Here is a 115,343-nt window from a genome sequence, read left to right as displayed (position 1 = left end):
CTTTTGTGCCTGACTTGGGGAATCAACCATCACATAATCCGCACCAAGATCTTTAGCTAATTGATAATCCTCGGCTGAGTTTATGCCAATCAGCAAGATTTTTGTCTCTTCGCTTCTTTTGAAACAGTCCATTGCGGACTGATTCCAAACCAATTGGGTACGAGTCGTCCCTTTACCCAGGGTTAACTTCTCCACGACTTTTACATCACGCCTTAATTCAAAGGCATAATATTTATTTCGGCTATTGGGGAATGAATTGCTCCTCTTTTTGGCAATTATGCATTTATCGGCCATAACAGCATTAGCCAGAATCTTACGGGTTTTATTGCGCGGTTCGAATTTATTAAAATATTCAGGGAGTGCATCGAGATATTTCTGTTCAGTAGAATAGAAAAAGATTCGATCAGCGGATTTGGTGCTATTTTCTAAATTTATTATGGCGTCAGCCATTATTTTTGGTTCAGCATCAGGGGATTTAATATCAATAATAAATTTTATATTAGGGTATGATAAAAGTATCGAATACAATGAGGAAATCTTTTATCCCCACCCACGGTGAATATAGTGGTCATCCTGCTTAAAGCGATAAGCCGCATCTAACAATTGTAATTCATCGAACGTATATTTAGACACGGGGCCATCAGCGTCAGTTAACTCGCTTAAATCTTTGGGTCGATATAATACCGGTACACCGTCTTTACTGAGTTGAACAGTAATCCAGACCATATCAACATTATTTGATAAGGATTCACCAATAGCATGTCGGGTATTTTCAGGAAAATCAGCGGTGCCAGCCCGATGAGCGACTATAAGAGGTGAAGCGAGTGAAGTTTGTATATAAAATAGAAATAAGAAATGAATAAAAGGAAGCTTCATATATTTATACCCTTGTGGTTTATATTTCAAAACAGAAATACTTCTCACGTTGTAGCATGGGATGCTAAAGGGCTACATAATCAATTAATGACAAACGTTATGTATAGTTGCTGGTATGCAAAGAAAATTATTCTCAACGGTCTGAAATGGAAAAAGCCCATGATTTCATGGGCTTTTCACTTTAATATGGCGGTGAGGGAGGGGTTCGAACCCTCGATACGCTTACACGTATACACACTTTCCAGGCGTGCTCCTTCAGCCACTCAGACACCTCACCGTGTTACTACTGGTACAATCAGCCGCGTTCAATGGGCCGACCGGCGTAATGTAGGCAAAAGTGTGCCCAGCGTCAACCCTCTTATGCGCGCTTTGTCGCTGTTTAGCTAAAGTTACAGCAATTTGCTGATTTCATCGTCATTTTTTGCGAGTAGCGCTTGCATCTACGCGCCAATCGCGAAAGTCTATTCAATACTTTCGCAAGGAGCTGGCAAATAATGAATATTATTTTTTATCACCCATTCTTTGAGGCAAAACAGTGGTTGTCAGGGCTACAGTCACGCTTACCCAACGCCAATATCAGGCAATGGCGGCGTGGTGATACGCAACCGGCAGATTATGCGCTGGTGTGGCAGCCACCTCAGGAGATGCTCGCCAGTCGTGTTGAACTGAAAGGGGTGTTTGCGTTGGGCGCAGGGGTAGACGCTATTTTGGATCAAGAACGGCGTAATCCTGGAACTTTACCTGCGGGCGTGCCATTGGTGCGGCTGGAAGATACCGGGATGTCTTTGCAGATGCAGGAATATGTCGTGGCAACCGTATTACGCTATTTCCGCCGTATGGATGAGTATCAGTTGCAACAACAACAGAAGTTGTGGCAACCCCTCGAACCGCATCAACATGATAAATTCACCATAGGAATTCTCGGCGCGGGTGTATTAGGGAAAAGTGTTGCTCACAAGCTGGTCGAGTTTGGTTTTACTGTCCGTTGTTGGAGCCGTACGCCAAAACAAATTGATGGAGTGACTAGTTTCGCCGGTCAAGAAAAGTTACCCGCTTTCATTCAAGGGACACAATTGCTGATTAATCTCTTGCCCAATACCCCAAAGACAGCCGGTATCCTTAATCAGTCACTCTTTTCACAACTGAATGCCAATGCCTATATCATCAATATTGCACGGGGAGCGCACTTATTGGAGCGGGATCTATTGGCTGCAATGAATGCTGGGCAAGTCGCGGCGGTGACATTAGATGTATTCGCTGAAGAACCGCTGCCTTCAATGCATCCATTCTGGAGTCATCCCCGGGTTACCATTACGCCACATATTGCTGCGGTTACCTTGCCAGATGCGGCAATGGATCAGGTGGTTGCCAATATTCAGGCAATGGAAGCGGGAAGGGAACCTGTTGGGTTAGTTGATGTTGTGAGAGGGTACTGATTTAAGAGCTGCCACGGTTTGATGGGGCTAACGCGATTGCCGGCGAGGTTTTAGCGCTGCTGATGAGAAGAATTCCTGCTATCATTAGCGCACTATGCTTTGCCTGCAAAAAAGCCATCTCGCCATAAAAAGACCTGTGGAGTAGTCATGTATCCTGTTGATTTACATATGCATACCATCGCGAGCACCCATGCTTATAGTACCCTGCACGATTATATCGCCGAAGCTAAGCTAAAAAATATCAAACTATTTGCCATTACTGATCATGGCCCGGATATGGCTGATGCCCCGCATTATTGGCACTTTATGAACATGCGAGTATGGCCGCGGTTGGTTGATGGCGTGGGGATTTTACGTGGCATCGAAGCGAATATTAAAAATCTGGCAGGGGATATTGATTGTACTGGCCCGATGTTGGATGCCATAGACTTGCTAATTGCCGGTTTCCACGAGCCAGTGTTCCCACCTCAAGATAAGGCCGCCAATACCCAAGCGATGATTGCCACTATGGCGCAGGGGAATGTACATATCATCAGTCACCCAGGTAATCCTAAGTATCCAGTTGATATTAAAGCTATTGCTGAAGCCGCAGCAAAATATAATGTGGCATTGGAGTTGAATAACTCATCATTTACGCATTCCCGTAAAGGGAGCGAAGCGAATTGCCGCGCGATTGCTGAAGCAGTAAGGGATGCTGGCGGCTGGCTTGCCTTGGGTTCGGATTCACATATTGCTTATTCATTGGGGATTTTTGAACATTGCGAGCGCATTATTACTGAAGTGAATTTCCCGCAAGAGAGAATTTTGAATGTCAGCCCACGACGTTTGCTGAATTACCTTGAGCAGCGTGGCCGAGCACCGATACCAGAGTTAGCCGGGTTGTAATTTTTATCCGACGTTGTCACATTTTTTGATTTAAAAACCAATAAGAAACAGGATGATGTAAATGAATGATTTTTCTCTGGTGTGTCGCGTTCTTGGGTCGCTTTTTTATCGCCAACCACAAGATCCATTGCTAGAACCGCTTTTTACGCTGATAGGTCAAGGTAAATTAGAACAGCATTGGCCACTAGAACAAAGTGAGTTGCTGACGCGTCTGCAACAGGAGTATCAGCCTGAAGCTTTGGCTGCGGATTATAATAATCTGTTTGTTGGCGATGAACGCAGTGTTTCGCCTTATGGTTCCGATTATGAAGATGCTCGCCCGGAAGCCGAGGTCAGAGCTTTTCTTCAACAACGCGGAATGCCGTTAGGCGAAGCGCCAACAGACCATTTTGGTGGTTTATTACTGGCGGCCTCGTGGCTGGAAGATCAAGCGGCAGAAGATGAAGTGGCGGCGCAAATCGAACTGTTTGATGCCTATTTACTGCCTTGGTGTGGACGTTTTCTTGGCAAAGTAGAAGCTCATGCCACCAGTGGTTTTTATCGCACGTTGGCACAGTTAAGCCGCGAAGCATTGCAGGCTATGTGGGATGAGTTATCAGAAAACAGTGATACGGAGGAGTAAGCACCCCGTACCACTGTGTTTAAATGTGCGGTGCCAATTAGTCCGTTAGTGGGATGACTAATTGGCCCGGTTTAACTTCTAAACCTTTCGCCAATTTTTTCGCCATCGCTTCAGCTTTACTCTTTTCACCGTCAAGCACATAAGCAGGTTGCTGATCAAAATAAGATTTCAGTGACTGATTTAAATAAGGTGTCAGTGCTTTCATCACTGAATCCATTTTCTCAGGTTTCACCGTGTAGTCAGTCAATTCCATATCTTTTAGGAAGATGGCGCCTTTTTCACGATCAAATGTTGGCTGCGCTTTTAAGGTTAATGTCATGTCGGCAGTTTGCGGGCCAAGGATCGACGTAATATCGACTTTGGCGTTACCGGTTAATGTGACTTTGCCGGGTTCAGCACGACCAATTTGGCTCTGCAATTGTGTTAACGTGATATGAGCATCAACCAGCCCTGGGATGCCAATCTGTTTTTCATAGTTATTATGTTTTTGCAGATAATCATTAACTTCTTGTTCGCTCAAAGTGTACTGAGTCAGTTGGTTACAGCCCACCAATGTTGTTGTCACGATCAGCGCAGCAGCGCCCCACATCATTTTATTCATTAAAACCTCATAGCAATAAGCACTCATCAAACAGATAAACTCACCCGATAATAACCGCTCAGCTTGTCATTTTGTATTATTAACCGTGTTTGTTCAGCTACGGTTGGGTCGTGGGGCGAATTGTGCGGCAAGAAATACATTCTGCCAATCGGATAACCCTGAATCAATTAAGTTCGGGGGATGCCAAAGAAGTTGGCTCCTCTGGTATATAAAAGACTAGCTGCCGCTCAACATGGCTGACTCAATCCTGCGTTGATTAAATTGCCAGTACAGCCCAACGAGTGTAATTAAACCAATAATTCCCAGCAGGAACCAGGGTAACTCGGGCATGTCCAGCGTTCTGCCGGTATCGTACATCCAACCCCCGCCGGTGTAACCTAGCGCGCCACCGAGTGCCAGTCCAAGACGGCTAAAGCCCATATAGCTGCCGCGTGCGCGTGAATCTGCCAGTGAAGCACTCAGAGTCTCACGGGCGGGTTCGGCAATAATAGAACCCATATAGAAGAAGCAAATAAACATAAACAATGTTTGTAGATGGGTAATCAGGCCTATCGGGAATAGGCTCAATGTCATTATCAATAAACCGAACATTAAACGCTGTTCAAGGCGAAAACGCTTTTCGCTCCAGCGAGCAATCGGGTAGAGCAACGTCAGTGAGAGTGCGGCTTCAATCGCATACATCCATTTAACGGCGGCAGGGGAGCCGGCAATTTCATTGACCACAATCGGCAGCATCAGCATGACCTGCACCGACAACATATAATACCCGGTCAGGGTCAGGACATAGGTGACAAAACGACGATCACGTAGCACGCGCATTAGGCCTTCTTTCATCGGCGCGCGTACGGTGGAGATTCGATAAGCCGGCAGCAGCCAGACGTTCCAACCTGCGGCCAATATAAAGATAACCGCGCCGGTCCAACAGACAAAATGAAAGTCGTATTGCAGTAGCCAACTCCCGATCAATGCGCCGATGACTGCACCAGCACTGTCTTGCATCATCAAGAGAGAATAGAAACGGCCACGTTCATGGGGGCGAGTTAACTTGATAACCAGTGCGGTACGTGGCGGATCGAAGAGGGTCCCTCCCAAACCAGACAGAGCACAAGCCAGCCACAGTATCCAGGGTTCGTCTGCCATCGCCATTAAGGCAAATCCTGCCGCACGCATGAGCATGCCGGTAACTATCATAGGTTTTGCGCCAAAACGGTCAGCTATAGCGCCGCCGAAGATGCCTAGCCCTTGTTGCACCAGTTGCCTTAATCCCAGAGCCAGACCCACGAGTACCGCAGCCCAACCTAACTGATCGACAAATCGGATAGAGATGAGTGGGAAAACAACGAAGAAACCCAACACGACTAATAAGTTATCAAGCAATAAAAAGTATTTACCCAAGCTCCGAGCTTGCGATACCAAGGCCATGCTTCACCGTCAGAAATTGAAAAGGAGGGAATAGAAAATACGCATATAGTTTGAAGTATTATACAAACTATATCCTTTGTGAGAGCAATTATAATGATAACAACTAATAATATGACTGCATACTGCTATGCATGGGTTTCTAAGAGAGACAGGATAGTGGTTACGGGATGAGTCGACAGGCTAGTAGTTTTATAGATTACTTTAAAAATCAGCATGATAAATAAAAAACAGTTTTACTTCTAAACGTTAATCATAGGATTTGGCTGTGCGCAGAAAGTTGCTCAGCATTTAAAGGTAAGAAATGCGCAGATAGTTCCATGTTGAAATTATTTGTTACTGGTGTTATCAGCAGACACATGGTCAATGCTTGTGAAGAACAGTTCGGGGGCAGTAGTCAAATGGGTTAACAATTATTGATAACAAATATGAAATCCACCAGTGGGGACACAACGACGTTAGGCCAACTTTGCTTTCTTGCATCTTTTATTAGTATATAAAAAATTAGAATCTAGAGTTTATCTCAAGCAACTTTGATAACGGTGAAACCGACAGTCATTACTCATGCTACGGCATAAACTGCGCAAGCGAAAATCCTAATTTTAAGTTGTGTGATTGTAACATCATACGAAAATAAGATACCATATAAAATTGTTTGGTTTGGATCGCTGGTTATTATGGACGATAAAAGTATTGAGATGTTGTTATCAAAGAAAAAATTTATCTCAAAAAGAGATATTGAATTTATACGTAAACAAGCTATGGGAAATAATATTTCATTTAAGATTGCTATAGCACAACTCAAAAGAATTTCTTTAGGAACTATTTTTTTGCATTTCCTGCTGATTGGAATTGGTATCAATATCTTTATCACCAGTGATTCTTCAGATTTTGAATCTTATGTTATTGCTGCAGTTATTGGTGTTGCTATAATGAACTTCGTCGCTCCCGTTATATTAGGAGCGAAGTTATTATTTGTATCACTGAAGGAGTAATTTGATTAGCGTTATTTGCTATCGTTAATTGCTTTAACAGATAAAGCATTACCGGTGCCTTCAATTGCTAATGAACCATATCCCATAGTCTTTATGTTTCTCACATAATCAGTTGGGATATGTCTAAACAGTCTCCATGCATCAGGTTTCAGAACCATTCTTGCCATTCCATAGCCCGACAATCCAATACTCATAAAGTTATAGGCTAAGAAACCAACTTGTTTATTAAAACCTAAAAATTCAGCTGTCGCTATATAACCGTTTAGCATAAAACCTGTTGAAGAGTCAGTCCCATTCTTAATGTTTGATATAACTTCTTGTAAGCTGTTAATTCCGTGCAGAAAAATGGTTGCACCAGCTACGACTCCAAGTATATTCCCTGTTGCTAAAGATGCAGATGTTAGAGTGAAACCACCTAATACTGTAAGTCCACTAACTACTATATTAACTCCTTGTATAACATAGCCCCAAGTGTCACGATCCTTTTTAAGCTCTATAGCGACAACAGTTTTAGCTCGTTTGGTTTTCAGCATAAGATCTTGTTCAAGAAGATGGCTACACTCTTTATTCAAGTTATCGATGGCTATCTTGCAATCAGATTCCGTTCTGGCTGATTTTATTATTTTCATCTGTTCACTAATAAAATCTTTTATTTCGTTTTCAAACCTTGCTCTTACTAGAGCATCACGAAGAACAAAACGTGAAACATCTCTGGCTACTCTTAATAACTTGTCACTATTAGTTATCGCAATGGATTGATAATACTCGATAAATCTACTTTTATGATTAAGATGAATGTCCATGATGTCCCTTGATTATTTGCTGATGATCCTTATTTTCCTTCAGCAAAATTTTAATACAAATAGGCGATTTAGGGAAAATAATTGCTTGTATTTTGCGCATAGGATTTCATGCATTATACTCATCAAGCTGAGTCCATCCCTTATAGTTGTAAATATTTCTTGACTGAGATAGGGCAAGACGAGTACTAAGTATTAATATATATATTCTGCTATCTTGATGTGATAATCATTACGATAATTATCAATCCAGAAAATATAGTTATCAAATTTAATTGATAACTGGTTAATAGGTGATAATACTTGACTTACTCTCACCTTCATCGGTAAGTTTTTAGTTCTCATATTTTAGCATATCAACTAGTTTTATAATTCCACTGTTATATTCCAACAAATTATTACTCATATATCTCAACTTGTTAGATAATTATTTTAGTATGTCTAAATGCCTTATCATGAGTTTTACTATTTATTCACAAGTGAATTTTTTAAGCAGAATATAAAGTTAATAAAAAACAGATATACCAACTAAGCTACTAACTTAACTATCGCTAGTAGTGGATGCTACGTTTTCGAAACTCCAGAAGATCACTATTTCTTCCTAAAACACAGTAGAAACTATTCCCAGAGATGTATAGGGATTGTTAGGTGAGTCCATTTACATCGATCAGTGATACTCATATAATACGTTATACGATGATTCGATGGTATTTTCAGGTATGGATAACAATGATGATGTGGCGATAGTGGCGGCAGCAATTGTTGCTACAGGAGTTATTATATCAGTGTTGATAAACTCAAATATTAATCACATCAATAGATCAAAATCAAAAAACGAGTGGAAACGTGAAAAACCACTAACTTTTGTCGCGCGGTTTATTGATCTTTTTAATGGAGATACTAAATATGCGATAAATTATAGAGATTATCATCTTGATATTATAAAGGAGCCGGTTTTATACGGATTTAGAAGTGGAGAAAGTGGCATATTAGTATATGGCAACTACATGCTTGTTGAGTCCAATGATGTAATACTCGAACATTATAGTGAAATGAAAAAAAGCGACTTTAGATCTTGAATCTGAATGGCATGATATTTCGGAAGATAAACTTGGAAATACTCCACACAGAAATCATGATGGAAAATCAATATTGCTTATTAAGAACATCAGACGAATACTAATGAGTATGAAATGAAAATTAAAAATATTGCCAGACAGGTTTTTATATATGCTACATCGCCATTTGTAACTTTTAGTGCAGGTGCAGTAGTCGTAATGCTTTTGGATATTTATATTACAAAAGGTATGGATAGTTCTTTCGTATCGGCATGTATGGATGTAGTAATGGCGGGGGCCGCTGTAGGAGCGGTTCTTATCGCTCGTAACTACTTGGCTCAATTCACAGCGCAGGAAGGTTATAAAATAGCGATTGAGTTGGTTAATGATGTTTTCCCTAAACATGAAAGGTTAAGAACTGTAGTTCCACGGTGTAATACTGCATTAACTATTGTTAATAAAGTTATTGACCATAAAAGTTCATCTGAAAAAGAAGTCAGTATTTTAAAGAGTATTTTAAGCGAGTGTAATCGTATGTCAGAAGATGCAAATTCAGTTTATAGAGAGATAAATAAACTTCTATTCAAAACTAAAACCTATGGATTGTATCCATCAAATGAGAGAGATTATTACTTTTATAATTTCATAAACACTGTTGGATTGGTTAGTTCAGAGTTGAAAGAGTTGGCTAATGAGTTAGGTGTGGTTTATGAGAATATTGAGGTATGTAGAAAATCTAAAAATCAGGCTGTGGTTATTACAACGCATGATGCGAGTTTTGATAATAATGCCCTTGCATTAGATCGAATCAAGAATAATTTGCTCAGTCTTAGAGTAGATGAAGTCAATGCAACGTTCAAACAGATGTCTAGTAGTCATGATAATTTTATTGGGAAAGATAATACAATTACTGAGTTATTTAAAGTGAAAGGGTTATTGTTCTGATGCTATTTTTAGTGGTTTAATCTTATTAAGACGTTGAGTATAGATATTTTAACAAAGACGGTGAAGTAGTAAATATATCGGTAATGAAAATATAAAAAACTTTAACTGAGATAGTATTTTCAATTAAAGCCTTTTAAATTTGTTGTTCGCTGATATGATAAAATTGATTGAGTTGAATATGCAGATGTTGTAAGCATAGTACGATAAGTTAGTGAAACATCCTGATGCTTTAGCCGAACACAGAGTGGGCATATTAGCATTTACTGTGCTTACAGTTTGTACGGAGTTGTTAAAAATCCCGAGGATTTGGATTGATAATATTTCTTATCGTCAATACGTTACCTCTGCGACAGTTTCATAATAAAATACCTCTTTTTCTCTTTAATCGCGCATTTTTCTGTACTGATGCGTCAAAAGAGCGCAGCCATCGTTTTACGTAGCAGCCAGACAACAGGTATATTGAATAAAAAAGATTGTCGCTACTTGAGTACAGCGCATAGCCAAAGGGGAGCAGATGTTCGGCTATCATTCAGTAACACCTAAAATCCGCTTAACAACAGACCGAATGTCACTACGGCTGGTGAATGAGCGTGATGCGTATCGCATGGCGGAGTATTACGCTGAAAATCAGGCATTTCTTAAACCCTGGGAGCCTGTGCGTGATCAAAGTCATTGCATGCCTTCTGGCTGGCAGGCGCGGTTGGGAATGATAATGGAGCTGCAAAAACAAGGTAGCGCATATTATTTTATTTTGTTAGATCCCGAAGAAAAAGAAGTCCGTGGTGTGGCGAATTTTAGCAATGTGTTGCGCGGTTCGTTCCATGCCTGCTTTCTTGGCTATTCCTTAGGTGAGCGCTGGCAGGGGCAGGGGCTGATGTTTGAAGCCTTGCAACCCCTTATTCGCTACATGCAACGGCATGAACGGATGCATCGTATTATGGCTAACTATATGCCGCATAATCATCGCAGCGGTAATTTGCTCGAACGCCTTGGATTTGAACGTGAAGGTTACGCGAAAGATTACTTATTGATTGATGGCCAATGGCGCGATCATGTGCTGACGGCTTTGACTAACAAAGAATGGACGCCAACTCGCTGAGGTCAGGATGAAACACAGTTTAAATGCCCAAGAAGCCAGAGTTATTGGCTGTTTGCTGGAAAAACAAGTGACAACGCCGGAGCAATATCCGATGTCACTCAATGGTGTGACGATCGCCTGTAATCAGAAAACCAACCGTGAACCGGTCATGGAATTATCTGAATCAGAGGTGCAACAAACACTGGATTTCTTGTTGAAAAAACACCTTATCCGAACCCATAGTGGCAATCGGGTGATGAAATATGAGCACCGTTTTTGCAATTCAGAATTTGGCAATTTGAAGTTTTCTCCCGCTGAACTGGCCGTGATGACCACTCTGTTTTTGCGCGGCGCACAGACACCGGGTGAGCTGCGTAATCGTACCAGCCGGATGCATGAGTTTTCTGATGTGGCTGAAACTGAAGACGTACTCAATCAGTTGTCATTACGCGAAGATGGGCCTTTCGTGGTGCGCTTAGCGCGCGAGGCAGGCAAAAGAGAAAGCCGCTTTATGCATCTGCTCAGTGGCGATATTGCACCAGTGTCTTCAGCAGTGCAAAGTGCGCCAGAGGGAACTCATGATCTTGAAGCCAGAGTCGCTCAGCTCGAACAGCAAGTCATTGCGCTGACTCGTCGCCTTGACGAAGTGTTGATGCAACTAGATGATTAATAAGGATACTATGAAGCAATCCGGTGTTGATAAAAAACTACGCGTCGGTATTGTCGGCCTCGGTGGCATTGCGCAAAAGGCTTATTTGCCTATTTTAACCCAAGCGCAGGACTGGCAATTGGTGGGAGCGTTTTCTCCTAACCAGATAAAAGCACAACCAGTGTGTGATAGCTATCGCATGCGTTACTTCTCACGGTTGGATACTTTGGCCGCTGAGTGTGATGCCGTCTTCGTCCACAGCAGTACCGCGAGCCATTTTCAGGTGGTGGGCGAGTTATTGCAGGCCGGGATTCATGTTTATGTCGATAAACCATTAGCCGAAACCATCGCGCAGTCCGAGCAATTGATTGCATTAGCGGCGAAGCAAAGATTGGCGCTAATGGTGGGGTTTAATCGACGTTTCGCACCTTTATATCAGCAGCTTAAGCAGCAAATGAGTCACCCTGCATCGCTGCGCATGGAGAAACATCGGCAGAATAGTATCGGTCCAAATGATGTCCGTTTTACCTTGCTTGATGATTATCTGCATGTGGTGGATACGGCGTTGTGGCTGGGTGGGGCAGCCGCCAAATTAATCAGTGGGACGATACAAACAAATACACAACAGCAGATGCTGTATGCCGAGCACCATTTCCAGTCAGGTGATTGTTCTATCTCGACCAGCATGCATCGCCACGGCGGAACTCAACGCGAAAGTGTGCAAGCGATTAGCCCAGGTACCTGCTATCAGATTATGGATATGCGCCAATGGCAGCAGGAGTCAGACGGACAAGTGATAAACCTACCTGCACCTGGTTGGCAAACCACACTAGAACAACGAGGTTTTAGCGGTGCTGTTCATCACTTTATTGCCGCGGTCAGTAACCAGACAACACCGCAAGTATCGGGTGAAGAGGCTATCCTCGCGCAACGAATGATAGAGATTCTGTTACAACAGCAGGTGGCGGAATAACCTGTCAGTCCTGATATAATGCCAAGCTCATCTCAATCGTGATGATCCTAGTGGTAGAAGCAACGCCTGCTCAACGCAGGCGTTGATATTTACAGCGTATTTTGCAAATACAGATCGGAAAATAGATCAGAAAAACCTATGAATCTACTGAAATCACTGGCAGCTGTCAGTTCAATGACCATGTTTTCCCGCGTGTTGGGCTTTGCTCGCGATGCGATTGTTGCGCGGGTTTTTGGTGCTGGTATGGCAACGGATGCCTTTTTTGTCGCATTCAAATTACCCAATCTATTACGCCGTATCTTCGCTGAAGGGGCTTTTTCACAGGCTTTTGTACCGATTCTGGCCGAATATAAAAGCCAGCAGGGTGAGGAAGCAACCCGAACATTTGTCGCCTATGTTTCCGGCTTATTAACACTTATTCTGGCAGTGGTTACAGTATTAGGGATGCTGGCTGCACCCTGGGTCATTTTTATTACTGCGCCCGGCTTTACCGATACACCAGACAAATTTGCATTAACTTCTGCGTTACTGCGGGTGACATTCCCTTATATCTTGTTGATTTCTTTAGTATCGCTGGTGGGGGCGATCCTAAATACCTGGAACCGTTTTTCAATTCCGGCATTCGCCCCGACTTTCCTTAATATCAGCATGATAGGCTTTGCACTCTTTGCTGCACCTTATTTCAATCCGCCAGTTATGGCGCTGGCTTGGGCTGTGGTGGTAGGTGGTGTACTGCAATTAGGCTATCAACTTCCTCATCTGAAAAAGATAGGGATGTTGGTATTGCCTCGGTTGTCGCTGAAAGATGCTGGTGTATGGCGAGTGATGCGCCAAATGGGGCCTGCTATTCTTGGCGTTTCAGTGAGCCAAATCTCCCTGATTATCAATACAATTTTCGCATCATTTCTGGTCTCCGGCTCGGTGTCATGGATGTATTACGCTGACCGTTTGATGGAGTTCCCCTCGGGTGTGCTGGGTGTGGCTCTGGGCACTATCTTGTTGCCATCACTGGCAAAGAGCTTCTCCAGCGGCAACCATGATGAATATTCTAAGTTGATGGATTGGGGGTTGCGTCTGTGTTTTCTGCTGGCATTACCCAGTGCGGTGGCTTTAGGGATTTTAGCCAAACCATTAGTGGTTTCATTATTCCAATACGGGAAATTCAGTGCGTTTGACGCGCTGATGACACAGCGTGCGTTGGTGGCCTATTCTGTCGGATTGATGGGGTTGATTGTTGTAAAAGTGTTGGCACCGGGTTTTTACTCACGTCAGAACATAAAAACACCGGTCAAAATAGCTATTATTACGCTGATAATCACCCAAGTTATGAACCTGATTTTCATCGGGCCACTTAAGCATGCCGGTTTATCACTGTCGATAGGTTTAGGTGCTTGTCTGAATGCCAGCTTGTTATATTGGCAATTACGCAAGCAGAAGATTTTTCATCCGCAACCAGGCTGGGCAGTGTTCCTGACTAAATTGGTGATTGGAGTGGTGGTGATGTCCGTAGTGTTGCTGGGTCTGCTATGGGTGATGCCTGCTTGGGATGTCGGGGGGATGGCTTATCGCTTGCTACGGCTAACTGCTGTTGTGATTGCGGGGGTGATTGCCTATTTTGCAGTACTTGCTTTGCTTGGATTTAAATTGCGCGATTTTGCCCGTAGAACGAACTGAGTTAATCAATCAAACCATACTCATCATTTAAATAGAGAGCTAAACAGAGAGTCCCGATTAATATAAAGGTTAATGAGATGGTCACCACACCCTGTGAGCGGAAAGCTGACAGGGTGTTTTATTTTGGGAGGATTATCATACAAACATTACGCTCATCGGTATCGACCTTAGCAATAATTAATTCCACACCCATTGCCAGGACAAACACGGACATCCACTTTTACGCAAAAAATCCACCTACACTCAATTTCTTCTCCCCCTCTCTTACCGCTTGCCAGCCCTACATGGCTCGATGGGATTCTGCGTCAGTACATGGATAATCATAGATTTTATGGTTACATGATGCAGTTTCATTTCATTTTTTAATGTCATTATTAATTTTATTAAATGAATGAATAAAAAAATTAGTAATTATATTACTAATCATTAAAAATAATTTAATCAGATGACCATACACTTTCCTGAATACATGAGTTATGTATTTTGAATCGGTACTTGTTTGTACATTAATTTAAATTAATTCGCTTACATGGACTATTCACAATATGTGATTTTAAATGTCTTTCTGTTTATTAAATATTTAACATGTAAGTTCAAAGGTGTTTTGTAAATGCATATTATACGATTATTGATTTTAATGTTTTTTTTAGTTGTAATATTTCCAGTGCAGATGTTCCTGATACGATAGAAAAAGAAAAAAAAACAGACTGCTTGCCAGTTAATGGGGTGTTTGTACATGGGGTTACACTGGTTTCTATAAAATATATAGAGCTATTAAATAATATAAACAATGGCTGCGTTAAATATTATGATATTAATTCCCTGGCTAAAGACCTTACAAATCAATATATAAACAAGGGGTATATTACAGCCCGAGTCAGATTTATGCCAATAAATTCGCGCGGCGAGCTTGGTCTGAGTGTAACTGAAGGGATAGTTGAAAAAATTGTAGGAGGGGATAGGCGAACACATCATAAGATGCTCTTTTCTGATATGGTCGGTAAACCACTCAACGTATCGCAACTTGATCAAGCCATCGATCAGGCGAACAGATTGCAATCCAATAGAGTAACGCTAGATATACGGCCTGGCCACGAAAATGGCAACACGATAGTGATTATTAATAATAATAATGCTGTGCCTTGGCATCTATCAACTTCAGTAGACAATTATGGCTATAAAGGCTCAGACAAATGGCGAAATAGAACCTCACTCAAGGTGGATAGCCCGCTCGGTTTCTCTGATTTAGTCATATTAGATTTCGTTCGGACGTTAGAAAATGCTAAAAAATCTTACAAGAATGAGGCGACATTTTTTTATTCAGTACCTTATGGTGCTCTTACATTAAACACACTTATTAATTATAGAAACTATCGCCGTAATGAAAGGCTTAAATTTAATGTCATTAATTTTAATGGTAGCTCAAAAGAATATCATTTTAATGCTGATTACGTTTTTTATCGAAATCAAAACAGCATCAATAGTATAAGTACGAAAGTAGAACATAAAATTATAGACAGCTATATTGCTAAAACAAAAGTGGGGGTTAACAGTCATAGGCTCAGTGCTCTGGGTATAAGCTTAAATCAACTCCGCTTATTCCCAAATGGGACGGTGAACTTTAATATAGCTGTAAAAAGAGGAATGCCATGGTTTAATGCTGGTCAGATTGATAAGGATAACAAACGCTTTACTGATGGTAAATTCACTACAAGCAAACTATCAGCTAATGTTAATCATCGCGTAAAGCTATTTGAATCAGTGTACCAATTAGAACATCTTTTTGTTGGTCAATATAGTAAGGATAAAACAGTCTCTCCTGAGAGTATAGATCTCACCGCACGCCATGCAATTAGGGGGTTTAGTCGAGGATCTCAATCTGCAGGTAATGGTTGGTATATAAGGAATACATTATCCCATCATTTTTTTCTGGGACAGGCCGTTATTACTCCACATATCGGTTTCGATGCAGGGCGGGCATTACAGCACAAAAGTAAGAGAGGGTGGCAAAGTAATAGCGGCGTAAGTGTCGGTACGACATTAAGATATAAAAAAGCATTACTTAATCTGGAGGTCAGTCGCGGTTGGTGGTTTTCAGACAGTAATAAAAATGAACCCATACAATTATTAACTCAAGTCTCTTACACTTTTTAATTCATATCATAATCACTATTTTATTAATAAGGATATTTTAATAAAAAAGAAAAAATTCAAACTCTCTCCGACAGGGAAATTAACAGTTATATTATCGTTAATTCTAGCACAGTCTTCTATTTGTTATGCCAACGGTATAGTCGCAGGCGGTGATGCTGGACATCGACCTGATCTTTCCATCACTGAAAATAACATACCCATTATTAACATCGTGCCGCCATCGTCTGACGGTGTATCGCATAATCAGTATAATGAGTTTAATGTTGATCGGAATGGGGTAATATTTAATAACTCAGCTATGACTCACTCATTTGATAGAGAAAAAGATAGTTCACTGATGATTGAAGGTAATAGGCATCTAGTGGCTGCAGGAGGTGAATTTGTTCCGTATGAAAATCCAGCTCGTGTTATTTTAAATGAAGTAATAGGGACGAACAATTCAGTATTAGCCGGACATCAATACGTTATTGGTCATTCTGCAGATTATATTTTGGCTAATCCGAATGGTATTATCTGCGATGGTTGCAGTTTTGATCCTAATTTCAGTCAGGTTACTCTGGTCGTGGGTAAACCAGTGGTCAATGATGGTAGATTACAGGAATTTGATAGCTCAAGTAATACACGAGCAATGACAATAAAGAACACTCGTGCAGTGGAGATGGCAAAAGTATTAACCTTAATTACACCAAAGATTAATGCTGATGGTCATATTGTGGCGACTAAGGAAGTTAATGTTATTATCGGTAATAATAAAGTTTCAAAGAATAATAAAGTAACCCACATTGACGAGAGTAACGAACTAAGTATTCAGACCGATGGCTATTTTTTGGGCAGTATTGCGGCCAATCGTATTCGATTGCACGACACTCGAAAAGGGCGAGACCTGATGTTAAAAGGTAATATTACCGCATCAGAGGCGTTGAATATCAGTGCAGCAGAAGGAACTGTATGGTTAAAAAATGACACTATAGATGCCAAGAGAATTAATATAAATTCCAAAAATATTATCGCGCAGAAAGATATTTCAGCTTTAATAGGTGAAAACAAAAAAAGTAAGTATATTAATATGAGCGGAGATAGTATTAATATTACTGCTCGTGAGAAAAATCAATTAACTGGCATTAGAATCATAGGTCATGATGTATCACTCAAGGGTTCTATACTAACAATTGATGGCTTAGCCCATGAGGATAATAAGATTATAAATTCTGACAATCAAGGTGATGGCATTGGTGATGAAATAACCATTCAGACTGCAAGTGAAAAATATTTTAGCGAGAGTTTAATAAGGGGGTATGGCGGCATTAGCATGGAGTCGACTCATGGTGATTTAATTTTAAAAGGTGTTCATATTGAAGATAATCATGGGAGTATTAAGTTAAATGCACAACGTGATGTGCTTATCAGCGGACTTATATCCTCCAGAACCGATACTAAATTAGTTGAACTGAAAGATATCGGACCAGATTTGAAAAATGGGAATACAAAACGATCTAAGGAGTTTGAAACGCTGACTAAAACAATAATAAAATCAAATAAAAATATTGAATTAACTGCTGAAGGGGATACTCGCCTGGTAGGCGTAGAGATTAAAGCGGCAGGCGAACTCAAGTTAAAAACTAAAGGTAGCATTGCGATAACCCCACAGGAAACCAAAAAATCGAATAAGAGTTATACGGGTTTTACACAATGGGGCGCGTTAGGTGGCAGTGAGAAAGATTCAGACAGTAAATATAATTATGAAAACCAGCAGTCTGATTTGATTAGCTCTAATATTTATATTATTGCAGATGGAAATATTTCAATTATTTCCAGTAAAACCAATGCGAACAACAATATATCTATTAAGTCCAAAGATAATGTTTTTTTAAATGGATTGCTTGATAAAGAAACTATATCTTTTACTAAAGAAACAGGTGGGGCATTTAATGTTATTACAAACTCTAATAGAAGAATTGATAATAATGAAAACTTCATTGATACCGAGATAACATCAAATGGTGATGTTGATATAGACTCAAATAATATTTTTATTGATGGGGCATTAATTAATGCTAAAAATAAGTTAAAAATAAAAAGTAAAGGTAATGTTATTGCCACGGCGGCTCGCCAACAACAAAGAAGTGATGAAGAGAAGAGCGATCTTAGCTGGCAATGGTATGCCAAAAGTCAGGGAGATAAACAATATAGGGCCGGTTTTGAGATCATCCATGCTCAAGATAAAGAGAGTAATAGAAAATTAAATCAAAATCTTGCGACATTAACTGGCGCAGATATTAATATTTCAGCTGTAGAAGATATTAGATTTTTCGGAACAGAGATCAAAACAAACCAAGGAGATCTGACCTTGTCAGCCGATAAGGGAGTACAATTTTTATCGGCAGTGAACTCGAATATGACCAGTAAAGAGAGAAGTATTTACGCCGGTGGAGCCCATTATGATGCTGGTATTGATAACTTTGGTAGTGGTGCAGAGGTAAAATATAATAATAATAAGAGTTATGAGATGACGAATATCAGTATTGGTTCAAAAACAGATATTAATGGTAATATGAAAATTACTGCTAAAGAGGATGTCACTCATCAAGGGGCTAATCATCGGGTGAGTGGAGAGTACCATGAGAACGCAAAAAATATATACCATATGGCAAGCAATGATAAAACCATTCGGGATAATACTGAAAAAGAGATAAAATTAGGAGTAGGTTTTAATATTGATTATAGTAAATATACTCGGCAAATAGAGAAAGTCATAAAGGATCCAAAGAATACACTTCAGCATTTAGGCGGGAAAGGGAGTTTGAAAGGCATTTCTGATCCTAATTTGGGCTTGGATTTTTATGGTAGTGGGAGTAATACAGCGACATCAACCCTTAGCTCTTTAGCGTTAGTCACGGAAATAGAAGCTGGCGATATTATTTTAACAGCAAAAAAAGATATTATGGATATTGGTACACAATATAAAGCCAAGGGTAAGGATGAAAAAAGTGGGTTCTTCAATTTGGCTGCTGCTAACCATTACAATAACACGGCAATAAACTCTAGCCAGGAAAAGGAGAATAAAGAACAAGGCGGTGGTGCTGTCCGAGTGTCAACAACGACAGGTAAGGATGTGAAAGTAACCCTTTCAGCGGAGGGTGAAACTTCGGAAGGAAATAAATATGTCAGTATAATGCTGCCATCATCTATTAAAGCTGGCAACAATGTACTGATTAAAACAATGGGTGATGCATATTATCAAGCCACTGACATATTCTCTGAACGGGGGAATGTCCAGATTAAATCTGATGGAGATATCTATTTCGAACAAGTCATTGATAATGTGCGTAACGACTACAAGCGTACTCATGGAAAAGGTAAATTAGCACTGGGTGGTACAGCAACATCTAAAGAATTTAGTGTGGGGTTGGGGGGCGGATACCAAAAGCGTAATGAACATACATCAAATGCCAAAGTGAGCCAAATTAGAGCACAGGATAATGTCATATTACAAGCAGATAACATTATTCTTAAGGGGACTAAAATTGGCGATGCAGATGCTAAAGTGGGTAATGTTGGAGTGACTGCACGTCAAAAACTTATCTTAGATGCATCACTATCAGATAGCGCCAATAATAATCTCAAGGCGGGTGGAAATGTCAGAGCAGGGGTGAAAATAGGTTCATCTGATACAGATACTTCTAAAATGGGTTTTGTCGGTGGTGATGGTCAGGCAGATAAAATAAATGAATCTACCCTTATCCGTAAAGGAACAAATATTCATAGTAATGGTTTGGTATTACTACAGGCCGGTAGTAATGATAATCAAGCAATTTATACTCAAGGGCTCCAGATTAATTCGCAGCAAGTGGAAATAAGCGCTAATAATGGCGGAGTATTTATGGAGTCATCCTTAAATGTACTACCCAAAGATAATTGGGACTTTGATATTAATGCCGATTTAGTGCTAACCAATAAGTTTGGCAAAGATAGCAATGGCAAGGTTGATAAAAATAGCAGCAGTAAAAGTCACTATACCGGTGCTGGAATAAAAGCAGGTGTTAATACTCAAGATATCTTCGAATATACTAATACCTCCATTTCTACGGATTCTTTCTCACTACAGAGCCATAAAAATACACATATGCTTGGGGTCGATGTTAATACAAATAAGGCTACTGTTGATGTTGGTGGTGATCTTCATATAGAGAGTCAGAAAGATAGACAAAATATTGTTAATGTAGCTGTTGATTTCGCCCTGAGTCATACAAATGATAAAAGCAGCAGTGTGGTGAGCAAAATATCGAAAATTGGCACTAAGCGTTTTGAGAGTAAGATAAAGGAGGTATTAACCAGTGGGATTGACAAAGCTGGTACGGCATACAATAAAAAATTTCCAGGCAAAGATACTATGGCCGGGGTTGTTTTCAATAAAGATAAACAGACAGTAGAATTACCGGCGTTATCAAATAAGACGACTTCACGAAATTTTGCGGATAAGACGGCACGCTTTCTTGGCAACAATTTTAAAACAGGATTGACCGACCCTGCTGGATTAGCGGGCCATGCTAAGCTCGATATAAATATAGTTAAAAATGATGCTATCGATAAGACGTCAGGCATTTTTGCGCAAACAGTCGCTTCTATCATAGTATTGGGTAAAACGGTGCTGAAAGCGGCTCAAATAACCAATGCCAGCGGCATGGTCACCCTAAATATTAATGAGTTGCATCTGGAAAATATGAAAAATAACACTCATCGGAGTCGTGGAGGCTTTAATATTGCTCCCACTGTGATGGGAATAGCTAGCGCGGGTGTGTCTGATACGACGGCAGGAAAAATACCCTTTATATACTCACCTTATATTACTAATGGAACTAGCAATGTTCCCGGAGGAACCTTCCATGACAGGGACGGTGAATTCTTTTTGCCAGAAGTGACTCCTGTTAACTAGCGCTCAGTACGTTAGCCTATAGTTGAGCAGTATAACAAAGGCACCTTTGGGTGCCTTTGACGTTATTGACGTAATAACAAATTACATCCGTTCGACAGTCTGAATACCCAATGTATCAAGCCCTTGTTTTAGGGTTTTTGCTGTTAGCATTGCGAGTTTCAGGCGGCTCTGACGGCTCTCTTCGCTATCAGCATTCAGGATTTGGCAATGCTCGTAGAAGCTGGAGAACAAACCGGCTAAGTCATACAGATAAGAACACATCACATGTGGTGTCCCTTCGCGGGCCACGGTAGTGATGACTTCTTCAAACTGCAACAAACGGGTAGCCAGCGCAGCTTCGCGGTCTTCTGTAATCACTAACGGCAAGGTCAGGCTGCTTTCGTCAATACCAGCGCGCTTAAACACTGAAACCACACGGGTATAGGCATATTGCATGTAAGGCGCAGTATTACCATCCAGCGCCAGCATGTTATCCCAGTCGAAGATATAGTCAGTGGTGCGGCTTTTTGATAGGTCTGCATACTTCACTGCACCAATACCGACGGCTTCAACCACTTGCTTGAGTTCGTCCGCAGGCATATCCGGGTTTTTCTCGGCAATCAGTTTACCCGCACGCTCGATAGCTTCATCCAGCAAATCGGAAAGTTTGACTGTACCTCCGGAGCGAGTTTTGAATGGTTTGCCATCTTTGCCCAGCATCATGCCAAACATATGATGCTCTAGTGGAACAGACTCTGGCACATAACCGGCTTTACGGACGATAGTCCAGGCCTGCATTAGATGCTGGTGCTGACGGCTGTCGATGTAATACAACACGCGGTCTGCACCTAGTGTTTCGTAACGGTATTTAGCACAGGCTATATCGGTGGTTGTGTAGAGATAGCCGCCATCTTTTTTCTGGATAATGACGCCCATAGGTTCGCCATCTTTATTTTTGTATTCATCAAGATAGACAACGGTTGCACCTTCGCTTTCCACTGCCAACCCCTTGGCTTTTAGGTCAGCTACAATTTCAGGCAACATGGTGTTATACAGACTTTCACCCATCACATCGTCTTTGGTCAGGGTGACATTCAGGCGGTCGTAAGCAATCTGGTTTTGCGCCATGGTGATATCAACCAATTTACGCCACATCTGACGGCAATATTCGTCACCGCTTTGTAATTTCACTACATAAGCGCGGGAACGCTTGGCGAATTCTTCATCTTCGTCATAGGTTTTCTTGGCTTGCTGATAGAAAAGCTCCAAATCCGATAAGCCCATATCGCTGGCATTCTCGTTTTGCATTTTTTCCAGATAAGCAATCAGCATACCGAACTGGGTGCCCCAGTCGCCGACGTGGTTGGCACGAATAACATTGTGGCCCAGGAACTCTAACGTCCGTACCGCAGCATCACCGATGATGGTCGAGCGCAAGTGACCAACATGCATCTGTTTAGCCACATTCGGCGCAGAGTAGTCGACCACAATAGTTTGTGGTTCGACTGGCTTAACGCCTAGTTTAGGAGCCTTCAGCGCCTCTTCTACTTTGCTAGCAACCCATTGACGATCAAGGAAGATATTGATAAAGCCGGGGCCTGCAATTTCGACTTTGCTGGCAATACCGTTAAGATCGAGCAGTTCAATGACTTTTTCTGCCAGTTGTCGGGGCTGCATGCCAATTTTTTTGGCGACGGCCATCACACCGTTAGCTTGATAATCGCCAAATTGAGCTTTGGCAGATTGGCGAACCTGAGGTTCGCTGCCTGCTGGAGCACCTGCTGCAATCAGCGCCTGGCTGACTTTATCTGAGAGAAGAGCCTGAATATTCACCGGGTTACCTTAATTACGCACAAAAAATACATTAATGACGCACACGAGCATCTCTGTGCCAGTTAATTCAAACGGGGCCAAAACCCTATCACGCAAGCAGCGGGAAGGTTTGGCAGAGCGTGAGTCACAAGATGGCAGGATTTATACCATATTTGCTCCCCGACGTCAGCATCAGGCCAGTGGTTACTGTCATAGATGAAATAGCGAATTATTGAATGTATAGAATTAATATGGCTGATTAGAACTAATAACTGTAGATTATGGCCGCTTCAATGCCGGAAATAACAGTTAACAGGAGAATAAAATGAGCAGCCTGAAAGATATCGTCGAATTATCGGACTTATTAACAGACTTGCCCTCTTTTGAACAAAAGCTGGTTGTTTTCGCGGCTAAATTAAATCTGGATTTGACGCAATTCAGTGCTGACCATATTTCATTGCGGTGTCATCAAACAGAAACAGCACAACGCTGGCACAGTGGTTTACAACAATGTGGCAATTTGATGTCCGAAACACAAATTAATGGCCGTTCTATTTGTCTATTCGATTTAACACCACCACTGGCTGTTGGACCATGGCAAATAGATTGTGTTGAATTACCTTATCCGGGGAAAAAATATTATCCACATGAAGGATGGGAGCATGTTGAACTGGTGCTAGCCGGGGACCCACAAACCTTGATGCAGCGGGCTAGCGCCTTATTACCGACTACCCTGCCTGAGGGGGTTACGACTAAGTTTAGTTCTCCGCAAGGCGAGCATGAGCGCTTAGCTAATCCAACATTTGCGGTGAGTGATGGTGAGATAACCATTAAGTTTCACCCTTATACTTTGCGACAAATTGTGGATAGCGAGCGCAATGGCTAACGTGTATGGGTTATTTATTTCGATACCGACTATCACTTATGGTTATCACTGTGACTGGCGTCGACTCATTGATTCAAAATGAGTGCCATAGTGAATGCTTCAGTGTCCTTGATTAACGCTTTTTTAGTATGAGAGATTATTTAGCCTGTTATTTAGTCGATTAACTATTAAGCCGATATTTATATGCTGAGAAGTCATAGGGTATTACTGCCGCAGTGGCATCCGTCAAACGGGGGAGAGAATGACTAAATTGGAAATTTGTTGCTATAGCGTGGATTGCGCGCAAATAGCAGAAAAGGCAGGAGCCGACCGGATTGAATTATGCTGCGGTCAGTCCGAAGGGGGATTAACGCCGAGTATCGGTGCATTAATGCAGGCCAGAGAGACGGTTACCATTCCCGTTCACCCAATCGTCCGTCCGCGCGGGGGCGATTTTTGCTACAGCGACAATGATTTCGCCATCATTAAAAATGATATTGCCAGAATCCGTGATATGGGGTTTGCCGGGGTGGTCGTGGGTGTACTGGATATTGATGGTCACATTGATATGCGCCGGATGCGAGAAATAATGTCTGTTAGTGGCTCATTGGCGGTCACTTTCCATCGGGCATTTGATATGTGTCAGAACCCGATGATTGCGTTACAACAATTAGCGGATCTGAATGTGGCGCGAATTTTAACCTCAGGTCAGCAACAGAATGCTGAATTGGGGCTGGCATTATTGAAAGATTTGGTGGCTGCCACTCAGGGTCAAGGACCGATTATCATGGCCGGGGCGGGCGTTCGTCTCACTAATATGCAGAAATTTATTGATGCCGGCATTCGTGAGCTTCACAGCTCTGCTGGCCGAACTGTGCCGTCAACGATGAAATACCGCAAAGCGGGTGTGACAATGTGCGCAGACAGCGATGTCGACGAGTTTGCTCATTATTGTGTAGACGGTGAAGTGGTTGAAGCGATGAAAAGTTTGTTGGTGATGGGCACGCCGTTACCACAATCTGCTTAGATTTTGGGCAGTTGCAGTGATGTAGTTGTCAACACCCCGGCCAATCAGACCGGGGTTTTTTCATGGTTTACGGGCGATGAGTACCGCTCGGAGTGGGGCTGGATAACCTTCAACAGTTTTGGTGGGATCGTTCGGATCGAGGAATTCAGCTAAGGATTCACTGGTCATCCAATCGGTGCGGCGTTGCTCATCGGTAGTGGTCACGGCCATATCGGCAATTCTGACATCGACAAATCCGCATTTTTCTAGCCAGGCTTTTAGGGCCGGAGCCGAGGGAATAAAATACACATTCCGCATCTGAGCATAACGATCACCGGGCACTAATACCTGCTGGCTATCACCTTCAACCACTAAGGTCTCAAGCACCAGTTCTCCCTCATTAACTAACTGATTTTTAAGTTGATAGAGGTGATCCAATGGTGAACGGCGATGATACAGCACGCCCATTGAAAATACGGTATCAAAGGCCGCCAACTCCGGAAGTTGTTCAATACCTAATGGCAACACATGGGCTCGCTGGTCACCCCCGAGCAATTTACGAATAGCTTCAAACTGGCATAAAAATAGCTGCATTGGATCGATTCCTACAGCCAGATGAGCACCCTCACCAATCATTCGCCATAAGTGATACCCGCTGCCACACCCGACATCCAGAATAGTGCGGCCTGCGAGTGGACTGATGTGCGGCAAAACTCGCTGCCATTTCCAGTCGGAACGCCATTCAGTGTCAATATCTAACCCGTACAAAGAGAAGGGACCTTTGCGCCAGGGCATCAGGGCGCGCAACATATTTTCCATCCCTTCACGTTGCCCTGCTGAAATCGGCGGCGTCATCTCTGCCCGAACACCCTCGCGTAAATCCAGCGAAGTTGGCGTGAGCTGCGGCAAGTGCTCAACAGCGTTAAACCAGGTTTTAAACTTACCGTGTAATGATTCGCGCTGCCAGGCACTGAGCTGGGCGGGCAGGGTGTCTAGCCATGGGCTTAGTGGGCCTTTGGCAATCAGCCGGTAAAAATCGCCAAATTCAATCATTGAGCCTCTCCCGCTTTTAGGGCAATTAACGAACCAAAATTAAAACATTGGAACCACACTTCCGCGTGTTCGAAACCGGCCTGATGCAGACGCTTTTTATGGGCTTCAACCGAATCCGTCAGCATGACATTCTCCAGCATGCTGCGTTTCTGACTAATTTCCAGCTCGCTATAGCCATTCGCGCGCTTAAAATCAAGATGCATATTGAACAGTAATTCGCCAATATCACTATCTTCAAAGTTAAACTTCTCGGACAGCACCAAGGCACCACCTGGGCGCAGCCCTTGGTATACCTGATTGAGCAGCCGTTGGCGATCCGCAGGCTCAAGGAATTGCAGCGTGAAGTTAAGCACCACCATTGAGGCATTCTCAAGCTGAATATCTAGAATATCGCACTCCACCACGTCTACAGGCGTTTCTGCCCGGAAGGCATCGATATGACGGCGGCAGCGTTCAACCATTGCAGGTGAGTTATCTACGGCAATGATTTTACAGCCTTCGACTTTGATATTACGCCGCATTGACAGTGTTGCCGCACCGAGCGAACAGCCCAGATCGTAAATGTGACTATTGGGTTGCACAAAACGCTCCGCCAGCATGCCTATCATCGAGATGATGTTGGAATAGCCGGGCACCGATCGGCTTATCATATCAGGGAAGACTTCAGCGACCTTTTCGTCGAACGTCCAGTCACCTAACTTGGCAATAGGGGCAGCAAACAGGCTATCACGCTGTGCTGCTGGCCCAGACTGCTGCTGCGTATCATGTAGAGATTGCGTTTCGCGTTTTGGCATGGCTGTCATTGAATCAGTGAGAAATGAACAAGAAATTAAAGGCGCATATTATAACAGAAAACAGAACAAATGAGCGCGATAAAGCGCGTGTGAATAGTCGATAGGTGAGGGCAGGCATGAAGGCGGCAATTAGCCGCCCGAACTAACTGTATTCCGTTTGGGAACCGAGCAACAATCCGAACAGGCCTATCAGGTCAGGCTAAAAATCTGATCCCAAGGCAGGTAGTAAATATTAGCAATAATCATCAAAACCAACGAAACATAGGTGGCACTCATCCCAGAGCGGCGCCAGCGAATTTCGCGATGACGTAGACCATAATAATGTAGCAGGCGGCCAACTATCAGCATCAATCCACAGATATGGAGCATCCATGTTTCAGCACCGTTCATTTCCATCATAATGAGTAAAATGACTGCAATAGGAATATATTCTACAGCGTTGCCATGTACACGGATGGCGGTTTGTAATTCATAAAAACCACCGTCGCCATAAGCGACTCGGTACTGATTTCTCAATTTAACTACATCAAATGAAAGCTTGATCAATAACAGTGCGCCCAACACCACATAAAGCGAGCTAACCATTTTTAACTCCATTGCCCAACATAGACTGGCCAGATAATGATAACCGCCTACCGTGTTACTGTCGCTAGAAAAATGGTAGGAATCACATTTCTTGATACTCGGTTTAGTGTTTGGAATGATGAAGTTGTGATACAGGGATAAGTACGACCTGAAGGCTGTGATGTGTTTGGTCAAAACCTGCCCCAAGTGGGGTTAAAATAGCGTATTTTGTTCCGGCCAATCTGGGGCTGGGGGTAAGGTAGCAATCACTGCGGCTAATTGCTGCCAAATCTTTTGTGCTTGTTGGGGGGAGTCGCTGTTATCTGGTGTGTGAATGAAAACATAGGGCTGATACTGTTGTTCCCATAGCGGCAGTTTTTGCAGCCAAGGCGAAAATAATGCCAGGTTATCCTCCAATTGGTCGCCACCAATAAAGCGTACCAACGGTTGATCGCCAGTGACGATCGCATGCACAGGAAGGCGCGGCTTCTTACTTTGCGCGTCACGAACCGCTTCGGTGAGAGGCCTTGCCGCATGTATAGGGCGGCTATCAAGCATCACTCGATTGACTGCGCGTTGGTGTAAGCCTTGGTTGAGCGCGCGTTCGGCATTACCTTTGGCAAAAAAATCTGGGTGACGCACTTCAACGCCATAATGGAAACCTGCCGGCAATTTATCGATAAATTGCCATAAACGATTGAGTTCGTTTGGCCCGAAAGCGGCGGGTAACTGTAACCATAATTGTCCAATCCGATCATGCAGCGGGGACAAACATTGGTAAAAAGCCTGCAAATCTTTATCACAGTCACGCAGAGCCGCTTGATGGCTGATTGTCGCTGGGAATTTAAAACAAAAGCGGAAGCTATCGGGCGTCATATCGCGCCAGCGTTGAACTATTTCCAGCCGTGGCAGTGCATAAAAAGTGGTATTCCCCTCAACACAGTTAAAGTAGCGACTGTAATCAGCCAAGTCCTTGATACCTAATCGGCTCCAGGTCGGGTGTTGCCATTGCGGCAGTCCTATATACATCTTTTACCCTTCTTACTTGGCGCTACAGCGTGGTTAGCTGCATTCACGCACCCGAATCACTGACCGGTGTCAGCTCATCGGGATTTATTCATTTGCTGCCTAGCTGTAACACCAATTAATTTGGGTAAATCCTTCTTACAGGACGTTACAGCGTGGTTAGCGGGTATGAGTTTATAACGTTACGCACTAAGGGCTGCAAGGATCTCTGTGCTGTTGCGTACGCGGGATATGCGCGGGAAGATTTTTTCAACCGCGAATTGCTGCATTTCGGTGCTGGCGGTGCTGCAACCATCCTCTGCTATGACTAACTCATAACCATGTTCCCATGCGGCGCGGGCGGTAGATTCGACACCAATATTAGTAGCGATCCCCGCCAGTACAATGGTTTTGATCCCGCGGCGACGCAGTTGTAAATCTAAATCGGTACCATAAAACGCACCCCATTGGTGTTTTATCACTTTGATATCGTTATCTGTAACTGCAAGCTCTGGTGGGAAAGTCCACCATGATTCAGGTAAACCACCTGCCGGATTTGGACTGGGTTGATCGACCGGTTGTTTCAGCGCTTCAGCAAATGAATCAGACCAACCTACGCGCACGAAAACCACCGGGGCACCGAGCTTACGAAAGCGTTCTGCCAGGCCAGCATTGGTCGCGACGACCTGCTCTGCACTGTAAGGGCCTTTGGCAAAGGGTAAAATGCCCTGTTGTAAATCAATCAGTACCAATGCGGTGGTTTTTGCATCAAGTTTCATGGTGTTATGCCTCGGTATCATTGGAGAAATTCTGGACGATAGACTTAATCTGTTGACCAGTTTATGCCAACATATGTTATCGGGCGGTCCTTGTGAGGAGATAATTTTGTTAAATGATGTGTTAAAACAGGACTGAAATAGGTTTTGTCGTGCCTGAGCTGTGCGTTCGCTCTTATCTACGCCACGAATTTCCTTTATAATGACCCCCTTTTTTCAACACTCTTTAATCCAAAATACCTATACATATATGCCTATATACGAATATGCGTGTAGCGCTTGCAACCATCGATTAGAGAAATTGCAAAAATTTTCCGACGCGCCACTGACTCAATGTCCTGCGTGTCATCAGCCCGCGTTAGCGAAACTTATCTCTGCGGCCGGCTTTCAATTGAAAGGCACCGGTTGGTACGCGACAGATTTCAAGCCGGGCAGTAACAGCAAACCAGATAATAAAAGTAAACCAGACAGTAGTAGCTGAGGCTCAAATTAGGGCTCATCAGAAAATAGCCGCACGGGCAGTGTATAACGCGTGCGGCACCGGCTGAGTAAAAGGATATTGTATGCGTACTGAGTATTGCGGGCAGTTGAATCTGTCCCATGTTGGCCAAGAAGTGACACTTTGTGGTTGGGTTAACCGTCGTCGTGATCTCGGTGGCCTGATTTTTATTGATATGCGCGACCGCGAAGGCATTGTTCAGGTATTCTTCGATCCCGATCATAAAGCCGCTTACGAGCAAGCTTCTGAACTGCGCAATGAGTTCTGTATCCAGATTACCGGTACTGTGCGCGCACGTCCTGACAGCCAAATCAATAAAGATATGTCGACCGGTGAAGTGGAAATCTTTGCCAATACACTGAATATCATTAACCGTTCTGAGCCTTTGCCACTGGACTCAAATCAGACTAACAGCGAAGAGCAGCGCCTGAAGTATCGCTATCTGGATTTACGTCGCCCTGAGATGGCCGATCGCCTGAAAACGCGCGCTAAAATTACCAGCTTTGTGCGCCGCTTTATGGACAGCCACGGTTTCCTGGATATTGAAACCCCGATGCTGACCAAGGCGACGCCGGAAGGTGCGCGGGACTATCTGGTGCCAAGCCGTGTACATAAAGGCAAGTTCTATGCACTGCCACAGTCACCGCAGTTATTCAAACAATTGCTGATGATGTCTGGTTTTGACCGCTACTATCAGATTGTAAAATGCTTCCGTGATGAAGATTTACGTGCTGACCGCCAGCCAGAATTTACTCAGATCGATGTTGAAACCTCTTTCTTGACCGCCGACCAAGTGCGTGAAGTGATGGAGAAACTGGTACGCGAATTATGGCAGGAAACCAAAGGCGTCGATCTCGGTGATTTCCCGGTGATGACTTTTGCCGAAGCTATGCGTCGCTACGGTTCTGATAAGCCGGACCTGCGCAACCCAATGGAATTAGTGGATGTCGCTGATTTAGTTAAAGATGTCGAGTTTAAAGTCTTCTCCGGCCCAGCTAATGACGCCAAAGGCCGTGTCGCGGCATTGCGCGTACCGGGTGGCGCACAGGTCACGCGCAAGCAAATTGACGAATACGGTCAGTTTGTCGGCATTTATGGTGCGAAAGGCTTGGCATGGTTGAAAGTTAATGACCGTGCTGCTGGCGTTGAGGGGGTACAAAGTCCAATCGCGAAGTTCCTCAGTGCTGATGTGCTGGAAGCTATCTTGGCCCGTACTCAGGCTGAAAGTGGCGATATCCTGTTCTTTGGTGCTGACAGCTTTAAAGTGGTGACGGATGCGATGGGCGCATTGCGTTTAAAAGTCGGCCGCGACCTGACATTGACCAAACTGAATTCATGGGCACCGCTGTGGGTCGTTGACTTCCCAATGTTCGAAGACGATAGCGAAGGCGGTTTGTCTGCCATGCATCATCCGTTCACTGCGCCTAAAGATATGAGCCCAGAGCAACTGGCTGCGGCACCGACCACCGCTATCGCCAATGCTTACGATATGGTCATTAACGGCTACGAAGTGGGTGGCGGTTCAGTACGTATTCACCGCACTGAAATGCAGCAACAAGTGTTTGGTATTCTGGGCATCAATGAAGAAGAACAGCGCGAGAAATTTGGCTTCCTGCTGGATGCATTAAAATTCGGCACTCCACCACATGCGGGTCTGGCTTTTGGTTTGGATCGTCTGGTTATGCTGTTGACCGGCACTGATAACATTCGTGATGTTATTGCCTTCCCGAAAACCACGGCTGCGGCTTGTCTGATGACGGATGCACCAAGTTTTGCCAATCCTGCTTCACTGCAAGAGCTGTCTATCAGCGTGGTAGCGAAGAAAGGGGCCACTGATAGCTCGGCAGAAGAGAATCAGTAATGAATTATACATACCCAATAGATTTCAAGATGCAGGAAGGCGGCAAGCGAGATTATTCCGATGAACTTACATCGGTAAGTGATTCGGATGATTGAGTGCAGCCAACACACCTGTAGTTTGAAAGATGACGGGTATAAGCGGCCTGAGTCTATTTTGGCGGTGATCTACGCCAGAAACAGTGGCCGGGTGTTGATGTTACAACGGCGTGATGATCCTGATTTTTGGCAGTCGGTCACCGGCAGTCTGGAAGGGGATGAAACGCCGTTGGAAACCGCACAGCGCGAAGTAAAGGAAGAAGTCGGCATTGATATACTGGGTGAAAATCTGGAGCTGTTCGACTGCCAGCGCTGTGTGGAATTTGAACTCTTTGTGCATTTGCGCCGTCGTTATGCACCAGGTGTTACGCGCAATAAAGAACATTGGTTCTGTCTGGCGTTACCCGAAGAGCGGGATGTTGTGATTACCGAACATCTTGCTTACCAGTGGCTAGATGCTGCGGATGCCGCAGCGTTAACCAAGTCCTGGAGTAATCAGCAAGCGATTGAAGAGTACGTTCTTTATTCAGTCTAGTTAGACTATTTTGGAGATTCTTATTTATGGCAGGTCATAGTAAATGGGCCAACACAAAACACCGTAAAGCGGCACAGGATGCCAAGCGCGGTAAGATTTTTACTAAAATTATTCGTGAGTTGGTGACCGCTGCACGCCTGGGGGGGGGGATCCTGGTGCGAACCCACGGTTACGTGCGGCTATTGATAAAGCGCTGTCAAATAATATGACACGCGACACCCTGAACCGCGCAATTGCCCGTGGTGTTGGTGGTGATGAAGATAACAATATGGAAACCATCATTTACGAAGGCTATGGCCCAGGCGGCACTGCCGTAATGGTTGAATGCTTAAGTGATAACCGTAACCGTACCGTATCTGAAGTTCGCCATGCATTCACCAAAACCGGTGGTAATTTGGGGACTGATGGTTCGGTTTCTTATCTATTTACCAAAAAAGGTGTAATTTCCTATGCACCGGGTTTGGAAGAAGATGCGGTGATGGATGCAGCATTGGAAGCGGGTGCTGATGATATCGTAGTCTACGATGATGGCGCTATTGATGTGTTTACTGCCTGGGAATCTCTCGGCGCGGTGAAAGATGCACTGGATGCTACCGGTCTGGTTGCCGAAGGCGCTGAAGTTTCTCTTATTCCATCAACCAAAGCTGAACTTGATGCAGAAACTGCACCAAAACTGCTGCGTCTGATTGATATGCTGGAAGACTCAGATGATGTGCAAGAGGTTTACCATAACGGTGAAATCTCTGATGAAGTGGCAGCAACACTGTAAGTCAGTGTATTTTTATTCTGCTATTTAGCTCTATTTTAATACCCTAAATAATTCGAGTTGCAGGAAGGCGTCCAACACACATGCAGCTTAAAATATGACGGGTATAACACTGGCCACATTTTGTGGCCAGTGCCATTAGAAGCACTGAATAAGGTGAATAAACTGGTATGGCGATCGTATTAGGCATCGACCCCGGTTCTCGTGTCACCGGTTATGGCGTAATTCGCCAACAAGGTCGTCAGCTCACCTATCTGGGCAGTGGCTGCATCCGCACTGTCGTTGATGATATGCCTACTCGCCTGAAGTTGATTTATGCAGGTGTCACTGAAATTATCACTCAGTTCCAACCCGATTTTTTTGCAATCGAACAAGTATTTATGGCGAAAAATCCGGACTCTGCCTTAAAGCTAGGGCAGGCGCGAGGAGCGGCGATTGTTGCGGCAGTAAACCTGAATTTACCGGTTTCTGAATATGCAGCTCGTCAGGTTAAACAGACGGTGGTAGGTACGGGGGCGGCGGAAAAAAGCCAGGTTCAGCACATGGTTCGCTCACTGTTGAAACTTCCTGCGAACCCACAAGCTGATGCCGCAGATGCGTTAGCGATTGCCATAACCCATTGCCATCTGAGTCAAAATACCCTGCGCTTAGGGAATGACCAAATGGTGCTGGCGCGCGGCAGGCTCCGCTGACGAATCGGTTCCCGACCGATTTGTATCTTGCTTGCGGCCTTCCTACATCTTGAAATCTTTGGGGTATACTGTAGGCTGGATATCCATCCAGCCTTTTTTGTGCTATAAAAAGCCATTATGTTTATACCCGAATGTGGGTAAACGAGGAGAGAGTCAACGTGATAGGGCGCCTCAGAGGTATCATTCTGGAAAAACAGCCACCTTTGGTGTTGCTGGAAACAAATGGTGTTGGCTATGAAGTCCAACTACCGATGACCTGTTTTTATGAGCTGCCAGATATTGGGCAGGAAGCCATTATCTTTACCCAGTTTGTCGTGCGAGAAGATGCTCAGCTACTATACGGTTTTAATGATAAGCAGGAACGAGCACTATTTCGCGAACTAATAAAAGTGAACGGTGTGGGGCCAAAACTGGCGCTGGCCATTCTTTCTGGAATGTCTGCGCAACAGTTTGTTGCTGCGGTTGAACGCGAAGATATTACCACTTTGGTAAAATTGCCGGGGGTCGGGAAGAAGACCGCAGAGCGGTTAGTCGTTGAAATGAAAGACCGATTTAAAGGCCTCAATGGTGACTTGTTTAACAATACCGCTGATATTCAGTTACCTGCCAGCAATTCGTCACAAATTTCAGATGCCGATATCGAAGCGGAAGCCGCTTCTGCGCTGGTGGCTTTGGGCTATAAACCACAAGAAGCCAGCCGCCTGGTGAGTAAAATAGCTAAACCGGGTGCAGATTGTGAAACCCTGATCCGTGATGCTTTGCGCGCTGCTTTATAGCTAGAGGTAGATAATGATTGAAGTAGAGGTCTAAAATGATTGAAGCAGACCGCCTGATCTCTGCGGGTGTTATCAGTGATGAAGAGAGCATTGACAGGGCTATCCGTCCGAAACTATTGGCTGAATATGTCGGGCAACCTCATGTCCGTGAGCAAATGGAAATCTTCATCCAGGCAGCGAAACAGCGTGGTGATGCGTTAGATCATGTGCTGATATTTGGCCCTCCGGGTTTGGGTAAAACCACACTGGCCAATATTGTTGCTAATGAAATGGGGGTCAATCTGCGCACCACTTCCGGGCCGGTGTTGGAAAAGGCTGGCGACTTAGCCGCTATGTTGACCAACCTGGAGCCACATGATGTTTTGTTTATTGATGAAATTCACCGATTATCGCCAGTAGTAGAAGAAATTCTCTACCCGGCGATGGAAGATTATCAACTGGATATCATGATTGGCGAAGGCCCAGCTGCACGCTCCATCAAACTCGACCTACCGCCGTTTACCTTAATTGGTGCTACCACTCGAGCCGGTTCATTGACCTCTCCACTGCGCGACCGCTTTGGTATTGTGCAGCGGCTTGAGTTCTATCAAGTCGCTGATTTAGAACATATCGTTTCGCGCAGTGCCAAGTGTCTGGGTCTTGAATTGACCCCGGAAGGCGCGCATCAGTTAGCACGCCGTTCCAGAGGGACGCCACGTATCACCAACCGCTTGTTGCGCCGGGTGCGTGACTTCGCTGAGGTGAGGGCTGATGGGGCTATCAACGGCGATGTAGCCATGAAAGCGCTGGATATGCTGAATGTTGATGCTGAAGGGTTCGATTTTATGGATCGAAAACTTTTGCTGGCTGTCATCGATAAGTTTATGGGGGGGCCAGTGGGGCTGGATAACCTCGCAGCGGCAATTGGTGAGGAGCGGGAAACCATTGAAGATGTTTTGGAGCCGTATTTAATCCAGCAAGGTTTTATTCAACGCACTCCGCGCGGGCGCATTGCGACCAATCACGCTTATAAACATTTTGGTATCACCCGCGAAGAGTAATCTCATTGATGCAAGGGCTGCGCTATTGTCAGCCCCGATAAATGAGATTCTCAGGCTACAGCATCTTCCGTGGCCGATGAATTAATCATTCGGTTAAGCCACGGGATAAGTAGCGCCATAACTAACGCAATCACCAGTGTGACCATACCAATTTTGCCAAATACATCCGTATAGATAGGTAAGGTTTCAAGTGGATCCGTCATGCCCTCAGGTGTCGCGGTGAAGGTCGCAACATAGCCGCCAATCAGGAATGAGGCCGCCTGCGTCAGGAACCACATCCCCAGAATAAACCCCATTAAATATTGCGGTACCAACGCCGCCACCATCGCCAGGCCGAGGGCGCTTATCATCAATTCCCCCAAGCTCTGGAATAAATAAACCAGAACAATAAACCAAGGTGATGTTAGACCCTGTGCATCAGCGAACCACATTCCGGCTGCCGCCGCAGTCAGAAAACCCAGCGAACATAAAAACATCCCTAGAGTAAATTTTGCAGGCATGGATAAGTCACGATTTTGGCTGCCCAATCGGGTATAGATTGAGGCCAAAATAGGGCTGGCGACTACCACCCAGAATGGGTTAAGCGCTTGGAAACTGACGGGATTGATACTGAATCCAAGGATCTCATGATGGACATTATTGATAGCAAAGAAGTTAAGTGAAGTCGGCATCTGAGCATATAAAACGTAAAATACGATAGCTTCAATCATCAGAATGAAAGCAACATACATTTTATTACGGCCCAGTGGGTCCTGCTTTGATGCTTCTCTGAAGAAGATAAAGACGACGATCAGCGACAACGCGATTAGCACCAAATTGGCAATGAACACATGATTCATCAACCAGGCGCAGACACATATCATCACTACGCTGCCCAGCAGCACCAACAGCAGATTGCGCCAATTTAGGGGTTTTGTATCGGGTTCAGAACCAATGTGGCGCACCATATGGCGACAGCAGAAGTAAACCAGGAGAGCAAAAATCAAACCAATGCCGCATAAGTAATAGGTCACGGTATAACCGAAACGTTCGGCTATAACAGGAGCCAATGAAAGTGACAGTAAGGAGCCGATATTGATCGACATATAGAATAGAGTGAAGGCTCCGTCCAACCGAGGATCTTTCGGTGGATAACATTTAGATAATAAGCTGGCTGGGTTGGCCTTGAATAAACCATTCCCCACAGCAATAGTGCCTAAAGCAAAGAAAATCAGGTTCGGTTGGTATAATGATAAACCGGTGGCGAAATATCCCAATGCCAGCACTACCGCTCCTAAGACCATAGTGCGCTTAGTCCCGAGTAGATGGTCACCGACATATCCGCCGATGGAAATTAGGCCATAAACCAAAGCAGCAAAAGCACCAAAAGTGACAAATGCTTGTTCTTGTGAGAACCCAAGCTGTTTAACGAAGAAAACAGCCAAAATACCTTGCACGCCGTAATAACCGAATCTCTCCCATAACTCGACAAAAAAGATCATAAAGAACGGTTTAGGTTGCTGAAGTAAACCTGTGGGGGTGGATCTTTCCATGATAAGTCGCCTCTGCACGAATAGTCATTCGGCGTAAATTGAGAGCGTACAAGGCCCATGCAGAGACGAGTTAAGAATCTGCATAATCAATATATTGCTCAATGTTTGAAGTGTTATGCAGGGTATTACACTGCATATATATTGTATTTGTGGTTGATCACACTAATTAAAATATAAAAAACAGAATTGATGCTTGAGGGGGGGTAGGGGAGGTGGTTAAGAATGGGGTTTATCAATAAAACCCCACTTAACAATGATTACCCGCGCGCTTTTTGCGACAGACTTAGGATGAACATCACTGCAGCACACAACACGACTGAAGGGCCCGCAGGGGTATCATAAAAAGCAGAGAAGGTTAAGCCACCGGTCACGGCAACAATACCAATACCAATGGCGATACCGGCCATTTGTTCTGGAGTACGGGCAAAACGGCGTGCGGCGGCGGCAGGAATGATCAGCAAGGACGTAATAATCAGTGCACCAACAAACTTCATCGACAAGCCAATAGTCAGTGCGGTCACCAGCATCAGCAGCATCCGGACGCGTTCTAAATTAATACCGTCCACATGAGCCAGTTCCGGGCTGATAGTCATTGATAGCAATGCTCGCCATTGCCAGCACAATATCCCAAGCACTATCACTACTCCTGCGGCTATCAACCAGATATCACTCAATGTAACCGAAAGCAGATCACCAAATAGATAGGCCATGAGATCAACCCGCACATTATGCATTAGGCTAACAACTACTAAGCCCAGAGATAATGCACTGTGAGCCATAATCCCGAGTAGTGTGTCAACGGCCAACTGCGGGCGGCGTTCCAACCACACCAGAACCAGTGCCAGCAACATGGTCATCACGATGACAGCATAAAATGGATTCACATTTAGCAGTAAACCGAATGCAACACCCAGCAATGATGCATGCGCTAAGGTATCACCAAAATAGGACATCCGACGCCAGACAACAAAAGATCCCAGAGGCCCCGCCGCCGTTGCCAGCAATACGCCCGCTAACCACCCAGGCAACAATAATTCAATCATGCGCCACGGCTCCCACTGTTCTTCAAAATAATCTTTCCGTGTAAATCATGACGATGATTATGGTGATGACGATAAACCGCTAATTGCTCAGCGCCACGCTGACCAAACATGGCAATAAACTCAGGATGAGTTGAGACCACTTCTGGTGCACCGGAACAGCAAATATGCTGGTTAAGACATAATACTTCATCGGTTTTAGCCATCACTAAATGCAGGTCATGGGATACCATCAGCACGGCACAGCCGAGTTCTCTACGTAATTGTTCAATTAAGTCATACAACGCGAGTTGCCCGTTAACGTCAACGCCTTGCGTCGGTTCATCCAACACCAGCAACTGTGGACTATTCAATAATGCGCGGGCTAAAAGTACCCGCTGGTTTTCACCGCCGGACAGTTTTTGCATTGGCTGATCTAATAGATGAGCAGCATGTACCCGCTTTAGTGCTGGCAAGATATCTGCTTTTTTGACGCCGGGTTTCAATCGCATGAAACGGCTCACTGTTAGCGGTAATGTCGTATCCAGATGGAGTTTTTGCGGTACATAGCCAATGCGCAAACCCGGCTCACGAATAATCGAGCCGCTGGTAGGAGCAATCAGCCCTAACACCACACGCACCAAGGTTGATTTGCCCGCGCCGTTTGGCCCAAGCAGAGTAAGAATTCTTCCCGGACGCAAGGAAAGGGAAATATCATTGAGCACCCGCCGACTACCAAAAGTGACGGATATCTTATTTAGAGTTACCAGTGTAGACATTATGATTACGTTTGCAGAACCGATTGAATGTTATAATATTACGCTTAACCCATCAAAACGTCGAGAATTCGTATTATGTTACACAAAAATAAATGGCTAAAGCGCGCAATGTTGGCCAGTGCAATATTAATTGCCAATCCATTTAATATTGCCTCAGCAGCGGTCGTTACATCAGTGCGACCGCTGGGTTTTATCGCCTCAGCTATCGCTGATGGCGTATTGCCGACAGAAGTCTTATTGCCCGACGGTGCATCACCGCACGATTATGCCCTGCGTCCATCAGATGTCCAGCGGTTACGCAGCGCTGACCTGGTTATTTGGGTTGGGCCGGAAATGGAAGCATTTTTATCGAAACCACTAACGCAAGTTGCTGATAATAAAAAGATAGCATTGGCACAGTTACCCTCGGTCATGCCTTTATTGATGAAAGGTAATGAAGATGATGAACATGAAGGGGAAGGCGATGGGCATGACCATGATCATGCTGAAGATAATCACCATGATGAGCACCATCACGGCGAGTATAATATGCATATTTGGTTGTCCCCCATCATTGCCAAACAATCTGCAATTGCTATTCACGATAGATTATTGGAACTTATGCCACAAAATAAGGACAAATTAGATGCAAACCTGCGCCGATTCGAGGATCAACTAGCGCAAAATGAAAAAAATATTGCTACTATGTTAAAGCCTGCACAAGGTAAGGGATATTTCGTTTTTCATGATGCTTATGGCTACTTTGAAAAACACTTTGGCTTGAGCCCATTAGGGCATTTTACAGTCAATCCCGAAATTCAACCTGGTGCGCAGCGTTTACATCAAATTCGAACACAGTTGGTTGAGCATAAAGCGGTATGCGTTTTTGCTGAGCCACAATTCAGGCCGGCCGTCATTAATGCTGTCGCCAAAGGAACAGACGTGCGTTCAGGCACCTTGGATCCTTTGGGGAGCGGCATAGTATTAGGCAAGGACAGCTATGTGAACTTTATGTCTCAGTTGTCGAACCAATACGTGAGCTGCCTGAAGTAAGATTAAAAGGATACTCATAAGTGCAGCAGATAGTCCGAACTATCACCTTGGCGTATAACAATCTCCCGAGACCCCACCGTATCATGCTGGGGTCGTTGACTGTAATGACACTGGCCGTCGCTGTTTGGCGGCCTTTTGTTTATCATCCGGAACATGAGCCCATCGCCAAGAGCGTGGTATTAGATACCAGCCAAACCCACATTTTATTACCCGATGCCAGCGAACCCATTGATCAGCCAACCCCTGATGATGAAATTCCGCAAGACGAATTAGATGCCAAAGATGTCAGTGAAACGGGCGTCCATGAGTATGTTGTCTCAACCGGGGATACCCTAAGCAGCATTCTTACCCAATATGGTATCGATATCTCGGATGTTTCCTTACTGGCGACCCAAAACCGTGATTTGCGTAATTTGAAGATCGGACAACAAATCTCGTGGACCGTCAATGACACCGGTGATTTGCAGCGCTTGACATGGGAAGTTTCTCGTCGAGAAACCCGCACCTATGACCGTGTAGGCAATAATTTCAAAGAAACAAAAGAGTTACAGAAAGGCGACTGGACCAATACCGTTCTTACTGGTCGTCTTGATGGCAGTTTTGTTACCAGCGCCAAAAAGGCCGGTTTGACTGGTGCAGAAATACGTGCTGTGACGAAAGCATTACAATGGCAGTTAGATTTTGCCAAGCTGCGCAAAGGTGATCAGTTCTCGGTGTTGATGTCTCGTGAAATACTCGATGGCCGCAGTGAGCAAAGCCAACTGATTGGGGTGCGAATGCGTTCAGGTGGTAAGGATTATTACGCCATCCGTGCCGATGACGGTAAGTTCTATGACCGCCAGGGTTCTGGCCTGGCGCGTGGTTTTATGCGTTTCCCCACCATGAAACAATTCCGCGTTTCGTCTAACTTCAATCCGCGCCGAATTAACCCAGTGACCGGTCGTATTGCACCGCACAAAGGGGTAGATTTTGCGATGCCAGTTGGCACACCGGTGCTGGCTGTGGGTGATGGTGAAGTAGTTATTGCTAAACGGAGTGGTGCGGCGGGAAATTATGTTGCTATCCGTCATGGCCGTCAGTACACCACACGTTATATGCATTTGAAGAAGTTACTGGTGAAACCAGGCCAAAAAGTAAAACGTGGTGACCGTATCGCATTATCAGGTAACACAGGCCGTTCCACAGGCCCGCATCTGCATTATGAATTTTGGATGAACCAGCAGGCAGTTAACCCATTGACCGCGAAGTTACCGCGCTCAGAAGGGTTGAGTGGCAAAGATCGCAACGACTATCTGGCCGTTGCCAAACAGGTCATTCCGCAGTTGCAACTGGATTAAATAGCACGCCGGTAGCTATGGGCTTCCGGCGCGTTTATACCCAGCGGTATATTATTAGCTCACCGCCAATTCCAAGAGTTCCCCATGTATAAAGAGAAAAACGACGCAGCTGGTTTTATTCCGGTATTTAAAAAATCTTTTCTACATCCTCGTTTTTGGGGTGTGTGGTTAGGCGCTGGGGCAATGGCAGCGATGGCTTATGTCCCACCGAAATTCCGTGATCCATTATTGGCCGGGGTGGGGCGTCTTGCCGGGAAGTTTGCTAAAAGTGCCCGTCGCCGAGCCCGTATTAACTTACTTTATTGTATGCCAGAGCTGCCAGAAGCAGAGCGCGAGCATATTATTGATCAAATGTTTGCAACCGCGGCACAACCATTAATGATGATGGCGGAGCTGTGTTTTCGTGATCCAAAGAAAGTGTTGACGCGGGTTCATTGGCATGGCTTGGATATTTTAGATGGACTGCAACAACAGGAGCGCAATGTTATTTTGTTGGTGCCCCACGCCTGGTCGATTGATATTCCGGCCATGTTGCTAGCTGAGCAAGGTAAGCCAGTAGCAGGTATGTTCCATCATCAACGCAATCCAGTTGTCGATTATTTATGGAACAGTGCACGTTTGCGGTTTGGTGGCCGTATCCATGCACGAGAGAGTGGGATCAAGCCCTTTATCAGTTCCGTGCGTCAAGGGTTCTGGGGTTATTACTTGCCCGATGAGGACTATGGCCCTGAGCAAAGTGAGTTTGTAGATTTCTTCGCGACTTATAAGGCCACGCTACCCGCCGTGGGGCGCTTGATGAAAGTTTGTCGTGCGGCTATCGTTCCAATGTTCCCTGTTTACAATTATCGTGAACATCGTCTTGATATCTATATTCGTCCACCGATGGATGATCTGGCAGATGCGGATGATGCTTATATTGCACGCCGCATGAATGAAGAAGTTGAGCTATTGGTTAAGCCGAACCCAGAACAATACACCTGGATTTTAAAACTGCTGAAAACGCGCAAAGAAGGCGAAATAGAGCCTTATGTTCGTAAGGACTTGTAACGCTAAGCGTGGGTGTCGAATCAAGAAATAAAAAAACCCGCTAGTGAGCAGCGGGTTTTTGCTTTTTGTCTATCACAGAATCATATCATTCAACACGCAGAATACGGCTGGTATTGGTGGTGCCAACCGTCTCCATGACATCGCCTTGAGTGACAATGACTAAATCGCCTGATACCAGGAAACCTTTGTCTCTCAGTCGATTGACTGCTTCACTCGCTGCTAGTACGCCATCAGTATGAGTATCACAATAAACCGGAGTGACACCACGATAGATCGCAGTCAGGTTTAAAGTATGCTCGTGACGCGACATAGCAAAGATCGGCAGACCGGAGCTGATACGGGACATCATCAGCGCAGTACGGCCCGACTCAGTCATGGCAATAATCGCCGTGATACCTTTCAGGTGGTTTGCCGCATACATGGTCGACATCGCGATAGCTTCTTCGATATTATCGAATTGCGTATCCAGGCGATGTTTTGACACATTAATGCTGGGGATTTTTTCTGCACCCAGGCAAACACGAGCCATTGCAGCAACGGTTTCGGCAGGATACTGACCCGCAGCGGTTTCAGCTGATAACATCACCGCATCGGTACCATCCAGCACCGCGTTGGCCACGTCCATAACTTCCGCGCGGGTTGGCATTGGGTTGGTTATCATCGACTCCATCATCTGAGTCGCAGTGATCACAGCACGGTTTAGCTGACGGGCGCGGCGGATCAGTTTTTTCTGAATACCGACCAACTCAGGATCACCAATCTCAACACCCAAATCACCACGAGCTACCATCACCACATCAGAGGCCAGAATGATATCATCCATAGCTTCATCGGTTGCCACAGCCTCAGCACGCTCAACTTTCGCCACAATTTGTGCATTACAACCAGCATCGCGCGCCAGACGACGGGCATAATTCAAATCTTCACCGGTACGTGGGAAAGAAACAGCCAGGTAGTCCACGCCAATCTTGGCCGCAGTGATGATATCGGCTTTATCTTTTTCGGTTAATGCTTCGGCTGACAGGCCACCACCTAACTTGTTAATACCTTTGTTATTGGAGAGTGGGCCGCCGACAGTGACTTCGGTGAACACTTTCATGCCCTGAACTTCAATAACCTTCAACTGCACACGACCATCGTCCAGCAACAAGATATCACCGGGAACCACATCAGCAGGTAGCCCTTTATAATCGATACCAACTCTTTCCTTGTCGCCTTCACCTTTGGACATATTGGCGTCTAGCAGGAATTTATCACCAATATTAAGGAATATCTTACCTTCCTTAAAGGTTGATACACGGATTTTAGGACCTTGTAGATCGCCAAGAATCGCTACATGTCGGCCCAATCTGGCGGCGATTTCACGGACTTTATTGGCCCGTTCAATATGATCTTCAGCGCTACCGTGGGAAAAATTCATGCGGACTACGTTAGCACCTGCAGCAATAACCTTTTCCAGATTATTGTCGCGGTCAGTAGCTGGCCCCAGTGTAGTAACAATTTTGGTCCTTCTAAGCCGTCTGGACATCTCTTACTCCGTTGACTGGTGAAGCATGGTGTTGTTAAAACAGCGGATAATAAATCCGATAGTAAAAAGTACTCAAGCTATCTTAACTTATCGACTCAGATAATATTTACCGGAGCCATGGTGAAAATGATGTTCCAATAATATGTCAGATTATCATTACAGAAGCTGCGTTAGCACAAAACAAAGCGAGTTTGAATTCTGCTTATGGATTTATGAACGTTACTCACCGCTGTTGATACGCGCTGAACCTTTATCGAAACGCGATTCTTTCAATGCATCTTTGACCCGTTTCAGGTTATCTCTGAATTTAGCACCACGACGCAGCGTGAATCCGGTGGCTAACACATCAATTAACGTTAATTGAGCGATGCGCGAAACCATCGGCATATACATATCAGTATCTTCCGGCACATCCAGCAGCAGCGGTAATGTTGCTTCATGGGCCAACGGGGTATCGCGTGAGGTAATAGCAATCACAGTGGCATCGTTTTCACGAGCTAAGTGAGCCAGCTCCACCAGGCTTTTTGTCCGCCCAGTGTGAGAAATCAGTACCACGACATCACCTTCACTGGAATTCATACAACTCATACGTTGCATAACGATGTCATCAAAATAAATCACTGGGATATTGAAGCGGAAGAATTTATTCATCGCGTCATGAGCAACGGCAGCAGATGCACCAAGGCCAAAGAATGAAATCTTCTTCGCTTGAGTCAATAAATCTACCGCTCTATTAATGGCTGCAATATCTAAATTATTCTTCACCATATCCAGGCTAGCCATGGTCGATTCGAATATTTTCCCCGTGTAAGCGGATACACTATCATCCTCTTCAACATTTCGATTCACATAAGGTGTGCCATTAGCCAGACTTTGTGCCAAATGAAGTTTAAAATCAGGAAAACCTTTGGTATCTAATCGACGGCAAAAGCGGTTTACGGTGGGTTCGCTCACGTTCGCCAATTTGGCAAGTGTGGCAATACTTGAGTGGATGGCCGTTTGTGGGGAGGCGAGGATGACCTCGGCGACTTTCCTTTCCGATTTGCTCAGGAGGTCCAGATTATTTTGGATATTTTCCAGCGTATTCATATATCGAGAATCACCCATGGGTTTTACCGATTTCATTTAAAGGAGAAATCTATGCCGGTTTAATGAAAATATACTACGAGCTGGGACCCGTTGGCAGAGGCATCTGGTAAGAAGTGACTCTTTTTCACCAGAATATGACCTGTGTCTAATTTTCATAATGGTAAATAGTTGTCAAAACCGTCATAAAATTACATTTTAAAGTTGTACCGCCTGATTTGACGCGGCTTGCCACTCTATCGCGTGTTTTTTGACCTTTTTTGGCCCGCTTTTATCTGGGTTTACTGGCTATAGTCAAAGAGAGTACATTAGTAATGTAAGAAAATTACAAATATCCTGCAACGAGGAGAATAACATGGCGGTAACTAATACAGGCCAGGCAGCCCAGGCGTGTGATCTGGTGATTTTCGGCGCTAAGGGTGACTTGGCTCGTCGGAAACTGTTGCCTTCCCTTTACCAATTAGAGAAAGCGGGTCACATCCACCCGGATACTCGGATTATCGGCGTAGGCCGTGCCGACTGGGATAAAGACGCGTACACAGCCGTGGTAAAGGAAGCCCTCGATACCTTTATGAAAGAGAAGCTGGATGACGAATTGTGGCAAAAACTCAGTTCTCGTCTCGACTTCTGTAATTTAGACGTCAATGACAACAAACACTTTGCCAAATTGGGCAAAATGTTAGATCAGAAAAATCGCATAACTATCAATTACTTTGCCATGCCGCCCAATACTTTTGGGGCAATCTGCAAAGGCTTAAGTGAAGCGGGGCTGAATAAAGAGCCTGCGCGTGTGGTTATGGAAAAACCATTAGGGAAAGATTTAGCGTCCTCAAGGGTGATTAACGATCAGGTTGCCGAATATTTCAACGAGTGTCAGGTTTACCGCATCGACCATTATCTCGGTAAAGAAACCGTGCTGAACTTGTTGGCTTTACGTTTTGCCAACTCACTGTTCGCATCTAACTGGGATAACCGCACGATTGACCATGTGCAGATAACTGTTGCAGAAGAAGTAGGGATTGAAGGGCGCTGGGGCTATTTTGATCAGGCCGGTCAGATGCGCGATATGATTCAAAACCATTTGCTGCAAATTCTGACCATGATTGCCATGTCACCGCCAGCAGATTTGAGTACTGACCGTATTCGTGATGAAAAAGTGAAAGTACTACGCTCTCTGCGCCGTATCGATCACACCAATGTGCGCGAAACCACCGTGCGTGGTCAGTATACCGCTGGATTTGTACAAGGTAATAAAGTGCCTGGCTATCTGGAAGAAGAAGGGGCGAACAAGAGCAGTAATACCGAAACGTTCGTGTCTATTCGTGTGGATATAGATGACTGGCGCTGGGCCGGTGTGCCGTTCTATTTGAGAACCGGTAAACGCCTGCCGACCAAATGTTCTGAGGTGGTGGTCTACTTTAAAAACCCTGCGCTGAACCTGTTCCGTGAATCTTATCAGCAACTGCCACAAAATAAGTTGACCATTCGTCTACAACCAGATGAAGGCATCGAAATTGAAGTGCTGAATAAAGTGCCAGGTCTGGAGCACAAGCACCGCTTACAAACCACCAAACTTGACCTTAGCTTCACCAAAACCTTTAACGAACAGCACATGGCTGATGCTTACGAACGTCTGCTGTTAGAGACAATGCGCGGTATTCAGGCGCTGTTTGTGCGCCGTGATGAGGTCGAGGAAGCCTGGAAGTGGGTTGACTCCATCATGGATGCGTGGGCTGCTGATAATGAAGCACCTAAGCCATACCAATCCGGGACATGGGGGCCAGTAGCATCGGTTGCCATGATTACTCGTGATGGTCGTTCATGGAATGAGTTCGAATAAATATAATAAAGAGCCGTTAGCTGGCTCGCATTGTGATTCTTTATGGCAGGCAGAAGCAGGAATGCATGTTCTGCCTGCCATATTTCAACGAACACCTTCGGGTGAGTACATGCCAATCGGCATAAGTGGAGATAACAACTGATGAAAAGCTGGAAAACGAGCGCTGAACAAATCATGACCGCAGGCCCGGTTGTCCCGGTGATCGTGATCAACAAGCTCGAGCAAGCGGTACCATTAGCAAAAGCCCTGGTGGCTGGTGGTGTTCGGGTGCTGGAAGTGACGTTGCGCACCCCTTGTGCTGTTGAGGCTATCCGCGCCATTGCTAAAGAAGTGCCTGAAGCGATAGTTGGCGCGGGGACTGTTCTTAATCCGCAGCAATTGGCTGACGTGATTGAGGCAGGTGCTCAATTTGCTATTAGCCCAGGGCTGACAGATGAACTTCTCAAAGCAGCGACTGAGGGCTCTATTCCGTTGATCCCAGGGATCAGCACTGTTTCAGAACTGATGCTGGGCATGAGTTATGGCCTGCGAGAGTTTAAATTCTTCCCGGCAGAAGCTAACGGTGGTGTGAAAGCCTTGCAAGCCATTGGTGGCCCATTCTCTCAAGTGCGTTTCTGCCCAACTGGCGGTATCACACCGAATAACTATCGTGATTACCTGGCGCTGAAAAGCGTATTGTGTATCGGCGGTTCATGGTTAGTTCCTGCTGATGCCTTAGAAAAAGGTGATTACGCTCGCATTACTGAATTAGCCAAACAAGCTGTTGCGGGAGCTACCGCATAAGTTGCTCTAACCTCCTGAACTGATGGGAGATACAGGCATTCGTTGCCAACAATAAAACCTCTGTAATGCAGAGGTTTTGTTTTTTTAGAATCACTAACTTATTATTTTGTAATCTCTTTTTATAAACTATTTACCAAATTGATGGTTTGCTTTATAAAATTGGCTGTGGTAAAAATACAGTAGTTAATTATTCCAATTTGATGAGGGTTTTAGGCGTATCACACTAAGTTTTGCATACAAGAATGTAGCTAAACCGCGTGTGGCTAAAAAAAAGAGATATATTATGATGAAAATTAATGGAATTACTTTCAAACCTTCAACCTGTCAACTCTTCCTGTCTGCCATTCTGGCCAGTGAGCATCACTGGTGCAGCGAGCTGTAGCGTCGTTCTTCTTCTGTAGTTAATAAATTTAACAAAATTTATACGCCAAGTGAGTTTCTATTTCTTACGGCCTGCGCACGTCTATTCCCTGTGAATAGGGTGCCGAGTGAGGATAACCGTAACAAATAGACCTTAGCGTGCGTTTTACTCGTCATGTTTCAAATAGCAGGGGTGTTGGCTGCACTCGTTACTCGGCCCATCCATGGGCCTCGTCTCTACGAGGCCGCCGCAAACAGCGTTCAAATCTGCTCCCGGCAGATTTGTTACCCGAATCACTTACTTATGTAAGCTCATTGGGATTCTCTTGTTTGCCGTCTTCCTGCACTTTGAAACCTATAGGGTAGTAGTGTGTTAGGAGAAGAATGATGATTTATTGGATATTTTTAGGTTTAGCGATTGTTGCAGAAATTATCGGCACATTATCAATGAAATACGCCAGTGTCAGTGGTGAGCTGACCGGGCATATCGTGATGTATTTTATGATAACGGGCTCTTATATCATGCTGGCGCTGGCAGTAAAGAAAGTGGCCTTAGGTGTGGCTTATGCTCTGTGGGAAGGGATTGGTATCCTTATTATCACAGTCTTCAGTGTGTTGTGGTTTGATGAAAGTTTATCGCCACTAAAAATTGCCGGTTTAGTCACCTTGATCGGTGGCATAATGTTAGTGAAATCAGGGACTCGTAAGCCGAAGAAACCAAACAGTCCGAGCCGAAATTCAGGTGAGCATCATGCAACAGCTTGAGTTTTATCATATCGCGTTTCTGATTTTGGCTGTCATCCTGGAAATCATCGCCAATATCTTGCTGAAAATGTCAGACGGTTTTCGCCGAGTATGGCTGGGCATATTATCATTGTTGTCAGTATTAGGGGCATTCAGTGCGCTGGCCCAGGCGGTAAAAGGTATTGAGTTGTCAGTGGCTTATGCTTTATGGGGCGGGTTTGGTATAGCTGCCACTGTAGCAGCCGGTTGGATCTTATTTAATCAGCGTCTGAACTATAAAGGCTGGATTGGTCTGATCTTGTTACTGGCCGGGATGGTAATGATAAAGCTATCCTAATCTGGAGTCTGGCGGGGCGGCTGCACCGATGGGCGCTCCGGCGGCTTACGCCGCTACGACCCATTCGGCACATTTCCCCGCCTATTCACGTTGTGATTAGTCTGAGGCAAGCCAAGGAAATTTGGCTGCTAATCAAATAGCCGCAATAATTTTGATTTCAACTTTATACTTTGGATTCATTAGCTTGGCTTCGACGGTACAGCGTACAGGTGCACTGCCATCAACCACCCAGGCATCCCACGCCGCATTCATCGCAGCGAAGTCAGCCTTATCAGCCAGAAAAATAGTAGCATCCAAAATACGGCTTTTATCTGAACCAAGCTGATTCAATATCATATCAATCGCTGCCAGGGCGTTTGCCGTCTGTGCCGTGGCATCTGCATCCAAATTTTCCGGCACGCTGGTGTAATAGATAGTGTTGTTAAATACCACTGCATCTGACCAACGTTTCTCTGGATTAATGCGCTCAATACTCATTTTCACTCCCTTGTGTGAATGTCAATGTCAGTTATTGCAATAGAGTAGCATAGCTCGCCGCGAGAATGTGTGGTCGTAAGGCGTCAGGCTTGGCATAATCACCGCTGATTTCGCCCGGAAGAGAAAGTGTGACAGACGATTTTGCAATAGATGGCGCATTAGCGCAGGCCATTACAGGTTTTAATCCCCGTGAGTCCCAGCGCCAGATGGCTGCGGCAATCAGCGAATCCATTGATGCTAAACAACAACTGGTGGTTGAGGCCGGTACGGGTACGGGTAAAACATTTGCTTATTTGGCACCCGCCTTACGGGCTGATTGCAAAGTCATTATCTCCACTGGCTCCAAAGCATTACAGGATCAGCTCTATTCCCGCGACCTGCCCACGGTAGCGACAGCCCTAAAATACAAAGGAAAGTTGGCGTTACTCAAAGGCCGTTCGAACTACCTGTGTCTGGAGCGACAGGAACAGCAATCTCTGGCGGGTGGCGAACTTGCCAGTGAAACATTAGTGGATCTAGTTCGACTGCGCGGCTGGTCAGCAGAAACCGTAGACGGGGATATCAGTACCTGTGGTGAAGTGGCCGAAGACAGTTTTGTTTGGCCGCTAGTCACCAGCACCAATGACAACTGTCTGGGCAGTGATTGCCCGTTGTACAAAGATTGTTTTGTGGTCAAAGCCCGCCGTCGGGCGATGGATGCTGATGTAGTGGTGGTTAACCACCATCTATTCCTGGCGGATATGGTAGTAAAAGAGAGCGGATTTGCAGAACTTATCCCTACTGCCGACGTAATGATTTTCGATGAAGCCCATCAGATACCTGATATTGCCAGCCAATATTTCGGTCAGCAACTGACTAGTAGGCAACTGATGGATTTGGCAAAAGATATTATTATTGCCTATCGCACTGAGGTGCGTGATTCAGCGCAATTACAAAAAAGTGCCGACCGCCTGACACAAAGCACGCAAGATTTTCGTTTGGTTCTGGGGGATCCCGGTTATCGCGGTAATCTACGCGATGTGATGGAGCAACCCGCCATTCAGCGGGCGTTGCTGTTGCTCGATGATGCACTGGAACTGTGTTACGACGTCATGAAGTTGTCCCTGGGGCGTAGCGCCATGCTGGATGCAGCCTTTGAGCGCGCTACGGTGTATCGCAACCGTCTGAAACGATTAAAAGATGTCTCCATGCCCGGTTACAGCTATTGGTATGAGTGTAACTCACGGCATTTTGTTCTGGCGCTAACGCCACTCTCAGTTTCTGACCGCTTTCGCGAGTTAATCGAAGAAAAACCCGGCACTTGGATCTTCACCTCAGCTACATTATCGGTGAATGATCAATTGTCGCATTTTACCTCCCGACTGGGGTTGACCAATGCCAAGACACTGCTGCTGCCCAGCCCGTTTGATTATGCCAATCAAGCATTGCTGTGCGTGCCGCGCAATCTGCCTTCCGCAAATGAGCCGGGGGCGGCGCGTAAGTTGGCAGTGATGCTAAAACCCTTGATTGATGCCAATAAAGGGCGCTGTTTCTTCCTGTGTACCTCGCACCAGATGATGCGCGGGCTAGCAGAAGAGTTCCGGGCCAGCATGACATTGCCGGTATTGGTGCAAGGGGAAACTAGCAAAGGGCAGCTTCTTGCGCAATTTGTCGCGGCGGGCAATGCACTTTTGGTGGCGACCAGCAGCTTTTGGGAAGGAGTGGATGTCCGAGGTGATGCTTTATCTTGCGTTATCATCGACAAACTGCCATTTACCTCACCGGATGACCCTTTATTGAAAGCGCGCATTGAAGATTGTCGCTTGCGTGGCGGCGATCCGTTCAATGATGTGCAATTACCTGATGCAGTGATTACGCTCAAGCAAGGTGTCGGGCGTTTGATTCGTGATATTGATGATCGCGGTGTGCTGGTTATCTGCGATAACCGCCTGGTGATGCGCCCTTATGGTGCTATGTTCCTTAATAGCTTACCACCGGCCCCCCGTACCCGTGATTTAGCGAAAGCTATCGCTTTTCTCAAGCAGCGCGATTGAGGGAAATGCGAGGAGGGGTGTGCTATTATGCGCGCCCTGTGTTGAATTCATCTTCTTTTCCTGCCGAGGTTGGCATGTCCACGCGAATTTTAGCGATCGATACCGCAACAGAAGCTTGTTCTGTCGCACTCTGGAACAACGGTGAGGTTCAGGCTCTGTTTGAGCTTTGCCCACGAGAACATACCCAACGAATTTTACCGATGGTACAGCAAGTGCTGGCAGAGTCAGGCTTGTCCCTGCAACAACTCGATGCACTGGCCTTTGGTCGTGGCCCAGGCAGTTTTACCGGTGTAAGAATTGGCATCGGCATTGGCCAAGGGCTGGCATTAGGCGCTGATTTGCCAATGATCGGTATTTCTACCTTGCAAACCATGGCTCAGGGGGCGTTTCGCCTGACGGGGGCATCTCGCGTACTCGCGGCAATAGATGCCAGGATGGGCGAAGTTTATTGGGGCGAATTCGAGCGTAACGACAAAGGGCTGTGGCTCGGGGACGCGAGTGAAGCGGTGATGACACCGGCACAAGCGCTGGAGCATGCACAATCATTGAGTGGCACTTGGTCGACGGTCGGTACGGGTTGGCAAACTTATCCTGATCTGATTAGCGGCAGCGGTGTAGTGCTGGTTGACGGCGAAATAACCTTACCTCATGCTGAAGATATGTTACCGCTGGCATTATCATCATGGGTGAATGGACAGGTCGTCAGTGTGGAGAATGCCGAGCCGGTGTATCTGCGCAATGAAGTGACCTGGAAAAAACTTCCTGGCCGTTAGAACTTCTCGTTGCTGCTGTAATTTGAAGGATCAAGAATATAGCAACTTGTCATGCTGTTTAGAGTCTAAAATATCAAGATAGAGATATGATAAGGAGACTCAGGTTATGGCGATAATGACGTCAACAGCTCAATCTACCCAGAACAAGAGCCGTAAATGGAGGTGTGGCTGGCTAGGATTGGGTGCTTTGCTACTTTCCGGTTGTGTCACGATCCCGCCCGCGATTCAGGGAACAACCGCGACACCGCAGCAAAATCTTAACTTGATTCGGACTGATCCCAAGGTCTTTATGGGTCAGGAGGCTCGTTTTGGTGGAACCGTTATTAATGTGACCAACGAGGCTCGGCGTACTCGGCTTGAAATTGCTAGCGTACCGTTAGATTCCGGCGCCAGACCTATTTTAGGTGAACCTTCACAAGGGCGTGTTATTGCTTATGTGAATGGTTTCCTTGAACCCGTCGATTTCCGCGGGCATCTTGTCACTGTTGTGGGGCCAATTACTGGTGTTGAAGCGGGTAAAATTGGCCAGACCCCTTATGATTTCGTGGTAATGAATGCTACGGGTTATAAGCGTTGGCATATTGAGCAGCAAGTGTTAATGCCACCCATGATGGACCCTTGGGGTTATCGTCACCCTGGTATGTGGGGGCCAGGATGGGACGGTTGGTACAATCCGGGGCCTGCACCGATACAAACTATCGTTACGGAATAGTGGGCCGGTTACCTTTACAGAAGTGTATTGAACAAAAGGGCGCTGAATTCAGCGCCCTTTTTGTCTCTATCGCACACAGGATTTGAATAAAATATTTTATAATCAAAAGCTTATAATATTTAACATTATTAAATTAAAATAGTCTGTTAATTTTACGGAGATTTATATTTCAGCTTGAATATTTCTATGGTCTCACGCCAGAAAATAGTGATGTATATCGCAACCTCAAAATTGTTTAAAAGCAAACTGGTAAGCTGAGTTAAAATATTGTTAAAGTTCTGGTGTCAATAAGTTTGCCTCCCTCATTGGGCGACTAATAATAATTTCAGGAGCGCTACCTTGGAAAAAGTATGGCTAAAGCGGTATCCGGCAGATGTCCCCGCAGAAATTGACCCGGATCGCTATTCTTCTTTGGTGGAAATGTTTGAGAACGCTGCATTACGTTATGCGGACCAACCTGCATTCATCAATATGGGGGAGGTGATGACCTTCCGTAAGCTGGAAGAGCGTAGCCGTGCTTTTGCCGCCTATTTACAGCAAGGTTTGGGGTTACAAAAAGGCGACCGTGTTGCATTGATGATGCCGAACCTACTGCAATATCCTATCGCTTTGTTTGGTATTTTACGCGCCGGTATGGTTGTAGTGAATGTTAACCCCTTGTATACCCCACGAGAATTAGAACATCAGCTTAATGATAGTGGCGCTGCGGCCATTGTTATTGTTTCCAACTTTGCTCATACATTGGAAAAAGTCGTATTTAAGACTCAGGTAAAGCACGTCATTCTGACTCGGATGGGCGACCAATTGTCGACCGCGAAAGGGACTTTAGTTAATTTTGTGGTTAAATATATCAAGCGCTTGGTGCCGAAATACTATTTGCCTGATGCTATTTCATTCCGCACTGCCTTACAGAAAGGTCGGCGGATGCAGTATGTGAAGCCGGATATCATCAATACAGATATGGCATTCTTGCAGTATACCGGCGGTACTACCGGCGTGGCGAAAGGGGCCATGTTAACTCACCGTAACATGCAATCGAATCTGGAACAGGCCAAGGCTGCCTACGCGCCATTGTTGCAGCCAGGTCACGAGCTAGTTGTGACGGCACTTCCTCTCTATCATATCTTTGCTTTGACCATGAACTGCTTGTTATTTATCGAATTGGGCGGGCGCAGCTTATTGATAACCAACCCGCGAGATATTCCAGGAATGGTGAAAGAGCTCAGCCGCTATCCCTTTACCGCGATGACGGGAGTTAATACGTTATTTAATGCGCTGTTAAATAACGAAGAGTTTACTAAATTAGATTTCTCGACATTACGGCTTTCTGTGGGGGGCGGCATGCCGGTGCAGAAAGCGGTGGCCGAAAAATGGGAAAAACTAACCGGGAAACATTTACTGGAAGGTTATGGTTTGACGGAGTGTTCGCCATTAGTCACTGGTAACCCTTATGATTTGAAACATTACAGTGGCAGTATTGGCTTACCCGTGCCATCTACCGATGTTCGGTTGGTGGATGATGAAGGCAACGATGTTGCTATGGGGGATCCGGGTGAACTGTGGGTGCGTGGACCGCAAGTTATGTTAGGCTATTGGCAACGCCCTGAAGCGACAGATGAAGTATTAAAAGACGGATGGTTGGCAACAGGTGATATTGCGACGTTAGATGAACAAGGCTTTTTGCGCATCGTTGATCGTAAAAAGGATATGATTCTGGTTTCAGGTTTTAACGTCTACCCTAACGAGATTGAAGATGTAGTGGCGTTACATACGAAAGTGCTGGAGTCTGCCGCTGTAGGAGTGCCTAATGAGGTTTCCGGTGAGACAGTAAAATTGTTTGTGGTAAAAAAAGATGCCTCATTGACTCAGGAAGAGCTGCTAACCCATTGCCGCCGCTACCTAACAGGGTATAAAGTACCGAGAATAGTAGAGTTCCGTGACGAATTGCCAAAATCGAACGTTGGCAAAATTTTGCGCAGGGAACTGCGTGACGATCAGATTAAAGCTAAGACTAGCGAGCAAAACGCAGCATAGCTTAGCGAGGGCGTCACTCAATCATCATCAACAACGCCGGTTATTACCGGCGTTGTTGTGTTTGCCATAGCACTAACGACTAATAGAGAATCACGTTTTGAATTATCAGTTGATCACGACCGACAGTGCGTTGCAGCAGGTCTGCGAACAAGCCCGTACACATGCTCATGTTGCGCTGGATACAGAGTTTGTCAGAACCCGTACCTACTACCCTCAGTTGGGCCTGATTCAACTGTATGACGGTGAACAACTTTCGCTGATTGATCCTTTGCCCATCACGCAGTGGCAGCCTTTCCGTGAGTTGTTGCAAGATTTAAATGTAGTGAAATATCTACATGCAGGCAGTGAAGATCTCGAAGTGTTCTTGAATGCCTTTCAACTTATGCCCACACCGATGATCGATACTCAGGTGTTGGCGGCATTTTCTGGCCGCTCGTTATCTTGCGGTTTCGCCATGTTGGTGAATGAATTTGAAGGCATCGAATTAGATAAAAGTGAATCTCGCACGGATTGGATTGCGCGTCCTCTGAGTGAAAAACAGTGTGATTATGCGGCAGCTGACGTTTTTTACCTGTTACCGTTAGCCACTAAATTAGTGGAAGCGACCGAAGCAGCAGGGCGTATGGACGCCGCTAAAGACGAATGTGAACTGTTGTGTCGCCGTCGTAGTGAAACACTCGATCCCGAATTAGCCTACCGTGAAATCACCAATGCCTGGCAGTTGCGCGGCCATCAGTTGGCTTGTCTGCAAAAGTTGGCGTCATGGCGCTTACGTCAGGCTCGTGAACGTGACCTGGCGGTGAACTTTGTGGTTCGCGAAGAGAGCTTGTGGCAAGTCGCCCGCTATCAGCCAACCTCGCTGGGCGAACTTGACTCTCTGGGATTAAGTGGGCAAGAGATCCGCTATCATGGCCGAACCTTGCTGGCGCTGGTAGTGGAAGGTAATGCCGTTCCTGAGAGTCAGTTGCCGCCACCGGTTATCAATCTGATTGATCAACCAGGCTACAAGAAAGTCTTTAAAGATATTAAAGCACTTATTGTATCGGTCAGTGAGCGCAGTGGGCTAAGTAGCGAATTGTTGGCGTCACGCCGCCAAATAAACCAATTACTCAGTTGGCATTGGAAATTGAAGTCAACAGAAACTCAACCTGAATTATTAAGTGGCTGGCGCGGGGATTTATTAGCTACGGGATTGACTGAGATCTTAAAGCAATATTAATAGCAGAAATAAGAGTTAAGAATTTCTTGTTTAGGTGGGCGTATATATAGCCAGTACAATCCTGGGTATATATACAGTTTATAAAAAAGAGCTACCCCCTGTAAATAAATACAGGGGGTAGTTATTGCGAAGAAATCATTTAGGCGTTTCTTCCGTTTCCGGTAATGTCACGTTAAGTTCAAGTACCGAAATATCATCCCCTTTCTGCTCAAATTGCACATGCAGCATTTCAGGGTCAATCTGAATATATTTACAAATAACCGCCAAAATATCGCGTTTCAAGTCAGGCAAATAATGGGGCTCACTGTCCCCACGACGACGCTCAGCGACGATAATTTGCAGCCGTTCCTTGGCTATATTGGCTGTCGGTTTTTTGCGGGACAGAAAAAAGTCTAACAAAGCCATGGTTTATCCCCCAAAAAGGCGTTTCAGGAAGCCCTTCTTCTCTTCTTCAATGAAGCGGAAGGGACGTTCTTCTCCTAGCAAACGGTCAACGGTATCGTCATAAGCTTTACCGGCATCTGACTCTTTGTCCAGAATCACAGGCTCGCCTTGGTTAGAGGCGCGCAATACAGACTGATCTTCTGGAATAACGCCAACCAGTGGTATCCTAAGAATATCAAGGACATCTTCCATGCTAAGCATATCGCCGCGATTAACACGCCCTGGGTTGTAGCGGGTCAACAGCAGATGTTCTTTAATGGGTTCCTGACCATTCTCAGCTCGACGTGACTTGGATGACAATATCCCGAGGATACGGTCTGAGTCACGAACTGAAGAAACTTCAGGGTTGGTCGTGATGACAGCTTCGTCAGCAAAATACAGTGCCATTAACGCACCGCTTTCGATGCCGGCAGGTGAGTCACACACGACAAACTCAAAATTCATTTCGCCAAGATCGTTTAAAATCTTTTCGACACCCTCTTTAGTCAGAGCGTCTTTGTCACGAGTCTGAGAAGCAGGCAGAATATACAAGTTATCCGTGCGCTTATCTTTTATTAATGCCTGGTTCAAAGTGGCGTCACCTTGAATCACATTAACAAAATCGTAAACTACCCGGCGTTCACAACCCATAATCAAGTCTAGATTCCGTAGTCCGATATCAAAATCGATAACAACGGTTTTTTTACCTTTTTGGGCCAAGCCGGTTGCGATAGCCGCGCTTGATGTGGTCTTGCCAACGCCCCCTTTACCCGATGTAACAACAATAATGCGTGCCATGAAATGGATTCCTTGTCAAAAGGGCTTAATTTAAAGGTTGTATAGTTAATGCGTTATCCAGCAAATGCAAACGCGCAGCTTGACCAAAATAATCACTGGGGATTTGATCACTTAACCAGTACTGCCCTGCGATAGAGACTAGTTCAGCACCCAGATGCGTGCAAAAAATCTGGCACTGCGCATCACCTGATGCACCTGCTAGCGCCCGACCGCGCATCATTCCATAGATATGAATATTGCCGTCGGCAATTAATTCAGCTCCAGCACTGACACTGCTGATAACAATCAAATCACAATTACGGGCATAAATCTGTTGGCCAGAACGGACAGGCGTGTTGATAATTCGTGTCTTGGTAGGAACATTTTCCGGTGGACTAACAACCGGCTCTGGTGCCATTTTCTGACCTTTACCTTCGCTCAGTAATGGCAAACCAGCCCGTGCTATCGCACGTTTTTGACGTTCATCCTGACAACCACTGATGCCAACAATACGCAGACCCGCTGAAGTGACAGCCTGTTGGAGATCTTTCCAGTTAGCACCGTTAGGTAACGTTGCAACGTTAATCACAACAGGGGCGTTTTTCAGGAAAGCGGGTGCTTGATCTACCTTTTCCTGTAATGCCTGACGGATTACCTCCGGTCGTGAATCATGTAAATGAATGACCGATAGGGTAAAACTACTGCCTTTTAACTCAATTGGCGATTGTGACATCTATCCTGACTCAGTTTCAGCTGCGTTTAATCCCCGGAATATCATTCGGGGTACAATATTCTGATCTTCCCAAGCATGTTATAGGTAATATAAAAATAAATCTATCCGTATCAATATATTGAATCCTAACATCCAAATGATGCCAATCTTGTAAGAAATTACAGCATAACTTCTCCTTATTCGCTAGCCCCGACTTGTCTATATTTGGCTAATATCACTGTCATGATTGTGTTGTTTATTTTTTCAACAGTCAGATTGGCCTCTTACCCGTTATTATCGTTTTTAAGATGAAGAAATAAGAGGGTGTAATGTGGCTATTAGGCGGTGAGATAAAATACCTCGTAATATTATTTCGGAGAAATCTCACTCAATACTTTATCAATCTGCGCCATGCATCGATAAAACAGAAACGAGTCACAAACTCGAAGGTTTTTGTTTTTTGCCCATAAATGAGGCGAATTACCGCTATTTTTAGTTATATAATATTGAGAATGACAATCATTTTGTGATATTTTTCGATGCCTACATTCATTAATCTAAAGGAAATCAATGATGAAACGGAGTTTCATCCCACTATCATTTATCGGTGTTATTGCCATATCAACGCCATTGCAAGTTGGGGCTGATTTTAGCTATCACGCTGAAATTCCAAAAGATAGTAAGATTTCTACGGATTATCTTGAAAAACGAAAAGCTTTGGGGGGAACGGGCCTTGATGCCCAATCATGGCAACGTCAACTGGACGAGGAGAAAGCGCGAAAGGACGCAGACGCGGCGAGGAATGAAAAGGAAAAACAGGTGAAATGCCAACAGCAGGAATATCAACAACGCCCGCGAGTGGATAGCACTAAGAATTCCTATTTAGTTCACGACCCTTGTGCTGCCAGTATCGGCATTGATATCCCCGTCTATTGATATCTCGGATAGGTGATATAGCAGGGCGTGTTATAATTGTCAGTTATACCGCCATACTTCAAGCTGCATGTGCGTTGGCTGCTTTCGTTCAGCCGAGTCACTTACTTGAGTAAGCGTCTTGGGGCACTCAATTGTCGCCTTCCTGCAACTCGAATTATTTAGGGTATATGACCCTTAAATTTATCGACTAGAGTCCAAAACATGCTTTGTGCTATCTATAGAAGCCCGAAACGGGATCAAACCTACCTTTATGTTGAAAAGAAAGACGATTTCTCGCGAGTGCCGGCTGAGTTACTCGCCAGTTTTGGTAAACCCCAATTTGCGATGTTGCTTTCACTTAATGAGCGCAAAAGCTTAGCCACAGCGGATATCGAAAAAGTGAAAAGTGCACTTGTCGATCAGGGCTTTTATCTGCAAGTCCCGCCACCGCCAGAAAGTTTATTAAAAATGCATTTGGGTGAAACGAAAGCTTAGTTCCCTCACGGTTTGTGGCTTTATAAAGGAACGCGTCGATGAAATTGTCTATGATTACAGTCGCTTTTGCGGCTGTTATATCTTTGGGGTGTGCTAACAAGAATACGGCCGCACCAATTCAAACGCCGGTTGCTGCACCACAAGCAGCGCCAACCCCAGCCCTTGCCAGCAATAACAACAGCAAAAAAATGTTATCCGAACAGGGGCGCGATCCGGCGCAGTTTCCTGCCTATGTTGAACAATTGAAAGCCCAGGCGCGGACTCAGGGAATCAGTGAGGCAACTTTGTCGGTTGCTTTCGCTAATATTCATTTTGTTGACCGGGTTATCCAATCAGATCGAAACCAGTTAGAAAAAAAGGTCACACTGGATGATTACCTCGCCAAAGTTTTGACGCCAAGTAAAATAGTGCAGGGCAAAGAGATTTATCAGCGCTACCAACCCCAATTATCACAAGCGACAGCACGCTACGGAGTACCTGAGCGCTATATTGTGGCGCTATGGGGAATGGAAAGTGGTTTTGGTAAGATTCAAGGTAAAAAAGATGTCATTTCGGCTTTATCAACTTTGGCATTTGAAGGGAGGCGAGAGGCGTTTTTCACCAAAGAGTTGATCGCTGCATTGAAGATAATTCAACAAGGTCGGGTTGAAGATCCACAATTAAAAGGGTCTTGGGCTGGTGCTATGGGGCAAAGTCAGTTTATGCCAAGTTCTTTTTTGACCTATGGTGCTGACGGTGATGGTGATGGCAAAGTTGATATTTGGAATAATATCGATGATGTGTTTGCTTCCACTGCTAACTATTTGTCTACTGAGGGGTGGAAACCGGGTATCGGCTGGGGGCAAGAAGCGCAGTTGCCTGAGGGCTTCAATGTTACCCTTGCTGGTTTGAAAGATAGCCAAGCCAAGAGCGTGGCCCAATGGCAGCAACTCGGTGTAGTCCCCAAGGGAAGTGTGGCTAACCCTGACTTGCGCGCCTGGGTGATCGTGCCCGATGATGTACAAGGTCGCGCGTTTCTGGTTTATGATAATTTCCGAACCATTATGCACTGGAACCGTTCTTACTATTTTGCTATCAGCATTGGTATGATGGCAGATAGCGTTAGTCAATAAATACTGTAGTCAATATGAGCTTGGCTGCGGGTAGTGTCTATCAGGATGTAATCAGGAGAGGCAGTATGTATCAACATAGAGACTGGCAAGGGGCTTTGCTGGATTTTCCAGTCAATAAAGTGGTTTGCGTAGGCAGTAACTATGCCGAACATATTAAAGAAATGGGCAGTACCACCTCAGTCGATCCAGTGCTGTTTATAAAGCCTGAAACGGCATTGTGTGATATTCGCCAGCCGGTTGCTATCCCGAAAGAGTTCGGTGCTGTTCATCATGAGGTAGAATTAGCCGTTTTGATCGGTACACCGTTAAAACAAGCGAATGAAGACAGAGCGGCTCGTGCTATTGCAGGGTATGGTGTGGCATTAGATTTAACTCTGCGCGAATTACAGGCCGGGTTGAAAAAAGCGGGGCAGCCGTGGGAAAAGGCCAAAGCATTTGATGGTTCGTGTCCAATTTCGGGTTTTATTCCTGTCGCTGAGTTTGGTGATGCGCAACAGGCTGAGTTATCTCTGTTTATCAATGATGAAATCCGTCAGCAGGGAAACACTCGCGATATGATTACGCCCATTCTGCCATTGATATGTTATATCAGCCGTTTCTTTACCTTACGGCCCGGCGATATTATTTTGACCGGTACGCCACAAGGTGTCGGTCCGATGGCATCGGGTGATATGCTAAAAATTGGCCTGAATGGCAAGACATTGAGCACTCGCGTACTCTAAATATAGGCCGCTCGGGCTTGTTGTTCGGGCGGCAAAACTTGCATCTGCTAGCTAAAGCGTCTATAACGACCCGCTCATTTAACTCTATATTTACTCACAACACCGGATACCGTTATGTCACAACTTCCTTTTTGGCAACAAAAAACACTCGCTGAAATGTCGGATAGCGAATGGGAATCCCTGTGCGACGGATGTGGTCAGTGCTGTTTAAATAAACTGATTGATGAAGACACGGATGAAATTTATTTCACCAATGTAGCTTGTGATCAGCTTAATCTAAAAACTTGTCAATGCCGTAACTATGAGCGCCGCTTCGAGTTAGAAGAGGATTGCATCAAATTAACGCGTGAAAACTTAGTGACTTTCGAATGGCTACCGCCTACCTGTGCCTATCGCTTAATTGGTGAAGGCCATGATTTACCTGACTGGCACCCATTATTAGCAGGTTCAAAATCTGCTATGCATGGCGAGCGGATTTCGGTGCGCCATATTGCTGTGCGCGAGAGTGAAGTGATTGATTGGCAAGACCATATCTTGAATAAACCACAGTGGGCTAGATAACTATTGGTATAGAAGTAATTTATATCGAATGGCTGCTGTTTGTGGAGTGAGTGAGGCATAGTCATTAAAACCAGCATTCAAAACAGCCATCTGGTCAAGATTGTTCTCTGACATCCATTTCCCGTATACGTTGTAAATCATCTGTGCTAAGGCATATGTTTCTTGTATTTAATCCCCGTCTTCTTGGGCATCGCATTCCATGCTGCCCCAATGAAATCGAGCAAATACCAGCCCCGCTAAGCCGCCAACAAGAGAAAGGTTGAAACACGTTGTTTTTCGGTATGTAAGCAACTCAATAAATGAGTAGTGACCGTTCAATATATCAACCAGTGCTCCGCAGACAATCAAGTCTTGTATGATGTAGATTACTGGGATAACAACAGCATACGTTGCTGCTAAATAGATAGGCAGGAATAGGCGATGCATTGTATCAATGCGCATGAAAAAGTCTCGTTAAAAGAAATACCATTTCACCAAAGCATCTTAGCGACCAGCTCAGAGCTTCGGTATAGCCCGAACCCGAAGTTTTTCCATTTGCATAAACTCCTGAAATAAGACCATCAAATTTAATGAATGTTCAAGAGGACGATTGTTGCTGAGTCGGTACTACATGGGCCGATCGTGGTTTTTATGCATGGGTATTTGTACGTGACCTGTGGACCTGTAAGGGTGGCTGGATCAGGTTATTCGCTGGCGGCAGAATGCGGGGAGGAAATAATGAATGATTATTGGTCTAAGAAGAAATATGTGGTCTGATAAATACACAATAAGCAAAAAAGGATATGAGAAATGAATGGTCTAATCAGAAAGAATTACTCAGAACTTGGTCAAGTTAAAGGGCCTTATGTCCATGCGGTAAAACATAACGAAACCCTTTATATCTCTGGGTTGACTGCTTTTGGAACCACATCTCAAGGAAAAAGTATTGCAGATCAAGCGGAGGAGATTTTTACTCAACTTTATTGTATAGCCTTGGCAGAAAAAACTTCGCTTAGTTCATTAATTAAAGTGACGGTTTTTGTGACTTCACTAGAAGATATAGAACAGTTACGTACAGTGTTATTTAGTCATTTTGGAGAGCATCTTCCTGCCAGTTCTTTAGTTCAAGTTACACAACTATTTTCAGCCGATCTAAATATTGAAATTGAGGCGATTTTAGCGCTCTAAATAGTATTTAACTCCTTACGATATATAGATTCCTGCGACATTGGCCTGATCCCGTGGTCAGTATTACCTGATGATGTTTTAACAGAAGCGCAAAATACAGGCCGGGCTTAATGGCCCGGTCTATTAACTCGCTTAAATAGTGTTGCTTTGTCCTGCATTCACGTTTTTACCATAACCGCCGATTGGCGCTTTCAACCTCACAATTAGTTGCGGACGTTTTTGATTGAATCCTGCTTACCCGGGTTACATTGCTCTTTTGTTCCCGGAAGATAAAATTTTCCTGCGGCATCAGGATCTGTTCCTCCGGGACAACCCGGGCGACCGGACGTATTATCTGAATTGCCTCCGTTCGAACCATTCCCGCCATCGGCACCGTTTCCTCCATTCCCCCCATCGCCGCCATTTGCAGCACTCACTGAAAAAGTTAACAACACGAAAAAACCGACAATAAAATGCTTGATCATGGTCATGCTCCATTATTTAACAGCAAGATATTTATTATATCGGTAAAACGATCAACCTTCTTTAATCCCTCGTTGTATGTTGTTTAGAATTGTACTTTATGTGTTTATCATAGTGTTTCCCCTGAACACTCCCGCTTGCGCCATAGGATTGACAATAGACTACAACAACCATATGAGGGTTTCATGATAGTTACCACTACGCCACGACTCATCATCCGAGCATTTAATGGCAAAGACGCGACGGAACTGTTCGACTATTTATCTTCGCCGCGCGCACCCTGTTTTTATGATGAAAAACTCAACTCCTTAGCTGAGGCAAAAGAAGAGGCGAATAAACGAGCTCAAGATAGCAGTCAGTTCGCAGTATGTATTAAAGAAAGTGACAAGCTTATTGGCCATCTGTTTGCCGATAATAGTGAAGAACCTGATCGAAATACCTGGAGCGTGGGCTGGCATTTTAATCCGCATTATGAAGGCCAGGGGTTTGCCACAGAATCCGTCGCTGCACTGTTTAATTATTTATTTACTGAAAAAGAAGCCAGGCGCCTTTATGCCTATGTTGAAGATGATAATTTAGCATCCCAGAGACTTTGCGACCGTCTTCATATGCGTCAGGAAGGTTGCTTCAGAGAATTTGTTTCCTTTGTAAGGGAGGATGGTGAGGAGAAATATGACAACACCTTTGTCTATGCACTTCTTAAAAAAGAGTGGCCTACAGCTCTGAGCATCTAGACTGCTTTGCGCTATAAGAGGGCGTAGCTGACATCGTATTGCGTTAAGTCTGAGGGGGCAGGTCAATAGGAACGGCCAGGATAATTTTACGTAGAAAGCGCACTTTCATAATCACCTGTTCTTATTCCAAATCAAATCTCATTCGATAGTGGAATGTTGTACTACCTATTCCTCTTTGTTGACGGAAGTATAAGAATGATTGATCACACCGGATTCAGCGTCACCAATCTTGAAGGCAGTAAAATTTTTTATATGCGTGTACTGGCATGCCTTGGTCATGTTGCCCGGCTTGAAATTGCGGCTAGGGCGGTAGGTTTTGGCCCGGCCCAGTCCGATGAAGGGGCAGATCCGGGAGGCGCGTTCTGGATAACACAGGGCACACCTTCCACGCCTCGGATGCATATTGCTTTCACTGCCAAAAATAAAGAGGAAGTGGAGGCATTCCACAGTACCGCCCTCCAGATCGGAGGAAAAGATAATGGTGCGCCAGGATATAGGCCTCAGTATCACCCCGGATATTACGCCTCGTTTATCCTTGATCCGGACGGGTATAACATTGAGGCGGTTTACCACGAGAGAAAATAATAACTAACTTAGCATTATCAAATATTTTATGAGAACCACGGGAAGCTAACGAAGTCACCTCAATGGCATTTCGTGGTGTTGTGCGTGTAAGTAACACGTTGAGTACAGCCGCCATAAATACAATCGCCCCAAAACTTTCACACTCGACTGACTTGCTCTATTTTCGCAGAAAATCATAAACAGCAACTATATTGCTAAACCCTAGACACCACTTGTTCCAGTGCATCTCCTTGTTTTGTAGCGGTTTATTTTGAATGAACCGCTGTGAGGTCGATAACTCGTCACTATCATCAACCAGATATGGCATACTAACGCCGAAATTTAACTAAGAAACTCAAAAAAATGAAATATTCTACTTTAGCCGCTGTCATCATCGGCCTATCCGCTACTTTAAGTAGTGTTTCACATCAAGTTCAGGCTGCTGGGACTTCATTGATTAATCTTGATTGCGAATTGAAAGAGGGCGGTAGCCTTTCTGCTGTATTGGATGGTCCTAATCAGCAATTGATCATTGATAAGTCAGTTTTTCAATTTGTTAAAGTTAATCCGGAAGGTCAGGGTGAATCATTAATCTTCCAGAAGGCAAATAATCAAGAACATGTTATTGCCGCGCTTAATATTTCTGCAATGCCAATCCGCTTGGCTATTGTTGATGGTGAGCAGGCTAGCCAGTATACTTGCACCCATACTAAAGCATAATAATCTGATTATGTTGGTAAAATAAGGCTGCCATAAGGTGGCCTTATTGAGTTTTATCACGACAAACCTATTATTTATTCTGTGTTAGCAAGAAATAAAAAATCCAGATTGTTCTGAAATGGAAGATTATATTCAATTAGGCTTGATGAAATATTACAACGCTGTATGATTATTAGACATACGAAGTTAAAGCCTGGTGCAGATTACGGGACAAGTTGTTTAACAGAAAAACGTATTGGGCCGATTGCCAGTGTGTTTCTCTGTTATGCAATAGTCATGCTTAGGCTGTGTAACGTTGGAGTGTACGATGAACGCTTACACCATAACATGACGGCCGGGAAAGTACCGGCACCCTTTCAAAACCCTGGTTTTCGCCGGGGCTTTTTATATGGACGATTGAGTCAGCATGACGTTCATATTTATATTCTCGTATTCCTCTCTTTTTTCTGTCAATAAGTCCGATTAAACCAATGGATGGATTAGTCTCTCAGTCAACACTGAAGTTACCCACAAAGCAGTAAGTGAGTCCTCCACCAGGAGCGTTAAATAGCTTGATTGATGCCACCGCGATAATATCTGCTTCTGCAATTACTGAGAAGGGGGCGGTGATTGGTGACCACAACTTGATTCAGCAAAATGTCACCATCCACCGGGATACGTTACAGGGTAGTGGGATTTACATATATTGTTAATGATAATAATTTGATGAGCCATGTCCATATTGGTCACGATTGTAACGTGGCTAGTCACTGTTTATTCGCGTCAAATGTGGGTTTGGCTGGGCATGTTGAAGTTGACGACTTTGCCATTATCAGTGCAGGCAGTGCTGTACATCAATTCTGTGTGATAGGAACCTACGTATTAATCAATACCGGTGCTTGTGTGGTGCAGGATATTCCTCCTTATGTCATAGCTGAGGGAAATCGTGCCGTACCCGTAGGCATAAAAGAAACTGGAGTCGAGACTGATTGGATAAATAGCGGTGACCGGCGAGCAGTTATAGAGGCTTATCGTCTTATTTATTATACGGGTAAGTTAGTGGCTGATGTGAATAATGAGATTGCGTTATTGGCTAAAGAGTGGCAAATACTGTTGGCATATAAACCTTTTTTCAGCCGCTCGGCTCGTGGCATTATTCGTTAATCAATAATGTGTTAGATCGCGAGCTTCATTCGATATTCAGAATATAAAAAGGCGCCACATTTCTGGGCGCCTTAAAGAGATAAAGATATGTGTGAAAATGATCAACCGAAATGAAAACTATCAATCGAAATGAAAACTATCGACTAAACAGATCGCGTCTTTTCGGTTTAACAAACTGACTGATCAGCACTAATATCGCTATAAACAGGTAAGCGGCAAAAATACCGACTAACCACTGCGGCATTTCCAACGACAGAAATTCCCACTGTTTTACTGCACAATCACCACTGGCCACAAAGACAGCTGGGAACCATTTATCTAGCGGCAACCATGAAGGGAAGCTCACAAAGAAATCGCAGGTGGTGAAGGGGGATGGATGCAGTTGCAGCATGGTGTGTGTCCAGGCGAGCTGGACCCCTTTCCAGGCGCTGTAAATCCAGATAAAAATAGCCAGATAGCGCAGGGGGGATTTAGGCGCGATAGCACCCAGCAATGATGCGCCAAGAATACCGAATAATGCGGCCCGTTCATAAATACACATGACGCAAGGCTGTAGCAGCATCACGTGTTGAAAATAGAGCGCAACCAATTCTAATACAAGTGCAGTCAGGGCCATTAATAGCCAAGCACCGCGCCCTTTAGAGCAGCGGTTAAGAAATTGCAACATATCTTTATTTTCCATGCAGTAAGCAATTGTACTGGCAGTGTAAACCAATTCATCTTTGCTGCCAGCTACCCAACGGTAAAATTAGGCAAAAATCAGCGATTTCTCGCCTAAGACAGCCATCAGAAGCATCAATTTTGCTTTGGGTGAGATATTGGCTTGTTTTGCCAGCCCATCTTAGCCCCGTATAGCGAGGAGATAGTGGGCTGGCACAGACTATAAGGCAAGTCATTAGTGTGTAATGCTAACTCCCGCAGCGATATGAGGCAAACTTATCCAACCACTTTGCATCATCCACTCCGTCACAGGAACTAATAAATACTCCACACCGAGCAGACCAACACCTGTCATGACTATGGTATAAGGCAGAGCCATGTATACCATTCGGCCATAGGACAGGCGAATCAGCGGGGCGAGCGCTGAGGTCAGCAAGAACAAGAACGCGGCCTGACCATTAGGTGTTGCCACCGAGGGCAGGTTGGTACCGGTGTTGATGGCGACGGCCAACAGCTCGAACTGTTGCAGCGAGATAACGCCCAATTCAAATGCTTTCCGCGCCTCATTAATATAGACGGTACCGACAAAGACATTGTCAGAAACCGAGGACAGTAAGCCATTAAACAGATAAAACAGGGATAATTGGGCCGAGGGTGAGGATTGTAAAACAAACTGAATAATCGGAGTGAATAAGCTTTGTTCGATAATTACTGCGACTACGGCAAAAAACACCGTAAGCAGCGCAGTGAAAGGCAGTGCTTCCTGAAATGCCTTACCCAGAGCATGTTCATTGGTGATACCACAAAAAGAGGTGGCGAGAATAATGACCGATAACCCCACTAAGCCTACTTCAGCCAAATGTAGCGCCAGTGCAAGAACCAACCAAACGCCGATCAGTGCTTGAACCAGCAGCTTCACTTTCTCTTGGCGATTGCGTTTCGTGCTGGCCTGCTTATCGTAATCAGTCAGAACCTGACGCACACGCTCAGGTAGCGCGGCACCATAGCCAAACAGTTTAAAATGCTCGACCAGTATGCAAACCAATAATCCACAACACAGCACGGGTAGGGTGACGGGCAGCATCCGCATAAAGAAATCACCAAAATGCCAACCGGCACTTTTGGCGATAATCAGGTTTTGCGGTTCCCCCACCATCGTCATCACGCCACCCAGCGCCGTTCCTACACCAGCATGCATCATCAGGCTGCGCAGAAATGCACGGAATTGTTCCAGCGTTTTACGATTTTCCTGACTGTCGATCCAACTATCATCATTAATGTCTTTATCTGAGTGATTTGAGGCAACATGATGATAAATAGTATAAAAACCTACTGACACACTTATGACAACGGCGATAACGGTCAATGCATCCAGGAAGGCGGAAAGGAAGGCAGAAGCGACACAGAAAGCGAGTGAAAGAGTGATTTTTGAACGGATGCTTAGCAGCAGTTTGGTAAAAATAAACAGCAAGAGTTGCTTCATAAAGTAGATGCCCGCCACCATAAATACCAGTAGCAACAGAACTTCAAGGTTATTGGCAATTTCTTCTGCTACTTGATGCGGGCTGGTCATCCCAATAGCGACGGCTTGAATAGCGAGTAAACCACCGGGCTGTAACGGATAACATTTCAGTGCCATCGCTAGCGTGAAGATAAATTCAATCACCAGCATCCAACCGGCAACAAAAGGACTGACAAAAAAGAACACCAACGGGTTAATGATGAGAAACGCTATAATTGCCAGCTTGTACCAATCTGGTGAATTGCCAAGAAAATTTCTGAGTACGGCTTGTCTAATGGTTATATCCATTGTGAGCTATGGTCTCCTTAATAAATTATTATATCCGTGATACTTCAAGCCGCATGCGTAGTGGTTGTGCGCAGTGACTCGAATTATTTAGGATATATGGCGCTATTACTGCTTAAGGTTACATTTTACTTTACGTTATTGGCCTAAAAGCAATATGTATAATCTGTTCATCATGACATCTGCGCAATTTTTGCAACTTTATGACTGCTTTCACCATTTGTTCGGCTCTGGATCTATATCGGAATAGAGTCGTCTGGTATGATGAGCATACTAAATTGCTGATATTTATCGCTACGGAACGTCAAAAAATATGGTTATAAAGGCGCAAAGTCCTGCCGGTTTCGCGGAAGAGTATATTATTGAAAGCATTTGGAATAATCGCTTCCCTCCAGGCACTATTTTGCCCGCGGAGCGCGAACTTTCAGAGCTGATTGGAGTGACCCGCACAACATTGCGCGAAGTACTACAACGGCTAGCCCGCGATGGCTGGCTCACTATTCAGCACGGTAAACCAACGAAAGTAAACAACTTTTGGGAGACGTCCGGTCTTAATATTTTGGAAACATTGGCGCGGCTTGACCACGACAGCGTGCCACAATTGATAGATAACTTACTGGCTGTTCGAACCAACATCGCGACAATTTTTGTCCGGACAGCTATTCGCAATCATCCCGACAAAGCGCAGGAAATTCTGGCACAAGCGCAGACGGTTGACGATAACGCAGAATCTTTCACTGCACTGGATTACGGTATTTTCCGTGGTTTGGCTTTTGCTTCAGGCAACCCGATTTACGGTTTAATCCTTAATGGTTTGAAAGGATTGTACACTCGCGTCGGGCGTTACTATTTCTCAAATCCAGAAGCGCGTAAGTTGGCACTGACGTTTTATAGCCGCTTGTCGACACTGTGCGATGAGAAAGCCTACGACCAGGTGTTGGATTGCCTGCGTACCTACGGTAAAGAGAGCGGGGCCATCTGGCACAGTATGCAGGGCACTATGCCAAGTGATTTGGCAGAAGCGCGCCGCTAGAAGCACAATCCGTAAAAATAGAACAGTAAAAAGGGGCCAGCGGCGCCCCTTTTCCATTTGATATCAACACCGATACTACGAGATTAGAGCTTATTGGCTCTGGGTGGAATGCTGTCGAGCAATTCAATACTGCCATCATCATTGAGTTGTTCCATATGAATATCAAACCCCCATAAGCGATGTATATGTTTCATCACTTGCTGACGACTTTTATCCAGTGGTGCTCGGTCATGGGGAATATAGCGCAGCGTCAGAGAACGATCCCCGCGCAGATCAACATTCCAGACTTGAATATTAGGTTCATGATTACTCAAGTTATATTGAGCAGATAATTCATTACGAATGGCACGATAGCCTTCTTCGTTATGAATGGCCGAAATTTCCAGATAGTTATTCTTATCGTCATCCAGCACAGTGAAGAGACGGAAGTCACGCATCACTTTTGGTGATAAGAACTGACTAATGAAACTTTCATCTTTAAAATCGCGCATCGCAAAATGCAGTGTATCCAGCCAGTCTTTACCCGCAATATTCGGGAACCAGTAATAATCTTCTTCGGTGGGAGATTGACAGATGCGCTTGATGTCCTGGAACATGGCAAACCCAAGAGCATAAGGGTTGATGCCACTGTAATAAGGGCTGTTATACGGCGGTTGATACACCACATTGGTGTGGCTGTGCAGAAACTCCATCATAAACCGATCACTGACCCGACCTTCATCGTATAAATGATTAAGAATGGTGTAATGCCAGAACGTTGCCCAACCTTCGTTCATCACCTGGGTCTGTTTCTGCGGATAAAAATATTGGCTCACTTTGCGCACAATCCGCAGCACTTCCCGCTGCCATGACTCCAGCAATGGGGCGTTCTTCTCCATAAAATAGAGCAGATTCTCTTGCGGCTCACTTGGGTAGCGCTGTGCTTGGGTTTGCACCTCTTCTTTGTCTTTACGTGGCAAGGTTTTCCATAAGGCGTTGACCTGGCTTTGCAGATATTCCTCTCGACTTTTTTGCCGCGCAGTCTCCTCAACCAACGAGATTTTTTGCGGGCGTTTATAGCGGTCAACACCATAATTCATCAGTGCATGGCAAGAATCGAGCAGTCGTTCAACCTCTTCCACACCATAGCGCTCTTCGCATTCACTGATGTAATGGCGAGCAAATAATAAATAATCAACGATGGAACTGGCATCAGTCCATGCGCGGAATAAATAATTATTCTTAAAGAAAGAATTATGGCCATAGCAGGCGTGAGCCATTACTAAAGCTTGCATGGTAATGGTGTTTTCTTCCATTAAATATGCAATGCAAGGATTGGAGTTAATCACAATCTCATAGGCCAACCCTTGCTGGCCGTGCTTATATTTTTGCTCGGTTTCGATAAATTTTTTACCGAAAGACCAGTGGGTATAATTAATGGGCATGCCAATACTTGAGTAGGCATCCATCATTTGTTCCGAGGTAATAACCTCAATCTGGTGGGGGTAGGTATCGAGCCGGTAATGTTTTGCCACCCGATCTATTTGATCCAGATAGACCTGTAATAATTCAAATGTCCAGTCTGGGCCGTCAGTCAGGCGCTTATCTTGCGCGGTGTGTTTCGATGTTGAAGTTGTCATTAGCGCATCCTCACGGTTTATAACCCTGCAAAATACTGGTCACTTCAATAATCCTAGCTCAATATGAATAAATTGAGGCCTGTCTTGATGTTATGTCAATGAATATCCGTCATCTTTCAAAAGAGAGGTTCTCCATAGCGGGATTTGTGCCGGTTTTTACTGGCAGACGTTATTATCTCAAAAGAGACGTAATTAGATTATTACTCTGTTTGTTTGGGGTTATTGCGGAATATAAAACCGATAAAATTAATATTAGCAATATGCTAATTATTCATGCTGTAAATAGAGGTAATTAGCGTTATTTTCAGTCATTTTTTCTTATATGCCACTTTAAATAGCCTGTTATCGCTATTTGTAGCCTGCTATTGAATTGGAAAGTGATTGCAGTGTAAATTAAATGTGAATTAAGTCACAGTCTATCATTAATGTGTTGGATAGTTTTTTCTGCTGAGTTAATTTTCTGTCAACAGAATATTGTGCTTTTGATGCATTTTTGTGTGGGGGTGATATGCGCGTTGTCATTTTAGGAAGTGGTGTGGTTGGTGTTGCCAGTGCCTGGTACTTAGCGAAAGATGGACATGATGTCACAGTCATTGACCGGCAGGATGGGCCAGCTCAGGAAACCAGTGCTGGTAATGCGGGCCAGATATCTCCCGGCTACGCGGCACCTTGGGCTGCCCCCGGTGTTCCTCTAAAAGCGATTAAATGGATGTTCCAACGCCATGCGCCGTTGGCGATACATCTGGATGGCAGTGCTTCGCAGATGCGCTGGATGTGGCAAATGCTGAGAAACTGTGACACTTCCCACTATATGATTAACAAAAGCCGTATGGTGCGGTTGGCCGAGTACAGTCGTGATTGCTTGAAAGATCTACGCGAAGATACTGGTATTCAGTACGAAGGACGGCAAGGGGGGACGTTGCAATTATTCCGTACTGAACAGCAATTTGATAATGCAGCCAAAGATATTGCGGTATTGGAAGATGCGGGGGTACCTTATTCGCTGTTAACCGCGGATCAACTTGCTACCGTCGAACCTGCTCTGGCAAAAGTGGCGCATAAGCTCACTGGCGGCTTACGTCTACCTAATGATGAAACTGGCGACTGTAAGTTGTTTACCGAGCGGCTGGCAAAAATGGCCGAACAGGCCGGCGTGAAATTTATCTTCAATCGCTCAGTGGAGAAACTGCTAGTGGACGGGGATCAAATCGCTGGCGTGTTGTGCGGTGATGACATCATCAGAGCCGATGCTTATGTCGTGGCTTTTGGCGCTTATTCAACTGCGCTGCTGGCGGGATTGGTGTCAATTCCGGTTTATCCGCTAAAAGGTTACTCCCTGACCATCCCCATAACAAACCCTGATTGCGCACCCTATTCTACCGTGCTGGATGAAACCTATAAGATAGCCATTACCCGTTTTGACGATCGCATTCGGGTGGGCGGTATGGCGGAAATTGTGGGATTTAACACCCAATTGGAACAGGCGCGGCGAGAAACACTGGAAATGGTCGTCGCCGATTTGTATCCCGATGGCGGTAATATCAGTCAGGCGACATTTTGGACTGGCCTGCGCCCGATGACGCCGGATGGTACACCTATTGTTGGACGAACTTCTCTGAAGAATCTCTACCTCAATACCGGGCATGGCACTCTAGGTTGGACTATGGCATGCGGTTCAGGCCAGCTATTGGCCGATATTATGTATGGTCGGCGTCCTGCCATTCTGGCCGATGATCTTTCAGTCTCACGCTATAGCGCGGGCTTTCGGCCGCTGAGTGTTGCGCCTTTGCACGCCATTCAAAAGCAATCCTATTAATTACCACAGCCCGAGCGCTATTGGGCGATAAATAACTGAATATTATTCAGGAAGGAATAAGCATGCCTCGCCCGATATCTGCCACGCTAAATTTATCTGCGCTGCACCATAATCTAAATGTTGTTCGCAGCCATGTAGGGACGGCAAAAATTTGGTCGGTGGTGAAAGCCAATGCCTACGGTCATTGTCTGGCGCGTGTTTGGCAAGAGCTGGCGGCGACGGATGGATTTGCTTTACTGGATTTAAACGAAGCTATCCTGTTGCGAGAACAGGGTTGGCAAGGGCCAATTTTATTGCTGGAGGGCTTCTTCCAAGCGCAGGATTTAGTGTTACTGGACCATTATCGCTTGACGACGTCGGTACACAGTGACTGGCAACTTGAGGCCATCAAAGCGGCCCGCCTGACGGCCCCTCTTAATATCTACTTGAAGCTTAATAGCGGCATGAATCGTTTAGGGTTTCCAATTGGCCAGGCGGAAGCTGTGTGGCAATGGGCTAAAAGCCTCAGCAATGTTGGTGAAATCACCTTAATGAGCCACTTTGCCAATGCAGATAATCCTATCGGAGTTGATGAACAATTCACCCAGATTCAACAGGCTAGCGGGCATATTACGGCGGCTCGTTGTTTTGCCAACTCGGCGGCAATATTGCGTAACCCAGACACCCATTATGATTGGGTACGTCCGGGGATTATTCTCTATGGCGCGTCACCTAGCGGGGATATTGCAGATATTGCCGGACTTGGTCTGTGCCCGGTGATAAGTTTGCACAGCGAGATTATTGCGCTGCAATCATTATTGGCGGGTCAAAGTGTGGGTTATGGTAGCCGCTATCGTGCTACTGGCGCGGAGCGTATTGGTGTGGTTGCTTGTGGTTATGCCGATGGTTATCCACGCTTGGCACCGACGGGAACACCTATTATGGTCGACGGTATATTGACTCATACGATAGGGGCGATTTCGATGGATATGCTTACCGTGGATCTCACTCCATGCCCGCAAGCGCAGATCGGCAGCAAAGTCGAAATATGGGGCGAAAATGTACCTATTGATAATGTGGCAAAGGCTGCAGGAACGGTGGGATATGAGTTAATGTGTGCGCTGGCGAATCGCGTTACCCTGCTGACTTGATGCTGTAGCGGTGTTAGCGGCTCTCATTACTCGGCCCGTCGATGGGTCTCGCCGCTGAGAGGCCGCTGAAAGCAGCGTTCAAATCTGCTCTTGGAAGATTTTCCACCCGAATCAATGATTTATGTCATCTCATCGGGATGAGTTTGTTTGCTGCCTTGCTACAACACCAATTCATTTGGGTAATCGGTTTCTTATTTACTATTGAAGTGGCGTGTTAGTTTATCTTTTGCAATTTACCGCTCACATGTTTACTGGCGCGGAGTGCTTGCCAGGCCAATAAGCAACCGGCCAACATCACAATAGCCAGAGATAACTTAGGTTCAATCGGCAAGGCCATTGCCAACAGACCCAATCCGGCTCCCCCTGCCATCTGTACAAACCCAACCAAGGCTGAAGCAACACCAGCCTCATTGGCATAAGGTTCCAGTGCATAGCTGGTGGCGGGCCCCATCATAAAAGCTAAACCGGCACAGGCACTGGCAACGGGCAACATGTAAACCAGCCAGTGGTGCTGCACTTCAGGTGATAAGCGCAGCCCGTATAGTAGGCTGAAACAGCCGAGAGCCATCAATACACTGCCGGTCATCAGGCAGGCAGGGCGGCCCACTTTTTGGATAATCCGATTAGCAAAAAAGCTGACGGCCATGATCCAAAAACCATTGGCACCAAACACCAGCGAGAATTGCAGCGGGCTGAGTCCAGCACCTACCATCAAGACGTTGGGTGCCAGAGAGACATAAGTTAAAGCCATTCCCATCGCGCCCGCATTCACCAGCGCGAAAGTCAGAAAACGGTCGTCGCGCAAAATACGCAGATAGTTTTTAATCGGTAAACTCTTCACGGGTTGCGTATCAGCCGGTCGGGTCTCCGGTAGGAAAACGATAACCAAGATTAATACCAACAAGCCGTACAGCGCCAGGAACCAGAACGGCGCGCGCCAGCCAAAAGCTTCGGCCAACAAACCACCTAATAATGGGGCTAATGCCGGTACGATATTTAATGTGCCATTGAGAAAACCAAAAGCACGGGCAGCATCATTGCCGTTAAGGCGGTCGCGCACCCCACTGAATGCCACCACTGCCGTGCAGCAAACGGCCACACCTTGTAACAGGCGGGAGCTGACAAACATGAAGGGGCTGACAGCCAGAGCAGCCATCGCGGCCCCTAGCATGTAAAGGCTTATCCCAATGATGGCGATCGGTTTACGGCCATATTTGTCAACCAATGGCCCGGCAATCAGTTGTCCGACCCCCAGAACTAAAATAAACAGCGCAATGGTGGATTGGATCAATGATTCGCTACTATTTAACCCCTTAGCAATAGCAGGAATGGTCGGTAAGTAGAGGTCGATGCCCAATGGCCCGAGCAATATCAGGCTTAACAGCAGAAAAAGGAATTTTTGCATAACAACAAAACAACATCCAGATTACAAAGGCAGCAAGGATAAATAATTTGCCGACAGAGGAAAAAGGTTGAGCATTACCCAACCTGACGATAGTGACAGTGTCACCTATTGATGCTTAGAAATCTCTAATAGATTACTACAACTCGTTATATATCTCTTGTTATTCATCGGCTAACTTGTCAGACGATGCTCTAACCATTTTTCCAGTTTGATAGCGGGTAGCGCTTCAGAAAATAGAAATCCCTGACCTATCAGGTAGCCTTGCCGGCTCAATAAGGTGCGCTGGGCTTCATTCTCTACCCCTTCGACGATCACCGACAGTTGCAAACTCTCGCCAATGCGTATCACCGCTTCACTTAGGGTTCGGCTTGTTTCATCATTTTCAAGGTCATGTACAAAGCTTTTATCCAGCTTGATTTCATCGAGATCCAGGCGGCGTAGGTAACTGAGGCTAGAATAACCGGTACCAAAGTCATCCATGGATAGCCGAACTCCCAGACGTTGAATTTTTTCGATCGTCGAGAATATTGTCGGATTATTCTCAATCAATATGTCTTCGGTAATTTCCAGTGTCAGATCCTGCGGCGGTAAATGATAACTGCGCAAGATATGTAGAATCATGTCCGGTAAGCCTAGGTTATGGAAATTAGTTGGCGATAAATTTACTGACACCGATGGCACATCAATGCCCCGCAAACGCCAATCGGCCAATTGACGACATGCCGTTTCAATCGTCCATAGGGCCAGTTCATTGATAAGACCACATTCTTCGGCAAGCGGAATAAAACGTTGTGGGGGGATATTTCCCAATATTGGATGCTTCCAACGGCTCAGGGCTTCAACACCATACAGATGGCCATCTTTCAGCATCACTTGTGGCTGATAAAATAGCTCCAGGGAGCCGATATGAAATGCATGACGTAGCGCATCTTCCATCTCCTGGCGCTGTTGATTGAGATCATTCATTTCTGTACTGAAGAAATTGAAATGCCCACGCCCCATATTCTTCGCTTTATGCATCGCGATATCGGCATGGTTCATCAGAGTGTCCATTTCCATACCATTTTCAGGATACAAACTGATGCCTACACTGGCCGACGGAATAATATTCATGTTGGCAATTTGGCAGGGCTGAGACAACAAACTGAGCATTTTTTCTACTCTTAACGTGGTTTGTTGCATGGTGCATGAGGTTAGAATAATGATGAATTCATCGCCAGACAGGCGGCCAATAATGTCATTTTTAGGCAAACTGTCGCGCAACCGCTGGGACATCGTAGCGAGTAATTCATCGCCAGCGGCATGACCAAGTGAGTCATTCACTTGTTTAAACCGATCCAGATTAATCACCAACACAGCCAGTGGATGATTCATTTCAGCAGCCAGAACGATGGCTTGTTTGGCATACACCAAAAACTGAGTACGATTGGGCAGCCCGGTCAATGAATCATAAAAAGCCAAATGTTGAATTTGTTTGCGTGAGAGTTCTCTCTCCAGGGCAAGAGAACATAAATTGGCAATCAATTTGACCAACTGGCGATGAAAATCACTGGGTTTTCGTTTCTGTTTATAATAAAAAGCGAATGTACCCAGCACTTGTCCTTGGCTGGAGAGAATCGGTGTTGACCAGCAAGCCAGTAAGCCATGCGGTAATATCAGATGACGGTACTCCTGCCACAACGAATCAGTGGCGACATCTTGTACTTCAACGGATTCTTTGCGAAATGCGGCTGTTCCGCAGGAACCGGAGAATGGGTCGATGGGCACACAGGTGAGGGCGGACGTATAAGTAACTGGCAGACTAGGGCCAGCAAGATGAGAAAGGTGATTCTGCCCGATACTTTGCAAAATGCTGACGGTCACTTCAGGGGCAATTCGCTCAACTTCATGACAAAGCAATGACATTACTTCTTCAATCGGACGCTCTCGAACCAAGGCCTCCAGCACTTTATATTGCAACACTTCATACATTTTTGTCAGGGTGATATCAGTTAGCACCCCAATACTGTAACTCTGCTCGCCTTGCTCATTAATCAGTGAGTTTATCACTGCTGAGCACCAATGGGGTTGCCGATCTTTACTGTAAAAAAGCTCTTTCGGCAGGAGTCGTTGGCTGGTGTCAGGTGACGGGTCATTGACTGGCGAGAGCTGTTCAGGATGCGCACTTTGCAGTAGATCGACCATATTTTGCCCCAGAGCCTGTTCTGGGGTATAGCCAAACAGTTTCGTAAATCCCTGATTAATATAAACGGCTTGTTGTCCGTGCTCGGTATTGGCGGCAATAAACATTGCGCTGTCGCTGCGGTCGGTTAATTGCGTTAAAAGCTGCACCCACTCTTGGGTAGCCTTTTGCTGTTCAATTAGAAAGGTAATGTCTTTGGCGATTTTCACCATGCGTGTCACCGAACCGCCAGGGCCGGGTACCGGTTGATAGGTGGCCGCTAGCCAAACCGTTGAACCGTCTTTATGTAAACGCTCAAAGCGTCCTTCCAGCGATTGCCCAGCCAGCAGGCATTTTTTGATTTTTTGATACTCTTCACTACTGGCATAACCGGGATGGCAAAACATCAGATGATGCTGGCCAATGACTTCATCACGCTGATAGCCAAAATAATCAAGATAGTTCTGATTAACTTCAATAATGCGGCTGGAAAGATCAAACTCAATAATCGCCAATGAATGATCTAATGCGCTTAATAAAGCCGTGTTCTCGTCGTACTCAGACTGCCCTTTTTTCTGCCATTCTACTGTTTTTTTGTCTTTCATGATTAATTCCTATGAAAAATAATCCCTTGGCAGTCTTGTTGTTACTCGAGTGAAATTATCACCGTAGCTATTGCAATATCACCATTTGTTTATAAATAGAATAAGATTAATGACAAATATTCAAAATGTGAATTAAAGCGCCCCATGGAACAGGATACCGCCGTTTTATTGATACTGATGCTATTTTTTGTACAAGATATAACATTAAGTTTAGTCGATAACCGGGGAGGGAAAGAGGGGATTTGCGGTGAGTATCGGGCTGGCTGATATTTGGGCTTGATAATAAGCTCAATGCCATTGCCTGATAATAGCGATATCAGGCAATGGCGGGTCGTTTAGAGGTTATGCGTGATTATCCATCGAACCAAAGCGGCCACTATTAAAATCAGTGATAGCCTCGACTATTTGCGCCTGCGTGTTCATCACAAATGGCCCGTAACCGATAATGGGCTCATCAATTGGCTCACCACTGAGTAACAACAGCACTGCATCACTATTAGCCTCAATAGTGACATTGCTGCCGGTAGAGTCCAACAGCACCATTTCTGCGTCGCGTGCAATAGCATCGCCATTAACTTGCACAGTACCGCGCAATACAATCAGTGCCGTGTTCCAGCCATCTGGCAGGATAAACTCAGTGCTTTTCCCTTGATTTAACCGGATATCCCAGACATTCAGCGGCGAGAAAGTATTGGCTGGGCCATTTTTCTCGGCATAATCACCCGCAATAATGCGCAGATTACCCGCACCGTCAGGTAATGCGACCTGAGGAATGCTTTCACTGCGAATGGCCTGATAACCGGGTGCGGTCATTTTATCTTTTGCCGGTAAATTAACCCACAACTGCACCATTTCAAAAGCCCCGCCACGTTTTGCGAAAGCATCGGAATGGAATTCCTCATGCAGAATACCGCCACCAGCAGTCATCCACTGCACATCGCCGGGGCCAATAATCCCACCTTTACCGGTAGAGTCACGATGTTCAACTTCGCCGTCATACACAATGGTCACTGTTTCAAATCCACGATGTGGGTGTTGCCCGACACCACGACGATGCTGAGTCGGGGTGAAATCCATCGGCCCAGCATAGTCCAACAACAGAAACGGGCTGAGTTGTTTGCCATGACTCTGGTATGAAAAGAGTGAGCGAACCGGGAAACCATCACCGACCCAATGTTGGCGCGGCGCACGATAAATACCTTGAACTTTCTTCATCGTATTCTCCTAACAACAGCCTTAATAAGGTATAGCAGACAAACTATTCAATACGTCTGTCCACAAGTTGGATAAAGTATACATTCAGGATAATTTCGGCAGTAGATAGCAAAATTGGCTATCAGTGTTCTATTATTAGAACAATGATAAGCAACAGAGAAGCGGGTTATGCAGGATCTTAACGATCTCTATTATTACGCAGAGGTGGTAGATCATGGCGGATTCAGTGCTGCCGCCAGAGTATTGGGTTTGCCCAAATCAAAATTGAGCCGGCGGTTAGCTTTATTGGAAGAGCGGCTGGGGGTGCGATTAATTCAGCGATCGACCCGCCGCTTTGCCGTGACAGATGTCGGGCGTACCTATTACGAACACTGTAAAGCGATGTTAGAAGAAGCCAAAGCGGCACAAGAAGCGATAGAGTTAACGCGAGCAGAACCGCGCGGCGTAGTGCGCATCACCTGCCCAGTGGCACTGTTGCAGGCCACGGTCAGTACCATGCTGGCAGATTTCATGGCCAGTTGCCCTCTGGTGACGCTGCATCTCGAATCGACCAATCGGCAGGTAGACCCGGTTGCTGAAGCTATAGATATTGCGATTCGGGTTCGGCCGCCGCCGTTACAAGACAGTGATCTGGTATTGAAGGTTTTGGTCAACCGCTGTCAGTGTCTGGTGGCCAGCCCTGAATTGATTGCTCGCCTTGGGGAGGTGAAAGTACCGGCTGATTTAACTGACTGGCCAAGTCTAGGCCTGGGGCAGCCTCAACAGGAGTTTATCTGGAAGTTAGACGGGCCCGAAGGGGCACATGCGGCGGTCTATCATCAACCACGACTGGTGACCGCAGATATGACCACATTACGCAGCGCGGCGATAAGCGGTGTCGGAGTGGTACAGCTTCCTGTCATGATGGTGACGGAGCAATTAGCCACAGGTGATTTAATTCGGCTGCTACCTGATTGGTCACTGCGCCATGAGATTATCCATGCTGTCTTCCCTTCACGACGTGGCTTATTGCCTTCAGTGCGCAGTGTGTTGGATTATTTGACGCTGCGTTTTAGTCAACTTGACGATCAATAAAATGCCACAGTATTAGTCATTATTGATGGGCGTCGCAATATTGGCCGCCCAAACTTTAATGCGTTTATCCAGTGTGATGGTAAAGCCCGATTTCAGTTGATTGTAGAGCTTATTGACCTTATCGGAATCATGCAGGGTATAGCTGATGACGGTATGGCCCGCGGTTGTTAGACAGCCATATTCGACAGTCAACATATCATTATTAAAAGCAAATTCAGTGGTTGTTTTGTGAAGGTCACAAGGTTCACTGGCTATCAATGAAATCACGATATTAGCCCAGTGGGTTGTGGGGCCGGCAATACTAATAAGCACCGGCTGCTCATCTTCTGTTTGGGTGGCTCCGTATAGAACGCCGCCCTGAATATGCCAAATATTATATTCTTTAGGGTTATAAACCGCTTGGCAAAAGGGAATAAATGATAAAGATAAAATCAGAATGAGTAAGGAGCGCACAGTCATCTCTGCAACACAACCAGAATAAGAATGTTCCTATATTAGGGGATTTGTCAGGCATAACAAGCCAATGATGTTAATTGGGCAAATTATTCTGTTTACCAATACCTGATTGGTGTTTATTCGATGAAATAGGCGCTAGCGTGGTAATTTATATACTACTAATGTTTGTGGCGATGGTGCGAATCAGGAAAATGGGGATGGGAGTGCTCCATCGGTTGGTGCTGATGAGGATGTTTATGGGGGATATCGGCATTGACGGGGAAATCATGTGAATGCTGATGGTGTTCGTCATGGAGATGTTGGTGCTCGTGTAGTAAGTCATCATGGTGGTGCTGATGCTCATGCTGTTCAGTCAGATGCAACCAAATCCCTATTGCCATCAATAGTCCGGCCACGATCAGGGGGATTGTAACTGTATCACCCATCGCTACCGCCAGTGCTGCACCTAAAAAAGGCGCGATAGAGAAGTAAGCGCCGGTTCGAGCGGTACCGAGGTGGCGCAAACCAATAACAAACAGCGCCAGACTCACCCCATAGGCAAAGAATCCCACCAGCAGGGCACCAGCCAGATTGGTCAGTGGTGGTAAGGTTGCGCCGAGAGCAAATGCCAATACGAGATTCACCAGACCCGCCACCAATCCTTTGACCGAAGCAATCCAGGTGGCGTCCGTCAGCGAAACTTTACGGGTCAGATTATTATCAATCCCCCAGGCAAAACAGGCACCCAGAATAGCCAGCGTCGGCCACAGTCCGGCAAAGCGAGCTTCTCCCGGCCAGCTAAGAATAGCGGCACCCGCCACAATCACCATCATGCCTAAGGCAATGCGGCGGTCAAAATTCTCTTTGAAAGCAAACCAGGCGAGCAGGGCAGTGAATACCCCTTCAGCATTGAGTAGCAGTGAGGCTCCCGATGCGGGCATCCCGGTAAGGCCGATCATCAGTAGCACTGGCGCAATGATCCCCCCCGCGGTAATCGCGCCGATAAACCACCATAACTCATTACGCGGTAGGTTGACGGCCGCCGGGCGGGTTATCAACCGATATAGAGCTAAACCTACCCCCGATCCCAAATACAGCAAACCAGCCAACAACCACGGACTCACCGTATTCAGCAATTGTTTTGCCAGCGGGGTTCCCGCACCAAACAGTACCGCAGCAGTTAATGCCGCCAATACACCCGGTTGTCGCAGTCCATCATGCCATTTCATTGGGGTAGCTCTAAGAGTTAAGCAGGGAGTGGAAATTTTAGCGCATTAAAAAGCCGGAAAGCTATTTCTGTTGCAGAAAAAGATGTCCGGCTAGTTTGGGCGTTAATTATCAACAGTCTGCCTATGGAACAACTCACGGAATACCGGATAGATATCTTCGGGCTCCCTAATATGCTGCATGGCAAAGTTCTCATATTTTGCCTGTAAGTCTTCATATTCCCGCCACAGAGTTTGATGGGCGCGGCGGGTTATCTCTATGTAACTGTAGTAACGCACCACGGGAAGAATTTTTTTCGCCAGCAATTCATGACATAGAGGTGAATCATCTGCCCAGTTATCGCCATCCGAGGCTTGCGCTGCATAGATATTCCATTGCGCGGGGTCATAGCGCTCTTGTACGACTTCGTCCATTAATTTCAGTGCACTGGAAACAATGGTTCCACCGGTTTCTTGTGAATAGAAAAATTCTTGTTCATCAACTTCTTTAGCTTGTGTGTGGTGGCGGATATACACCACATCCACATTTTTATAAGTTCGGCTCAGGAACAGATACAGCAGAATATAAAACCGTTTCGCCATATCTTTGGTGGCTTGATCCATAGAACCTGACACGTCCATCAAGCAAAACATCACTGCCTGACTTGATGGCTCTGGGCGTCGCTCATAGTTCTTATAACGTAAATCGAAGGTATCAATAAAAGGCACCCGGGCGATTTTTTGTTTCAGTTCGGCAATGGCTTTACGTACACGCTCTTCTTCCAGTAATTGTGCCGGTTCCGAGTTCTCCAATGCTTTAAGTGTTTCTTCCAATTCGCGCAATTCGCGGCGTTTACTGGCCGTCATCGCTGTGCGGCGGGCCAGTGAGTTTTGCAGTGAACGAACCACACTGATATTGGCAGGAACCCCATTGGAGGTATAACCCGCGCGGTGAGTTTTAAATTCGGTCAGCTGTTTATACTGATTTTTCTTCAGGTTAGGCAGCGCCAAGTCTTCAAACAACAAATCGAGATATTCATCTTTAGAAATCTGAAAGACAAACTCGTCCTCGCCTTCACCATCCTGACCCGCATTCCCTTGACCACTACCGCTGCCACCTCCACCACCTTGCGGGCGCTCTATACGATCATTAGTAATAAAATGATCATTGCCTGGGTGTACCCGATGGCGTAAGCCACCACGGCCCTGATGGAACATTGGTTCATTGATGTCGTCAATAGGGATCGACACCGATTCGCCACTCTCAATATCAGTTACCGACCTTTTATTGATGGCATCAGAAATCGATTGTTTAATTTGCGACTTATAGCGGCGCAAAAAGCGCTGGCGGTTAACCATGCTTTTATTCTTGCCGTTGAGTCGTCTGTCAATAAAGTAGCCCATAACTCCCCCTGCCTCTATTCCCTGCATCTTTCACACTGTGGCTGTGCTAGTTGCAACACAGCCACAACGCGAAAGCTGTACCTGTAATATTAGGGTGGTCCGACAACAGGTTATGATGATTTTCTTACCCGTAGGTACCATTCACACAGTAAACGAACCTGCTTACGGGTATAACCTTTCTCCATCATCCGATCGACAAAGTCATCATGCTTTTTCTGCTCATCTGTTGAAGTTTTGGCGTTAAAGGAGATAACCGGCAATAACTCTTCAGTGTTAGAGAACATTTTCTTCTCAATAACCGTGCGTAACTTCTCATAGCTGGTCCAATTTGGATTGCGGCCATTGTTATTGGCTCTGGCGCGCAACACAAAGTTGACGATTTCATTACGGAAGTCTTTCGGGTTGCTGATACCCGCAGGTTTTTCAATTTTCTCCAGTTCAGCATTCAGCGATTCACGGTCAAACAGTTGCCCAGTATCAGGATCGCGGTACTCTTGATCCTGAATCCAGAAATCGGCGTAAATAACATAGCGGTCGAAAATGTTCTGACCGTACTCAGAATAGGATTCCAGATAGGCTGTCTGAATCTCTTTGCCGATAAATTCGGCATATTTTGGGATCAAATAGCCTTTCAGGTGCTCGAGGTATTTTTCCGCGACATCCTGCTGGAATTGTTCGCGTTCAATCTGTTGTTCCAGTACATAGAAGAGGTGCACCGGGTTAGCTGCCACTTCTGCATGGTCAAAGTTAAATACCCGTGACAGGATTTTAAAGGCAAAACGGGTCGAAAGGCCGTTCATCCCTTCGTCAACCCCAGCATAGTCGCGATACTCCTGATAAGACTTGGCTTTCGGATCAGTATCTTTCAGGCTTTCACCGTCATACACCCGCATTTTGGAGTAAATGCTGGAGTTTTCCGGTTCTTTCATTCTTGAGAGAATGGAGAATCGCGCCAGTGTTTCCAGCGTCCCTGGAGCGCAAGGTGCATGAGTTAATTCACTGTGATTCAATAGCTTGTCATAAATTTTGATCTCTTCTGACACCCGTAAGCAATAGGGCACTTTGACGATATAAACACGGTCAAGGAAGGCCTCATTGTTCTTGTTATTACGAAATGTCACCCACTCTGATTCGTTGGAGTGGGCGAGGATAATGCCGCTGAATGGCAGGGCAGAGATCCCCTCGGTACCGTTATAGTTTCCTTCTTGAGTGGCGGTCAGCAGGGGATGCAGCACCTTAATCGGCGCTTTGAACATCTCGACGAACTCCATAATCCCTTGGTTCGCGCGGCACAATGCCCCGGAATAGCCATAAGCATCAGGATCGTTTTGGGCATGGTTTTCCAGTTTACGGATATCAACCTTACCCACCAGAGCAGAAATATCCTGGTTGTTTTCATCACCCGGCTCAGTTTTCGCAATCGCAACCTGCTCAAGAATAGAAGGCCAGACTTTGATGACTTTAAATTTGGTGATATCACCGCCAAATTCATGCAGGCGTTTGGCCGCCCACGGCGACATGATTGTGCCGAGATAACGGCTAGGAACATTGTATTCTTTGGCTAAAATCGCCGCATCTTCCTGCGGGTTGAATAAGCACAATGGGTGGTCATTGACCGGGCTGCGCTCACCATTAGCACTTAAAATATAGATAGGCACCCGTTGCATCAGTGCTTTCAAACGTTCAGCCAGTGATGATTTACCCCCACCCACAGGGCCGAGCAAGTACAGGATCTGTTTCTTCTCTTCTAACCCTTGAGCCGCATGTTTAAGGTAAGAAACGATCTGTTCTATGGCTTCTTCCATTCCATAGAATTCTTCAAAGGCAGGGTAACGGGCGATAACTCGGTTGGAGAACAGCCGAGACATACGGGATTCGAGTGCGGTATCAACCATGACAGGTTCACCAATAGCCATCAGCAGACGTTCAGCCGCATTGGCATACGCACTGCGATCTTGCTGGCAGATGGTGAGGAACTCCTGCAGTGTGAACTCTTCGTCCTTGGCAGCCTCATAGCGTTGGCGATAGTGATCAAATATGTTCATAGAGATGCCCGTCCTGTTTGAATGGTTGGGAACATAAAATAATAGTAGCGCTTTATTGGGTTAAAATTTTGAAACTACTACCTTATTGTTATGGTCGCGTCTCTCATAAAGGTCAAGTTGACATTAACGACAGATTTGCCACTTCCAGTACAATAAACAACCATTATTCGGTAATTAAATCTATTTTTTATTTCATTAGCAGTGTTTTATATAAGATTAATTAAGATTATGTATTTGAATATCTTGTTATTTTAATGTAATCAAATCTACGTAAATTTTTAGGTTGTCAATTTGTTGTATATCGGAGATAAATTGTGCAGGGGAGACTCATTTTTGGCGTAGGTGTGTAAAGATTTCGCCACGGACAAGCAATTGATTTACACTAAGTTAACTAATGATTTTGTTACCAGAGGGATCTTTCCGTGAAAAAACATTACATAAAAACGAAGCAAGTTAAAACATTGGCAGCCTTGGCTGTAGCTACCGCAGTGTGTATGCCTACAGCGATGGCAGGAACATGGTCTTTGGGGGCCTCAGCATTAGTCAGCCCTGACCCATATCGTGGTAAGAATGACCGTGTTTACCCAGTGCCTATCGTTTCTTATGAAAGTGATAATTTCTATTTCCGCACACTGGCTGCGGGTTATTACCTATGGAAAGATGACAACAATCGTTTATCAATTGATGCCTATTATTTGCCACTGCATTTTACGCCAGGTGACAGTGACGATCAGCAGATGAAACAGTTGGATAAACGCCGTAGCACCTTGATGGCAGGGATGTCTTATTCTCATATTGAGGATTGGGGGACTTTGCGCGCAATGTTCTCCGGTGACGTGTTGGATAACAGCGGCGGTTTTGTCGGCGATCTGGCTTATCTTTATCGTTTCAGTGTTGATAGCTGGACGCTGATCCCAGGTGCTGGTGTTGCCTGGAACAGTGAAGATCAGAATAAGTATTACTATGGCGTGAGCCGTGGGGAGTCCACACGCAGTGGTTTAGCCCAGTACAGTCCTAGTGATAGCTGGTCACCGTATCTGGAATTGACGGCGAACTACAATATCAATCCAAACTGGAATGCTTTCTTTACTGGCCGTTATATTCGCCTGGCGAATGAAGTGAAGAATAGCCCAATGGTAGATGCATCCTGGACTGGCGTACTGTGGACTGGGGTCACATATACCTTCCGTTAATATATTGCGCACAGCATATGAAATGGGGCGTAAAGCCCCATTTTAGTATCTGCAGTATCAGCTGCTATTGGGCGTTCTTGCGACTACGAATAGTCATGGCCAGACGTGCAGGAGCATCTTGTTTGGCAACCAACGGTTTATTCACCCGCGCAGTTTCAACACAAACCATTGTTTTATAACCATCATTTGGCATATCAACCATGCTGCTGGACAGTTCAGCACCTGGATTCCACGCAACTACATCACTTTGATGATGATGATGCACTTCAATGGTACGTTTCAGCGCGGCATCTTTTATCAGGCTGTAGGCTTCAGGGTGGGTATAGATGCGGTCGGTCTGACCGTTAAAGACCAAGTCACCTTGTTGCGTTGCATCAGCAATTTTCAGCACTTTATCGAGGTATTTTTCGCCCAGACCACTGATCTTAATCTGGTTGATATCGCCAATCTGGAAGTAGGTATGCAAAGCAGCAACAGCTTCGTAATCACCGTGTGATTCTAACTCCATTTCACATTCTTCGCCCAGTTTGAAGCGGGCAATCAAAGTGAAGGGATGTGGCCAGAATCGACGAGATGCATCGCTGTCTTCCAGAGTGAAGGTCAGGATAACCCCATTCTCATTTTCATCATGGGCGCTGAGCGTCCATGGTAGTAAACGAGCAAAACCATGAGAAGGTTGCGCTGATGGACCAAACCAAGGCCAGCAGATCGGCACACCGCCACGAATAGCGACACCGTCTTTAAATGGTGTGTTATTACTTAACCAAATAATTGGTTGCTCACCACTCGGTTGGAAAGCCAATAAATGAGCACCTTGCAAGCTGACGGCAGCACGTACTTTCGGATGGGAAACGACCACGATGGGTAGCTCATCCAACTGACGCTGGCTGATATAAGGTGAAATTTGTTCAACAATAGGTAGGGTAAAGACTTTTTCGTTCATTCGTTTGGCCTTATGAGCAAAGGGGCTAGGGATCCATTGAACTTCAGACTTTCGATAATATCACAGGCTTTATATCTTGCAGCCAATCGCCGTTAATCGAGTAGTGAATCATTGATATTGCGCAATTTTATTTGTAGCGAGGAAATGAACAGAGGGCGAAGCATTATGTATCAGCAATAAAAAAGCCACCCGGAGGTGGCTGTTGGCAGAAATCTACATCAATCCATTATTTGGAGATGTGAGAGATCAAGTCCAGAACTTTGTTTGAGTAGCCAGTTTCGTTATCGTACCAAGAAACCAGTTTCACAAAGTTGTCATTCAGCGCGATACCGGCTTTAGCATCGAATACTGAAGTCAGTTTTTCGCCGTTGAAATCGGTAGAAACAACGTCGTCTTCGGTGTAACCCAGAACGCCTTTCAGCTCGCCTTCTGAAGCCGCTTTGATAGCAGCACAGATTTCTTTGTAAGAAGCTGGTTTTTCCAAACGCGCAGTCAGGTCAACAACTGAAACGTTAGGAGTAGGAACGCGGAACGCCATACCAGTCAGTTTGCCGTTCAGTGCTGGGATAACTTTACCTACTGCTTTAGCAGCACCGGTAGAAGAAGGGATGATGTTCTGGGATGCGCCGCGGCCGCCGCGCCAGTCTTTGTGAGACGGGCCATCAACAGTTTTCTGAGTAGCGGTAGTTGCATGTACAGTGGTCATCAGCGCTTCAACGATACCGAACTTGTCGTTGATCACTTTAGCCAGTGGAGCCAGGCAGTTAGTAGTACAAGAAGCGTTAGAAACGATTTCCTGACCTGCGTACTCTTTATGGTTAACGCCCATAACGAACATCGGGGTGTCGTCTTTTGATGGGCCAGTCAGAACCACTTTCTTGGCGCCAGCAGCAATGTGCTTACGAGCAGTTTCGTCTGTCAGGAACAGGCCTGTTGCTTCAGCAACAACGTCAACGTTGACTTCGTTCCACTTCAGGTTAGCCGGATCTCTCTCTGCGGTAACACGGATGGTTTTACCGTTAACAACCAGGTGGCCGTCTTTTACTTCTACAGTACCATCGAAACGACCGTGGGTAGAGTCGTATTTCAGCATGTATGCCATGTATTCAGCGTCCAACAGATCGTTGATTGCAACGATTTCGATGTCAGAACGTTCCTGAGCAGCACGGAAAACAATGCGACCGATACGGCCGAAACCGTTGATACCTACTTTGATAGTCATATATTCCACCAGCTATTTGTTAGTGAATAAAAGGTTGGTTGTAAAATTACAAAAACCTTACCGAGCGTCAAGCGGAATCGTGTCAATTATTGCTACAAATCAAACCGGACAGGGTAGATCGAACATTAATCACGCGTTTCCAGAGACGATTAGCCTCATTTTTATATTGGGGCGAATTATTCAGTTTAAAGTGAGAATCAGTAATATTTGCGATTTTTATCACATTTATACTGTTGCCGCTTCGATGGCATACAGTTTAGGACAATTTTAACTGCTTTGTTGTTAATTTTTTGTTATTATTAGACGTTGTTTTCGTTGACTTTATTCCCTGCCAGAGAACCGCACAAATGGCTAAAGAACTGAACCCTACAGAAAATATTGAGAAACTGACCGATATTCAGCGGCATGTCACCCAACAGCGGGGGACGGAAGCGCCTTTTAGCGGTAAATTACTGCACAACAAGCGCGAAGGGGTATACCAATGCTTATGCTGCCACCAGCCGCTTTTTATCTCAGAGTCGAAGTTTGATTCTGGCTGCGGCTGGCCGAGTTTCTATCAGCCTTTGGATGCTGAATCTATTCGCTATATCGATGATTATTCTCATAATATGCATCGTGTCGAAATTCGCTGCGGTCATTGTGATGCGCATTTGGGGCATGTTTTCCCTGATGGCCCGCAACCAACAGGGGAGCGTTATTGCGTGAACTCGGCTTCACTCAATTTTGTTGATGACCAAAATGGTGAACAAATCCCCGGATAAGTACCGGTGTTGTGACCATTTTGTGAATGAAAAATCGATTCAGCTTATTATTCCTTTATTGAGGATGCTCTGATGGAGCTTGAAGACCTGATTTCAGTGATGACGCCCGAAATCTACCAACGTTTGATGCTGGCTGTAGAGTTAGGCAAATGGCCGGATGGTGTGGCATTGACGCCAGAACAGAAAGAGAACAGCCTGCAAATGGTGATGTTGTGGCAGGCCCGTCACAACAAGGATGCGCAACATATGAGCATTGGCACAGATGGGCAGATAGTGATGAAAACCAAGCAAGAGCTGAAGCAACAATTCAGTCAGCCGACACTGGTTAAGTTGAAGCCCGAGTAATCATGCAAGCAAGCCAGGTTGGATACAGAAAAAACGGAGCCAGATGAGGCTCCGTTGATGCTTATCTTATCGAGTCAGCGAGCTGTCAGTTACTTGATTTCAGCCATAAATTGCGCAAGCGACTGTATATTAGCGCCGGCCTCATTCATCGTATCAAGAGCTAATTGGCTGTCTTGTGGTTGCAAATTGACGCCACGGCACCCGTCCTTAATGACGGATGTTTTATAACCTAATGTTAATGCATCCAACACAGTGTATTTCACACAGTAATCTGTTGCTAACCCCATAATGAACAGGCAATTGATCCCTTGTTGTTGTAACCAATGATCTAGCTGTGTTTTGGCCCGCCGTCCATTGTCGAAAAAAGCACTGTAGCTGTCGATATCCGCATCCTGACCTTTACGGAAAGTTTGTGTAATGACTTCTTGATTCAACTCTGGATGCAAAGCAGCTCCAACTGAATTCTGAACACAATGCACCGGCCACCACACTTGAGTTAACCCTTCCAAATCACCGCTCGTCCAAGGCTCTGCCTGGGAATTAACAGCAAAACTACGGTGTTCTGCGGGGTGCCAATCCTGGCTGGCGATAATCGGTATTTTGTGAGCCAGGCAGGTAGCAATAGCCTCATTTGCAACCGCAATCACCGCATCACCCTCGGCAACCGCTAGCGCTCCTCCCGGACAAAAATCATTTTGTAAATCAACTAAGAGCAGGGCTGCGTTCATTTACATTCCATCAGATAGGTTAGTGTCAGTAAGTTCGCCGCGTAGATTTTGTTGCATTAAACGGCGAATCTCTTCAGGAGATAGAGATTGACTTAATAAATAGTGCAGTTTGGTCAGGGCTGCTTCAACGGTCATATCGGAGCCGCTGATAACCCCCGCATGCGCCAATGCATTACCGGTGGCATATCCGTCCATATTGACTCGGCCTGAAATACATTGCGTCAGATTCACCACCACAATACCTCGCTCACTGGCATTTTTTAATTCATCCAATAATTCGGCTTTTTGCGGTGCATTGCCGACGCCATAGGAGCGCAAAATAAGCGCTTTGACTGGCTGTAACAAGAAGTTACGTACAACAGCACCCGAGATACCCGGATAGATAGTCACCACACCAATCGGCTGTGGTGTGATGTTATGAACAATCAATGGGCCCTTATTGATAGGTGATTCAACTGAGACCATTCGACGAATATGAATGCCGGCTTCGAGCAGCACCGAGAGGTTAGGTGAGGCAAATGCATCAAACCCATCAGCATGGGCTTTAGTGGTACGATTGCCGCGAAACAGTTTGTTATTAAAGAATAAACTGACTTCATTGACCGGATGGTTGGCGGCCAGATAGAGAGCATTGAGCAAGTTAGTTTGCCCGTCAGAACGCAACTCTGCCAAGGGGATTTGCGAACCCGTGACAATCACCGGTTTGGCCAGATTTTCCAACATAAAAGAGAGCGCCGAGGCGGTAAATGCCATAGTGTCGGTGCCGTGCAAAATCACAAAGCCATCATATAAATCGTAATTTTGCTGAATATCATTGGCGATATGCTGCCAGTCCTCCGGGGTCATATCCGAAGAATCAATCAATGGGGCGTATTCATGGATTGTAAAATCCGGCATTTCGGGGCGATGGAACTCAGGCATAAGTGCAAGCTGGCGCTGTAGATGGCCGGAAACAGGAATGTATCCGTTATCCGAGCGTTGCATACCAATAGTCCCGCCGGTATAGGCGACATAAATAGATTTCTTCTGCATGAGCAATATGCCTGAAAGGTGGTGCGAAATGAGATGGGTGAATTATAGGGCGACTGGCGAGGAAAAAAAGCCCGGCAGGTGCCGGGCGGAGTATTTATCTACTATTTTCTTAATTTACTAGCGTACATCACCACAAGTTAGGCATAACGCATAGCGATTCTGTGGGTCATTGAGCGTGTTCATTAAGTTGGGCTGATCTTTTACCGCTTGTGCCACAACAGATATGGGTGCGGGCAGCCAAGCTTGGATCGCAGTAGGTAACATCGCCTGTACTGATGCACTCATCTGGCCGAAAATTAAATCACTGAGGCTTGGTCCATCAACAAACCAATTCAGTTGCCAGGTTTTCAATTTTGCCAACTCAGCGACCTTCTTAACAGCATCGTCAAAATCACCCAGTTGATCTACCAGACCATTATTTTTGGCGTCTAAACCAATCCAAACATGGCCTTGTGCAATTTGATCAACTTGCTCTGGTGTTTTATGGCGAGCGGTTGCCACCAAATCAATAAAGGTTTTGTAGCCATTTTCGATATCGATCTGCATCATCTGAGAGAACTCAGGTGGCAGGTCTTTGGTTACAGAAACATTAGCCAGTGGCGATGTTGCCACGCCATCGGTATGCACCCCGATACTTTCCAAGGTATTTTGGAAAGTATTAATCACACCGAAGATACCGATCGAGCCGGTCAGGGTGCTTGGGTTGGCGATGATATAGTTAGCCGGAGTTGATATCCAATAGCCACCTGAGGCTGCCATTCCGCCCATTGATACTACCAATGGTTTATTAGCGGCACGTAAGGCGGCTAATTCAGTGCGGATCAGTTCAGAAGCACTCACGCTGCCACCTGGGCTGTTGACCCGCAAGATAACGGCCTTAATTTTCGGATCTAATCGCGCCTGACGAATCTGTGCGGCTAAAGCATCCCCCCCGACATTCCCGGGAGTCTGCGGCCCATCCATGATCGCGCCATTCGCAAAGAGCACTGCTATCTGTTCGCCTTGCTGTGGAGTCGGAGTAGGCTGGTAGTCATAAATGCTGACATAGTTGAAGTCGTTATTCTTCTTATCCCAGCCGAAGGCTTTAACCAACTCATTTTCCATCTCTGGACGTGTGGCGAGTTGATCGACCAGTTTGCTCGACAGGGCGTATTGCGCTTGGGAACCACCTGCGGCCTGTAATCCACTGACAACACCGGCCGCCCCTGGGAACAATTGTTCTGGGGTTAATTGCCGGTTAGCGGCAACCGCAGTCAAGTAATTCTGCCATAACCCACTGATCCAGCGAGTGTCCGCCTCACGTGCGGCAGGGGACATATCATCACGAATCATCGGTTCGACAGCCGATTTATAGGTGCCGACGCGGAAGATATTGGTGGTAACTTTGAGTTTTTCCAATAGTGATTTGTAGTACAGATTATTGCTGGCAAAACCATGCAGAGCGACCGTCCCTTGCGGTGACAGGTAGATCTTATTGGCAAAGCTGGCTAAATAGTACTGAGTCTGGTTATAGCTTTCGCCAATAGCGTAAATCGGCTTGCCACTATCGCGGAATTCCCGTAGTGCTTTGCCAATATATTGTAGAGAAGGCTGATCTGCGCCAGTGAAGTCACTCAGCGATAACACCAGACCAGTAATATTATTATCAGCTTTTGCCAACCGAATGGTTTCTACAATATCAAACAGGGAGTTTTCCTGTAAGCGATTGCTGGAAGCCCCTAATAACTCACGTCCCCACTGGCGTAATTTATTATTTACCGCAGGCTGATCGACAACGACACCGCTTAAATTCACTAACAGTGCGCCTTTAACCGGTTCTGCCGGTTTACTTTGGAACTGAAGGTAAATACCGACACCGACCAAAATCAGCAGTATCAGGAAAAGATTAAGAATAAATTCTCTGGCAAAATTCAGCAGACGCCAGGTCCACTTGAAAAAACCAGCAATAATTCGCCACAAAGTGCGCATGTTATCTCCAACAAAACCGAGCAAGTATCGTTATCCTAATGACCTGACGAACAAAAGTCAGCTTTAAATCATCGAGAAACTTAGCTATTAGGTCAACACTGGTAACAAAATGACAACTTATGCTACCGTGTTGAAAATGAAAATCGCTATCAGGAGAAAATGATGGATGCATTGGAATTGTTACTTAATCGCCGTTCGGCGTCGCGCTTAGCTGCACCAGCTCCAACGGGCGAAGCATTGGAGCATATTATTCACGCAGGAATGCGTGCTCCCGATCATGGCACATTGCAGCCATGGCGCTTTGTTTTAATTCAGGATGAGGGGCTGCAACGTTTTAGCCAATTGCTACAGGATGCGGTCAAACATGATGGCTCTGATGAAGCGGTGTTAGAGAAGGCGAAACAAGCACCTTTCCGTGCACCTTTGATTATTACTGTTATTGCGCATGTTACAGAAAACCCGAAAGTACCAAACTGGGAACAGGTCGTTTCTGCGGGGTGCGCAGTGCAAGCCATGCAGATGGCCGCGCTGGCCCAGGGTTTTAATGGCATTTGGCGCACAGGCTCCTGGACACATCATCCGGTTGTCCGTGAGGGTTTTGCCTGCCGTGAACAAGATGAAATTGTCGGTTTCCTGTATCTTGGGACACCACAGCTGAAATCAGCGACCAAAGTGATACCACCTGATTACTCGACTTTTGTTCGTTATTTCTGAGACATATCGGCTATTTTTTACACGATACTACGCAGTCTGTCGCTTTTATCGGCAACAAGCTGCGTTTTAGCTTGCTTTGTGACCAACCCATCTGCCCGATCATCGCTCTCTACTTACTAAGCTAAGCTATAGACGCTACCATAGGTATCTTGGATGCATATACCCGTCATACTTCAAGTTTCATGTGTGTTGGCTACGTTCAATTACCCGAATCACTTACTCATGTAAGCTCATCGGGTTCTCTCGCTTGCCGCCTTCCTGTAACTCGAATTATTTAGGGTATATATATCTTTAAACGGCTTATTACTGAACCATCAGACGGGAGAGTGTTATGACATCGCCAGCGATACGTCTTACTCAATACAGCCACGGAGCGGGCTGCGGTTGTAAAATTTCGCCTAAAGTATTGGATAAAATTTTACATTCCGAGCAACAAAAATTTCTTGATCCTCGCCTGCTGGTGGGCAATGAAACCCGTGATGATGCAGCAGTTTATGATATTGGTAATGGGGTTGGTATTATCAGCACCACTGACTTTTTTATGCCGATCGTCGATGATCCTTTTGACTTCGGGCGCATTGCTGCCACTAATGCCATTAGTGATGTTTATGCGATGGGCGGTAAGCCGATTATGGCTATTGCAATTTTGGGGTGGCCAATTGATAAGTTGGCACCCGAAGTCGCCCAGCAAGTGATTGAAGGCGGTCGATATGTTTGCCAACAGGCAGGAATTTCGTTAGCGGGGGGGCATTCCATTGATGCGCCGGAGCCGATTTTCGGTTTGGCTGTCACGGGTATTGTCAGCACTGAGCAGGTTAAGAAAAACAGTGCAGCCAAAGCAGGCTGCAAACTGTTTCTCACCAAACCGCTGGGAATTGGTATCCTCACCACCGCTGAGAAGAAGAGTCAATTACGGCCAGAGCACCAAGGTGTTGCTACGGAAACCATGTGTCAATTGAATAAGTCTGGTGCTGATTTTGCACATATACCGGGGGTCACTGCCATGACAGATGTGACCGGGTTCGGTCTGTTAGGACATCTCAGTGAGATTTGTCAAGGATCGGGTGTACAGGCGACATTACATTTTTCGTCTATCCCGCGTTTACCCGCAGTAGAAGAGTATATTACTGCAGGTTGTGTTCCGGGCGGAACCGGCCGCAACTTTGACAGCTATGGTCATCTAATTGGTAAAATGTCCGATTTACAGAAGAGCTTACTCTGCGACCCACAGACATCAGGTGGCTTGCTGTTAGCTGTTTTACCGGATGCTGAGGCGCAAGTGCAGGAAATAGCCGCTCGACATGGTATGACGCTCAGTGTTATTGGCGAACTAAATGTGGTGGATAATGACCGGGCATTGATTGAGATTACAGAATGACCTTTTCTTTGTTGTCTTTTTATTTGATGTCCCAGTGCGGTGAATGATGCGACTTTTTATTGCTGAAAAACCGAGTCTGGCACGGGCGATAGCTGATATCTTGCCGAAGCCGCATAGACGGGGTGATGGCTTCATTGCCTGTGGTAGTGACAATATGGTGACCTGGTGTGTGGGCCACTTGTTGGAACAAGCTCAACCTGATGCTTACGATAGCCGTTATGCGCGTTGGTCATTGGCAGATTTACCGATAATTCCTGAAAAATGGCGATTACAGCCACGCCCTTCAGTGAGTAAACAATTGAATGTTATCAAACAGTTGTTGCAACAAGCTGATGAAGTTATTCATGCAGGAGACCCTGACCGTGAAGGGCAACTTTTGGTTGATGAGGTATTGGATTACCTCGATTTGGCGGCAGAAAAACGGCAAAATGTCCGGCGTTGTTTGATTAATGACTTAAACCCGCAAGCGGTTGAGCGCGCCGTGGAGCGCCTGCGTTATAACCGTGAGTTTATCCCGCTATGTGTCTCAGCATTGGCACGAGCCAGAGCCGACTGGCTGTATGGCATTAATATGACTCGAGCCTATACCATTCTTGGACGTAATGCGGGTTATGATGGCGTGTTGTCGGTAGGCCGGGTACAAACACCGGTGTTAGGGCTGGTGGTGCGCCGCGATGAAGAAATAGAAGATTTTGTTGCCAAAGACTTTTTTGAAGTTAAAGCCCATATCGTCACGCCTGCAGATGAGCGCTTTATTGCACTATGGCAGCCGAGTGATTCCTGTGAATCCTATCAGGATGAAGAAGGGCGCTTGTTACACCGGCCACTAGCAGAACACGTTGTTAATCGTATTGCGGGTCAGCCAGCACTGGTGACCTCCTATAATGATAAACGGGAATCAGAAACAGCCCCGTTGCCATTCTCGCTATCTACCTTGCAGATTGAAGCCGCCAAACGATTTGGACTAAGTGCGCAGCAAGTGCTGGATATTTGCCAGCGATTATACGAAACGCACAAATTGATTACGTATCCGCGTTCGGATTGCCGATATCTACCAGAAGAGCATTTCGCAGGGCGTCATTCGGTACTCAATGCCATTAGTCTCCATCAGGCCGATCTTTTACCGCTGGATGTGATGGACAGTGATAGGCGAAACCGCTGTTGGGATGATAAAAAAGTCGATGCCCACCACGCCATTATCCCGACGGCGCGGGCCAGTAAAGTGAATTTGACAATCGATGAGAGCAAGGTTTATCGATTGGTCGCGCAGCAATATCTGATGCAATTTTGCCCTGACGCGCAGTTCCGTAAGTGTGTTATTGAGCTGGATATTGCCGGTGGTAAGTTTATCGCGAAAGCGCGTTTTCTGGCCGAAGCGGGTTGGCGTACCTTGCTTGGCAGTAAAGAGCGAGATGAAGAGAATGAAGGCGCGCCACTGCCTGTGGTTGAGAAGGGGGCCGAGTTGTTGTGTGAGCGCGGTGAGGTTGTGGAGCGTCAAACTCAGCCGCCCCGGCCATTTACTGATGCGAGTTTATTATCAGCAATGACGGGTATTGCCCGTTTTGTCCAAGATAAAGAACTGAAGAAAGTGTTACGTGCAACTGATGGTTTGGGAACTGAAGCAACACGAGCTGGGATTATTGAGCTATTGTTTAAACGGACTTTTTTGTTTAAAAAAGGGCGGTACATCCATGCCAGCCCGGCGGGAAGAGCATTGATTCATGCATTGCCTGATATTGCCGCGCGGCCAGACATGACGGCGCACTGGGAGTCTACGCTGACACAAATCAGTGAGAAAAACTGTCGCTATCAGGATTTTATGCAACCGCTGGTGACCACATTGCAGGATTTAATCAGTCAGGCAAAACAAAACCGGTCACCTCAAGTCTTTCGTGGGTTGCCAGCCGCCCCGACTGGGGCAATAAAAAAACGTAAGAAAGCGCCGCCCAAAACCAAGGAGAATAAGTCATGAGAACATGGGTAATGCTGGGATGTATTGGTTTTGCCACACTTATTTCTGGTCAGGTTTTGGCAAATCGAAATAATGTTGATGTCGTTGTTCCTTTGCCTCCCGAGGTTTGGAATAACTCATCAAATCGCAATACTAACAATAATTCCTGCACACGCTGCTGCATTTATCAGAATCAAAATTACTCGGAAGGTGCAGTATTGCGGGTTGAAGGTGAAGTTTTACAATGTGTGCGTGATCCCAACGTGGTTGGGACTAATCCACTAATTTGGAAAAGATTAACCAGATAACCGACTACCTTTTTTGCTCGATAAAAGCATCCAATAACGGGATGTCAGCGGGGGCCAGAGGGTAGCTGTAAGCATCCTCTGGTGTTAGCCACGCTAGAGCAGAGTGACAATGCAACACCGGTTCACCACTGAAGTTTTCAATATGCCAGGCGTGTAACCGGATGGTGCGCTGCGGCGAATCCCATTGATGGGTGGCGATATATCGACCTATGATTGCATCAATATTTAATTCTTCGGCAAGTTCACGCGTTAATGCTTGCGGTTGATTTTCTCCAGCGTCGACTTTGCCCCCAGGGAATTCCCACAAACCCGCCTGATCGCGATGTGAATCCCGTTGTGCCAATAAAATCTTACCGTTTCGTTCTATAATTGCCGCAACGACATCAATCATTTTCTATTTGCTCGATTACAGTGGTTTATATGTCGCGCCAAGAGAGGTAGCCCTATAAACAGGGCCTACCTCAATGTAAAGCGTGATTAGAGCGAGAATTCAGACCACACTGGGGCGTGATCCGATGGCTTCTCCATACTTCTAATATCGTAATCGATACCAGTAGCAATACAGCGAGCAGCCAGAGGTCGGCTTGCCAGTAATAAATCTATGCGTAAGCCTCTATTTTCGTCGAAACCACGTGAACGGTAGTCAAACCATGAGAATTGATCATTACAATCCGGATTTGCTGCACGGAATGTATCCACCAATCCCCAATTTTGCAGGCGCTCTAACCAAGCGCGTTCTTCAGGCAAGAATGAGCATTTACCGGTACGTAGCCAGCGCTTGCGGCTATCTTCGCCAATTCCAATGTCGAGGTCTGTTGGGCTGATATTTAAATCACCCATAATCAGCACTTGTGCATCAGCCGAGAGTTGCTGCTCCAAATACTGTTGTAAGTCAGCATAAAAACGTTCTTTAGCGGGAAACTTAATGGGGTGGTCACGGCTTTCTCCTTGAGGAAAATAGCCATTAATCACGGTTAAGGGGCCTTGTGGTGTTGCAATGTCGGCCATGATAATACGGCGCTGCGCATCTTCTTCGTCTGTAGGGAAGCCCCGACGAACAGCTAAAGGTTCATTCTTGGTTAATAGTGCGACGCCATAATGTCCTTTTTGCCCATGATAAAAGACGTGATAACCATGTTGGCTGACCTCTTCAAGCGGGAACATATCATCATGGACTTTTGTTTCTTGCAGCCCGATAACATCAGGTTGATGTTGTTCGATTATTGCAGCCAGTTGATGAGGTCGAGCACGTAGGCCATTGATATTAAAAGAGACAAACTTCATGGTCAGCACCGTATATTCGCTAGAAATGATGTCGAATATTAGCAGATGCCGAATAAAAATGTAATGCACAATAAAAGAATAAATAATAGATGACGCAGAGAATAGATAATAAAAATTATCTTTATCGGCAAAAATCAAAATGGCTGTATGAATATTTTTATATTTCGCATAATTTTATCGCAGTATTTCGGAGTTTTAATTAAACGGTTTGCTACATGTGTTATTTATGTCCAAGGTTTCTATAAAGTTAAACTTTATCTTGCAAGGCGGTTATTTTTTCTGACAAAAAATAAGTTATATTCTTCTATAGTTGAAACATTATAAATATCTATCGATTTATCTTGAATATTCTCTTGGTGTAAATGGTTTAAAGCATATAGAGTAGTGGCAATCTACCTCGCTTAATTCTTTTTTGCGCTAAATGCTACAGGCATCTTCATTTTTTCCATTAGAAGGCGTTAACGAATTTTGTCACGTAAAGAATAAAAAATAGTTATTTAATATCATAGATCTACATTTAAAATTCTGTTAAAAATATTTGTAATGCTAAGGCGGAATACATTAAATCGCCAAAACTTTGATTGCAAAGCATGTAACTTTACGTCGTTAGTGTCTACGCGGTAATAATTTAATATAATATATTTATCAATTATTAAAAATCCACTGGTATTTCTTTTATTATATATATAAACAGTATCTACTGTTGGCATTATATACGTAGGCATGCTTGTCTTTTTTTTCTGATAATTTTTGACGCAAAGCAAAGGATTGGTGAATTATGTTTCTATCTCGTAAGTTAGAGGCCTTCATGGCCGTAGTAGAAAATGGCTCGCTGAGTAAGGCGGCAAGAGTGATGAACAGGACTACACCGCCTGTTGCGAAGTCGATAAAAGACTTCGAGAGCATAATAGGTAAAAAGTTATTCAAACGAGAAAAATTTGGCATGAGTTTAACGCGAGATGGAGAGGTCTTATATAATGATCTAAAAGATTTATATCAACAAGAAAAAGAAATAACTAAGAAACATCTCACAGGCCACATTTCCAATATCATCAATATTTATTACGACTGGGGGAAAAGTGAAAAATTGACGAAATTATATAGAGTGGCAGAAAAAAACAATATACAGGCTAATATAATAAAGTTTCATTATGAAAACATTGATGAGATTGGAGACTATGATGGAAATTCACTTATCCTTTCATCTGAAAAAGTCAGCAGTGACAGGTTTATGCTCCTGAATGAAGTTCCGGATAGTGGATTTGGTATTTATGGTAGAAAAGACATACTTAATGAGAGTTCTGATATTATAAATATTCTTCATAATAATATTTGGCTGTGTAACCCGATGTTATATAGAAGTAAGTTCGTCAAATATCTGGAGGAATGTGTTAAGAAACAATACAGTAAAGTGAATGTGAGGCAGATAGATAACCTGGCTTGTTGCCTGAATTTCATTTATTCTGGCCGATATATCTGTATTACAGATTCCATTATGGATGATTTTAATGGCGATTTGAAATTGGATTTTATAGATTTAACAAACTTTCAGGATGAAAATAAATTGTATTTCTACAAATCAAGATCACATTCAAGTGTACTCAATAGGTTAATTGATTATATACAAACTCTGGTATGAAAATGTCATATCGTTAATCTAATATCAACCGAGTCTATTGTTATCTATTGATTTTTAGCGATTTTATTTAAATTTTTTCTGGGGTTCTATATTTACATATGAATATGTGATGGAGGATAAACTGTATACAGACGGTGGTGAGGTGGGATTACTCGTCACTGCGTTTTTCACCCTCTGGGCCGCCACTGCGTGTGTTTGTCATGCTATGTTCGGTGCGCATCTTGGCCGAAGGTTGTTACCTTTCTCCTGAAAGAGGCTATTTTTGATTTAGTTATTTACTTAGGAGGTGATAGATAATTAGTAGATGGTGGTGGGGGAAGGATTCGAACCTTCGAAGTCGATGACGGCAGATTTACAGTCTGCTCCCTTTGGCCGCTCGGGAACCCCACCACTGGCCTATTTATTCTATAACATGACTTTACAACATTGCTTAACAACAGTGTCTTGGTAAGCGGGGCGCATCATATCAAATGAAGCGCCGCTGTAAAGACTTGAAATGAAAAAAATAATTCGTTCGGTGATTTTTTGTCCGTGAAGATGGTTATATGGACAAAAAATATCGATTTATTGCGTGCTTACAGAATAACAGTACGATTACCATAAACAAAAACACGCTGTGCTAATACTCGATACAACGCACGGCTCAGTACATTTTTTTCTACGTCTCGTCCGGCGCGCATCATATCTTCGGCAGTATATGAATGATCAACATGAATGACATCCTGCATGATGATTGGGCCTTCATCCAGGCTGTCATTGACATAGTGCGCAGTAGCCCCAATGATTTTTACCCCACGCTCATAAGCTTGGTGATATGGGCGCGCGCCGATAAATGCCGGTAAGAATGAGTGGTGGATATTAATAATCTGGTATGGGAAGCGTTGCACAAAGGCTGGCGTCAATACGCGCATATATTTTGCTAATACAACATAGTCTGGTTGGTATTGCTCAATTTGTTCAATCAGGCGCTGATCATGTTGGTCACGGGTCAAACCTTCATGACTAATAAGATGGAATGGTATATCAAAGCGCTCGACTAAATTTTGTAGTTCATTGTGGTTGCCGATGACGGCTGCGATTTCAACATCCAGACCACCGTAGGCGCTTTTCATCAATAAGTCGCCAAGGCAATGCGCTTCTTTCGTTACCATAATAACAATGCGACGACGTCCGGCAGTATGTAACTCGCGGTGAGTCCCTTCAGGTAATGCATCATCCAGATCAGCCAATAGGGTAGTATCGTTAAAAATACCCTCAAGCTCTGTGCGCATGAAAAAGCGGCCGGTCAGATGATCGACGAATTCATTATTTTGCACGATATTCAGTTGGTGCTTGTAGCAGATATTGGTAATTTTTGCGATTAAGCCTTTGGCGTCAGGGCAAATAGTGCGGAGCACTTTTTTTTGTATATTCTGGTGTGGCATAAGGTGGTAAATCCTGTCTTAGCATGACTTGATGTTATGTAAATGTATCGATGATACGGCCAGTAAGAGAACGATTTTACTGTTAGCGCCCGCAGCATTTCTTATATTTTTTTCCAGAGCCACATGGGCAGGTATCATTTCTACCCACTGATGGTCGGATTCCGTCGATATAATACCAGTGTTCTTTTATGCGAAGAAAGCGGGAACGTTCATGCATCGTGCTAATCTGAGCACTATTTGCATCTTTGAAGCGGGCAACGAATTCAACAAAAGCCTCATTATCATGATCCCCAGTCATTTCAGCAATAACCGTTAACCCCTGCCATGTGGTATTGCTAAAGCTTTGAATAATGCCATCACGCCATTGTTGGGCGCAGCAGTCGGGATGCCAGGTTGCAATGAGATACTCGACATTCTTTTTCACGTAGGCACTATAACGGGAACGCATCAATATGGACGGTTTAGCCGCAACTTCGGTACCTAGAATATAAGGTTCACAACACCTTTGATATTCAAGTGTACTACCGCAAGGACACTGTTCTGACAAAATTTCTCCAAATAATCAATATGCCGTGATAGCCACTCGTTGCCTGTGAGCCGTCAATCAAAGCAGGGAAAATCGTACTGTTGCGAATATGAAGGCTATCTTACCTAATCATGTGTTGAGGTTCAAAGTGGATAGTCTTGGAACAGAAGATCGATAGTTAAAAAGATTTGTGATGAGCATCACAAAAAAACTTGACCGGCGTTTCATTTTGGATTAACTTTATAACTGTGATGTGTATCACATAAAAATAAAGATATTTACAGGAGCAACCTATGAAACTGATTAATAAAATCATCGCATTGTTCGAAAAAATGAGTATCTCATTCGGTACTTTCAACGGTTAATTATTTCATCATTAATCCGTAAGTCTTCACAATATTCTGGATATAATTGAGTTTGCAGATGATGGTTCTAAATCCATCAAAAATAAAATGTGAAATAACAGCACAATATGTAATTATCTATTTCCGATTTTGTTATTATTAGACAATATCTCGTATTTTGAATTGTGCGATCCCGGATATTTACTCTAAATAGCTGCCATCAGGGCGGCTATTTTGCATTTCATCCATTTTAAAAATAGTAAAAATCAAGCGAAGTATTCCATAAATTAGATGCATGTCTATCAGGCATATTGCTTATGGTTTGCTCACTGGACAGAATCTAGTGATTTCACCATATACACACTTAATGGGTCATATTTATAGCGGCCAAATTGAGATGTTAATTCAAAACCTAATCGCTGATATAATTTTATCGCTTCAGGTTGATAAATTCCCGTTTCAAGATAAATTTCCTTTAAATTTAAGACTTTAGATTCATGAAGTAACGCGACTATCAGCCGCCTGGCAATCCCCTGGCCTCGATAATCTGGGCTAACAAAAGCGCGCTTAATTTCAGGGTATGGCGTCTTGGGCAGTGCCAGAATAGCGCATCCAACAATATCTTCTTTATATTTAGCAACATAAACGAATGTTTCTATCTGAGCCAAACTATCCAGAGATTCCGGGCGATTGCTTTCGTACGGGTATAATGCAAATTGGTACGCATCTAATTGATTCATTAATGTAAGAAGTTCAGGAATAAATAGGTCGGCTTGGCATATTTCAATATTCATAGTACCCCCTTTGGGCTGAAGGCTATATCTTAGTCAGGAAATGTAAAGTATTTGTATCAAAATACCAGGAAGATAAATATTCACTATAGTTTCAACTGTAAGGCTGCAAAGTAAAAGAACATATAGGTGGTTTATTCCTTAGCTACAGCCATATTGATGTGAACTATATTGACTATCAACATGTGACATTAGGTTTATTTGATTTGTGCAGATGAAAAACAGTGCCAAACCGATTAGATAGGGATGAAACACAATGAGACAAAGTAAAATTGGACTGGCACTGGGAGCTGGAGCTGCAAAAGGATGGGCACACATAGGTGTCATTAATGCGCTGAAAAAAATGGACATCAAGATTGATGTCGTCGCGGGATGTTCAGTCGGTTCGTTGGTCGGAGCCGCCTACGCGAGTGATCACCTGGATGCAATGGAGCGCTGGGTACGCTCATTTAAATACTGGGATATTATCCGTTTGATGGATTTTTCGTGGCGGCGTAGCGGATTACTACGTGGAGAACGGGTTTTTAACGCGGTAAATGAAATAATCGAAGTACAAAACATTGCCGATTGCGTATTACCTTTCGGGTCTGTGGTCACAAATTTAACTACCGGGCGGGAGTTATGGCTTACTGAAGGCGATATTAAGCAGGCTATCAGGGCATCGTGTAGTATGCCGGGTTTATTTTCACCAGTATGGTTCGAGGGGTACTGGTTGGTTGATGGTGCAGTAGTCAATCCGGTTCCAATCTCTTTAGCCAGAGCAATGGGAGCAGATAGGGTTATTGCGGTTGATTTGCAGCATGATGCACATCTTATTCAGCAAGATATCCTCTCCGCCCAAGCGCCTCTTGAAGACAAGTCTGCGGATATTTCGGATAGTTGGCGTGGGCGTTTACGGACACGAATAACGAACCTATCCTCTAATCCGACGAAGAATGCGCCCAGTGCTATGGAAATAATGTCGACATCGATTCAAGTATTAGAAAATCGATTGAAACGTAATCGCATGGCCGGTGATCCTCCTGATATTCTTATTCAACCTTATTGCCCACAAATATCAATGCTGGATTTTCACCGTGCGGATGAAGCCATTGCTGCGGGGCAGTTAGCCGTAGAGAAGTGCGAGGAACAATTAAATCACCTGATAAGGCACAGATAACACAAGTTGCTGTTTGTAACATAGCGCATAACAATTTCTGACAAGCACAAACAATCATTTTGAGCCACTATTATCATTAAGGTTAGTAAGAGAAGCAGTGCATGGAAAAACCATTAGCAGGTAAAAATATATTAGTCGTTGAGGATGAAATCGTTTTTCGCTCAGTTATTGCGGGATTCCTAAGCTCACTCGGCGCGACAATTCACCAAGCGGAAAATGGGCTGGTGGCCTTGGAACAGCTAAAAATTCAGGTTCCTGACTTAATACTTTGCGATCTGGCGATGCCAGTGATGGGGGGGATTGAGTTTGCCGAGCGCTTACTACTTCAAGGAATGAAGGTTCCTATTTTAGTCATATCGGCCACCGATAAAATGACGGATATTGCTCAAGTTTTGCGCCTAGGAGTAAAAGATGTTTTGCTGAAACCGATTGTGGATTTAAATCGCTTACGTGAAGCAGTACTTGCTTGTCTTTACCCTGCATTGTTCACTTCACATGCCATCGAAGAAAGTGAACTTATTCAAGATTGGGAGGCGCTGCGTAAGAATCCTTATGACGCAGCTCAGTTATTAAAACAACTACAACCACCCGCTCAACAGACTCTTGCGAGCTGCCGCATAAATTATCGTCAATTAACTATGGTTGAGAAGCCTGGGCTAGTATTGGACATTGCCGCACTGTCCGATAAAGATTTAGCCTTTTATTGTCTGGATGTAACGAGAGCGGGAGATAATGGCATTTTGGCGGCGTTACTGTTAAGAGTATTATTCAACGAGATTCTTCAGGAGCATTTGGCGCATCAACAGCATCGTTTGCCACAGATGTCATCGTTACTCGAACAGTTGAACCAACTCCTAAGACGTACTCATTTGGATGGGCAGTTTCCTCTGCTGGTGGGTTATTACCATGTGGAGTATCAGAATCTGATACTGGTTTCTGCTGGTTTACATGCGAATGTCAATGCGGGTAAAAATCAGATTCAACTCAGTAATGGCGTGCCTTTAGGTACTTTAAAAACAACTCATCTAAATCAAATTAGTCAACGTTGTGATGCATGGCAGTGCCAGGTTTGGGGTGGGGGGAGTCGTTTACGTTTGATGCTTTCAACTAATGTATAGGTCTTACTCTGAGTTGATGGCAGAATAAAGTACCTTCACTAATCTATTGACGCTTTTGTTATCCGAAATATCGATCCTAATATAAATGGTTCTATAACGAATCTGTGAAATAAGCCTAATTTGTTTCAATCGATGTGTGCAGCCGAGATGTCTGAATTATCGGTTGATATACTTTCTCCCTTACGTTTCTTTGAAATTTTTCAACCTGCTTATTGTTCGCAGGCAATAAGGTGTATCGCCTCAGGCTAAATTAAGGTTAGTTCTTGATAATGGTCAGTTGTACGCTCCTTATTGAATTTATACTCGAGGACAGATCGAATGAAAGTTACGGTTTTTGGCATTGGTTATGTAGGGTTAGTTCAGGCCGCGGTATTGGCTGAAGTTGGCCATGATGTCCTGTGCATAGATATTGATGAGAACAAAGTTGCTGACCTACAGAACGGCCGTATCGCTATTTTCGAACCTGGATTAGCTCCGTTGGTAAAAGAAAATCATGATGAGGGTAGGCTTCGATTTTCTACAGATGCGGCAGCTGGCGTGGCGCATGCTACTATTCAATTTATTGCCGTTGGCACTCCGCCTGATGAGGACGGTGCCGCAGATTTGCAATATGTTCTTGAGGTTGCTAGTACCATTGCTAAATATATGGATACTCCCAAAGTTATTATTGATAAATCAACTGTACCTGTAGGGACCGCGGAAAAAGTGCAGCAAAGGGTACAAACTCTTCTACAGCAACGTGGGAAGCAAATAACCTTCAATGTAGTTTCCAATCCAGAGTTTTTAAAAGAGGGTGCTGCTGTAGCGGACTGTAAACGGCCTGAACGCATTGTTATTGGTATTGATACTGATGATGACAGCGTTATCGATTTAATTAGTGAGCTATACGAGCCATTTAATCGAAATCATGACCGGCTGTTAATTATGGATGTCCGTAGTGCTGAGCTGACTAAATATGCGGCAAATGGCATGTTGGCAACTAAAATCAGCTTTATGAATGAGATTGCTAATATTGCTGAAGGCGTTGGTGCTGATATCGAAAAAGTGCGGCAAGGCATTGGTTCTGATTCGCGCATTGGCTACCATTTTATTTATTCCGGTTGTGGATATGGTGGTTCTTGTTTCCCCAAAGATATCCAGGCGTTAATTCGTACAGCTGAAGGTTGTGGCTATCAGCCTCAACTGTTGCGGGCGGTGGAACAAATCAATCATCAGCAGAAATTTAAGTTGGTCGAATTTATTCAGCAGCATTTTGATTCACAACTGGCTGGGAAAACATTAGCTCTTTGGGGATTAGCATTTAAACCTAACACGGATGATATGCGAGAGGCTCCAAGCCGTATTTTAATGGAGGAGTTGTGGAAAGCTGGGGTAACTATTCAAGCTTATGATCCAGAGGCGATGGATGAAGCACAGCGAATTTATGGCGCCAGGGATGACTTAAAATTAATGGGGACAAAGGAGTCTGCATTACAAGGCGCTGATGCTTTAGTTATTTGTACTGAATGGCAGAGTTTTAGAGCACCTGATTTTGATATGATCAAGGCCCGCCTCAAGCAGCCTGTTATTTTTGATGGGCGTAATTTGTACGATCCTGAACGCTTAAATAGCCGAGGTTTTACTTATTACGGGATTGGCCGTGGTGCTTCGATTAATCGTGCGCATTAAGTGATAAAGATGGTTTTATGTGTTGGGTACAAAATTAAATTAGTTTTTGTTTTGTACCCAACTCTAATCCCCATAGGATTCAGCCACCGTAGTTTACCACTGAGTTTATCTTATATCGGAAAACGGTGGTGTCGATTGGTTTGTTATATCGATTGTTGTATTGTTATAAATTAGCAGAGCATTCTTATCGACTCTTTGTGATAGTGGTAACCGTGCGTTATTTATTGGAAATGATATGTTCAAATTGACTGTTGCTTGTCAATTGGGAGGGGTAGGGTAATTGATTGGGGTGTCGTAGAATTTTAACTCTTAAAAAGAGAGCAAAAAAATACCCCCCATATAATAGGAGGGTATTTTTATCACAATAGCTAATTAACTATCACGATTACAGCAGGAAATCATCCAGTGATTTACCTTGCTCTTCAATGGCTTTCTTGATCACTGCTGGTGTACGGCCTTGACCAGTCCAGGTTTTTTCATCGCCATTTTCATCAATGTACTTATATTTAGCAGGGCGTGCAGCACGTTTAGCTTTACCAGTAGCGGCTCTAGTAACGGCCATGGCATTCAACAATTCATTTGGATCGATACCATCTGCAATCAGCATTTCACGGTATTGCTGCAATTTACGTGTGCGTTCTTCAATTTCTGCTTGTGCCTGGGAATCTTCTTCGCGGCGTTCGTTAACGACCACTTCAAGTTTCTCTAGCATTTCTTCTAAAGTTTCAAGAGTGCATTCACGCGCTTGTGCACGCAGAGTACGGATGTTGTTAAGAATCTTTAACGCTTCGCTCATTGTCCTGGTCTCAAATTATAATTGGTGGGGGGGCGTCTGGATAATAATAGAGTGCTATTTTAATTTCTGCAATAGCCAATTTGATTAGCATACTCGAATTTACGTATTTTATTAGCGAAAAGTTGCTGCTTCCTACTAATAAATGCATTGCTCTTGTTATTATCTGAGCTGTTTTTAACGTCAATCTTCGTTTTACTCGCTAATGAGCCTACTCGTGAACATGATTCTCTTACTAAGTTATAAGTTTGCTTTATATCAATAAAGCAAAAATACGTTACTTCTCATGTTGGGATGCACAATAACTGATCATACAAACTCAGCGTGATATTGATATAGCAGCAATGACAAATTGAGTAAAAAAAGAGGTTTTCCACACTTTGTCAGATTGGGCAATATTTGTTATCACTATTTTACGAATTAATGGTGAAGCACATTACACATATCATTAATGAACCAATCGTGCGGCCTACATATCAAACACTATTGCTTTCATATCGTTCTAACCTGGTTAATGTTGAAGCAGTAATCTTTTTAGTGTATCAAAATTGTGAAATGAGTCATGTAATGTGCCTAATTATAGAGAAGCGTTTAACATGAAAGTTCTATCAGTATCATTAGCAATATCATGACTTAATATAGAAAACAGTAATATACAGGAAGTAGTCTCCCACGTGAAAATCATGAATTTGTGATAAACTGCGTACACATTGTCAATGTGACCATTTATTAGACTATTGGAGTTACGGGCCCATGGCTCAACTTTATTTTTATTATTCAGCAATGAATGCAGGCAAATCCACCGCGCTATTGCAGTCTTCTTATAACTACCAAGAGCGTGGCATGCGCACGCTGGTGTTTACCGCTGAGATTGATAATCGCTTTGGCGTCGGAACGGTCAGTTCGCGTATTGGCCTATCTTCACAAGCTCTGCTTTACAATAGCGGCACATCATTATTATCTATTATCGCCACAGAGCATCAGGAAAAACCGGTTCATTGTATTTTACTTGATGAGTGTCAGTTTCTGACCAAAGAACAGGTTCAGGAATTGTGCCAGGTAGTCGATGAATTACATATCCCTGTGTTGTGTTATGGCCTGCGCACTGATTTCCTCGGTGAGTTATTCCCCGGCAGTAAATACTTGTTGTCATGGGCCGACAAATTAGTCGAATTAAAGACGATTTGTCATTGTGGGCGCAAAGCAAACATGGTGTTACGTTTGGATGCACAAGGACGAGCAGTACACGATGGTGAGCAAGTGGTCATTGGTGGGAATGAAAGCTACGTTTCGGTTTGTCGTCGCCATTATAAAGAAGCTATTAAAGCGGCTTGTCTTCAGCAATATCCTTAAATACCCCTTAATTAGCAGCAAAACACCTCACTGGCTGTTTTATTCATGCTGTGGGGTAGTTTTGTCTTTTGTGATATTAATGCCAAATAGAACCATACAGCTCCATTCGTAGCATCTATCTGCATTGCTGAGATCTCCAAACGTTATATCTTTGACTGAGCACTTAAGTTAGGTGCTCGTGGCGGCGCGATGTTCACCGCCCTGGTACAGATGATATTGTGCTTATTCCTTATTAGCCTGTTATATCCCGATGTAAATCGCCATTGACGGGACAAAGCGAATTTAGCTCATGCAAGGTATGTATTAGGTAAGGGTAGAGACACATCGCTGCTATGGCGAATTGTGAGAGCCTGCATAAAGGTGAGTTGAGAAGAGAGTCGTTATTTGAGTGATAGTGATAAAGTGATAGCTATAAAAAGAAACCCCCAACGATTGTCGGGGGTTATATCTTCTGTTAATAACCTCATCCGTAGATAAGGTTACTCACTAAGATAGAGATTACTTTTTAGCTTTTTTCTCAGCTTTGGGTGCTGGAGCTGCTACAGCAACTTCTTCACGATCAAGCTCTTCGCTAAATTCATAGCCATAGTAAGTATCCATCAGGATCTGTTTCAGCTCAGAGATCAGTGGGTAGCGTGGATTAGCACCTGTGCACTGGTCATCGAATGCATCTTCAGACAGTTTGTCTACTTTAGCCAGGAAGTCTGCTTCTTGAACGCCCGCTTCACGAATTGACGCCGGGATGCCCAAATCAGCTTTGATTTCATCTAACCAAACCAACAATTTCTGGATTTTCTGTGCGGTACGGTCGCCCGGAGCACTCAGACCCAGATGGTCCGCAATTTCAGCATAACGACGACGCGCTTGTGGGCGGTCATACTGGCTGAAAGCAGTCTGTTTGGTTGGATTGTCATTCGCGTTATAGCGAATAACGTTAGAAATCAACATGGCGTTTGCCAGGCCGTGTGGAATGTGGAACTCTGAGCCCAGTTTATGGGCCATTGAGTGACAGACACCCAAGAAGGCGTTAGCAAAAGCGATACCGGCAATGGTCGCGGCGTTGTGAACACGTTCACGTGCAACCGGATTTTTTGCCCCTTCGTGATAACTGGCTGGCAGGAATTCTTTCAGCAGTTTCAGCGCTTGCAGAGCCTGACCGTCAGAGTATTCGTTTGCCAATACAGAAACATACGCTTCCAGAGCATGAGTCACTGCGTCCAAACCACCGAAGGCACACAGAGACTTAGGCATATTCATAACCAGGTTGGCATCTACGATTGCCATATCTGGTGTCAATGCATAGTCAGCCAATGGATATTTCTGGCCAGTCGCATCGTCGGTAACTACGGCGAATGGTGTGACTTCTGAACCGGTACCTGATGTGGTAGTGACGGCGATCATTTTCGCTTTCACACCCATTTTCGGGAACTTGTAAATACGTTTACGGATATCCATAAACCGTAATGCCAGTTCTTCGAAGTGAGTTTCAGGATGTTCGTACATCACCCACATGATTTTGGCAGCATCCATCGGTGAACCACCACCCAGCGCGATTATCACGTCTGGTTTGAAGGAGTTCATCTGCTCTGCACCTTTACGTACGATGCTCAGGGTAGGGTCTGCTTCTACTTCGAAGAAGACTTCAGTTTCGATACCGTGAGATTTCAGTACGCTGGTGATTTGATCGGCATAACCGTTGTTGAACAGGTAGCGGTCAGTCACGATGAAGGCACGTTTTGCACCGTCAGTTGCCACTTCTTCCAACGCGATAGGCAGGGAGCCACGGCGGAAGTAAATAGATTTCGGGAGTTTATGCCACAACATGTTTTCTGCTCGCTTAGCCACAGTTTTCTTGTTGATCAAGTGTTTCGGACCGACGTTTTCAGAGATGGAGTTACCACCCCAAGAACCGCAACCCAGCGTCAGAGATGGCGCTACTTTGAAGTTATACAGGTCACCGATACCACCATGAGAGGCAGGCGTGTTGATTAAGATTCGGGCAGTTTTCATTTTATCGCCGAAATACTTAACGCGCGCTGGCTGATTATCCTGGTCTGTGTACAGACAAGATGTATGGCCGATACCGCCCATTTCCACCAGTTTTTCTGCTTTTTCAACTGCGTCTTCAAAGCTCTTCGCGCGATACATTGCCAAAGTCGGAGACAGTTTTTCGTGAGCGAATGGTTCTGATTCATCAACAACTTTAACTTCGCCGATAAGAATCTTGGTATTAGCAGGCACTTTGATGCCGGCCATTTCAGCAATTTTAGTTGCTGGCTGACCCACGATAGCGGCGTTCAGGCCACCATTTTTCAGGATGATATCCTGAACAGCTTTTAGTTCTTTGCCTTGTAACAAGTAGCCACCGTGTGAAGCGAAGCGCTCACGGACAGCATCATAAGCTGAGTCAACGACGATGATGGATTGCTCTGACGCACAGATTACGCCGTTATCAAAGGTTTTAGACATCAGAATAGAGGCGACAACACGTTTGATATCTGCGGTTTCATCAACAACAACTGGCGTGTTACCTGCACCCACCCCGATAGCTGGCTTGCCAGAACTGTAAGCGGCTTTAACCATGCCTGGGCCACCGGTCGCCAGAATCAGGTTAATATCTGGGTGATGCATCAGTTGGTTAGATAACTCGACGGTAGGAGCATCAATCCAGCCAATGATATCTGCTGGCGCACCTGCTGCGATAGCGGCTTGAAGCACGATATCAGCGGCTTTATTGGTTGCGTCTTTTGCACGTGGATGTGGAGAGAATACGATACCGTTACGGGTCTTCAGGCTAATTAACGCCTTGAAAATAGCAGTAGAAGTTGGGTTGGTCGTTGGCACGATACCGCAAATCAAACCGATAGGTTCAGCGATAGTGATAGTACCAAAGGTTTTATCTTCTTCCAGAATGCCACAAGTCTTTTCATCTTTGTAAGCATTGTAAATGTATTCAGAAGCAAAGTGGTTTTTGATCACTTTATCTTCCACAATGCCCATGCCTGATTCTTCTACAGCTAATTTAGCCAGAGGAATACGGGCATCTGCAGCAGCCAGAGCTGCGGCGCGGAAGATTTTATCAACCTGCTCTTGAGTGAAGTTGGCATACTCGCGCTGGGCTTTCTTGACGCGTGCTACTAGCTCGTTAAGTTCAGCGACATTCGTTACAGCCATAATGCTCTCCTGATAATGTTAAACTCTTTTAGTAAATGAGCTGTTGAAGCAACTAGTATAGACAGGCTCAGCCAGGCTGTACTGTCAAATAGAGATAGTTTTTATATCTTACTTTCTCATTTCTTACCGCTGATTTACTGAAAGAGCTTTAGGTTCACTAGGAATAATGTGAGGGGAAAAAAGCTATTTTCAACCTTTATACTCTATTCCTTAACCGAGTTACTCTCTACCACGGCTCTGAGCTTAACTATTCCTAGGTATGTTTTTCGTGATTTAAATCACAAAATCGTCAGGCTGACACCATTCAGCAATTATTAGTTGAGAGTAATTATCATTTAAGTGAATAAAGTGAGAATTCATGACGTTAAATCAGTATTAACGCCACGGAATATTAACAATAAATACCATTTTAGTCGGAGCCAATTTATCAATCAGAAATGCTGGTTTATTCCATAGATTCCTGTGACTAATTCTATTACATTAGCGCGCATATCTACTTGAGGAATGCCCTAAGCGTGATTTTCAGTGAAAAGAACTATTGTGAGGTGTTTGGGGTCTGTAGCTGAACGGGTGACTCATAATTTGCACTGCAAATTTGCCTGGTTTAGCCGTAAGATGTGTTGTCTCGGGGCATTCGGTGTAATGGCCTGATATCTATGATGTATTTACGAGCAATTTCGCGGAGTGATGTGTGAGTCAATCTCTGTTGGACCTTTCAGGTTACATCAAGTTTTTTGTTGGCTTATTTGCGCTGGTGAACCCGGTGGGTATTTTGCCGGTATTTATCAGTATGACCAGCTATCAGGCAGCAGCAGGGCGGAATAAAACCAACCTAACAGCCAACCTGTCAGTGGCAATTATTTTGTGGATCTCTCTGTTTCTTGGCGATGCCATTCTGAAAATATTTGGTATTTCTATTGATTCATTCCGTATTGCTGGTGGGATCTTGGTGGTCAGTATTGCCATGTCAATGATCAGCGGTAAGCTTGGTGAAGACAAGCAGAACAAGCAGGAAAAAACAGAGACTGCGGTGCGTGAAAGTATTGGCGTCGTCCCATTGGCATTACCGTTAATGGCAGGGCCGGGTGCGATCAGTTCAACTATCGTTTGGAGTTCTCGCTATCACAGTTGGCAGAACTTAATTGGGTTAACTGTCGCGATTGCACTTTTTGCATTCTGTTGTTGGTTATTGTTCCGGGCTGCACCATTATTGGTTCGTTTGCTCGGTCAAACGGGTATTAACGTTATTACACGTATAATGGGCTTACTGCTGATGGCATTGGGTATCGAATTCATAGTGACCGGCATCAAAGCTATTTTCCCTGGTTTGCTTTAATCAGCATCAAGACACTTAATCAATAGCGCCCATTCATCATTGTTGAAAGGCCACCTGTCTATTACCGGTGGCCTTTTTCTTACCATGAGTATGGTATAGAAGTCTCCAGGCGTTATTTTGGTGCAAATAATGAATGAACTTTATTCTCTTGCACTCAAATGCTGCATTAATAGTTATTCTGTACAAATAATTTAGCTTAAGGCCTATTTGTTCACCTTTAATAACTTGCTGATTAACCTTCC

At 45.0% G+C, this 115,343-nt stretch carries 100 protein-coding genes, 2 tRNA genes, 1 other RNA gene and 3 pseudogenes (1 of these 106 cut by a window edge); 60 read left to right on the top strand and 46 right to left on the bottom strand.

The features are described 5' to 3' along the window. Both ACF3VQ_RS11690 and ACF3VQ_RS11685 read right to left on the bottom strand, forming a co-directional pair. Nucleotides 1-876, bottom strand: a pseudogene (locus ACF3VQ_RS11690) (glycerophosphodiester phosphodiesterase family protein) (it extends 9 nt beyond the left edge of the window). A gap of 187 nt (nt 877-1,063) precedes the next feature. After that, nucleotides 1,064-1,153, bottom strand: a tRNA-Ser gene (locus tag ACF3VQ_RS11685). A gap of 217 nt (nt 1,154-1,370) precedes the next feature. On the opposite strand from ACF3VQ_RS11685, the gene ghrA reads away from it, so the two are divergent. The 3 genes from ghrA to ACF3VQ_RS11670 all read left to right on the top strand — a co-directional run bounded on the left by ghrA (nt 1,371) and on the right by ACF3VQ_RS11670 (nt 3,819). Further along, nucleotides 1,371-2,312, top strand: coding sequence for a glyoxylate/hydroxypyruvate reductase GhrA (ghrA, locus tag ACF3VQ_RS11680; protein ID WP_392430996.1), 942 nt, complete (start codon nt 1,371-1,373; stop codon nt 2,310-2,312). Nucleotides 2,313-2,459: 147 nt separating this feature from the next. Beyond that, complete coding sequence (locus ACF3VQ_RS11675; RefSeq protein ID WP_392430995.1) at nt 2,460-3,197, top strand: phosphatase; 738 nt, start codon at nt 2,460-2,462, stop codon at nt 3,195-3,197. Between the two features lie 61 nt (nt 3,198-3,258). Continuing rightward, nucleotides 3,259-3,819 (top strand): molecular chaperone, encoded by a 561-nt coding sequence (locus tag ACF3VQ_RS11670; protein WP_392430993.1) that lies wholly within the window; start codon nt 3,259-3,261, stop codon nt 3,817-3,819. Nucleotides 3,820-3,856: 37 nt separating this feature from the next. Here the strand turns inward: ACF3VQ_RS11670 and ACF3VQ_RS11665 are convergent, their stop codons facing one another. Both ACF3VQ_RS11665 and mdtH read right to left on the bottom strand, forming a co-directional pair. Then, the gene (locus ACF3VQ_RS11665) at nt 3,857-4,420 is read right to left on the bottom strand and encodes a lipoprotein (protein ID WP_026017865.1); all 564 of its coding nucleotides are present in this window, start codon (nt 4,418-4,420) and stop codon (nt 3,857-3,859) included. A 216-nt stretch (nt 4,421-4,636) separates the two neighbouring features. Continuing rightward, entirely contained in the window at nt 4,637-5,842 is a 1,206-nt protein-coding gene (gene mdtH, locus ACF3VQ_RS11660) for a multidrug efflux MFS transporter MdtH (RefSeq protein WP_392430991.1), read from the bottom strand. Nucleotides 5,843-6,516: 674 nt separating this feature from the next. Here mdtH and ACF3VQ_RS11655 point away from each other — a divergent pair. Beyond that, nucleotides 6,517-6,834, top strand: a complete 318-nt coding sequence (locus ACF3VQ_RS11655) for a hypothetical protein (RefSeq protein ID WP_392430990.1) — start codon at nt 6,517-6,519, stop codon at nt 6,832-6,834. Nucleotides 6,835-6,845: 11 nt separating this feature from the next. Here ACF3VQ_RS11655 and ACF3VQ_RS11650 read toward each other — a convergent pair whose 3' ends face one another. Continuing rightward, nucleotides 6,846-7,637, bottom strand: a complete 792-nt coding sequence (locus ACF3VQ_RS11650; protein WP_392430989.1) for a DUF4225 domain-containing protein — start codon at nt 7,635-7,637, stop codon at nt 6,846-6,848. Nucleotides 7,638-8,353: 716 nt separating this feature from the next. Between ACF3VQ_RS11650 and ACF3VQ_RS11645 the strand changes: the two genes are divergently transcribed. From ACF3VQ_RS11645 to ACF3VQ_RS11610, 8 genes are all read left to right on the top strand, one after another. After that, the gene (locus ACF3VQ_RS11645; RefSeq protein WP_392430987.1) at nt 8,354-8,713 is read left to right on the top strand and encodes a hypothetical protein; all 360 of its coding nucleotides are present in this window, start codon (nt 8,354-8,356) and stop codon (nt 8,711-8,713) included. 114 nt (nt 8,714-8,827) lie between these two features. Further along, nucleotides 8,828-9,637 carry a hypothetical protein gene (locus ACF3VQ_RS11640; protein WP_392430986.1) on the top strand — a complete coding sequence of 270 codons (810 nt, stop codon included), beginning with the start codon at nt 8,828-8,830 and terminating at the stop codon, nt 9,635-9,637. Nucleotides 9,638-10,151: 514 nt separating this feature from the next. Continuing rightward, nucleotides 10,152-10,736 carry a ribosomal protein S5-alanine N-acetyltransferase gene (rimJ, locus tag ACF3VQ_RS11635; RefSeq protein ID WP_392430984.1) on the top strand — a complete coding sequence of 195 codons (585 nt, stop codon included), beginning with the start codon at nt 10,152-10,154 and terminating at the stop codon, nt 10,734-10,736. 7 nt (nt 10,737-10,743) lie between these two features. Beyond that, nucleotides 10,744-11,385 carry a YceH family protein gene (locus ACF3VQ_RS11630; protein WP_392430982.1) on the top strand — a complete coding sequence of 214 codons (642 nt, stop codon included), beginning with the start codon at nt 10,744-10,746 and terminating at the stop codon, nt 11,383-11,385. Continuing rightward, on the top strand, nt 11,378-12,337 hold the full coding sequence (locus ACF3VQ_RS11625; protein ID WP_392430980.1) for a Gfo/Idh/MocA family protein: 960 nt from the start codon (nt 11,378-11,380) through the stop codon (nt 12,335-12,337). The genes ACF3VQ_RS11630 and ACF3VQ_RS11625 overlap by 8 nt, the downstream gene beginning before the upstream one ends. Before the next feature lie 138 nt (nt 12,338-12,475). Next, on the top strand, nt 12,476-14,011 hold the full coding sequence (gene murJ / locus ACF3VQ_RS11620; RefSeq protein ID WP_392430977.1) for a murein biosynthesis integral membrane protein MurJ: 1,536 nt from the start codon (nt 12,476-12,478) through the stop codon (nt 14,009-14,011). 711 nt (nt 14,012-14,722) lie between these two features. Continuing rightward, nucleotides 14,723-16,165 (top strand): ShlB/FhaC/HecB family hemolysin secretion/activation protein, encoded by a 1,443-nt coding sequence (locus ACF3VQ_RS11615; protein WP_392430975.1) that lies wholly within the window; start codon nt 14,723-14,725, stop codon nt 16,163-16,165. Between the two features lie 211 nt (nt 16,166-16,376). Continuing rightward, entirely contained in the window at nt 16,377-21,098 is a 4,722-nt protein-coding gene (locus ACF3VQ_RS11610) for a hemagglutinin repeat-containing protein (protein ID WP_392430973.1), read from the top strand. A gap of 81 nt (nt 21,099-21,179) precedes the next feature. Here the strand turns inward: ACF3VQ_RS11610 and argS are convergent, their stop codons facing one another. Continuing rightward, the gene (gene argS / locus ACF3VQ_RS11605) at nt 21,180-22,910 is read right to left on the bottom strand and encodes an arginine--tRNA ligase (RefSeq protein WP_392430970.1); all 1,731 of its coding nucleotides are present in this window, start codon (nt 22,908-22,910) and stop codon (nt 21,180-21,182) included. A 304-nt stretch (nt 22,911-23,214) separates the two neighbouring features. Between argS and ACF3VQ_RS11600 the strand changes: the two genes are divergently transcribed. Both ACF3VQ_RS11600 and cutC read left to right on the top strand, forming a co-directional pair. Further along, on the top strand, nt 23,215-23,775 hold the full coding sequence (locus tag ACF3VQ_RS11600; protein ID WP_392430968.1) for a VOC family protein: 561 nt from the start codon (nt 23,215-23,217) through the stop codon (nt 23,773-23,775). A 241-nt stretch (nt 23,776-24,016) separates the two neighbouring features. Continuing rightward, nucleotides 24,017-24,781, top strand: a complete 765-nt coding sequence (gene cutC / locus ACF3VQ_RS11595) for a copper homeostasis protein CutC (protein ID WP_392430966.1) — start codon at nt 24,017-24,019, stop codon at nt 24,779-24,781. A gap of 60 nt (nt 24,782-24,841) precedes the next feature. On the opposite strand, the gene cmoB is transcribed toward cutC, so the two are convergent. From cmoB to ACF3VQ_RS11570, 5 genes are all read right to left on the bottom strand, one after another. Then, nucleotides 24,842-25,813 (bottom strand): tRNA 5-methoxyuridine(34)/uridine 5-oxyacetic acid(34) synthase CmoB, encoded by a 972-nt coding sequence (gene cmoB / locus ACF3VQ_RS11590; RefSeq protein ID WP_046050819.1) that lies wholly within the window; start codon nt 25,811-25,813, stop codon nt 24,842-24,844. Beyond that, nucleotides 25,810-26,607, bottom strand: coding sequence for a carboxy-S-adenosyl-L-methionine synthase CmoA (gene cmoA, locus ACF3VQ_RS11585; RefSeq protein ID WP_392430962.1), 798 nt, complete (start codon nt 26,605-26,607; stop codon nt 25,810-25,812). Before cmoA ends, cmoB begins: the two co-directional genes overlap by 4 nt. Before the next feature lie 189 nt (nt 26,608-26,796). Continuing rightward, entirely contained in the window at nt 26,797-27,192 is a 396-nt protein-coding gene (locus ACF3VQ_RS11580) for an MAPEG family protein (protein WP_005165969.1), read from the bottom strand. A 192-nt stretch (nt 27,193-27,384) separates the two neighbouring features. Further along, nucleotides 27,385-28,200, bottom strand: a complete 816-nt coding sequence (locus ACF3VQ_RS11575; protein WP_392430959.1) for a DUF72 domain-containing protein — start codon at nt 28,198-28,200, stop codon at nt 27,385-27,387. Between the two features lie 179 nt (nt 28,201-28,379). Further along, nucleotides 28,380-28,955, bottom strand: a complete 576-nt coding sequence (locus ACF3VQ_RS11570) for a hydrolase (RefSeq protein WP_392430957.1) — start codon at nt 28,953-28,955, stop codon at nt 28,380-28,382. Nucleotides 28,956-29,154: 199 nt separating this feature from the next. Between ACF3VQ_RS11570 and ACF3VQ_RS11565 the strand changes: the two genes are divergently transcribed. The 7 genes and pseudogenes from ACF3VQ_RS11565 to ruvB all read left to right on the top strand — a co-directional run bounded on the left by ACF3VQ_RS11565 (nt 29,155) and on the right by ruvB (nt 35,156). Then, a complete protein-coding gene (locus tag ACF3VQ_RS11565; RefSeq protein ID WP_320407046.1) occupies nt 29,155-29,433 on the top strand; it encodes a zinc ribbon domain-containing protein in 279 nt (92 codons plus the stop codon). Between the two features lie 82 nt (nt 29,434-29,515). Next, complete coding sequence (gene aspS / locus ACF3VQ_RS11560) at nt 29,516-31,312, top strand: aspartate--tRNA ligase (protein ID WP_392430954.1); 1,797 nt, start codon at nt 29,516-29,518, stop codon at nt 31,310-31,312. Between the two features lie 87 nt (nt 31,313-31,399). Continuing rightward, nucleotides 31,400-31,882 (top strand): dihydroneopterin triphosphate diphosphatase, encoded by a 483-nt coding sequence (gene nudB / locus ACF3VQ_RS11555; protein WP_050333995.1) that lies wholly within the window; start codon nt 31,400-31,402, stop codon nt 31,880-31,882. A gap of 26 nt (nt 31,883-31,908) precedes the next feature. Beyond that, nucleotides 31,909-32,651 (top strand): annotated as a pseudogene (locus tag ACF3VQ_RS11550) (YebC/PmpR family DNA-binding transcriptional regulator). A 167-nt stretch (nt 32,652-32,818) separates the two neighbouring features. Then, nucleotides 32,819-33,340: a crossover junction endodeoxyribonuclease RuvC gene (ruvC, locus tag ACF3VQ_RS11545; protein ID WP_004390700.1), complete on the top strand. Its 522-nt coding sequence runs from the start codon at nt 32,819-32,821 to the stop codon at nt 33,338-33,340. Between the two features lie 158 nt (nt 33,341-33,498). Further along, the gene (gene ruvA, locus ACF3VQ_RS11540; RefSeq protein WP_392430950.1) at nt 33,499-34,116 is read left to right on the top strand and encodes a Holliday junction branch migration protein RuvA; all 618 of its coding nucleotides are present in this window, start codon (nt 33,499-33,501) and stop codon (nt 34,114-34,116) included. Nucleotides 34,117-34,151: 35 nt separating this feature from the next. Further along, complete coding sequence (gene ruvB / locus ACF3VQ_RS11535) at nt 34,152-35,156, top strand: Holliday junction branch migration DNA helicase RuvB (protein WP_005163065.1); 1,005 nt, start codon at nt 34,152-34,154, stop codon at nt 35,154-35,156. Nucleotides 35,157-35,206: 50 nt separating this feature from the next. On the opposite strand, the gene dtpB is transcribed toward ruvB, so the two are convergent. The 3 genes from dtpB to znuC form a co-directional block, all read right to left on the bottom strand. After that, nucleotides 35,207-36,688, bottom strand: a complete 1,482-nt coding sequence (dtpB, locus tag ACF3VQ_RS11530) for a dipeptide/tripeptide permease DtpB (RefSeq protein ID WP_392430948.1) — start codon at nt 36,686-36,688, stop codon at nt 35,207-35,209. Nucleotides 36,689-36,945: 257 nt separating this feature from the next. Next, nucleotides 36,946-37,731: a zinc ABC transporter permease subunit ZnuB gene (gene znuB, locus ACF3VQ_RS11525; RefSeq protein ID WP_392430946.1), complete on the bottom strand. Its 786-nt coding sequence runs from the start codon at nt 37,729-37,731 to the stop codon at nt 36,946-36,948. Next, a complete protein-coding gene (gene znuC, locus ACF3VQ_RS11520; RefSeq protein ID WP_050075480.1) occupies nt 37,728-38,486 on the bottom strand; it encodes a zinc ABC transporter ATP-binding protein ZnuC in 759 nt (252 codons plus the stop codon). Before znuC ends, znuB begins: the two co-directional genes overlap by 4 nt. Nucleotides 38,487-38,561: 75 nt before the next feature. Here znuC and znuA point away from each other — a divergent pair, with 75 nt between their 5' ends. From znuA to lpxM, 3 genes are all read left to right on the top strand, one after another. Next, a complete protein-coding gene (znuA, locus tag ACF3VQ_RS11515; RefSeq protein WP_392430943.1) occupies nt 38,562-39,518 on the top strand; it encodes a zinc ABC transporter substrate-binding protein ZnuA in 957 nt (318 codons plus the stop codon). 20 nt (nt 39,519-39,538) lie between these two features. Continuing rightward, nucleotides 39,539-40,855 (top strand): murein DD-endopeptidase MepM, encoded by a 1,317-nt coding sequence (gene mepM, locus ACF3VQ_RS11510; RefSeq protein WP_392430941.1) that lies wholly within the window; start codon nt 39,539-39,541, stop codon nt 40,853-40,855. Between the two features lie 84 nt (nt 40,856-40,939). After that, nucleotides 40,940-41,902: a lauroyl-Kdo(2)-lipid IV(A) myristoyltransferase gene (lpxM, locus tag ACF3VQ_RS11505; protein WP_392430939.1), complete on the top strand. Its 963-nt coding sequence runs from the start codon at nt 40,940-40,942 to the stop codon at nt 41,900-41,902. 85 nt (nt 41,903-41,987) lie between these two features. Here the strand turns inward: lpxM and pyk are convergent, their stop codons facing one another. Continuing rightward, nucleotides 41,988-43,430: a pyruvate kinase gene (gene pyk / locus ACF3VQ_RS11500; protein WP_392430937.1), complete on the bottom strand. Its 1,443-nt coding sequence runs from the start codon at nt 43,428-43,430 to the stop codon at nt 41,988-41,990. Nucleotides 43,431-43,649: 219 nt separating this feature from the next. Further along, nucleotides 43,650-44,555 carry a MurR/RpiR family transcriptional regulator gene (locus ACF3VQ_RS11495; protein ID WP_026017862.1) on the bottom strand — a complete coding sequence of 302 codons (906 nt, stop codon included), beginning with the start codon at nt 44,553-44,555 and terminating at the stop codon, nt 43,650-43,652. A 316-nt stretch (nt 44,556-44,871) separates the two neighbouring features. Here ACF3VQ_RS11495 and zwf point away from each other — a divergent pair, with 316 nt between their 5' ends. The 4 genes from zwf (at nt 44,872) to mdtI (ending at nt 48,580) form a co-directional block, all read left to right on the top strand. Continuing rightward, on the top strand, nt 44,872-46,356 hold the full coding sequence (gene zwf, locus ACF3VQ_RS11490) for a glucose-6-phosphate dehydrogenase (RefSeq protein ID WP_392430935.1): 1,485 nt from the start codon (nt 44,872-44,874) through the stop codon (nt 46,354-46,356). Between the two features lie 141 nt (nt 46,357-46,497). Beyond that, nucleotides 46,498-47,139, top strand: a complete 642-nt coding sequence (locus tag ACF3VQ_RS11485; RefSeq protein WP_392430932.1) for a bifunctional 4-hydroxy-2-oxoglutarate aldolase/2-dehydro-3-deoxy-phosphogluconate aldolase — start codon at nt 46,498-46,500, stop codon at nt 47,137-47,139. A gap of 747 nt (nt 47,140-47,886) precedes the next feature. Further along, nucleotides 47,887-48,264 carry a multidrug/spermidine efflux SMR transporter subunit MdtJ gene (gene mdtJ / locus ACF3VQ_RS11480; protein ID WP_392435546.1) on the top strand — a complete coding sequence of 126 codons (378 nt, stop codon included), beginning with the start codon at nt 47,887-47,889 and terminating at the stop codon, nt 48,262-48,264. Then, the gene (gene mdtI / locus ACF3VQ_RS11475; protein WP_005163022.1) at nt 48,251-48,580 is read left to right on the top strand and encodes a multidrug/spermidine efflux SMR transporter subunit MdtI; all 330 of its coding nucleotides are present in this window, start codon (nt 48,251-48,253) and stop codon (nt 48,578-48,580) included. Before mdtJ ends, mdtI begins: the two co-directional genes overlap by 14 nt. Nucleotides 48,581-48,712: 132 nt before the next feature. Here the strand turns inward: mdtI and ACF3VQ_RS11470 are convergent, their stop codons facing one another. Further along, nucleotides 48,713-49,057 carry a RidA family protein gene (locus ACF3VQ_RS11470; protein WP_392430929.1) on the bottom strand — a complete coding sequence of 115 codons (345 nt, stop codon included), beginning with the start codon at nt 49,055-49,057 and terminating at the stop codon, nt 48,713-48,715. A gap of 128 nt (nt 49,058-49,185) precedes the next feature. On the opposite strand from ACF3VQ_RS11470, the gene ACF3VQ_RS11465 reads away from it, so the two are divergent. The 5 genes from ACF3VQ_RS11465 (at nt 49,186) to rnd (ending at nt 55,828) form a co-directional block, all read left to right on the top strand. Continuing rightward, a complete protein-coding gene (locus ACF3VQ_RS11465; RefSeq protein ID WP_392430926.1) occupies nt 49,186-51,090 on the top strand; it encodes an ATP-dependent DNA helicase in 1,905 nt (634 codons plus the stop codon). Nucleotides 51,091-51,164: 74 nt separating this feature from the next. Further along, the gene (tsaB, locus tag ACF3VQ_RS11460) at nt 51,165-51,863 is read left to right on the top strand and encodes a tRNA (adenosine(37)-N6)-threonylcarbamoyltransferase complex dimerization subunit type 1 TsaB (protein ID WP_392430924.1); all 699 of its coding nucleotides are present in this window, start codon (nt 51,165-51,167) and stop codon (nt 51,861-51,863) included. A gap of 106 nt (nt 51,864-51,969) precedes the next feature. After that, nucleotides 51,970-52,575 (top strand): Slp family lipoprotein, encoded by a 606-nt coding sequence (locus ACF3VQ_RS11455; protein WP_392430921.1) that lies wholly within the window; start codon nt 51,970-51,972, stop codon nt 52,573-52,575. Between the two features lie 339 nt (nt 52,576-52,914). Beyond that, nucleotides 52,915-54,609 (top strand): long-chain-fatty-acid--CoA ligase FadD, encoded by a 1,695-nt coding sequence (gene fadD / locus ACF3VQ_RS11450; RefSeq protein ID WP_392430918.1) that lies wholly within the window; start codon nt 52,915-52,917, stop codon nt 54,607-54,609. Between the two features lie 97 nt (nt 54,610-54,706). Further along, nucleotides 54,707-55,828: a ribonuclease D gene (gene rnd / locus ACF3VQ_RS11445; RefSeq protein WP_392430916.1), complete on the top strand. Its 1,122-nt coding sequence runs from the start codon at nt 54,707-54,709 to the stop codon at nt 55,826-55,828. A gap of 135 nt (nt 55,829-55,963) precedes the next feature. On the opposite strand, the gene minE is transcribed toward rnd, so the two are convergent. The 3 genes from minE to minC are packed head-to-tail and all read right to left on the bottom strand — an operon-like array spanning nt 55,964 to nt 57,761. Continuing rightward, complete coding sequence (gene minE / locus ACF3VQ_RS11440) at nt 55,964-56,233, bottom strand: cell division topological specificity factor MinE (RefSeq protein WP_002211180.1); 270 nt, start codon at nt 56,231-56,233, stop codon at nt 55,964-55,966. A gap of 3 nt (nt 56,234-56,236) precedes the next feature. Next, nucleotides 56,237-57,049 (bottom strand): septum site-determining protein MinD, encoded by an 813-nt coding sequence (gene minD / locus ACF3VQ_RS11435; RefSeq protein ID WP_005163000.1) that lies wholly within the window; start codon nt 57,047-57,049, stop codon nt 56,237-56,239. A 25-nt stretch (nt 57,050-57,074) separates the two neighbouring features. Next, nucleotides 57,075-57,761 carry a septum site-determining protein MinC gene (gene minC / locus ACF3VQ_RS11430; protein WP_005169220.1) on the bottom strand — a complete coding sequence of 229 codons (687 nt, stop codon included), beginning with the start codon at nt 57,759-57,761 and terminating at the stop codon, nt 57,075-57,077. 552 nt (nt 57,762-58,313) lie between these two features. On the opposite strand from minC, the gene ACF3VQ_RS11425 reads away from it, so the two are divergent. The 5 genes from ACF3VQ_RS11425 to ACF3VQ_RS11405 all read left to right on the top strand — a co-directional run bounded on the left by ACF3VQ_RS11425 (nt 58,314) and on the right by ACF3VQ_RS11405 (nt 61,545). Next, the gene (locus ACF3VQ_RS11425; protein WP_392435545.1) at nt 58,314-58,676 is read left to right on the top strand and encodes a hypothetical protein; all 363 of its coding nucleotides are present in this window, start codon (nt 58,314-58,316) and stop codon (nt 58,674-58,676) included. A gap of 201 nt (nt 58,677-58,877) precedes the next feature. Next, nucleotides 58,878-59,150: a YcgL domain-containing protein gene (locus tag ACF3VQ_RS11420; RefSeq protein ID WP_392430912.1), complete on the top strand. Its 273-nt coding sequence runs from the start codon at nt 58,878-58,880 to the stop codon at nt 59,148-59,150. A 38-nt stretch (nt 59,151-59,188) separates the two neighbouring features. Next, nucleotides 59,189-60,262, top strand: a complete 1,074-nt coding sequence (locus ACF3VQ_RS11415) for a lytic transglycosylase domain-containing protein (RefSeq protein ID WP_392430910.1) — start codon at nt 59,189-59,191, stop codon at nt 60,260-60,262. 65 nt (nt 60,263-60,327) lie between these two features. Further along, entirely contained in the window at nt 60,328-60,984 is a 657-nt protein-coding gene (locus tag ACF3VQ_RS11410) for a fumarylacetoacetate hydrolase family protein (RefSeq protein ID WP_392430907.1), read from the top strand. A gap of 114 nt (nt 60,985-61,098) precedes the next feature. After that, the gene (locus ACF3VQ_RS11405; protein WP_019079613.1) at nt 61,099-61,545 is read left to right on the top strand and encodes a YcgN family cysteine cluster protein; all 447 of its coding nucleotides are present in this window, start codon (nt 61,099-61,101) and stop codon (nt 61,543-61,545) included. A gap of 168 nt (nt 61,546-61,713) precedes the next feature. On the opposite strand, the gene ACF3VQ_RS11400 is transcribed toward ACF3VQ_RS11405, so the two are convergent. Then, complete coding sequence (locus ACF3VQ_RS11400) at nt 61,714-61,986, bottom strand: hypothetical protein (protein ID WP_392430905.1); 273 nt, start codon at nt 61,984-61,986, stop codon at nt 61,714-61,716. A 348-nt stretch (nt 61,987-62,334) separates the two neighbouring features. On the opposite strand from ACF3VQ_RS11400, the gene ACF3VQ_RS11395 reads away from it, so the two are divergent. Continuing rightward, nucleotides 62,335-62,712, top strand: a complete 378-nt coding sequence (locus ACF3VQ_RS11395; RefSeq protein ID WP_392430902.1) for a RidA family protein — start codon at nt 62,335-62,337, stop codon at nt 62,710-62,712. Between the two features lie 203 nt (nt 62,713-62,915). On the opposite strand, the gene ACF3VQ_RS11390 is transcribed toward ACF3VQ_RS11395, so the two are convergent. Further along, on the bottom strand, nt 62,916-63,176 hold the full coding sequence (locus ACF3VQ_RS11390) for a hypothetical protein (RefSeq protein ID WP_392430900.1): 261 nt from the start codon (nt 63,174-63,176) through the stop codon (nt 62,916-62,918). A 183-nt stretch (nt 63,177-63,359) separates the two neighbouring features. On the opposite strand from ACF3VQ_RS11390, the gene ACF3VQ_RS11385 reads away from it, so the two are divergent. From ACF3VQ_RS11385 to ACF3VQ_RS11370, 4 genes and pseudogenes are all read left to right on the top strand, one after another. Continuing rightward, nucleotides 63,360-63,908 (top strand): GNAT family N-acetyltransferase, encoded by a 549-nt coding sequence (locus ACF3VQ_RS11385; RefSeq protein ID WP_392430898.1) that lies wholly within the window; start codon nt 63,360-63,362, stop codon nt 63,906-63,908. A gap of 195 nt (nt 63,909-64,103) precedes the next feature. Continuing rightward, nucleotides 64,104-64,493, top strand: coding sequence for a VOC family protein (locus ACF3VQ_RS11380; RefSeq protein WP_392430895.1), 390 nt, complete (start codon nt 64,104-64,106; stop codon nt 64,491-64,493). 342 nt (nt 64,494-64,835) lie between these two features. Then, nucleotides 64,836-65,192 (top strand): hypothetical protein, encoded by a 357-nt coding sequence (locus ACF3VQ_RS11375; RefSeq protein WP_392430892.1) that lies wholly within the window; start codon nt 64,836-64,838, stop codon nt 65,190-65,192. A 551-nt stretch (nt 65,193-65,743) separates the two neighbouring features. Next, nucleotides 65,744-66,335: pseudogene (locus tag ACF3VQ_RS11370) on the top strand (hypothetical protein). A gap of 136 nt (nt 66,336-66,471) precedes the next feature. Here ACF3VQ_RS11370 and dsbB read toward each other — a convergent pair. Beyond that, entirely contained in the window at nt 66,472-67,002 is a 531-nt protein-coding gene (gene dsbB / locus ACF3VQ_RS11365; protein WP_011816443.1) for a disulfide bond formation protein DsbB, read from the bottom strand. A 228-nt stretch (nt 67,003-67,230) separates the two neighbouring features. Next, nucleotides 67,231-68,805, bottom strand: coding sequence for a sodium/proton antiporter NhaB (gene nhaB, locus ACF3VQ_RS11360; protein WP_392430890.1), 1,575 nt, complete (start codon nt 68,803-68,805; stop codon nt 67,231-67,233). 310 nt (nt 68,806-69,115) lie between these two features. On the opposite strand from nhaB, the gene fadR reads away from it, so the two are divergent. Further along, nucleotides 69,116-69,835: a fatty acid metabolism transcriptional regulator FadR gene (gene fadR / locus ACF3VQ_RS11355; RefSeq protein WP_392430888.1), complete on the top strand. Its 720-nt coding sequence runs from the start codon at nt 69,116-69,118 to the stop codon at nt 69,833-69,835. 83 nt (nt 69,836-69,918) lie between these two features. Here fadR and ACF3VQ_RS11350 read toward each other — a convergent pair whose 3' ends face one another. After that, the gene (locus ACF3VQ_RS11350) at nt 69,919-71,454 is read right to left on the bottom strand and encodes a SpoVR family protein (RefSeq protein WP_392430886.1); all 1,536 of its coding nucleotides are present in this window, start codon (nt 71,452-71,454) and stop codon (nt 69,919-69,921) included. A gap of 508 nt (nt 71,455-71,962) precedes the next feature. Here ACF3VQ_RS11350 and ACF3VQ_RS11345 point away from each other — a divergent pair. Next, nucleotides 71,963-73,270, top strand: a complete 1,308-nt coding sequence (locus tag ACF3VQ_RS11345; RefSeq protein WP_392430884.1) for a D-amino acid dehydrogenase — start codon at nt 71,963-71,965, stop codon at nt 73,268-73,270. 62 nt (nt 73,271-73,332) lie between these two features. Then, nucleotides 73,333-74,400 (top strand): catabolic alanine racemase DadX, encoded by a 1,068-nt coding sequence (gene dadX / locus ACF3VQ_RS11340; RefSeq protein ID WP_392430881.1) that lies wholly within the window; start codon nt 73,333-73,335, stop codon nt 74,398-74,400. 214 nt (nt 74,401-74,614) lie between these two features. Here dadX and ACF3VQ_RS11335 read toward each other — a convergent pair whose 3' ends face one another. The 3 genes from ACF3VQ_RS11335 to ACF3VQ_RS11325 form a co-directional block, all read right to left on the bottom strand. Next, nucleotides 74,615-75,805 (bottom strand): multidrug effflux MFS transporter, encoded by a 1,191-nt coding sequence (locus tag ACF3VQ_RS11335; RefSeq protein WP_392430878.1) that lies wholly within the window; start codon nt 75,803-75,805, stop codon nt 74,615-74,617. Nucleotides 75,806-75,976: 171 nt separating this feature from the next. After that, nucleotides 75,977-78,571: an EAL domain-containing protein gene (locus tag ACF3VQ_RS11330; RefSeq protein WP_392430876.1), complete on the bottom strand. Its 2,595-nt coding sequence runs from the start codon at nt 78,569-78,571 to the stop codon at nt 75,977-75,979. 342 nt (nt 78,572-78,913) lie between these two features. Then, a complete protein-coding gene (locus ACF3VQ_RS11325) occupies nt 78,914-79,786 on the bottom strand; it encodes a pirin family protein (protein WP_392430873.1) in 873 nt (290 codons plus the stop codon). A gap of 168 nt (nt 79,787-79,954) precedes the next feature. Between ACF3VQ_RS11325 and ACF3VQ_RS11320 the strand changes: the two genes are divergently transcribed. Beyond that, a complete protein-coding gene (locus tag ACF3VQ_RS11320) occupies nt 79,955-80,860 on the top strand; it encodes a LysR family transcriptional regulator (RefSeq protein WP_392430871.1) in 906 nt (301 codons plus the stop codon). Nucleotides 80,861-80,872: 12 nt separating this feature from the next. Here ACF3VQ_RS11320 and ACF3VQ_RS11315 read toward each other — a convergent pair whose 3' ends face one another. The 4 genes from ACF3VQ_RS11315 to yeaG all read right to left on the bottom strand — a co-directional run bounded on the left by ACF3VQ_RS11315 (nt 80,873) and on the right by yeaG (nt 85,949). Further along, nucleotides 80,873-81,319 carry a hypothetical protein gene (locus tag ACF3VQ_RS11315; RefSeq protein WP_392430868.1) on the bottom strand — a complete coding sequence of 149 codons (447 nt, stop codon included), beginning with the start codon at nt 81,317-81,319 and terminating at the stop codon, nt 80,873-80,875. A 155-nt stretch (nt 81,320-81,474) separates the two neighbouring features. Then, the gene (locus ACF3VQ_RS11310) at nt 81,475-82,524 is read right to left on the bottom strand and encodes an EamA family transporter (protein ID WP_392430866.1); all 1,050 of its coding nucleotides are present in this window, start codon (nt 82,522-82,524) and stop codon (nt 81,475-81,477) included. A 102-nt stretch (nt 82,525-82,626) separates the two neighbouring features. Then, on the bottom strand, nt 82,627-83,904 hold the full coding sequence (locus ACF3VQ_RS11305; RefSeq protein ID WP_026017852.1) for a YeaH/YhbH family protein: 1,278 nt from the start codon (nt 83,902-83,904) through the stop codon (nt 82,627-82,629). 110 nt (nt 83,905-84,014) lie between these two features. Continuing rightward, nucleotides 84,015-85,949, bottom strand: coding sequence for a protein kinase YeaG (yeaG, locus tag ACF3VQ_RS11300; protein ID WP_019079537.1), 1,935 nt, complete (start codon nt 85,947-85,949; stop codon nt 84,015-84,017). A 422-nt stretch (nt 85,950-86,371) separates the two neighbouring features. On the opposite strand from yeaG, the gene ACF3VQ_RS11295 reads away from it, so the two are divergent. Next, nucleotides 86,372-87,142: a MipA/OmpV family protein gene (locus ACF3VQ_RS11295; RefSeq protein WP_392430861.1), complete on the top strand. Its 771-nt coding sequence runs from the start codon at nt 86,372-86,374 to the stop codon at nt 87,140-87,142. 64 nt (nt 87,143-87,206) lie between these two features. On the opposite strand, the gene ACF3VQ_RS11290 is transcribed toward ACF3VQ_RS11295, so the two are convergent. Both ACF3VQ_RS11290 and gapA read right to left on the bottom strand, forming a co-directional pair. Then, nucleotides 87,207-88,085 (bottom strand): D-hexose-6-phosphate mutarotase, encoded by an 879-nt coding sequence (locus tag ACF3VQ_RS11290; protein ID WP_392430859.1) that lies wholly within the window; start codon nt 88,083-88,085, stop codon nt 87,207-87,209. Nucleotides 88,086-88,311: 226 nt separating this feature from the next. Further along, nucleotides 88,312-89,307: a glyceraldehyde-3-phosphate dehydrogenase gene (gapA, locus tag ACF3VQ_RS11285; RefSeq protein ID WP_032819960.1), complete on the bottom strand. Its 996-nt coding sequence runs from the start codon at nt 89,305-89,307 to the stop codon at nt 88,312-88,314. A 347-nt stretch (nt 89,308-89,654) separates the two neighbouring features. Here gapA and msrB point away from each other — a divergent pair, with 347 nt between their 5' ends. Together msrB and ACF3VQ_RS11275 are read left to right on the top strand one after the other, a co-directional pair. After that, nucleotides 89,655-90,068 (top strand): peptide-methionine (R)-S-oxide reductase MsrB, encoded by a 414-nt coding sequence (gene msrB, locus ACF3VQ_RS11280; protein WP_050075523.1) that lies wholly within the window; start codon nt 89,655-89,657, stop codon nt 90,066-90,068. 72 nt (nt 90,069-90,140) lie between these two features. Beyond that, nucleotides 90,141-90,413, top strand: a complete 273-nt coding sequence (locus ACF3VQ_RS11275) for a YeaC family protein (protein ID WP_019079533.1) — start codon at nt 90,141-90,143, stop codon at nt 90,411-90,413. 89 nt (nt 90,414-90,502) lie between these two features. Here ACF3VQ_RS11275 and pncA read toward each other — a convergent pair whose 3' ends face one another. From pncA to sppA, 3 genes are all read right to left on the bottom strand, one after another. Continuing rightward, the gene (gene pncA, locus ACF3VQ_RS11270; protein WP_392430854.1) at nt 90,503-91,141 is read right to left on the bottom strand and encodes a bifunctional nicotinamidase/pyrazinamidase; all 639 of its coding nucleotides are present in this window, start codon (nt 91,139-91,141) and stop codon (nt 90,503-90,505) included. Then, nucleotides 91,142-92,173 carry an asparaginase gene (gene ansA, locus ACF3VQ_RS11265; protein ID WP_392430851.1) on the bottom strand — a complete coding sequence of 344 codons (1,032 nt, stop codon included), beginning with the start codon at nt 92,171-92,173 and terminating at the stop codon, nt 91,142-91,144. Between the two features lie 117 nt (nt 92,174-92,290). Then, nucleotides 92,291-94,141 (bottom strand): signal peptide peptidase SppA, encoded by a 1,851-nt coding sequence (gene sppA, locus ACF3VQ_RS11260; protein WP_392430848.1) that lies wholly within the window; start codon nt 94,139-94,141, stop codon nt 92,291-92,293. 162 nt (nt 94,142-94,303) lie between these two features. On the opposite strand from sppA, the gene ACF3VQ_RS11255 reads away from it, so the two are divergent. From ACF3VQ_RS11255 to ACF3VQ_RS11240, 4 genes are all read left to right on the top strand, one after another. Beyond that, on the top strand, nt 94,304-94,855 hold the full coding sequence (locus ACF3VQ_RS11255; protein ID WP_392435543.1) for an NAD(P)H nitroreductase: 552 nt from the start codon (nt 94,304-94,306) through the stop codon (nt 94,853-94,855). A 331-nt stretch (nt 94,856-95,186) separates the two neighbouring features. Further along, nucleotides 95,187-96,233 (top strand): selenide, water dikinase SelD, encoded by a 1,047-nt coding sequence (gene selD, locus ACF3VQ_RS11250; protein WP_392430845.1) that lies wholly within the window; start codon nt 95,187-95,189, stop codon nt 96,231-96,233. 46 nt (nt 96,234-96,279) lie between these two features. Continuing rightward, nucleotides 96,280-98,205 (top strand): DNA topoisomerase III, encoded by a 1,926-nt coding sequence (locus tag ACF3VQ_RS11245; protein ID WP_392435541.1) that lies wholly within the window; start codon nt 96,280-96,282, stop codon nt 98,203-98,205. Continuing rightward, complete coding sequence (locus ACF3VQ_RS11240) at nt 98,202-98,492, top strand: DUF1496 domain-containing protein (RefSeq protein ID WP_050075538.1); 291 nt, start codon at nt 98,202-98,204, stop codon at nt 98,490-98,492. The genes ACF3VQ_RS11245 and ACF3VQ_RS11240 overlap by 4 nt, the downstream gene beginning before the upstream one ends. 4 nt (nt 98,493-98,496) lie before the next feature. Here the strand turns inward: ACF3VQ_RS11240 and ACF3VQ_RS11235 are convergent, their stop codons facing one another. Beyond that, entirely contained in the window at nt 98,497-98,883 is a 387-nt protein-coding gene (locus ACF3VQ_RS11235) for a pyrimidine (deoxy)nucleoside triphosphate diphosphatase (RefSeq protein ID WP_392430842.1), read from the bottom strand. 86 nt (nt 98,884-98,969) lie between these two features. Further along, nucleotides 98,970-99,776, bottom strand: coding sequence for an exodeoxyribonuclease III (gene xthA / locus ACF3VQ_RS11230; RefSeq protein ID WP_392430839.1), 807 nt, complete (start codon nt 99,774-99,776; stop codon nt 98,970-98,972). Between the two features lie 778 nt (nt 99,777-100,554). Between xthA and ytxR the strand changes: the two genes are divergently transcribed. After that, nucleotides 100,555-101,415 (top strand): LysR family transcriptional regulator YtxR, encoded by an 861-nt coding sequence (gene ytxR, locus ACF3VQ_RS11225; protein ID WP_392430836.1) that lies wholly within the window; start codon nt 100,555-100,557, stop codon nt 101,413-101,415. 132 nt (nt 101,416-101,547) lie between these two features. On the opposite strand, the gene ACF3VQ_RS11220 is transcribed toward ytxR, so the two are convergent. From ACF3VQ_RS11220 to ACF3VQ_RS11200, 5 genes are all read right to left on the bottom strand, one after another. Beyond that, nucleotides 101,548-101,675: non-coding RNA, RtT sRNA (locus ACF3VQ_RS11220), on the bottom strand. Nucleotides 101,676-101,720: 45 nt separating this feature from the next. Next, nucleotides 101,721-101,805: transfer RNA gene (locus tag ACF3VQ_RS11215), tRNA-Tyr, on the bottom strand. 185 nt (nt 101,806-101,990) lie between these two features. Beyond that, nucleotides 101,991-102,839, bottom strand: coding sequence for a formyltetrahydrofolate deformylase (gene purU, locus ACF3VQ_RS11210; RefSeq protein ID WP_050322351.1), 849 nt, complete (start codon nt 102,837-102,839; stop codon nt 101,991-101,993). An 82-nt stretch (nt 102,840-102,921) separates the two neighbouring features. Continuing rightward, a complete protein-coding gene (locus ACF3VQ_RS11205) occupies nt 102,922-103,386 on the bottom strand; it encodes a YchJ family protein (protein WP_392430833.1) in 465 nt (154 codons plus the stop codon). Between the two features lie 649 nt (nt 103,387-104,035). Next, on the bottom strand, nt 104,036-104,503 hold the full coding sequence (locus ACF3VQ_RS11200; protein ID WP_392430831.1) for a GNAT family N-acetyltransferase: 468 nt from the start codon (nt 104,501-104,503) through the stop codon (nt 104,036-104,038). 253 nt (nt 104,504-104,756) lie between these two features. Here ACF3VQ_RS11200 and rssA point away from each other — a divergent pair, with 253 nt between their 5' ends. The 3 genes from rssA (at nt 104,757) to ACF3VQ_RS11185 (ending at nt 108,445) form a co-directional block, all read left to right on the top strand. Next, nucleotides 104,757-105,659: a patatin-like phospholipase RssA gene (gene rssA / locus ACF3VQ_RS11195; protein ID WP_392430829.1), complete on the top strand. Its 903-nt coding sequence runs from the start codon at nt 104,757-104,759 to the stop codon at nt 105,657-105,659. Nucleotides 105,660-105,760: 101 nt separating this feature from the next. Then, nucleotides 105,761-106,777, top strand: coding sequence for a two-component system response regulator RssB (rssB, locus tag ACF3VQ_RS11190; RefSeq protein ID WP_392430827.1), 1,017 nt, complete (start codon nt 105,761-105,763; stop codon nt 106,775-106,777). Between the two features lie 318 nt (nt 106,778-107,095). Further along, nucleotides 107,096-108,445: a UDP-glucose dehydrogenase family protein gene (locus ACF3VQ_RS11185; RefSeq protein WP_392430825.1), complete on the top strand. Its 1,350-nt coding sequence runs from the start codon at nt 107,096-107,098 to the stop codon at nt 108,443-108,445. A gap of 385 nt (nt 108,446-108,830) precedes the next feature. Here ACF3VQ_RS11185 and hns read toward each other — a convergent pair whose 3' ends face one another. Next, nucleotides 108,831-109,241 (bottom strand): histone-like nucleoid-structuring protein H-NS, encoded by a 411-nt coding sequence (gene hns / locus ACF3VQ_RS11180; protein WP_392430822.1) that lies wholly within the window; start codon nt 109,239-109,241, stop codon nt 108,831-108,833. A 750-nt stretch (nt 109,242-109,991) separates the two neighbouring features. Between hns and ACF3VQ_RS11175 the strand changes: the two genes are divergently transcribed. Beyond that, nucleotides 109,992-110,591: a thymidine kinase gene (locus tag ACF3VQ_RS11175; protein WP_392430819.1), complete on the top strand. Its 600-nt coding sequence runs from the start codon at nt 109,992-109,994 to the stop codon at nt 110,589-110,591. 498 nt (nt 110,592-111,089) lie between these two features. Here ACF3VQ_RS11175 and adhE read toward each other — a convergent pair whose 3' ends face one another. Continuing rightward, nucleotides 111,090-113,765 carry a bifunctional acetaldehyde-CoA/alcohol dehydrogenase gene (adhE, locus tag ACF3VQ_RS11170; protein WP_392430816.1) on the bottom strand — a complete coding sequence of 892 codons (2,676 nt, stop codon included), beginning with the start codon at nt 113,763-113,765 and terminating at the stop codon, nt 111,090-111,092. Between the two features lie 691 nt (nt 113,766-114,456). On the opposite strand from adhE, the gene ACF3VQ_RS11165 reads away from it, so the two are divergent. Continuing rightward, nucleotides 114,457-115,101, top strand: coding sequence for a YchE family NAAT transporter (locus tag ACF3VQ_RS11165; RefSeq protein WP_392430813.1), 645 nt, complete (start codon nt 114,457-114,459; stop codon nt 115,099-115,101). The last annotated feature ends 242 nt before the right edge of the window (nt 115,102-115,343 follow it).

This window comes from Yersinia fenwicki, from assembly GCF_043099325.1.
Classification (GTDB): domain Bacteria; phylum Pseudomonadota; class Gammaproteobacteria; order Enterobacterales; family Enterobacteriaceae; genus Yersinia.
Note: the sequence above shows the minus strand (reverse complement) of the source record. Positions and strands in the feature narration are given on the sequence as shown.

Bases quoted from the DNA above. Each gene is read 5' to 3' on its own strand.
- ACF3VQ_RS11425 (WP_392435545.1), top strand. From the start codon at position 58,314: ATGAAACGGAGTTTCATCCCACTATCATTTATCGGTGTTATTGCCATA.
- ACF3VQ_RS11400 (WP_392430905.1), bottom strand. From the start codon at position 61,986: ATGCGCATTGATACAATGCATCGCCTATTCCTGCCTATCTATTTAGCA.
- ACF3VQ_RS11395 (WP_392430902.1), top strand. From the start codon at position 62,335: ATGAATGGTCTAATCAGAAAGAATTACTCAGAACTTGGTCAAGTTAAA.
- znuA (WP_392430943.1), top strand. From the start codon at position 38,562: ATGTTACACAAAAATAAATGGCTAAAGCGCGCAATGTTGGCCAGTGCA.
- msrB (WP_050075523.1), top strand. From the start codon at position 89,655: ATGGCTAAAGAACTGAACCCTACAGAAAATATTGAGAAACTGACCGAT.
- ACF3VQ_RS11455 (WP_392430921.1), top strand. From the start codon at position 51,970: ATGGCGATAATGACGTCAACAGCTCAATCTACCCAGAACAAGAGCCGT.
- selD (WP_392430845.1), top strand. From the start codon at position 95,187: ATGACATCGCCAGCGATACGTCTTACTCAATACAGCCACGGAGCGGGC.
- ACF3VQ_RS11185 (WP_392430825.1), top strand. From the start codon at position 107,096: ATGAAAGTTACGGTTTTTGGCATTGGTTATGTAGGGTTAGTTCAGGCC.
- rimJ (WP_392430984.1), top strand. From the start codon at position 10,152: ATGTTCGGCTATCATTCAGTAACACCTAAAATCCGCTTAACAACAGAC.
- lpxM (WP_392430939.1), top strand. From the start codon at position 40,940: ATGTATAAAGAGAAAAACGACGCAGCTGGTTTTATTCCGGTATTTAAA.
- ACF3VQ_RS11645 (WP_392430987.1), top strand. From the start codon at position 8,354: ATGGATAACAATGATGATGTGGCGATAGTGGCGGCAGCAATTGTTGCT.
- nudB (WP_050333995.1), top strand. From the start codon at position 31,400: ATGATTGAGTGCAGCCAACACACCTGTAGTTTGAAAGATGACGGGTAT.
- ACF3VQ_RS11640 (WP_392430986.1), top strand. From the start codon at position 8,828: ATGAAAATTAAAAATATTGCCAGACAGGTTTTTATATATGCTACATCG.
- ACF3VQ_RS11600 (WP_392430968.1), top strand. From the start codon at position 23,215: ATGAGCAGCCTGAAAGATATCGTCGAATTATCGGACTTATTAACAGAC.
- ACF3VQ_RS11420 (WP_392430912.1), top strand. From the start codon at position 58,878: ATGCTTTGTGCTATCTATAGAAGCCCGAAACGGGATCAAACCTACCTT.
- ACF3VQ_RS11350 (WP_392430886.1), bottom strand. From the start codon at position 71,454: ATGACAACTTCAACATCGAAACACACCGCGCAAGATAAGCGCCTGACT.
- dsbB (WP_011816443.1), bottom strand. From the start codon at position 67,002: ATGTTGCAATTTCTTAACCGCTGCTCTAAAGGGCGCGGTGCTTGGCTA.
- ACF3VQ_RS11305 (WP_026017852.1), bottom strand. From the start codon at position 83,904: ATGGGCTACTTTATTGACAGACGACTCAACGGCAAGAATAAAAGCATG.
- yeaG (WP_019079537.1), bottom strand. From the start codon at position 85,949: ATGAACATATTTGATCACTATCGCCAACGCTATGAGGCTGCCAAGGAC.
- ACF3VQ_RS11625 (WP_392430980.1), top strand. From the start codon at position 11,378: ATGATTAATAAGGATACTATGAAGCAATCCGGTGTTGATAAAAAACTA.
- ACF3VQ_RS11495 (WP_026017862.1), bottom strand. From the start codon at position 44,555: ATGAAATCGGTAAAACCCATGGGTGATTCTCGATATATGAATACGCTG.
- purU (WP_050322351.1), bottom strand. From the start codon at position 102,839: ATGCCACACCAGAATATACAAAAAAAAGTGCTCCGCACTATTTGCCCT.
- ghrA (WP_392430996.1), top strand. From the start codon at position 1,371: ATGAATATTATTTTTTATCACCCATTCTTTGAGGCAAAACAGTGGTTG.
- ACF3VQ_RS11240 (WP_050075538.1), top strand. From the start codon at position 98,202: ATGAGAACATGGGTAATGCTGGGATGTATTGGTTTTGCCACACTTATT.
- ACF3VQ_RS11655 (WP_392430990.1), top strand. From the start codon at position 6,517: ATGGACGATAAAAGTATTGAGATGTTGTTATCAAAGAAAAAATTTATC.
- ACF3VQ_RS11235 (WP_392430842.1), bottom strand. From the start codon at position 98,883: ATGATTGATGTCGTTGCGGCAATTATAGAACGAAACGGTAAGATTTTA.
- ACF3VQ_RS11580 (WP_005165969.1), bottom strand. From the start codon at position 27,192: ATGGTTAGCTCGCTTTATGTGGTGTTGGGCGCACTGTTATTGATCAAG.
- xthA (WP_392430839.1), bottom strand. From the start codon at position 99,776: ATGAAGTTTGTCTCTTTTAATATCAATGGCCTACGTGCTCGACCTCAT.
- ACF3VQ_RS11345 (WP_392430884.1), top strand. From the start codon at position 71,963: ATGCGCGTTGTCATTTTAGGAAGTGGTGTGGTTGGTGTTGCCAGTGCC.
- ACF3VQ_RS11670 (WP_392430993.1), top strand. From the start codon at position 3,259: ATGAATGATTTTTCTCTGGTGTGTCGCGTTCTTGGGTCGCTTTTTTAT.
- znuC (WP_050075480.1), bottom strand. From the start codon at position 38,486: ATGTCTACACTGGTAACTCTAAATAAGATATCCGTCACTTTTGGTAGT.
- dtpB (WP_392430948.1), bottom strand. From the start codon at position 36,688: ATGGAAAGATCCACCCCCACAGGTTTACTTCAGCAACCTAAACCGTTC.
- ACF3VQ_RS11255 (WP_392435543.1), top strand. From the start codon at position 94,304: ATGGATGCATTGGAATTGTTACTTAATCGCCGTTCGGCGTCGCGCTTA.
- dadX (WP_392430881.1), top strand. From the start codon at position 73,333: ATGCCTCGCCCGATATCTGCCACGCTAAATTTATCTGCGCTGCACCAT.
- minE (WP_002211180.1), bottom strand. From the start codon at position 56,233: ATGGCTTTGTTAGACTTTTTTCTGTCCCGCAAAAAACCGACAGCCAAT.
- minC (WP_005169220.1), bottom strand. From the start codon at position 57,761: ATGTCACAATCGCCAATTGAGTTAAAAGGCAGTAGTTTTACCCTATCG.
- pncA (WP_392430854.1), bottom strand. From the start codon at position 91,141: ATGAACGCAGCCCTGCTCTTAGTTGATTTACAAAATGATTTTTGTCCG.
- ACF3VQ_RS11335 (WP_392430878.1), bottom strand. From the start codon at position 75,805: ATGCAAAAATTCCTTTTTCTGCTGTTAAGCCTGATATTGCTCGGGCCA.
- ACF3VQ_RS11315 (WP_392430868.1), bottom strand. From the start codon at position 81,319: ATGACTGTGCGCTCCTTACTCATTCTGATTTTATCTTTATCATTTATT.
- adhE (WP_392430816.1), bottom strand. From the start codon at position 113,765: ATGGCTGTAACGAATGTCGCTGAACTTAACGAGCTAGTAGCACGCGTC.
- gapA (WP_032819960.1), bottom strand. From the start codon at position 89,307: ATGACTATCAAAGTAGGTATCAACGGTTTCGGCCGTATCGGTCGCATT.
- ruvC (WP_004390700.1), top strand. From the start codon at position 32,819: ATGGCGATCGTATTAGGCATCGACCCCGGTTCTCGTGTCACCGGTTAT.
- ACF3VQ_RS11650 (WP_392430989.1), bottom strand. From the start codon at position 7,637: ATGGACATTCATCTTAATCATAAAAGTAGATTTATCGAGTATTATCAA.
- nhaB (WP_392430890.1), bottom strand. From the start codon at position 68,805: ATGGATATAACCATTAGACAAGCCGTACTCAGAAATTTTCTTGGCAAT.
- znuB (WP_392430946.1), bottom strand. From the start codon at position 37,731: ATGATTGAATTATTGTTGCCTGGGTGGTTAGCGGGCGTATTGCTGGCA.
- cmoB (WP_046050819.1), bottom strand. From the start codon at position 25,813: ATGATTGAATTTGGCGATTTTTACCGGCTGATTGCCAAAGGCCCACTA.
- ACF3VQ_RS11175 (WP_392430819.1), top strand. From the start codon at position 109,992: ATGGCTCAACTTTATTTTTATTATTCAGCAATGAATGCAGGCAAATCC.
- cmoA (WP_392430962.1), bottom strand. From the start codon at position 26,607: ATGCCAAAACGCGAAACGCAATCTCTACATGATACGCAGCAGCAGTCT.
- mdtI (WP_005163022.1), top strand. From the start codon at position 48,251: ATGCAACAGCTTGAGTTTTATCATATCGCGTTTCTGATTTTGGCTGTC.
- ACF3VQ_RS11665 (WP_026017865.1), bottom strand. From the start codon at position 4,420: ATGAATAAAATGATGTGGGGCGCTGCTGCGCTGATCGTGACAACAACA.
- ACF3VQ_RS11630 (WP_392430982.1), top strand. From the start codon at position 10,744: ATGAAACACAGTTTAAATGCCCAAGAAGCCAGAGTTATTGGCTGTTTG.
- pyk (WP_392430937.1), bottom strand. From the start codon at position 43,430: ATGTCCAGACGGCTTAGAAGGACCAAAATTGTTACTACACTGGGGCCA.
- tsaB (WP_392430924.1), top strand. From the start codon at position 51,165: ATGTCCACGCGAATTTTAGCGATCGATACCGCAACAGAAGCTTGTTCT.
- ACF3VQ_RS11380 (WP_392430895.1), top strand. From the start codon at position 64,104: ATGATTGATCACACCGGATTCAGCGTCACCAATCTTGAAGGCAGTAAA.
- mdtH (WP_392430991.1), bottom strand. From the start codon at position 5,842: ATGGCCTTGGTATCGCAAGCTCGGAGCTTGGGTAAATACTTTTTATTG.
- ruvB (WP_005163065.1), top strand. From the start codon at position 34,152: ATGATTGAAGCAGACCGCCTGATCTCTGCGGGTGTTATCAGTGATGAA.
- ansA (WP_392430851.1), bottom strand. From the start codon at position 92,173: ATGCAGAAGAAATCTATTTATGTCGCCTATACCGGCGGGACTATTGGT.
- ACF3VQ_RS11415 (WP_392430910.1), top strand. From the start codon at position 59,189: ATGAAATTGTCTATGATTACAGTCGCTTTTGCGGCTGTTATATCTTTG.
- ACF3VQ_RS11375 (WP_392430892.1), top strand. From the start codon at position 64,836: ATGAAATATTCTACTTTAGCCGCTGTCATCATCGGCCTATCCGCTACT.
- ACF3VQ_RS11405 (WP_019079613.1), top strand. From the start codon at position 61,099: ATGTCACAACTTCCTTTTTGGCAACAAAAAACACTCGCTGAAATGTCG.
- ACF3VQ_RS11565 (WP_320407046.1), top strand. From the start codon at position 29,155: ATGACCCCCTTTTTTCAACACTCTTTAATCCAAAATACCTATACATAT.
- ACF3VQ_RS11410 (WP_392430907.1), top strand. From the start codon at position 60,328: ATGTATCAACATAGAGACTGGCAAGGGGCTTTGCTGGATTTTCCAGTC.
- ACF3VQ_RS11320 (WP_392430871.1), top strand. From the start codon at position 79,955: ATGCAGGATCTTAACGATCTCTATTATTACGCAGAGGTGGTAGATCAT.
- murJ (WP_392430977.1), top strand. From the start codon at position 12,476: ATGAATCTACTGAAATCACTGGCAGCTGTCAGTTCAATGACCATGTTT.
- rssA (WP_392430829.1), top strand. From the start codon at position 104,757: ATGAGACAAAGTAAAATTGGACTGGCACTGGGAGCTGGAGCTGCAAAA.
- minD (WP_005163000.1), bottom strand. From the start codon at position 57,049: ATGGCACGCATTATTGTTGTTACATCGGGTAAAGGGGGCGTTGGCAAG.
- ACF3VQ_RS11385 (WP_392430898.1), top strand. From the start codon at position 63,360: ATGATAGTTACCACTACGCCACGACTCATCATCCGAGCATTTAATGGC.
- cutC (WP_392430966.1), top strand. From the start codon at position 24,017: ATGACTAAATTGGAAATTTGTTGCTATAGCGTGGATTGCGCGCAAATA.
- ACF3VQ_RS11325 (WP_392430873.1), bottom strand. From the start codon at position 79,786: ATGAAGAAAGTTCAAGGTATTTATCGTGCGCCGCGCCAACATTGGGTC.
- ACF3VQ_RS11575 (WP_392430959.1), bottom strand. From the start codon at position 28,200: ATGTATATAGGACTGCCGCAATGGCAACACCCGACCTGGAGCCGATTA.
- ACF3VQ_RS11330 (WP_392430876.1), bottom strand. From the start codon at position 78,571: ATGAAAGACAAAAAAACAGTAGAATGGCAGAAAAAAGGGCAGTCTGAG.
- ACF3VQ_RS11200 (WP_392430831.1), bottom strand. From the start codon at position 104,503: ATGAATATTGAAATATGCCAAGCCGACCTATTTATTCCTGAACTTCTT.
- ACF3VQ_RS11275 (WP_019079533.1), top strand. From the start codon at position 90,141: ATGGAGCTTGAAGACCTGATTTCAGTGATGACGCCCGAAATCTACCAA.
- ACF3VQ_RS11485 (WP_392430932.1), top strand. From the start codon at position 46,498: ATGAAAAGCTGGAAAACGAGCGCTGAACAAATCATGACCGCAGGCCCG.
- ACF3VQ_RS11470 (WP_392430929.1), bottom strand. From the start codon at position 49,057: ATGAGTATTGAGCGCATTAATCCAGAGAAACGTTGGTCAGATGCAGTG.
- aspS (WP_392430954.1), top strand. From the start codon at position 29,516: ATGCGTACTGAGTATTGCGGGCAGTTGAATCTGTCCCATGTTGGCCAA.
- ACF3VQ_RS11390 (WP_392430900.1), bottom strand. From the start codon at position 63,176: ATGATCAAGCATTTTATTGTCGGTTTTTTCGTGTTGTTAACTTTTTCA.
- ACF3VQ_RS11570 (WP_392430957.1), bottom strand. From the start codon at position 28,955: ATGAAACTTGATGCAAAAACCACCGCATTGGTACTGATTGATTTACAA.
- ytxR (WP_392430836.1), top strand. From the start codon at position 100,555: ATGTTTCTATCTCGTAAGTTAGAGGCCTTCATGGCCGTAGTAGAAAAT.
- sppA (WP_392430848.1), bottom strand. From the start codon at position 94,141: ATGCGCACTTTGTGGCGAATTATTGCTGGTTTTTTCAAGTGGACCTGG.
- hns (WP_392430822.1), bottom strand. From the start codon at position 109,241: ATGAGCGAAGCGTTAAAGATTCTTAACAACATCCGTACTCTGCGTGCA.
- ACF3VQ_RS11290 (WP_392430859.1), bottom strand. From the start codon at position 88,085: ATGAACGAAAAAGTCTTTACCCTACCTATTGTTGAACAAATTTCACCT.
- ACF3VQ_RS11245 (WP_392435541.1), top strand. From the start codon at position 96,280: ATGCGACTTTTTATTGCTGAAAAACCGAGTCTGGCACGGGCGATAGCT.
- rssB (WP_392430827.1), top strand. From the start codon at position 105,761: ATGGAAAAACCATTAGCAGGTAAAAATATATTAGTCGTTGAGGATGAA.
- mdtJ (WP_392435546.1), top strand. From the start codon at position 47,887: ATGATTTATTGGATATTTTTAGGTTTAGCGATTGTTGCAGAAATTATC.
- zwf (WP_392430935.1), top strand. From the start codon at position 44,872: ATGGCGGTAACTAATACAGGCCAGGCAGCCCAGGCGTGTGATCTGGTG.
- fadR (WP_392430888.1), top strand. From the start codon at position 69,116: ATGGTTATAAAGGCGCAAAGTCCTGCCGGTTTCGCGGAAGAGTATATT.
- ACF3VQ_RS11310 (WP_392430866.1), bottom strand. From the start codon at position 82,524: ATGAAATGGCATGATGGACTGCGACAACCGGGTGTATTGGCGGCATTA.
- ACF3VQ_RS11675 (WP_392430995.1), top strand. From the start codon at position 2,460: ATGTATCCTGTTGATTTACATATGCATACCATCGCGAGCACCCATGCT.